Here is a 112,938-nt window from a genome sequence, read left to right as displayed (position 1 = left end):
GCCAGTAGCCGCGCCCGGTCACGGCGTGGTACAGGCTCAGCTGCAACACGCTGAACAAGCTCACCGCCAGCGCCGCCACCCGGAAGCTGCTGCGCCGCAGCACCAGCAAAAACCACAGCCCCGTGGCCCCGGTGCTCGTCAGTACTACCGGCAGGCGCATGCTCCACCAAAACCCGGGGTTGAGCTGGTAAAACAGCCAGTTGAGGGTATTGCTGCCCACGTGGTTGTTGGGAAAGGGATACGCCGCGCTCACGACCAGCAGGCGCGCCCGCACAAATACTTCATACGACACGCCATCATCGGCGGGCACCAGCCCCGTGCTGCAGTACAGCCGCAGGGCCGTGAGGGCCAGCAGCAGCCCGCCCGCCCAGCGCTGCTGCCCCGGAGGCAGCGCGCGCCAGCCCGCTGCCAGCCCCCGGCCGCTGCTGGCCACTTCCCGCCCGAGCCGGCGCAGCTGCGCCCGGCCGGCCGGCTCCCGGCTCAGAATACCGGCCAGCCCCAGCGCCGCCAGGGCTAGCCCCGCCAGCCCCCGCCGCAGCCCGGTAAATTCGGCCGCCGTGTAGGCGCGCGGCTCCCAGGGGTAAAAATCGCGCAGGGCCGCCGCCTCGGGCCAGCTGGCCGAGTACAGCACCAGCGCCGCGCAGGCCGCGCAGCCGCCCACCACGCCCAGCCCCAGCAGCGCGTAAAATAACAGGGGCAGGCGTTCGGCCGCCGGCCGGCCAGGCTGTAGTTGATTCTGCATGCAGACGTAACCGGTTAAGTTTGGGCTACCCCTGCCCTAGCGCCCGCAGCGCGGCCCACACGCGGTGGGTGGGCAGGCCCATCACGTTAAAATAAGAGCCTTCGAGCCGGTCGATGCCGACCAGGCCCAGCCAGTCCTGGGCCCCGTAGGCCCCGGCCTTGTCCAGGGGCTGGTAGCGGGCCACGTAAAAGGCAATGTCCTCGGCACTCAGCGGGCGGAAGTGCACGGTGGTTTCGTCGGCAAAGACGACCGGCGCGCGGCCATCACCGGGCAGCAGGCACACACCGGTATACACCTGGTGGGCGCGGCCCTGCAGGCGCCCGAGCATGGCGCGGGCTTCGGCGGCATCGGCGGGCTTATTGAGCACGTCGTCGTCGAGGCACACGATGGTATCGGCCGTGAGCAGCAACTCCCCGGCCGCCAGGTCGGCGCGGTAGGCCTCGGCCTTGTGGCGGGCCAGGTATTCGGCCACTGCGGCGCGGCGCAGCGTGGGCGGGAAGCTTTCGTCTACCTCGCGCAGCCGGATGTCGTAGGCTAGCCCCATCTCCGTGAGCAGCTGGCGCCGGCGCGGCGAGCCGGAAGCAAGAATAAGTTTCATTCGGAAGGCAGTTATGAGGAAAAGCAGCACCCTACCGGGCACTGGCAGCACTGCCGGGTAGCAAGGGCCCGCGGGGTGAGGCTCCTGCGGGGCCGGCATAGCGGTAAATGGTAATCTGCCCGAGCCGGCGCACGACCGCCCCCGCCCCGGCGGGGGCCAGGCTGTCGCCCCGCACCAGAATGTAAGCATACCGCACGCCGGGCCGGGGGTGGCGGTCGGCGAGCCACGGCTGGGTAGGGGCTTGCGTATGCGCCTCAAAGCGCAGCCACAGCCATAAAAAACGATTAGCCAGCAACACCGGCTGGCGCGGCGTACGCTGGGCCAGCCAGCCATACGTAGCCGCGTAATCGGCATTTGCTTGGCGAAGCCGGCGGCTGTTAAGTACCTGGCTGGCTACTTCATACGAGCCGTACGGCACCAGCAGTAGCCCCGGCAGCCAGCGCCAGCCGGGCCACCGGCCCGGCCAGGCCAGCAGAACCAGGGCTAGCAGAATAAACAAAAACCACGCTTTGTAGAGTAAGGTCCGCTCGGGCGGCAGCACCCGCTGCCCCATCATCAACACGTAGGGCCACAGCACAAACCAGAGGGCGGGCCACCCCACTTGGCGCACCTGCCGGGCGTAGGCCGGCACCAGCCGCCCCCGCCGGCCCGCTAGCGCCAGCCAGCCAAACAAGCCCAGCCCCAGCACGATAACCCACCCACCCATTTGGCGCTGCCCCGCCAGCCAGCCTTCCAGAAACCAGGCGTGCGCCGGCAGCTGCGCCCAGAAGCTACGGGCCGGCAGCGCCTGCACGTAGGGATTGGCTACCAGCGCCGTACTTCCCGATACCAGCAGCAGGGGCGTATACAGGGCCGCTGCTCCCAGCACGGCCACCAACCCCATGGCCACTAGCTGCGCCAGCCCCCGCCAGTCGCGGCGCAGCAGGGCCTGCACGCCCAGCCACGAAAAAGCCGAGGTTACTACGTAAGCGAAGGTGGGCACCGCGTAGCACCCCAGAATACTGGCCCCTACCAGGCTCAGCCAGGCCAGGCGGCTACCGACGACTCCCGCCCCGGCTGGCTCCTCAAGCAGGACGAGCAGGGCCCAGAATACCACCGCCGCCAGCAGCGCCACCAGCCAGTAGCCCCGCCCGGCCGCCGCGTGGTAGAGGCTCAGCTGCGTCCAGCCCATGGCCCCGGCCGCCAGCAGGGCCGGCCAGTAGCCTAGCCGGCGCACTAGCATTCCGAACATGAGCCCCGTGCCCGCCGTGCTGGCCAGCAGCACCGGCAGCCGCATGGCCCACCAAAAGCCCGGGTGCACCTGATAGAAGGCCCAGGCGATGGTATTAGCCAGCACGTGGTTGTTGGGAATGGGGTAATAAGCACTCACGGCCAGCAGCCCGTGGCGGACGAAATACTCAAACGAGCCCCCGTCATCGGCCCAGGGAATGGTCAGGCTCAGGTAGAGGCGCGCGGCCGTGAGCACGGCCAGGTGCCCTAGCAGCACCCGCCGGTGCCAGCGCGACAGGTGCTGCCAGCGCTGGCCAGCCCCGGCGCCCAGCCGCCGCACCTCGGCCAGGGTGGCCGCCAGCTCGGCGCGCCCGGCCCGCGTGCCGGGCCCCAGTCCCAGCCCGGCCAGCGCCAGCACCGCGGCCACGGCCGTTAGCCCAGCCTGCGTCTGCCGCCAGGCCGCCGGGCTGAAAGCGGGCAGGTGCCACCCTTCGTAGGGATAAATCGCATCCAGCGCCCGGGCCTCGGCCCAGCTGGCTGTGCCCAGCACCAAAGCGGCGTAGCCCGCAGCCAGCGCCAGGCTGCCCAGCGCCAGCAGCAGCAAAAAGCGGGGCGGCGCCTCCAATAACCTTACTCCAGAATATTTTTTTACCACGAGTGCCTACTCAATTGCCTTTTCCAAAATAAGGCGTCTATTCCGCAAACAGCCCGTCGAATACGGTGGGCGCCTCCCGCAGGCTCGAAAACAGCAGGCCCGCCAGGGTCTTGGGGTAAAAGAAGGTGGACTTGGCCGGCATCACGGCACCCGAGTGGCACACGGCCTCGACCTGGGCCATCGTTACCTCGTTGGTGAGCAGCGCGGCGCGGGCCTCGCCGCGGTCCACGCGCTGCAGGCATTCGGCCAGGCCGCGCACGTAGGCCACGCCCGGCCAGCTGCGCTGCGCATCGGGCCCCACCAGGCCGAGCACTTTTTCGAGCACGAAGAAGTGCAGCACCGTCAGGTCGAGGTCTTTCACCTCGGGCGTCGTGTCCCAGTTGAGCTGAGCGTGCACCTCGGGGCGCAGGCGCAGCTTGTAGGCCCCGCCGGGCAGGTACAGGCCGAAGGCCCAGCGCTTGCCGGCCAGCAGCTCGGGCAGGTCCTGGGCCTCGGCCTGGGGCACTACTGTAAAGTACGGGGCTAGCCGGGCCAGCAGCTCGGCATCCGAGAGGCCACCGGGCAGCTCCAGCAGCAGGCGGTGGGTGGGCAGAATGCGCACGTCGTCGCTGGCCATATTGGTGAGGTACATCAGGTGGTAATTCCAGGGCTCGCGGCCGGTGCGGCCGGCCGGGCCGGCGGCCAGCTCGCGGGCCTGGCGGTAGGCCAGCGAGCCCTCGTAGCGGTGGTGCCCGTCGGCCAGAATCACCTGCCGGCCAGCCAGCACCCGCTGAAACTGCCGGATAAGCCGCGCGTCCTGAATCACGGCCAGCACGTCGCGCGCGCCCTGGTAATCTTCCTCCGTCTGGCAGAGCGGGTCCTCGATGGCCGCATCCATGAGCGCCTCCAGCTCAAAGGTTTCGTCGCGGTACAACCCGTGGGTGGCGCTAGTCTGAAACTGCAGCTCGGCCAGCAGCTCGGCCCGGTCGTTGACGGCGGCCGGCAGCGTGTTTTCGTGGCGCAGCACCACGCCCTCGGCCCAGTCGTAGGCCCGGATGTGGCACATAAAACCCTTGCGGCAGCGCTCGCGCCCCGGCTCGCCCGGCAGCCGGAAGTACTGGTAGTACACGTAAATGCCGGGCAGGCCGTCCTCGCGCAGTACGCCCTCGGCCTGCCACCGGGCCAGGCGGCGGGCGGCGGCCTCGGCCGGGGCTAGCCCCGGCTCGGGGCGCGGCACCGAGAGGTGAATGGAATTAAGCGGATTTTGATACAGCGCCTCGCGCTGGCGCGGGCTCACCACGTCGAAGAGCGGCGAAACTACCGCGTCGATATCGGCGCTCAGGGCCGGGTTGTAGCGCCAGCCGCGCACGGGTTGAATTTCAGCCATTATGTCAATTATCAGTGAGCAATTATCAATTATCAGCTGAGCGTTTGCTAGTTAGCTATTACCTATCACCCACAAGCCCACGCAAGGCCAGCTGCTAATTGATAGTTGCTCACTGATAATTGACTCTACGGGGCTAGCCGGCTGATTTTCCAGCCCTCGCCTTCGCGCTCGTACACCAGGCGGTCGTGCAGGCGGCTGGGGCGGCCCTGCCAAAACTCGACCCGCTGCGGGCGCAGCACGTAGCCGCCCCAGTGCGGCGGGCGGGGCAGCGGGTTCTGGCCCGCGAAGCGCGCTTCTACCTCGTGCTCGCGGCTTTCCAGCTCCTCGCGGCTACCGATAACCGCGCTCTGGGGAGAAGCCCAGGCGCCCACCTGCGAGCCGCGCGGCCGGCTCTGAAAGTAGTCGGTTGAAACGCCTTCGGGGGCTTTTTCCACCAGCCCCTCCACGCGCACCTGGCGCTCGAGGCCGGGCCAGAAAAAATTGAGCGCCGCCCGGGGCTGGCTAGCCAGCTCGTGGCCCTTCTGCGAGTCGTAGTTGGTAAAAAACAGAAACCCCGCGCCCTCGGGCAGGCCCTTAAGCAGCACCACGCGCTGGCTGGGCTGGCCGGTGGCCGCGTCCACGGTGGCCAGGGTCAGGGCGGCGGGCTCGGGCAGCTGGGCGGCCACGGCCTCGTCGAGCCACTGCCGAAACTGGGCCACGGCATCGGGCCGCACGTCGGCTTCGAGCAGGGTGCGCTGGGTGTAGCTCTGGCGCAGGTCAGCGAGTTCGGCGTCGGTCATGAAGGTAGTTGTGAGTTGAGCATTAAGAGCCAGGAGTTTTTGCCGACTGGCTGGCGACTCCTCTCTGGTGGGCAAAGGTACGGGGCAGCGGGGCGGGACAATCGGCTTTTTTAGGGCTAGCCGGGCACTATCCGGCCCGCGGGTGCGTACTTTATAGCCACTATGAAGCCCGGTACCCTTCTCATCTCGCAGCCCTTCCTGGGCGACCCCCATTTTGAGCGCAGCGTGGTGCTGCTCTGCCGCCACCGCCCCAACGAGGGCGCCTTCGGCCTGGTGCTCACCCGGCGCACGGCCACCATGCTCGGCGAGGTGCTGGAGCTGCCCGCCGGCCCCGCTACTGAGCTGCCGCTCTACGAAGGCGGCCCGGTGCAGCTCGATACCCTCCATTTTGTGCACCGCCATGCCGCCCTGCCCGGGGCCGCCGAGCTGGGCGAAGATACCTACTGGGGTGGCGAATTTGACTTGCTTATCACCTTGATAAACACTGGTGTTATCCTGCCCGATGACGTGCGCTGCTTTGTGGGCTATTCGGGCTGGTCGGCGGGGCAATTGGAGGCTGAAATTGAGCGCGGCTCCTGGATACGGCAGCCCGCTAGTGCCGGGAAAGTATTTACTTTGAGGTCTGATGCGTTCTGGCAAGGCATCCTGCGCGAAAAAGGCGGCCGCTTCCGCGCCCTGTCCAACTACCCGCTCGACCCGCGCCTGAACTAATTTTTCCTCCTGCCCTCCGTTCCGGCGGCTCACTTCCCCTCATTTTCCGGCCCCGGCCGGCCGCCGGCTTTTCGTTTTGCTTTATGCTGCCCGAAGAAACCCCCACCCCTGACCAAAATACGTCCGCCGCTGGTGCTGCTGCCCCCGCCGACCGGATGAGCGTGCTCGAAGCCCGCCTGGCCGAAATCCGCGCCAAGCAGGGCGCCCCGGCCGCGGCCGCGCCTACCCCGGCCGCCCCCGAGGCCAGCCCCTCCGTGCCCGCCCAAAGCGAAACCCCGGCCGAGACGGCCGGCCCTCCCGGCGGCGGCGAAACCCAGGTCGAGCCCGACCCGCTGCGCTCGGAGCCCGGCCTGGCTCAGGAGCTGGCTTCAACTCCCAGCGAGCCCGCCAGCTCCTCGTTGGGCACCCCGGCTCCCGGCACGCCCGAAGCCAGTGCTGCGGCCGAATCGGCCCAGCACGTGCCCGCCGAGGTTGCCGCCGAGCACCTGTCGGCCCCCCAGGCGCGCGCCGTGGCCCATTACGGTGAGGCGATGGCCCCGGCCGCCGAAGCGGACCAAGCGCCCGCCAGCCCCGCCCCCGCCGAAGAAGCTGCCCAAGTGCAGGCCCTGGCCCGCGCCGAAGACATCGACGGCGCGCCCGACGGCGTGGCTACGCTGCCCACTTCGGCCACCGATACGGCCGCCGAGGCGCACCACGCCGAACTCGAGCACCAGCACGAAGCGGCCGGCGACGCGGCCGGGGAGGAAGCCGACGACTACGTGCCCGAAACCCCGGCGCCCGACTTTGCCGAGCTCGACCTCGAAAGCCAGGCTAGCCACCTCATCGGGCTGCTGCGCCGGCCCGATGCCCGCCGCAATCGCCAGCAGATTTTTGAGCTCAACCGCCAGTACGAAACCAACGTGGCCGCCGCCCGCGCCGCCTCGCGCCAGAAGCTGGCCGAAGACGCCAACGCGCCCCAGGAATTTAGCTTCCAGCCCCCGGCCAGCCAGGCCGAGCTGAACAAGGCGCTGCAGGATTTCCGCGAGGGCCGCGCCCGCGATGCCAAAGCCGAAGACCAGAGCCGCGCCCAGAACCTGGCCCGCAAGCAGGAGCTGCTGGCCCAGCTGCGCACGCTGGTCGAAAGTGCCGAAACCAAGGACAGCTCGCAGAAGCTCAAGCAGCTGCAGGCTGACTGGAAGGCTACCGGCCCCGTGCCTCAGACCGACAGCCAGGAAACCTGGAACACCTACCACGGCCTGCTCGACCGCTACTACGCCAACCAAGGCCGCTTCTACGAGCTGAAAGAGCTAGACCGCCGCCGCAACCAGGAAGCCAAAGAGGCCCTGGTAGCCCGCGCCGAAGCCCTGAAGGATGCCCCCGGCATCAATAAGGCCCTCGACGAGCTCAAGAAGCTACACGACGACTGGAAGCACATTGGCCCCGTACCGGGCGAGCAGCGCGAGCCCCTGTGGCAGCGCTTTTTGGCCGCCTCCGAGGCCGTGCACCTGCGCCGTAAGGAGTTTGTGGATGTGCGCTCGGCCCAGGAAAAGGAAAACCTGGCCCTGAAGCAGGCCCTGCTGGCCCGCGTGCTGCCCTTCGCCGACTTCGCGACCGAGCGCGTGAACGAGTGGCGCTCGCGCACCGACGAGCTGCAGGAAATCAAGAAGGAGTGGGAAGCTACCGGCCCCGTGCCCCGCGCCCAGGCCGACGCCCTCAATAAGCAGTACTGGAACGCCTACAAGGCCTTCTTCAATCACAAAAACGATTTCTTCAAGAGCCTCGACTCGGAAAAGAATACCAACCTGCAAGCCAAGTACGCTCTCATCGAGCAGGCTGAGGCCGCCCAGCAGCTGCCCGACTTTGACGAGGCCCGTACCATCATCATTCGGGTGCAGAAGGAGTGGAAGGACATCGGCCGGGTGCCCGAGAAGCAGGCCGACAAAATCTGGAAGCGCTTCCGCGCCGCCTGCGATGGCGTATTTGACCGCCCCAAGCAGGAAACCCGCCAGCGCGAGGAGCGCCAGTCGGCCGCCAGCGCCGAGCAGGTCACCCGTTTGGATAAGCTAGCCCAGCAAGTTGCTGCCCTCTCCCCCGCCGAGCCGGGTACGCTGGAAGGCTTCCGGGCCCTGGCTCTTGACTGGCAGCAGCTTGACGCCACCGACGAGCAGCCCGGCGCCGGCACATCAGACCGTGGCGAGGAGCAGTTTCTTACTCTTATGGGTAAGTATCTGGACCAAACCGGTGGCATTACTCCCGCCGACAAAGAAGACCTGCTTTTCCAATTGGAAATAGCCCGCCTCAAGGCCCGGCCTCAGGCGCAGCAAGCCTTTACCCGCAAGGAAACCGGCCTGCGCCGCGAAATTCAGGAACTGGAAAACGACGTGGCCACGCTGCAAACCAACCTCGACTTCTTCGCCCGCTCGAAGAATGCCGACCAGCTGCGCCAGGAGTACCAGGGCCGTATGGCTGAGGCGCGCACGCGCATTGAGAAGCTTAAAAAGCAGCTCAAGCAGCTGCGCAGCTAAGTAGCTGACTTTCTTTTAAAAAAGTGTCGCGCTAGCCAGCGCGGCACTTTTTATTATCCCCCGTCTTGCCAACGGGCACTTTACCCCTTACTTTTGCCCCACGATTAAGCCTCCATAGCTCAGTTGGTAGAGCTTCTGACTTGTAATCAGAGGGTCGTTGGTTCGAGTCCGACTGGGGGCTCCCTTAATCAGTACCGGAACGCCCGGAAAACTGCTTCTCCCGCCGGGAAAGCAGTTTTCCGGGTTTTTTGCGTCTAGGGGAATCGGTACTCCTGGGCGGGAAACTTTCACTTTGCGGCGGGAGGCACGCCCCCCGCTGCGCGCCCCTTCCCACTTTATGGTAACTCAGTTTGTGTTACGCACCGACAAAAAAGATAGTGCAGGCCGGTGCCCCGTGCACTTGGTAGTTTATTTCGACGGGGTGCGCCTAAAGTGCGCGACTGGTGAGAAATGCATGCCCACCGACTGGAACGCCGACCGGCAACAGTTTCGGCGCTCGTATCCGCTAGCTGATGAAGCCAACCAATTACTAGCCCGCCTCGCGTCTGATGTGCTAGCTTGGTGGCGCATGGGGTGTGGGGTGGTCCAGTAAAAACGGACAGTGCACTAAGATAGGTTTTGCAGGAGGTCCAGTTCAAATTGGTGGGGCGAGCGGTAGCCGAGCGCGGAGTGCCGCCGGTCGAGGTTGAAGTAGGTGTCGAGATAGTAGGCGAGCTCCAGGCGGGCCTCTTCGAGACTGGCAAACGCGCCGCCGTGCGGGAGTAATTCAGTTTTGAGCGTGCTCCAGCCCGCTTCGACCTGGGCGTTATCATAAGGGTTACCCGGCCGGCTATAGTTGGCTAGTGCCTGGGCTTTTTCGATGCGCGTGCGGCAAGCCGCGCTGGTGTATTGACTGCCGCGGTCGGCGTGGATAATCAGGCCGGGAGCCGGCTGACGTAGCGTCAGGGCTTGCTCCGGGGCCGTGAGCACCAGCTCGGTGGGCATCTGCTGGTCGAGATGCCAGCCCACCACGCGCCGCGAACAGGTATCGCGCCAGGTGGCCAAATAGCACCAACACCCGCCGACCAGCGGCAGGTAGGTGATGTCGCCCACCCACACCTGATTGGGCGCAGTAGGCGCCGGCTGACCAAGCAGCAGATTTTCGGCCACGACTGCCGCTGGGTCGGCCATGGTGGTGCGCGGGCGTTGCGGCCGGGTGCTGAGCGCCCGCAAGCCGCAACGACGCAACCAAGTGCGCAAGGCATAGCGCCCGATGGCGTACCCTTCCGCGCGCAATTCGGCCCGCAGGCGGCGAGTACCGTAGCGTTGGGCATGGCGCAAAAAGGCGGCGGTGGCCGCAGGCTCCCAAGCGGGCGTTGGGCGCGCTGCCCGGCTCCGCCACTGATAATAGCCAGCGGTACTGACCGCTAGCACGCGGCAGAGCACCTGCACCGGCTCGGTGGCCGCAACCTGCTCGATGAACTGATAACGGCTCATGGCTGAAGCCGTACCGAGCAAGGCGGGCGATAGGCCCTGGGCACGGGCTACATCCGTTTGCCGGGCACCAGCGGCCACTTGGCGCACGCACTCCGCTTTAAAAGCTGGTGTATATTTTTTGCGGGTCAGCGGCGGGCCGCTCGGATTGGTCTTGTCGGGCATGAGCAGTGGAAGGTAAGACTTCGCACTGTCTGTTTTTACTCGACCACCTCAGAAGGAAGCACGGCGCAATGTCGCGCTTGCGGGAATCCTACGGGCTTTGGTAAAGAAACACCAAAGGGCGGCAGCCAGAATTGGATAAGGGAAAAAGGCAGTTTTTAGTCTGACGGGCCGCCCCAACAGAAAGCCGCCAGTATCCGGCACTAGCTTCGGTTACAACTTCACTTAGCCATTTTTTAGTCATGCAGAAAATTTTGAGAATGGCCACCATCGCCATCGCCTTGGCTGCCCCCGTCCTCACCCATGCCCAAACGCTGAAGCCCACCCAGGTACCGGCCGCTGCGAAGGCCACTTTCAAAGCCAAGTTCCCCACCGTAACCAGCAATACCTGGGAGAAGGAAGGCGACAAGTTCGAGGCTGGCTTCAAGCAGGCTGGCAAAACCATGTCGGCCGTACTTACGCCAGCCGGCGAGCTACTGGAAACCGAAACTGATATGTCGCCGCGCCAGCTGCCGGCGGCCGTACGCACCACGCTGGCCCGCGACTACAAAGCCTACCAGATTAAGGAAGCCGCCACCATCGTGCGGGCCGGCGGCGCGACCGTATACGAAGCGGAAGTAAGCAAAGGCGGCAAAGCCCAGGATGTGCTGTTCCTGGCCAACGGCACGCGGACGAAGTAATCGTCCACCCCGGTTCAGTCAGCGTTTAACCACCCGGATTACTTACCCGCCGGGGTAGGCAGTCCGGTTGGTTGCTATTGGCCCATTGGCCCATGTCGAATAACCAGCGTCAACTCGCCCTCACTTTATCGGCCTTACGGTTCCTACACGATGAATAGCTTAAACAAAGTGCCTGCCGTAACGCTGGTTTTCTGGGTAATCAAGATTATGGCCACGACCGTGGGCGAAACGGCCGCCGATTTTTTGTCCGTCAATCTGAAGCTGGGGCTAACCGTCACCTCCTATATTATGGCCGGCCTGCTGGTGGTAGCCTTAGCGGCGCAGCTGCGGGCACGCCGCTACGTGCCCGCCCTTTACTGGACGGTGGTCGTGTTCATTAGCGTGATGGGCACGCTCATCTCCGATAACCTGGTCGATAATATGGGCGTGAGCCTGCAAACGACCTCACTCATTTTCGGGGTGGCACTGGTAGTGGTTTTTGGCCTATGGTACGCGAGTGAGCGCACCCTGTCAGTGCACAGCATTCAGACTACCCGGCGCGAGCTGTTTTACTGGGCGGCTATTTTGTGCACGTTTGCCCTGGGCACCTCGGCCGGTGACCTGATTGGGGAAAGCCTGGGACTGGGCTACCCGCTCTCGGCGCTGCTGTTTGGGGGTATCATTGCCCTCACTTTCTTGGCTTACCGCTTCCTGCACCTGAATGCGGTGGTAGCATTCTGGACGGCCTACATTCTGACGCGCCCCCTGGGCGCCTCGCTGGGCGACCTGCTCACGCAGCCCCCTAAAGATGGCGGGCTGGGGATAAGCGCCCAGCTAATCAGCGGCATTTTTCTAGTAGCTATTGTCGGGCTCGTAATCTGGCTGACTCGCCAGCAGGCTCAGGCTGCCGAGCCGACGGCGGTCTAATCAGCCGGCTGCCAACTTATCCCCGCGCGGGTCGCGTTTAGCGGGAAGAGACCGTTTTCCCTTTACCAGGTCCGCGCAATGGGCAGAAAGCTTTCAGCCGTAAAGTCCGGAGCTGCGTAAGGGTCACTCCCCAGCGACCAGCGCTAGCCTCACTGGGTCGCACTGCGGGGTAAAGGCAATATCCTGGTATGTTTCTATTTTCTTTCAGTGCCTCGTCTACGTTGCGGCCCCGCCTGTGGCCCGGCCGCGGCTTGACGTTGTTTTTCCTCGTCCTGCTGGGCCTTCCCGGTTTGAGCCGGGCCCAGCGCGTAGTGAGTGGCCAGGTAGTGGAGGCGGCAACCGGGGAGCCCGTGCCCTTCGCCTCGGTTTTTATACCCCATACGGCGGCCGGCGTCACGGCCGACCTGGCAGGCAAGTTTCGGCTGGTGGTAGCGGGCACGGCCGATTCCATCGCCGCCTCGGCCTTGGGCTTTGTGGTGGGCCGCCGCGCCCTCACGGCGGAGGCCGCCCAGACCGTGCTGTTGCGCCTGAAGGCGGGCGGGGGCGTGGCCCTGGGTGAGGTAGTGGTCAGCTCGCGTCAGCCCGAGAATCCGGCTTTCCGCATTTTGCGCGAAGTACAGAAACACAAACCCCAGAATGAACGCAGCGCACTGACCGCCGCCGAGTTTGATTCCTACAATCGCACCGAGGTGGCCCTGGCCGACATTCCCAAAGGGCTAGCCAAGCGCAAGGTGGTGCAGGATATTCGGGCCCTGGCCGTGCGCCGCGGGGCGGCGGCGGCGGCCGACCCCGACGCTCCACTGCCGGTATTTGCCGCCGAAGTAGGCTCGCGGGTGTACCAGCAGTACGCATCCTCCCGCCGGCGCGAAGACATCCGGCACCGCCAGCTGCGGGGGGTAGGCCCCCGCGAGGGCTCGGTGCTGGCCCAGCTATTGGGCGGCAATCTGCAAACTTTCGACTTTTATCCCAACTGGCAAAATCTGCTCAGCAAGGATTTTATCTCGCCCATCGCCGAGGGGGGCGTACCACCTACGACTACGAGCTGCAGGATTCGGTGTTTATCGGCCGGGACTGGTGCTACAAAATCGGCGTGACGCCCAAGCGCAGCCACGACCTGGCCTTCAAGGGAACCATCTGGATTACGGCCGGCACTTACGCCCTGCGCCGCATCGACGTAGTGGCCAGCCCGGAAGCCAACATCAACTTCATCACCGACCTGCGCCTCTTCGAAGACCTGACCCCGCCGGCCGACGGGCCCGGCCTGCCGGCCCGCACCCGGCTCGTATTTGGGGTGAAGCCTTACCAGGGGCAGGCCGCCATGCGGGTGCGCTTCACAACCGTCAACTCGGGCTTCGTGCGCAACCAGCCCCACCCCGGCAGCTTCTACGACGTGTCGGAAAACGTCGCCTCGACGGCCGACGCCAGTCCGGCGGGGGGGCTGTTGGGCGCGCTGGCCGGCGACAGCACCGGGGCGCGCGGGCTAGGCTACTTCGACCAGCACCGGCCGGATACGCTGAGCCTGAATGAGCGCCAGACGTTTGCCGTGCTCGACTCGGCCAAGCAATTGCCCTCGGTGCGCAACGTGCTCGACTGGGTGGAGCTATTCGTGAACGGCTACAAGCGGGTGGGCAAGTTCGACCTGGGACCCCTTATAAACACCTATGCCCACAACAATTTCGAGGGCAGCCGCTTTCGCTTTGGCTTCCGTACCACGCCCGACATCAGCAAGCGGTGGCTCACGCAGGGCTACGTGGCTTATGGCACACTCGACCAGCGCTGGAAATACGGCCTGAAAACCAGCTTTATCGCCGAGCGTCGGCACTGGACCGTGCTGGGGGCCGAGTACCGGCACGAGGTGGAGCAGGTGGCGCTGCTCGACAACGATTTTTTACCGGGCAACAACCTGTTTGTGGCGGCCTCGCGCTGGGGCCGCTTCCGCCAGGGCCGGCCGGTGCTGCGCGACTTGCTGACCTTGAGCGCGCAGCGCGACCTGTTTCACGGCTTTACCCAGAGTGTCCTTCTACGCTACCAGCGCATTCAGCCGCTGCACAACTTCGCTTTCTATACCAATACCGATAACCCGTTTGACCCCAACGTGCAGCTGGGCAGTAACTTCAATCTGTCGGAAATCGTGCTGGAGTCGCGCTACGCCCGCGACGAAAATCAGGTGCAGAGTGAACTGGCGCGCCGGGCCATCGGCACCAGGCACTGGCCGGTGTTCACGTTCCGCTACACGCTGGGCTTCGATAACCTTCTCAACTCCACTTTTGAATACCACAAGTTTAACCTGCTGGTGACCCAGAGCCTGAGCACGGGTCAGCTGGGCCGGCTCAACTACCGCCTGGAGGGCAGCTACATCCCGAGCCCCTTGCCCTACCCGGTGCTGAAGATTCCGCTCGGCAACGAAACGCCCTTCCTCAATGTGAACGCTTTCAACCTGATGCGTTACTTTGAGTTTGTCACCGACCATTCCGTGGCCTTGCGGCTCGACCAGCATTTCGAGGGCCTATTGGTGAATGCTATTCCGGGCCTGCGGCGGCTCGACTGGCGCCTGGTAGGCTCGGCCAATGTGCTCTACGGTGGCCTCTCGACCATCAACCAGAACCTGCTGCCCCCACCGACGCGAACGGCAACCCGCTGGCCCGGTTTCAAGCGCTGGGCGCCTTGCCCTATGCCGAGGTGGGGTACGGGGTGGAAAATATCTTCAAGTTCGTGCGGGTCGACTTTTTGCATCGGCTTACGTACCGCGACTTGCCCGGCGCCCACAACTTCGGCGTCAAATTCACCGTGCAGTTCCGTTTATAAACTGCTTGCCTTTTTTTTCTCACTACTACCTAGTCATGAAAAAATCACTGCTTGGCAGAAGTACCCTCCTGCTGGCCTTGGCGGCCCTTTCCGGGGTGAGCTTTAGTGCCCGTGGCCCGCACGCTTCTCCGCCGAAGCCAGCCCCGCCGGTTGTGCATCAGCTGCTGGCCACTCCCCAAACCGTGACCTGGGGCTACTACGATGCCACGGCGACGCCTCATCTGCGGATTAAGTCGGGCGAGGTGGTGCAGATGCAGACGCTGGTAGCCTGCACGCCCGCCCTGCTGGAAGAAGCCGGCCTGCCGCCGGCGCAGGTGCAGCCCGAGCTGCGGGCCATTACCCAGCAGGTGACGGACAAAGGGCCGGGCATCCACATTCTGACCGGTCCGGTTTACGTAGAAGGCGCTATGCCGGGCGACATGCTCGAGGTGCGGATTCAGGAAGTGAAGCTAGCCGTTCCGTACGCGTATAATGCGTTTACGCCCGGCCACGGTGCCCTACCCGATGACTTTCCCTACGCCCGCATGCGCATTGTGCCGCTGGATTTGAAGCGCCAGGTGGCCCAGTTTGCCCCTGGCATTGAAGTGCCGCTGCGCCCGTTTTTTGGCAGTATGGGCGTCGCCCCCCCGATGTTTCGGGCCGCATCAGCTCGTACCCGCCCTGGATTCATGCCGGCAACATTGACAACAAGGAAATGGTGGCGGGCACTACCCTCTTTATTCCGGTGCACGTGCCGGGCGCCTTGTTTTCGGCGGGTGACGGGCACGCGGCGCAGGGCGATGGGGAAGTAGACCTGAAAGCGCTGGAAACCTCCTTGGTGGGCACTTTTCAGTTTATTGTGCACAAAGGCCAACACCTGAACTGGCCGGAGGCCGAAACGCCCACTGCCTACATTACGATGGGCTTTAACGAAGACCTGAACGAAGCCGTGAGCCTGGCCACGCGCAACATGATTGACTTTCTGGTGCGCGAAAAGCACCTGACCCGCGATGACGCCTACATGCTCGCCAGCGTGGCCGTGGACCTGCACGTGACCGAGCTGGTAGATGGCTCGAAGGGGGTGCACGCCATTTTGCCGAAAAGCCTGTTTACCGCCGCGCGCAAGTAGCCTTGCAAGTGAGAGACGATACCCTCCAAAAACAAACCGACCTCCGCGCAGTGCGCGGAGGCCGGTTTGTTAAGTTTTCACTGGACTATTTACCGTACGCTAACCCCCGGCACGTGCCCGGCGGCGACTCTAGCTGCTAGCTAAGTATTGGCCGGCGTTAAAAAGGCATAGTGGTGCCCCTGGTAGCGCGGCAGCTGCAGGCTTTTGCGCAGTTGCAAAAACGATTGGTACGGGGCGACCGGCGCCAGGCGATTTACCAGCCGCGCCGGGAGCTCCCCGCCCGGGTCTACCCGGAAACAATAGCTGATGCGCAAGCGCGTAGCGGACAGGGCCCACACCTGCCATTCGCCGGACCAGTACGGAATCCTAACTCGCCCTGGCTGCGGGGGAACCAGGCCGTCCACCGCCGAGGTGGTGATGCGCAGCACGTGGGTGGGGGGCGCGTAGGCAAACTGCAGGCGCATCATGACATCGCGGTTGGCCACCAGCGCCGGCATCTGGGTTTCCAGGTAATAGAAAAACTCCGTTTCATTTACCGTACGCAGCAGATAGGCAGACCGCGTGTTGCTAATCACGTGGGGATAATTGGCTACATCCGAGTAGAGCGCCACGAGCTGCTCCAGGGTGCCGGGCATTTCGCACTGCACCTTGATTTCCTTGAAGCGACTGTCCGCTTGCAGGCGCGAGTACACCTGAATGCCGTCCTTATCGGTTTCTAGCTTCCACTCAGCCGCGCAGGCAGCTTGCAGCGGGAGCGCCAAGGCAAAAAAGGCGAGCCAGACCAGCCAGGGGCGGGCGCAGGCGGGGCGAACGATACGGAGATAGAGCATGAAAAGCGAAGCGCCAGCAGGGATTAGCTTGGGCAAGTACTGCCCCGCCTTAGTCAAATCGCGTACCAATCACGGGCTTCTGCTACCTGGTCACCCCCAGGTAGGTCGCCCCCGACTCGGGAGTGCGAGTCTCCTTAGTCAGCTGCTAGGTTGCGCGGCGCCTCCCGCTGCCCACTTCCCTTAGCGTAGCCGGTTGCCGGGTGCTTTTCCCCCACGCTGCCTATGGCATGACCTGCTCCCGATAAACTAGGCCGAGCTAAAGTAGAGAAATCAGGCACTTGTCGTACCTTAAAACCAAGAGACAATTGCCATGAAAAAGACCACGTTTACCGAGGCCCAAATCATGTTCGCCTTGCGTCCCGCCGACACAGGCATCACCGTGGCGGAGGTGTGCCGCAAAATGGGCATCAGCGAAGCCACGTATTACAAGTGGAAGAAAAAATACGGCGGCCTGGGCGTGCCCGAACTGCGACGGCTCAAGCAGTTGGAAGAGGAAAATCAGCAGCTTAAACAGTTAGTGGCTGACCTGAGTCTCGATAAGCAGATGCTGCAGGACGTGCTCAAAAAAAAGCTTTGAAGCCCGTGTAGCGTCGGCATGCGGCTCAACACTTCATCTACGCCTATCATATCTCGGCCCGTCGAGATTGTCAACTCGTCGTGTTACAGCGTTCTAGCTGGTCGTACAAAGCGCATGGTCGGGATGACACGGTGCTACGTCATCGTTTATGCGAGTTGGCTCAGGTGCGGGTGCGCTACGGCTGTCGCCGGCTGCAAACGTTCCTTCGCCTCGAGGGCTGGCCCGATAATTATAAGCGGGTGCATCGACTTTACTGCTTAGAAGGCTTGAACTTACGTAGCAAGCGGCCGCGACGCAATCGGGCGGCCGAATACCGGTTAGAACGCCTGGCGTTGACGCAGCCGCATCAGAGCTGGAGCATGGACTTCGTAGCTGACAATCTATTCGATGGGCGTAAAATCCGGGCCTTAACGATAGTCGACAATTTTAGCCGCCAGTGCCTGGGCATTCACGTCGGGCAATCGCTGAAAGGCGAAGACGTCGTAGCGGTCATGACGCGTCTGCAGCAGGAGCTTGGCGTGGTGCCTACCCGTATTCAGGTCGATAATGGCAGTGAGTTCATCAGCAAGGCGTTAGACCGCTGGGCCTACGACCAGCAGGTCACGCTCGATTTCTCCCGACCGGGCAAACCCACTGATAACCCGTATAGTGAATCGATTAACGGCAGCTTTCGGGACGAATGTCTGCACACGCACTGGTTTTTGTCACTGACCGACGCCCAGAAAAAAAATTGAACGTTGGCGGCAGGAATACAATAGCTTCCGGCCGCACAGTTCCCTGCAAAATTTAACGCCCGACGAGGTGATGGCTACGGCCCTTACTGTCGAGCTTTAGAACGCCTGATGCCCTACTTTCAAGCGGTCTAGAAAATGGAAGTAGGTCAGAACTGAATTACTACTTGATTTACAGCCAGTAAAGCTAATAAGCAACATAGCAGCGAGTAGAATTTGCTTCACACCCGAAAGCTACTACCAGAACTGCTGTCCAGGCGCGGTATAGAGAAGTATATGCCGTAAAGCCCAGGCGGTCGTAGCCGTACTTATTTACCGGTTCGAGGAACTGTGCAAGGTCGCAGCAGCTGGTGGTTTTAAGGCGACGAGGCCCCGCGCTGGTGCTTGAAACTGTCGATGAGCAGGTTGGGGCATACCCTCACCGGGATGCCGGTGGCCTCGTGGATAGCAGCATAGCTCTATTCGGGCTAGCCAAGGCAGGAGCAAGACGATGGGCTGGTTAGCCGAGCACAGTAGTGGTGTAGTAGCCGATTACCCGCGCTTTTTTACAAAGCCGGTTTCTTGCAGCCAAAGCACTAGTTGCCGCGGCCAGTCGGCGACGGCCCCTTCGTTGGTAGCGCGTAGGCCAAAGCCGTGGCCGACCCCGGCATAAATGTGCAGCTCGGCGGACACCCGGGCCTGCTGGTACTTCAGGTAGAGCTGGGCCATCCCTTCCGCGATGTCGGGCCGGTCGTGGTAGCCGCCGGCGATGAATACCGGGGGCGAGCGGCGGCTAACTTCCAGCCGGCTGATATTGCCTGGATATAGCAGAACCTGAAAGGCCGGCCGGTCGCTGAACCGGTCTACCGGGTCGGGGGCGTACGGGTCGGCTGGTACGAAGCGCATAGCGTCGAGGCCCGCCAGCTCACCACCGGCCGAAAAACCCAATACGCCTACCTTGGCCGTATCGAGGTGCCACTCGGCGGCGCGGCTTTTTACCAGCCGCAGTGCCCGCTGCACATCGCCGAGTGCATCCTGGTCGACCTTGTAGGGAGAATTTGCTTCTTTCGCCAGGCGGTACTTCACCACGAAAGCCGCAATGCCCTGCGCCGCGAACCATTCGGCCGGATTGTAGCCTTCGTGACTCATCCAAAGCTCGCTGTGGCCCCCACCGGGCATAATGAGCACGGCTACCCCCGTGCTTTTCGTCGCCGCTGGTAGAAAGGGCGTGAGGGAGGGCTGCTGGACGTGGGTCACGACCCGCTCGCCCTGGTCGGTGAGGCGCGCCACATCCGGCCGGCCGTCGCCTTTGGGCCCGGGCGCCCCGTGGGGCCAGAGAAGTATTTCGGCCGGGATGGGCTGGTGTTTCTCCGCCGGGGGCGTGGCCCCCAGCACTCCCAGCAGTAAAAAGGCGGTCAGTCCACGGGAGAAGTTCATGAGGCGTAGCGCGCAAAGGGTACGGGGATAGGGAAGCCAAAGATGGTTACCTCGGGAAAAGGTTGGCTGGCCGCCCTGCTCCAGCAGGCCGGGGCAGGCAACCCTTCTGGCTGCCACACCTGAAGCGACTTTTTCAGTACGCCAATGCGGACAACGGGCGTCTTACATAACCGGGTATCCGCTTGCTTCAGCGCGAAGCGGGAGCGGCGGGCGGGGTCGTATCGAAGCCGACTTTGCCAGCCTTCATAACCCACTTAACGTGATTTATCACCACGTTGATATCGGTGGTGGGGTCGCCCTCCACGGCCACCAGGTCGGCCAGGTAGCCGGGGGCGATGGCCCCCAGGTTTTTTTCCTGGCCCAGCATCTCGGCGCCGGTCGTGGTGGCGGTTTGCAGGGCCTGCGCGGGCGTCATGCCGGCTTTGACAAACCAGGCCAGCTCCCGCGTATTCTCCCCGAAGCCGGTGAAGACGGCATCGGAGCCCATAGCGATTTTTACTTTGGCCCGGATGGCGCGCTTCAGGGTTTCGAAGTTCTGGGCCACATACTGATTCAGTTCCCGTACCACGGTGGTGTCGTAGCCAAATTCGGCCCGGTGAGCAATGTAGTACTTGTTGTGCTCCACGGTGGGCACGTAGATAATCCCTTTTTTGGCCATCAGGGCCAGGGTCGCGTCGTCGATATCGATGGCATGCTCCACGGTATTGGTGCCGGCCCGCACCGCGTCGCGGGCCCCGTCGGGGCCGTAGGAATGGATGGCAATGCGCTTGCCCGCAAAATGGGCCACGTCGGCGGCAGCCTTCATCTCCTCGTAGGTGAAGGTCTGGAAGCCGGTGACGTCCTTGTCGCTGCCGGTCGAGCCATACATCTTTACCCAGTCGGCCCCGGCGGCGATTTGCTGACGGGCTACGCGCTGCACGGCCTCTACCCCGTCGCACTGCCCGGCGTCGGGAATGGCCCCGACTTTATAGGGCGAACTGCTGATGTGCAGGCCGTTGCCGGCCACGAACATGCGCGGGCCCACCATCGCGCCCCGATTTATGAGGTCGCGCAAGGCGAAGTCCATGTTGTCGAACGAGCCCAAGTCGCGCACGGTGGTCACGCCGGTCGCCAGGGCCTTGCGGGCGTTTTCCTGGGCCAGGAACACCGTCACGGCTGGCCCCAGGGTACCCAGTTGCGCCCAGGGGGTGGTGCCCGGCGTTTTATCCCAATAAAAGCTCATGTGCGTGTGCGCGTCGATGAGGCCGGGAATGGCCGTGTAGGCCCGCAGGTCGAGGATTTGAGCGTCAGAGGGAATAGCTACGTCTTTGGCCGGGCCAACGGCCACGATGCGGTCGGCCCGCACGAGCACGATGGCGTCGGTGAATACCTTACCCCGGCCGTCCACAACTTTTCCAAAATGCAGGGCCTTGACTTGCGCGCGCAAACCAAGGGGTAGCCCCCCAGACAAAAAAGCCAGAAGCAGCAGGAAGTAGCTTTTACGCATGAAGAGGGCAATGAGTAGCGATGAAGGGCAGCAGAACCGAAGCAATATGGCACCAAACGCGCCCATCCCCAGCTGCGCCACCACGCAGAGCCCTCCTTGCACTTGCCTGCTAATCCCGCCTTTCGCACCTGCCAGGGTCTGGCCCCGGCCATTTAGGCGCGGCTTGGCTACCTTGCCCAACGAGCGCGCCCCCGATGCCGGCGCGACTACTTTTTCTGTGCATCCTGCCGCGTACCCCATGAAGCTGAATCGAATGAGCTGGCTGGCCAGCTACCGGGCAGTCCTGCCGAGCCTGCTGCTGGCCGCCCCTATGCTCGCCCCCGGGCAGGCTCTCCCCCACCAGACGGGCAAAATAGCTACTGAGCAGGTAGCCCTGGCCTACGAGACCTTCGGGCTAGCCCCAGCGCGCTGCCGCTGCTGGTCGTGAACGGTGGGCCGGGCCTCTCGCACGCCTACCTGCTGCCGACCGACGTGTGGCAGCAGCTGGCGCAGAAGCGCCGGGTAATTTTTTATGACCAACGGGGCACGGGCGCCTCCAAGCCCGTACAAGCGGGCGCACCCCAGACCCTGGCGGCGCAGGTAGCCGACCTGGAGGCCGTGCGCAAGGGCCTGAACCTGCCCAAAGTCCTGCTGCTGGGCGACTCCTACGGCGGGCTGCTCAGCATTGCCTACGCTAGCGCCTATCCCGAGCACGTGGCCAAGCTCATTCTTTCGGATGCGGCGGGTAGTAATCTCAACACCCTCGTGCATCTTTTTGAAGAGGTGTATCCGGAAACGATGGCCGCCGAGAAACAGCAAAAACGGCCGGCGGTGGTGACGCAGGAAGCGGCCGAGGCCAGCATGCGCACCCATTTCAACCTGCTCTTTTACTCGGCGGCGCAGCGCGACCTGTACTTTAAAAAGCTGGGTTCTATTCACAACGTAGGCCTGGAGCCGGCGGTGGGGCAGGCCGTGGGAGCAGATGCCAGCAAGGCGGATTTCACGCCCAAGCTGGCAGGCTTCACGTTTCCCACGCTGGTGCTGACGGGACGCTACGACATGAACGTGGCCCCCCTCACTGCCTGGCGCCTGCAGCAGGCCATTCCGGGGGCTAAGATTGTATTTTTTGAGCAGAGCGGACATTTCCCCTGGTTTGAGGAGCCCGCCAAGTACCGCACGGTGGTGGAGCAGTTTCTCGACAGCCCACGCTAGCTAATTTTCTCTGCGCCAGCGGCCCTGGTGAGTAGACCACCCGGACTGGCCTAGTAGAAGGTCCGTACTATTGAAAACCCTGTTGATACATCAACAGGGCTTTTTTCGTAACTTTTACAGGACAATGAGCGATACACCCTTTAGGTGGGGGCTACGTCAGGCAGTCTGGGCTTGTTGGACGGTCCGTCGCTGCGCGTAGCACCGCAGCAGCCTGGCGGTCATAGCCGTATTTTTCAACAGTGTCGAGAAATTGGGCGAGGTCGCGGCAGCGGGTGGTTTTGAAGTCTACGAGGGTGCGGCGCTGGCCTTTGGGACTGTCGATGAGCAGGTTGGGGCGCACCTTCACCGTGAGGCCGGTAGCCTCGTGAACTAAGTGGAATTGAAAATAGGTGGGGTAGTCGGGGTGGGGGTCCAGGCCCACGGCTTCAATCGGACTGAGTGGAATTGAAATTCGATGGTGTAGAAGCTGCCTTTTTGCGCCGTGCCGGCTTCAATTATAATAATAAGAGCCTGCCTGATACTTTCAGGTGGGTTCTTATGTACTTGCTTATTGTGGAGCTTAAATCAAGGGGCTTACTAGTCCTTCAGCCTTGGCAATGGCGGTGGCTAGGCCAGCCACGTTTTTGCCGCCGGCCGTGGCGAAGAACGGCTGGCCACCGCCGCCACCCTGAATGTCCTTAGCCAGCTCGCGCACCAAAGTGCTGGCATTAAGCTTACCACCCTTGGCGATATCGTCGTCGAGCATGACGGCTAGCTGGGGTTTGCCGTCGAGGTCGGCCCCCAGCACGAGCACGAGGTTAGGCACGGTTTGGCGCAGGTCGTAGGCCAGCTTCTTGAGGTCGTCGGCGCTGGTGGCCTGCACCTGGGCAGCCAGAAATTTCACGCCATTCAGGTCTTTTACCTGGCTAGCCAGCTGAGCTTTCTGCTGGTTGAGACTTTGCTGGGCAAAGGCTTCAATTTGCTTGCGCAGGGCCGCGATTTCCTCGGTCTGCTTGTCGAGGCTGGTGAGCAGGTGCTGGGGGTTACCGAGGGCTTCGCGTACCTGGCTGAGTAAGTCAAGTTGCTGGTCCACGAAGGCTTCGGCGACGCCGGCCGTGACGGCTTCGATGCGGCGCACGCCGGCGCCCACGGCGCTCTCGGCCGTGATTTTGAAGTAGCCGATGCTGCCCGTGTTGGCCACGTGCAGGCCGCCACAAAGCTCCACCGAGTAGTCTTTGTCGAAGGTGATGACGCGCACGAAATCGCCGTATTTCTCGCCAAACAAGGCCATGGCGCCCAGGCTTTTGGCTTCGGCAATGGGCACGTTGCGGCGCTCGACCAGCGGAATCTGCTGACGGATACGCTCGTTTACGAGCTGCTCGATTTCACGCAGCTGGGCATCCGTCACTTTCGTGAAGTGCGAGAAGTCGAAGCGCAGCAGCTTCTCATTCACCAGCGAGCCTTTTTGCTGCACGTGCTCGCCGAGCACGCGGCGCAGGGCGGCTTGCAGCAAGTGCGTGGCCGTATGGTTGTTGCGAATGAGGGTCCGGCGCGCGGCATCGGGCCTGGCCCGGAACTCGGCCGTCAGCTCCTGCGGCAGGTCGAGGGTGGTGTGAATAATGAGGTCGTTTTCCTTCTTGGTGTCAATGACGCGCACCTTGTCGAAGTCGCTTTCCACGAAGCCGGTATCGCCAATCTGGCCGCCGCTCTCGGCGTAGAAGGGCGTCTGGTCGAACACCAACTGGTACTCGGTTTTACCCTTCTTGTCGATTTTACGGTAGCGCAGCAGGTGGGTGGTGGCCTCGTCCTGGTCGTAGCCCACGAAGACGTTGGGCGCGTCGGTTTCGCGCACCGTTACCCAGTCGCTCTGCTCGGTTTCCTGGGCGTTGCGGCTGCGGTTTTTCTGCTGGGCCAGGGCCTCCTGGAAGCCTTTTTCGTCCACGGTCAGACCTTTTTCGCGGGCAATGAGGGCGGTGAGGTCGAGCGGGAAACCGAACGTATCGCTCAGTTCAAACGCCGTTTTGCCGTCGATTACACCGCCGTTCTGGCGGGCGCTTTCCTCGAGCGCGTCGAGGCGGCGCAGGCCGGTTTCGAGCGTTTTGAGGAAGGCAATTTCCTCTTCCTCAATCACGCGCGTCACGAAGGCTTGCTGCGCCTTGAGCTCGGGGAAGATGCCGGCCATCTGGTCGGCCAGCACCGGCACGAGCTTGTAGAGGAAGGGCTGCTTCTGATTCAGCGACGAGAAGGCGTAGCGCACGGCCCGGCGCAGAATGCGGCGAATCACGTAGCCGGCCTTCACGTTGCTCGGCAATTGGCCGTCGGCGATGGTGAAAGCAATGGCCCGGATGTGGTCGGCCAGCACCCGGATGGCGATGTCGGTTTTCTCCTCCTCGGTGGCCGGCAGGTCGGTTACCGTAGCCGGCGAAGTGCCGTGGTACTGAACGCCGGCTTCCTTGGCAATAAACTGGATAAGCGGCTGAAATACATCGGTATCATAATTTGATTTCACGCCCGACACGGCCATCATCAGGCGCTCGAAGCCCATGCCGGTGTCCACACTCTGGGCGGGCAGCTTGCTGAGCGACTTATCGGCTAGCCGCTGAAACTCCATGAACACGTTGTTCCAGACCTCCACCACCTGCGGGTGGTCGGCGTTCACGAGTTCGCGGCCGGGCTTGGCGGCGCGCTCCTCGTCGGAGCGCAGGTCGATGTGGATTTCGGTGCACGGACCACACGGACCGGTATCGCCCATCTCCCAGAAGTTGTCCTTCTTGTTGCCGGGCAGGATGCGGTCGTCGGTGGTGTACTGGCGCCACAGGGCCTGCGTCTCGGTATCGGGGCCGGTGCCATCGGCGGCATCACCTTCAAAATACGTCACGTAGAGGCGGTCCTTCTCCAGCTTATATACCTCGGTAAGCAGTTCCCACGCCCAGTTGATGGCGTCCCTCTTGAAGTAGTCGCCGAAGCTCCAGTTGCCCAGCATCTCGAACATGGTGTGGTGGTAGGTGTCGTAGCCTACCTCCTCCAGGTCGTTGTGCTTGCCGCTCACGCGCAGGCACTTCTGCGTATCGGCGATGCGCTTGTAGGGCGCGGGCCGGTTGCCCAGAAAATAGTCCTTGAATGGGGCCATGCCGCTGTTGATGAACAGCAGCGTGGGGTCGTCCTTGACCACGAGCGGGGCCGAGGGCACGATGTGGTGGCCTTTGGAAGCAAAAAAATCGAGAAACTGCTGGCGCACGTGCGCGGCGGTGGGGAGGGACATTTCAGGTATCAGTTAGCAATAAACAGTTAGCACTGGCAAGGCGCCATGCAGCTGCTCGGGCGCGAGGAGCCGCAAAGGTAACTTTCCCGAACACTAGCCACCGCCGGGCGGTTCGGCTAGGGTCATTGTTCCCGCTCTTTTCGCTTTTCCGTCCATTGCCATGCGTTATTCCGGCTTGCTGGCCAGCCTGCTGCTAGCCTTGTTCGTCTCATTTGCCCCGGCGGCACCGCGCCCGCCGCGCCTGGGCAAGGTGCTCGGGGCCGATATTTCCTTTCTGCCCCAATTGGAGACGCGGGGCATGAAATTTACGGATAATGGCCAGCCCGGCGACGCCATCTACCTCCTTAAGAAACATCATTTCAACTACATCCGGCTGCGAATATTCAACAACCCGGCGGCCGACAGCGGCTACGCGCCGGGCAAGGGCTTTTGCGACTTGCCGCATACCCTAGCCATGGCCCGGCGCGTGAAGGCGGCCGGCCTGAAGCTGCTGCTCGACTTCCACTACAGCGATACCTGGGCCGACCCGCAGAAGCAGTTTAAGCCCGCCGCCTGGCAGGGCCTGCACGGCGCGGCGCTGGCCCAGGCCGTGCACGACTACACCCGCGACGTGCTGCTAGCCCTCCAAAAACAAGGCACGCCGCCCGACATGGTGCAGGTGGGCAACGAAATCAGCCACGGCATGCTCTGGCCCGATGGCAACACCCAACTCCCCGATAGCCTGGCCCGCTACGCCACCCTGGCCCAGCTGGTGAAGGCCGGCGTGCGGGCCGTGCGCGAAACCACCCCGCGCACCCTGGTGATGCTGCACATTGCCCTCGGCGGCCAAACCCAGCTCTCCAACACCTGGCTGGACAGGATGCGCGCCGCCAGCGTCGAGTTCGACGTCATCGGCCAGTCGTATTACCCCAAGTGGCACGGCACCCTGGCCGACCTTAAAGCCAACCTCACGCAGCTCGCCACCCGCTACCCGCAGGATGTGGTAGTGGTCGAATATTCGGAGCACAAGCCGGAGGTCAACGATATTGTGTTCAACCTGCCTGGCGGCAAGGGCCGGGGCACCTTCATCTGGGAGCCACTGAATACCTGGGAGGCCGTGTTTGACAAGCAGGGCCAGGCCAACGCCCTGCTGCCGCTCTACGACGAGCTAGGCCGCAAATACAATATTCCGTAGCTTTAGCCCGCCCAAACGCTACCGCGACCCATGCCCTATAAAGAGCGCGACATTACCAAGCAGTATTTTACCATCGGCGAGGTGGCCGAGCAGTTCGGCGTCGCCACTTCGCTCATCCGCTTCTGGGAAACCGAGTTTGACGAGCTGGCCCCGCGCAAGAGTAAGAAGGGCAACCGCCTCTTCACGCAGGCCGACGTGGATACGTTTCGCACTATCTATCACTTGGTGAAGGAGCGCGGCTACACCATTGCCGGCGCCCGTGAGATGCTGAAGCAGAAGGGCGGCCAGCTCAAGGACAAGATTGACGTAATTCAGTCCCTGGAGCGGGTGCGCGGCTTTTTGGTGAGCCTTAAGAAAGAGATTGACGCGGCGCAGAAGGCCGAGTAAGCGCCCACCATGCCCACCCCAACCGCTACCGACGACCTCTACCACGAGCTGGCCCTGACGCTGCTGCCCGGCATCGGCCCGCAGCTCACGCGCCAACTGATGAGCTACGGCTCGTCGGCCAAAAACGTGTTTCTGCTGCCGCCCGGCAAGCTGCGGCGCATTCCCGGCGTGGGCGAGGCCACCATTAAAATCCTGACCGGGGCCGAGCGCGGCAAGGCGCTGACGCAAGCCGAGGCTAGCCTGCGCAAGGCCGAGAAAGAGGGCGTGCAGATTCTGTTTTACACCAGCAAGCAGTTCCCGAGCCGCCTCAAGCTCATTCCCGACGCGCCGGTGCTGCTCTACTACCAGGGCCCGGCCGACCTGAACGCGCCCAAGACCCTGGCGCTGGTGGGCACCCGCCAGGCCACCGACTACGGCCGCGAGCAAACCGAGCGCATCATCAAGGGCGTGCTGCCGCACCAGCCGCTCATTATCAGCGGGCTAGCCTATGGCATCGACATCATGGCGCACCGCGCGGCCTTGCAGGAAGGGCTAGCCACGGTGGGCGTGATGGCCACCGGCCTCGACATTATTTACCCCGCCGCGCACCGCAAAACGGCCGAGAAGATGCGCGAAACCGGCGGCCTGCTCACCGAGTTTCCCTTCGGCACGCAGCCCGACCGCTACAATTTTCCGCAGCGCAACCGCATCATTGCGGGGCTAGCCGATGGCACCGTAGTAGTGGAGGCCGCCGCTAAGGGCGGCGCGCTCATCACCGCCGAGCTGGCCCTGAGCTACGACCGCGACGTGCTGGCCGTGCCCGGCCCGCTAGGGGTCCCCACCTCCGAAGGCTGCAACGCGCTGATTAAAACCAACAAAGCGGCGCTCTACCAGGAGCCCGCCGACCTGGAGCAGCTGCTCAACTGGGATGCCGCGCTGCACCTGCCCGGCAAGTTTCAGCCGCTTCCCTCCTACTCGGCCGACGATTTTTCGAGCGAAGAATTCTCCCTGGTGAGCGTGCTGGCCGCCGCGCCCGGCCGCGAGCTGCACATGGATGAGCTGGCCTGGAAAGCCCAGCAGCCCATTCACGCGGTGGCCTCGCTGCTGCTGGGGCTCGAGTTTCGGGGCGTAGTGCGGGCGCTGCCAGGTAAGAAATTCGGGTTGATTTGAGTTAGCGCTTGGTGCTGGCAATGCTGTGCTAATGATAACTCCCCCTAGCCGCTGACTTCTGCTATTTTCACTTAATGGAATGGCCAACCGATACCCGTCGAGCCTAATGGCGCGGTTACCGTGCGCGTCCGCGCATCCACCAAGCCCGGCGCATCCAGTTGGATGGCGGCTATCCGCCTTAACCAAAACGCCCCCGATACCACCTTTACTGTGCGGGTGCCCTACCGCGTAGCCCGCCGCTAGCCCCTGCCGATGCTGCTTTTCAACGGAAACCTACTGGAGCCTGCTTCCCTTCACCTGCCCCTGCCCAACCGGGGGCTGGCCTTTGGCGACGGCTTTTTTGAAACGCTGATTCTTACTGGCGGGCGCCTGCGCTACGCCGCCGACCACCTGGCCCGGATACAACGGGCCGCCGCTGCGTTGTACCTCACGCTACCCGCGGCCCTGGCCACGGCCGAGGCACTGGAAATTACCCTAGCCGGGCTTGCTGCTGCCTGTCAACTACCCGCCGCCCGCCTGCGCCTGCAACTGTGGCGCCGTGGCGGCGGCCGCTACTCGCCGCCCACCGACCAGGCCGAGTGGCTAGCCACCGCCGAAGCCTTCGTGCCCGATGAAGCGTCGCTGCAACGCGTTGATTTTGCGCACGAAACCCATTCTATTCATTCGCCGCTTAGCTTTTGCAAGGGGCCGCAGGCGTGGCTTTACGTGCGGGCGGCCCACGAGCGCCAGCGGCGCGGGCTCGACGAGATTCTCCTCTGCGACGCAGCCGGGCACGTGGCCGAGGCGGGCGCGGCCGCCATTTTTTGGGTGAAAAATGACGTGCTCTATACCCCCGCGTTGGCCACCGGCTGCGTGGCCGGCGTGCGCCGGGCCGCCGTGCTGCGCGCCGCCGGGGCCACTGGGCTAGCCTGCCAGCAAGGACTGTTTAGCCAGGAAGCGCTGCTGGCGGCCGATGCCGTGTTCACGGCCAACGTGGCGGCGGTGCGGGTGGTGCGGCAGGTAAGCGGGCGGGCGTTTGGCAGCTTACCTGCGCCGTGGCTAGCCCTACTCAGCGCCTTATAAGCAACGCTTTATCAACAACTTTAGCTGAGCTAGCGATTACAGGCCAGCCGCTACTTGCCGCAGGCTGGCTTGCAGGCTATCGAGGGCCGGCCGGGAGAAGTAGCGGCCATCGGCCACCACGCCGGCAATGCGGCGCGTGTTGGCAATATTGGCCAGCGGGTTGGCTTGTAGTAGCAGCAGGTCGGCCAGGCGGCCGGGCAGCACGGCGCCCAAGTCCCGAGACCGCTTGTAAAACCTGGCGGGGTTGAGCGTCGCCGTTTGCAGGGCTTGCAGGGGCGTGAAGCCGGCCGCTACGAAGCGCTGCAACTCCTGGTGCAGGCTCACGCCGGGCAGCAGGTCGACGCCGGCCGGCGCATCGGTGCCGGCCAAAAATGGCACCCCGGCCGCGTGCAATTTGCGCACGATGGCCAACTCGTGGGCTACGAATTTTTCGCGCACGGCCAGCGGCTCGTAGTCCATACTGCGGGCAATGCCCTGCTGCGACTTCGGCCAGCGCTGCGTTACCCAGCTGCGGCCGGCGTAGGGCAGCCCGGCCGAATCGGCGCGCCAGTCGAGGGCATCGACCAGCCACTGGCCACGCTCCCAGTACAGGGTGGGGCACTGCCACACGTGGGCGGCCGCTAGCCGCTTGATAATGGCCGCCTCGCGGGCGGGGGCATAGGTGGCCAGCAACCGGCCCGGCGACTTGATGCTGCCGCTCACGTACTTATCCTCGTCGGGCGAACTGGCCTCAAAAATGCCAATCAGGTGCTCGAAGGTGCGCTGGCCGGCCGCCACGGCCTCGGTGGCCCGCACGGCGTCGGGCACGTGGCCTTCCAGCGACAGCCCCTGCTTTTTGGCTTCGTCGGCAATGGCGAAGTAGGCCGCGCGCGGCACAAACGACTGCACCTTGATAAAATCGACGCCCCGCGCTTTGAGCATCGCCACCGCCCGGCGGCCATCGGCGGGCGTGGCAATGGCAATGGCGGCCTGGTAGGGCGACTTGGCCCCGTCGAGCATGGGGCCCGACACCACCAGCCGGGGCCTAGCCGGCGGTGGGCTGCCACGGCCGCCCGGGCCGCGAGAATCGAGTCGAGCTGGCTGCCCATGTCGCGGATGCCGGTGATGCCGTTGGCCAGCAGCAGCGGTAAAATCAGGCGGGTGCCGGCGTTGGCCGTGCCGTCGAAATACACGTGGGTGTGCATGTCCCACAAGCCCGGCAGCAGGTACTGGCCGGTGGCATCGACCACGCGGCCGGCCGGCGCCTGGCTAGCCGACGGCCCCACCCGTACAATGCGCGGGCCCTGGATAACCACCGTCTGGTCGGGCCGAATGATGCCGGTCGCCACGTCTACCACGTTGGCGTGCACAAAGCTAACCTGCTGGGCCTGGGCCGATACGGCGCAGCCCCCAGCCACCAGCAGGGTTTTAACGAAGCGCATATTGCTAGCTGAGTAAATAACTGGGGCTATGCCCCTAACGAAGGTAGTAAGTCGTGCGCCGCTTATTCGGTAATAAAGCGCATGGGCACCAGCAGCGAATCCTGCACCGCCCGGGAGCGCGCAAATCGGAGCGCGCTGAGCACCCGCAGCGCTTCGGTATCGAGCGCGCGCAGGGCGGCGGGCGGGTAGTCGGCCTCGGGGCGGGCCAGCTCGCGCCGCACAATGCGCGGCGGCTGGCGCACCGAGCCGTTGGCACGCACCTGCACGCTCACCAGCAGGCGGCCGGTGGGCAGCAGGTCGCGGGGGTGGTCGGGGGCCGGGCGCGCGCCGGGCGGGTAGTGCGCCTGCTCCGACACAAACTTGAAAAACTGGTCGCGCCCGCTAGCCTGCCGGCCAGGGTCAGTTTCGTGCCAGAAGCGCGGCAGCACGGGCGAGGCCAGCGGCGGTGCCACTACTTCGGGCGGCCGCGGGCGCCGCACGGGCAGCATCGGAAAGCCCGGCGCCGCATAGCTTTCCTGGGCCCGGGCGGCTCCGGCCGCTAGCAGCCCCGCGCCTAGCAGCGCCCAAATCTTCATTTTCATCCGGCACTTCTTAGGCCAGCAAGGTACGGCGCCCCGGCCGTTTAGGTAGGCGGACCAGGGTCAGCCAGCGACCACCGGCAAATCACAGGCCTTGATAAAAGTGCCCATTAACCGCCAGCCTTAATCAAACTAAATCTGAACAAAATGCTAATTTTTCAATTAATCATTCAGCTTAATTCGCGGAAAAGGCCGGTTACGGTCGGCGTGGCTGGCTTGCAGCTCTTCCCAGGCGGACCGGTAAAACTGGAGGTCAGCCTCCGTCACTTCGTAGATTTCCAGAATGGCCTGGCGCGATAAACGGCCCAGTTGCAGGGCATAAAGCGCCACGTAGGCCCGGTGCTCCACCGAAAGGTGCGAGCTGATAGAAGTTGGCGAAAGCATAGTGAGAGCAGAAGGGAAGGTGTAGCAGCGCAGAATAACAGGCGCAAAGCTCACTCTTTTACCTCAGCTATTCCCCTTTGTTTCGTCCAATTGCTGTCCTGGCCGGCCCAATGCCGGGTTGTGCTTACCGAACGCCTGGTTTCACACGGCCACTGGCGCCTTGATGGCCGGCCAGGGGTCGTAATTTTCCAGCTGAAAATCTTCGTAGTGAAAGCCGAAAATGTCCGTCACGGCCGGGTTGAGGCGCATGGTGGGCAGCGGGCGCGGCGCGCGCTCCAGCTGCTGGCGGGCCTGCGCCAAATGGTTGCTGTAGAGGTGGGTATCGCCGCCGGTCCAGATAAACTCGCCGGGCGCCAGGCCCGTCACCTGGGCCACCATCAGGGTGAGCAAGGCGTAGGAGGCAATATTGAAGGGCACGCCCAGAAACACGTCGGCCGAGCGCTGGTAGAGCTGGCACGAGAGCCGCCCGTCGGCCACGTAAAACTGAAACAGCGCGTGGCAGGCCGGCAGCTTCATCTGGGGCAGGTCGGCCACGTTCCAGGCGCTCACCACCAGGCGGCGCGAGTCGGGCTGGGTTTTGAGCTGGCTGATGACCTGCGAAATCTGGTCGATGTGGCCGCCGTGGCCGTCGGGCCAGCTGCGCCACTGGTAGCCGTACACCGGGCCCAGGTTGCCGTTCTCATCGGCCCATTCATCCCAGATACTCACGCCGTTAGCCTTTAGGTAAGCGATGTTAGTATCACCCTGCAAAAACCACAGCAGCTCGTGGATGATGCTGCGCAGGTGAACCTTCTTCGTGGTGACCAGCGGAAAGCCTTCAGCTAGATTAAACCGCATTTGCGGCCCGAAGATGGACAGCGTACCCGTGCCGGTACGGTCGGTTTTGAGGGTGCCGTGGTCGAGAATTTCTTGCAGAAGGGCGTGGTACTGGCGCATGCGCAAAAGTGGATATCGAAAGCTAGTAAACTCGCCGGACTAGAAACTCAACCCGGCAAAAGCCAGGGGGCGGTAGCGTAGCTATTTGAGGCAAACCAGGAGTTCGGGAGCCTAACTTGGCGAAAGTAAGGACCAGGACCGGCAGCCTGCAAAGTTACTCCCGGGGCCAACTACCCCGCTGCTTGGCCCCGAAAGCAGTGTCTCAGTAGAGAACTCAAAAACTGTCTGGTGCAAATAACAACTATTTCTAAAAGGCTCTGGCCTCGTTTACCGTTTGAAGCAGTGGCAGAAATAGGCCACATAGGTAAAACTCAGGCTGTCGACTCTTTCCAAGGTGCTCCAGTTCGTTTGCTTCAGCCATATTTTGGTTTCCTGGGCTAGCCGGGCGCCGATGAGGCTAGCCTACAATCCTGCCACGCGACTTAAACGCCTACCCGGATTGACGCCATATGAATTTGTCTGTCCGCAGTGGCAAAAGGACCCGACTATCTTTACCCGTGACCCGACCCAGCTCACTCTGGGACTATTCAGCTTGCAAGGCTACTCAAATTAACCCGCCTCTATCCGGGCCTTTTATACCTAATGATTCACAACATACGACGCTGGTCTTTAGTGTATTGTATAATGGAGGCAAGCACGCCGCTAGCCCAGGCACAGCAACCAAAGCCGGTTATTCACCTCAACCAGGTGGGATTTTACCCGGCCGCGCCCAAGGTGGCAGTGGTAGTAGGGGCGGCGGCTGGGCCATTCATCCTCACGGCGCCCAGCGGCGGGCGGACGGTTTTTACGGGGCAGCTAGGCCCCGCCCGCTACGATAGCCTAGCCCGCCAAACGGTGCGCGTGGCCGATTTTTCGGCCTGCCGAGCGGTGGGCACGTTTGTGCTCGCGGGGCCGGGCCTGGGCACTTCTTTTCCCTTTCAGATAAAGCCTCGGGTGCACGAGGCGGTGGCCCAGGCCGCCCTTAAAGGCTTTTATTATCAACGGGCCTCCACGGCTTTGCCACCCGCCTACGCCGGCCCCTGGAGCCGCCCCGCCGGCCACCCCGATACCCAGGTGCTGGTGCACGCTTCAGCGGCCACCGCCCAGCGGCCGACCGGCACGGTACTGGCCAGCCCCCGCGGCTGGTACGATGCCGGCGACTACAACAAGTACGTCGTGAACTCGGGCATTACGCTGGGCACGCTGTTTTCGCTCTATGAAGACTTCCCGGCCTACTGCGCGCAGCTTAAGTCTACTATTCCGGAAAGTGCCAACACCCTGCCCGACGTGCTCGACGAGGCCCTCTGGAACCTGCGCTGGCTGCTCACCATGCAGGACCCCGCCGACGGCGGCGTGTACCACAAGCTCACCAATGCCAGCTTCGACGGCATGGTAATGCCTGGCGCGGCCACTGCCGCGCGCTACGTGGTGCAGAAAAGCACGGCCGCTAGCCTCGACTTTGCCGCCGCGCTGGCGCAGGCCAGCCGGGTGTTTCGGCCCTTCGGCCGCGCCCTGCCTGGCCTGGCCGACTCGTGCCTGCGGGCCTCGACCCAGGCCTGGGCCTGGGCGCGCCAGCACCCGGCCACCTACTACCGGCAGCAGGAGCTAAACCAGCAATTTCAGCCCGCCATCCAGACCGGAGCCTACGGCGACGAGGACGTGCGCGACGAGTGGGCCTGGGCCGCCACCGAGCTCTACGTAACTACGAAGGATGAGCAGTATTGGACAGCTGGTCACCTGCTGGCGGGGCCCGTGCGCCCGGCGAGCTGGGCGCAGGTACGGCCGCTGGCGTACTTCACCCTGCTGCGGTTTGGCGCCAGCCTAACCCTAGCGGGCCGGCAAGCCCTGCCCCAGGCGCAGCAGCGCGTGCGCGCCCTGGCCGACAGCCTGCAAGCCGGCTACGCCACCCGCGCCTACGGCACCGTAATGGGCCAACGCGCCACCGATTACGGCTGGGGCAGCAATGCCGAGGCCGCCAACCAGGGCATTGCGCTGGTGCAGGCCTACCGCCTCAGCGGCAAGCGGGCCTACCTGGCGGCGGCCCTCACCAACCTCGACTACCTGCTGGGGCGCAATGCCACCGGCTATTGCTTCGTGACGGGCAGCGGCACCCGTGCGCCTCAGCACCCCCACCACCGCCCCTCCGAGGCCGATGGCGTGCCGGCCCCGTGCCTGGCTTATTGGTGGGCGGCCCCAACCCCGGCCGCCAGGATGGCTGCGCCTACCCTTCGGCGCTGCCGCCACTCGCTTATAGCGACTTGGTGTGCTCCTACGCCTCCAACGAAATTGCTATCAACTGGCAGGCGCCGCTGGTGTACCTAGCCGCCGCGCTCGAAGCCCTGCAGCAGCAAGTAGCCCCTGCGCCGCCGATGCGCACGCAAAACTCCAGGTAAGCCAACCACCACAAATTAGCTCGACAGTTACGGCTGATTGATGACTTGCACGGGCATTTTTGCTTCTACTGGCAAAAAAAACTTCTGCAATAGACAAAAAAATATTCTGAAAAATAATTTTTTGTCTATTGCCACGCCTTAGTGTTGCAGCGTGGCCTTCAACGACGTAAACGTGGACCTGACCACCGCCTACATCACGGCCAACGAGATTACGCTGCAGGTGCCGCGGGCAGTACCCAAAAACGTGACGAATACTATCACCGTTACCACGCCCGGCGGCACGGCCCAGACCGGCTACCGGCTCAGCATCCCGGCCCTAACCACGGCGGGCCTGAGCAACGAGTACGCCGCACCCGGCCAGCGCGTGGCGGTGGTAGGCACCAACTTTGACATTTATGAGGTGACCCCCGCCAAGGGCAAGGTGCTCTGGAACGGTGCGCCGCTAACCATCACTCAGTCTACTGCCGACTCGGTGTACTTTACGGTGCCAGCCTCGGCCACGCCGGGAGCTACCGTGAAGGTGGTGGATGCCAATGGCAAGGAAACTGCCGTGCCGGGCCGCTACAAAGACAACCGCAACGTCCTCTTCGGCTACGATACCAACGGCAGCGTGTGGGGCAGCAATGCGTTTATTTCCACCGGCCCCACGCCGGCCCCGGTAAACGGGCCTTATGTGCGCATCAACCAAAGCATTGGCGCCTGGACCTGGACGGAATTCTCGGCGCACAACAATATCGCGCTGCCCAGCGACATCGTGGCCAACCTGGCCAACTACGTGCTGCGCTTCGAAGTAAATACACTTAAGCCGTTTAATACCAATGCTATCCGGATAAGTATTGATGGGGACGTCGATGCTAAAAACACGTACTGGTGGACCCCCACGTCGCCCGTTAATACCCGCGGGCAGTGGCGCACCATGACGATTCCGCTGAGCTCGTTTATCAAAGACCCTGCGGCCCTCAATAAGCCGATGCACGAGGTTCACCTTGTCTTTATCGGCGATGGCGTGCTCGACGCGGATATCTCGTTCGATACATTCCGCGTGGTGCCCAAGGACTAAGCGACCGCTAGGGCCATAAGCTACTTCCTTCCCATTTTTGAAGAGCAGCCGCTACGCAAGTGCGGCTGTTCTTTTTTGCTTTTACCCACTGGGGCGGCTGGCCGGCGCCAGCGGTAGATTTTTCGGGCCTTAATTCTATTCCTCCACTTGAAGAACCTTATCTCGCACCTCAAACACCACCTTACACCGCCGCTGGCGGCAGCCCTTCTTTCGCTAGCCCTCCCCCCGCGAGCCGTCCAGGCGCAGGCTGAGCTGGCGCCCTGGGGCAACCTGACGGGGATTCGGCGGCAAGGACAGCTGCTGGAAGTGCCCACGAGCCTGCAAGTAGTGCGCGCCGACTGGGCACACGTGGTGGCCACCGCCCACGAGCGCCAGCGCCCTACCTACACCCGCCAGGGCCCCCGGCAGCTGGTAACGACTCGCCTCGACAGCCTGGTTTTTCGCGAAACGGTGGAAGACACCGGCGCGGGGCAGGCCACCGTGACGGTGCAGCTCAGCAGCGAAACCAACCGCCCGCTGCTCGGGGCCTTTTTTGCCCTGGCCCTCCCTCCGGCCGCCTACGCCAAGGCTACGGTGCAGTTTCTGGATGGCCAAGGCAAAGTGCTGGCTAGCCGCCCCCTCGACGGGCCGGCGGGCGATGCCCCGGCGGCCCACCAAATTCGGATAACGGCCCCTACCCGCCAGTTGCTACTAGGCTTTGCCGAGCCCACGCAGGTGCAGCTGCGCCCCGATGCGGCCACTCACAACCCCACGCTCTACGTGCCCCTGCTCACGGGCAGCGTGCGCAAGGGTCAGACCGCGCAGCGCGCTATCACCCTCACATCCAGCGGTGAGATTGACCGCGCCCCCATCCAGCTCACGCTGAACCCGGCACAGCCGGGCCGGCCGTGGGCCGGCTTCGGGGGCAATTTTCGGCTGCAAAACCCGGCGGGCGACCCGCCGGTAATCAACTATTGCCTGCAGCATATGCGCGTGGCCTATGGCCGCGTAGAAATGCCCTGGCAGCTCTGGCAGCCCGACCTGGCCCAGGACCCCACCGCCGCTGCGCGGCAGGGCCAGCTAGCCCCGCACGTGCGCGAATCGCTGGAAATGGCCCAGCGCCTGGGTAAGCTGGGCATGCCGGTGGTAGTCACGGCGTGGTCGGCGCCGCAGTGGGCCGTGGTAGGCGACCAAGGCAACGGCACCGGGCCGGGCGCCGACGGCCGCTGGGGCGCTCCCCTCAACCCGGTCAACCTGCAAGCCAGCTATAAATCCATTGCCGACTACCTGGTGTACCTCAAGGAGCAGTACGGCGTGGAGGCCACGCTGTTTTCCTTCAACGAGTCGGACCTGGGCATTAATATTCGCCAAACCGGCCAAGAGCACGCCGACCTCATTAAAAATCTCGGGGCGTATTTCGTCGCGCGGGGATTGAAGACCAAGCTCTTGCTGGGCGACAACTCAGACGCCACTAGCTACAGCTTCATCGGGCCGGCCCTGCAGGATGCGGCCGCTAGGCCCTACATCGGGGCCGTCTCGTTTCACTCGTGGCGCGGCTGGGATGCGCCAACCCTGCAAAAATGGGCCGCCGCCGCCGAGGCAATAAAGCTGCCGCTGCTGGTGGGCGAGGGCAGCATCGACGCGCAGGCCTGGGGCTACCCTGCCATTTTTGAGGAGCCTACTTACGCCACGCAGGAAATCAGCCTGTATCTGCGTCTACTCGCCATCTGCCAGCCGCTCAGCATCTTGCAGTGGCAGCTTACGTCAGATTATTCGCCCCTGGCCGGGGGCGGTCTCTTTGGCAATACCGCGCCGCTGCATCCCACCCAGCGCTTCTGGAACCTGAAGCAGCTGGCCGCTACGCCCCCGGATGTAGCCTACCTGCCCCTCACAGCTAATCGGCCCGCCATTGCCTGCGCGGCCCTCGGCAACCCGGCCAAAGGCGTGTATGCGGTGCATATGGTGAACAACGGCGCCACTCGCCAGGTAACGCTATCCGGCCTGCCGGCGCGAGTGAAAACCCTGCGCGCCTACGTAACCGACCCCACCCGCACCAACCTCAAAACCACGCCGCTGCCAGTGACCGGTGGCCAGGCCCGCTTCACGCTCGACGCGGGCAGCTACCTCACCCTAGTAAGTGAGTAATCTTGCTCCTTCGCTTTGCGAAATTTAGGAACCAGCCACTCCGCTAGGCCCCTACCAGCCCGGCGAGCAAATAGGCAGTTGGAGCTGATAAGCTCGGCCGCGCACGTGGGCTGCTGTTTTAAAGGCGGTGCGTACTGCCCCTTTTCGGACCTTACTTCAGCTTCTGCGCCAGCAGGGCCACTACCTCCTGATTGCCGCCTTCCTTAGCTAGCGCCAGGGCATCTTTGCCATCGGCGTCTTTGGCCCTTGCGTCGGCCCCGCTAGCCAGCAGCAACTCCACCATTGCCTTGTTGCCTTTGCCGGCTGCCGCCATCAGGGCTGTGCCCTTGAAGCCATCGGGTTGATTCACCTGTGCTTTGTACTTGAGCAGCAGCTTTACCAGGTCAATGCTGCCGTTGCTGGCGGCGGTCACGAGGTAGGTAGTCGGGAAGCCCGGCACCACCTCCACCACAGCGTTGGGGTCGGTCCCGGCCGTGAGCAGAGTTTCGGCGGCGGGAAGATTATTTTTTAGCACTGCCTTCGCCAACTCTTTGCCGGGAGCCTGGGCGTGCGCAGTAAAAGCGAAGCAGAAAAAGGTAGCAATGAAGAGTATAGTTCTTTTCATTTTATAAGAATAAGTCAATTCAACCGCTAAATTAAGGCTAAAAACATCTTCAGTGACCCGTTTATCCCCATACAGTCAACTTGCCAGGTCAGCTACTGGCACGCTGGGTAATCGCTTGTGGTCAATTTTACCATTTCCCTAACCGCTTTACCTCAGTATGCTTCCGGACAAACCCAGCTAAATAACTGATTTCCAATCATTAGATTCAGCATATTGCTTCACCACAAGCCCGCGCTGCTGTAGGAAATGCCGCATATAACGTTTCAGCACCAAAGCATCCACAAGCTTACCTAGCCAACCCAATGGCGAGGTAAAAACAAAAACATCCCGCATGAGCGTTGTGGCGCCATCGCACTCAAAATAATGCTCATGCCACATCCTTTTGAAGGCGCCTTGTTGCATGTCATCTCGAAAGTAAGCAGGGGCTTGGAGCGCGGTGATTTTACTGGTCAATGTTTGCCATATCCCGAAATGGCGCGCCCGAAAAGTGACTGCGTCATGGAGTTGCAAAACCCCAGTGCGTACTCCGGCTATTATTTCCTCCTTAGTCTGCCGAGCCGAAACCGCGTGTAAGTCAACACTTAATGCCAAGTATAAACAGCGTTCCTGCGGAGCGTTAATGCGCGTTAGTACCTCGATAGTAGCCATTGCTGCATGATAGAGTTACAACTAAAAAAGCCGCCCAAACGAGCGGCTTTTTAATAACTTACTTAAAGCAAGTTGCTTAAAGGGACTTTACCGACGCCGTTTTCACGTCGGCCGTGGCGGGTGCGCTAGCCTTCGCGGCGGCCATTTTGGCGCGGCAGCAGGCGGGCATGCCGGCCGTGCTGGTGCTGGCCATGCCTTTTTCGCACTTGGCGGCGGCAGCGGCGGTGCAGTGGTCGGCTTTTTTGCCTTTGGCGGCGGGCTTGTCGCCGTCGTGGGCGAAGGCGGTGGTGGCCGAAGCCAGCAGGGCGAGGGCGAGCAGAGACTTTTTCATGGGAGCCGGGAGGATACTGTTGCTTGTTAAAAGTTGCTGAGGCTAAAGTACGAAGAAAGGTAAACCAGACAGCTAGTCGGCCGGGATATATACTTCATCTTGCCGATTGGGATTGGCGGCGTCGTGGATGACTAAGCGATTGGCAGTCAACTCTACTATCGTTATCGGCTCATCATTGCCTTTGAGGCCCACCACGTGCAACGTGCGCTGCGCCTCATCTAGCTGCCATTTCGCCTTGCTACCGAATAGCAGCATTTTCACTTTGACGGTGCCATCGTCTAAAAATACCAGGCGCGCAAGCTTTAATACGGCGCGCAGCGAGCTGGGATTTTGCAGCAGCTTCTTCGCCCTAAGCGAGTCCGTCTTTTGCACGTCGGCAATGACATTATCGGCCACGGCCACGATGGAGCCTTCGTCAATCTTCCATTTCTTAAGCAGCAGCTTGCGAATACTTTCGTAGGTAACGACCACTTCGCCAATTTGATACGCTAACTCCTCCAGCGCCACCACGGGGCCGAGCTGGTCTACGGCCAAGGACTGCGACTGGTAGCCGAGGTGCGAGATGATGAGCCGGGCCGTGGGGGCCGCGCCAGGCAGCGGCAAGCTGAAGCGGCCCGCTTCGTCGGTGCTGGTGCCGGCCGCCTGGCCAGCGAGCCGGACGGTGGCCTGGGGCAATGGGGCTCCCGTGTTACTGGCTACCACGCGGCCACTGGCAGTTTGGGCTGCGGCGGCCAGGGGCAGCAGCAAGGCTAGCAGACTAAGTAAAAAGCGGGGGAACATTGAGGCCGGGCGCGCACTTTATAAGGAGGCCGCGCGCCAAAGTTCGCGCTGCGGCCCTCTTGTTTTCATGCCCCTTCGCCGAACTGCCTACCTCACGCTGCTGGTGCTGGCCCTGCTCACGGGGCTAGCGGGCTACTTTGCCGCTCAGCTGCGCTTCAACTACAATTTCAACGATTTCTACCCCGCCGGCGACCCCGACCTGGACTACTACCAGGGCTACACCCGGCGCTACGGCAACGACAACGACTACCTGCTGCTGGCCCTGGAGGCCGGGCCGGGCCAAACGGCCTTTTCGCCGGCCTTCCTGGCGCAGGTCGATAGCGTGACGGCGGTGGCCCGGCGCCAGCGCCACGTGCGGCACGTCACCTCGCCCACCACCCTCAGCCAGACCGTGGTGGAGGGGCTCGGGGCCTACACCCTCCCCTACCTGCACCCGGCCGAGTACCGCACTGCCCCTGGCCGCCGCGCCACCGACTCGACGCTGATTTATAAAACGCCGGGCCTGGTGGGCAACGTCTTCAGCCCCGACGCGCGAGCCGTGGCGCTGGTCATTCAAACCACGCCCGACCTCAAAAAGCCGCCCGGCGACTCGCTGCTGACGGCGCTGCGCTCCGGCCTGACGCGGGCGGGGTTGCCCGCGGCTAGGGTGCATTTTGCGGGCAAGGCGGTGGCGCAGTCGGTATTTGTGGACCGTTTGCAGCGCGAGATGATAATTTTCATGTCGCTGTCGTTCCTGCTGGTAATGGGGCTGTTGTGGCTCACGTTTCGCACCTGGTGGGGCGTGGTGCTGCCGCTGGTAGTGGTGCTGGGGGCGATAGTGTGGGGCCTGGGCGTGATGGGCGCCTGCGGCATCAGCATCGACCTGATGACGGCCCTGCTGCCACTCATGCTCTTCGTGGTGGGCATGTCCGATACCATCCACATTATCAGCCGCTACGTGAGCGAGCTGGGCTATGGCGCGGGCAAAAAGCACGCCCTGCGCACCACCATCAAGGAGTCGGGCTTCGGCTCGGGGCTGTCGGCGCTGACGACCAGCATCGGCTTTTTTACTTTGATGACGAGCACCATCCGGCCCATTCACAACTTCGGGCTGTTTACGGGCATTGCCGTACTCCTGGCTTTTATCTTGAGCTTCACGCTGTTGCCGGCCATGCTGGTGCTGCTCAATAAGCCGGCGCTGCGCCAGCCGCGCCAGCACGGCCACGACTGGGATGGCGTGCTGGGCCGGCTGTTTGCGGGCGTGCTGCGCCGGCGCCACCTCATTTTCGTGCTCAGCGGGCTCATTCTGGCCGCCAGCATCGGGCTAGCCACGCGGGTGCGCATCAATTCGTCCTTGCTCGATGACTTGTCTCAACACGACCCGGTGCGCCAGGATTTCGCCTTTTTCAACGACCACTTCGCCGGCGTGCGGCCCTTCGAGCTGGAGCTGAAACCGGCTGGCGGGCGCAACATTTTCGACCCCGCCGTGCTGGCTCAGACTGAGAAAATTGAGGGCTACCTGGCCACCACCTACGGCCTCAAGTTTTCGGCCTCGCCGGCCACCCTGGTGCGCACCGCGCACCAGGCGCTGCACGGCGGCGGGCTGGCCGAGTACCGCCTGCCCGCCGACTCGGCCGGGCTAGCCCAGCTGCGCGGGCCGCTGCGGCAGTTCCGCAAGCGGCCCGAGTTTCGGGCGCTGGCCCTGCCCGACGGCTCGGCCGGCCGCCTCACCGGCCGCATGGTGGACGTGGGCAGCATCCGGGCCGACGCGCTAAATGGCGCGTTGCGGCACTTTTTGCGCTCGGGCATCGATACCACGGTGCTGCGCACGCGCCTCACCGGCTCCTCTAACCTCATTGACAAGAATAATGAGAACTTGACGCTCAACATGATACAGGGCATGGCCATTGACGTGGCGATGGTGACGATTATCGTACTGCTGCTCTTCAAGTCGGTGCGCATGACCATCGTGGTGCTCATTCCCAATCTGCTGCCCATTCTGATAGTGGCGGGCGTGATGGGGCTAGCCGGGGTGAGCATGAAGGTGAGCACGAGCATCATCTTCACCATCGCCTTCGGCATTGCGGTCGATGATACCATTCACTTCATCAGCAAGTTACGCCTCACGATGGGGCACGAGCCGGACCTTTTCAAGGCGGTGCGGCGCACCTATATTCTGGCCGGGCAGGCCGTTGTCGTAACCTCGCTCATCCTGGTGGGTGGCTTCGGCACGCTGCTGTTCTCGTCGTTCGACGGCACGTTCTACGTGGGGCTCCTCATCGGGCTTACGCTGCTCTTCGGCGTAGTGGCCGAGCTCACGCTACTGCCGCTGCTGATACTGGGTATTTATGGGCGCAAGCGCCGGCTAGCCGGAGCGGTGCCCGCGCTGGTGAGCAAGGACTAATAGCTTCAGGTAACGCCCCCCAGTCGGCCGCAGTACGCCGCTGGCTGGGGCTAGCCACGCCTACGGCCTGGGGGCCAGCGGCGCCGGCGCTGCTGGGGCGGGAGTGGCGGGCGGACGAGTAGCCGCGGGCGTACTACTGTTGCTCTGGCTACCGCCGCCGTTTTCGTCGGTTTTGAGGTCGTCGTTTTTCACGTTTTTGTGCGGGCGGGGCTCGGCGGTGAGCTGGCCGATGCGGTAGCTGAAATATACCTTGAAGCTCGTGAGGTGCTGCACGGTGGTGCTCTGCTGGCTGAGCAGGGGGCTGGCCAGGTCGGTGCGCACGGCATTGGTGGGCGAGAAGAAGTTTTCGGCGCCCAGGCCCAGGCTGCCCTTCTTGCCGGCCACGTCGTGCTTCAGGCTCATGCTGTACAAGGCAAAACTGCTCTGGCTGCCTTGCAGCTGCACCTGCTGGCCCCGGTAGAAGCTGAAGAGCTGCACGTTCCAGCCCTTGGGCAGGGCGTAGCTGCCGTAGAGGCGGCCGCCCAGCACCCAGCCCGCGTGGCGGGCCGCGTAGAGCGGGTCGGCCACGTTGTTTTGCAGCACCGTGTAGTAGAGGTCGAGGCCGCCGCTGAGGCTGAGCTTGCTGCCCACGTCGAGGCTGAAAAAAGCGTTGCCGCCGTAGGCGTTTTCCTGGCCGATATTGAGGTAGTCGATGCGCACCGCGCCGGGATAAGTCGCATCGGTTAAGGGCGTGCGCACGCTCTGGATGGCGCCGGTGGTGTGGCGGGCGAAAACCGAGAAATTGAGGTTGGCCGGCCCCAGCAAGGTGCCGTAGCCCAGCTCGTAGTTGTGGGTGTATTCGGGGCGCAGGGCGGGGTTGCCCTGGGTCTGAACGAGCGGGTTGGCGGCCTGCAGGTTGGGGTTGAGAAATTGCAGCGAGGGGCGCTGCAGGCGCCGGTTGTAGGCCAGCTTCAGCACATTGCCATTGCCGAGCTTGCGCAGCACGCTCACGCTGGGTACCAGCAGGCCGTAGTTAGGAATATCACCCACCGGGCCGGTGCCAAAGTCGGCGGCCAGGGCCGTGTATTCGTAGCGCAGGCCCGGCTTTAGGGTAAAGCCCTTGGGCAGGCTCAGGGTGTAGGCGGCGTAGGCCGCGGCCACCTGCTGCCGGTAGATGAACGAGTTATTCGCCTGCAGGCTAGCCAGCTGGCCGTAGTAGCGGTAGTCGCTACGCACGCGGCGCTGAATGTCCTTCGCGCCTATTTCCAGCAACTGGCGCGCACCAATCGGAGTCTGGTAGTCGAGCTGGGCGGTTATTTCCTGGTTGGTGCTGGGGTTATCATTGCCCGAGCGGCCGAGCTGGCTGGCCTCGGAGGCGGCGTAGGTATCGTTGGTGAAGGCATAGGTGCGGTGGTTGCGACTGTAGAGGGCCAGCGCGCTCAGCTCGCGCTGCGGCACGGCGTAGGTGCGGGTGTAGGCCAGGCTGGCATCGACGGTGCCCGACTCGTCGGTGAGCTGCACGTTGCGCACCGAATTGCGGCGGCCGGTGGCCAGCTCGGTGGTAGCGGTGGCTAGCCCATCCTGGTAGGTAGTGGCGTTGCGGGTGCCGTAGGTGAGCGAGGCGGCTAGCCCCTGGTGCGGGTCGAGGTCGAAGTCCCAGCCCAGCGTATAGCGCCCAAACAGCTGGTTTTGGCGCGTGTCGGCGGCCTGGGTGGTGCGGGTTTGGGCGCCGGTGGCGGGGTTGGTGGTGAGCTGCTCGTTGGCGAAGCTGCCCGGCGTGTTGTAGCCCGCCCGGCCGAAGCCGCCCAGCGCAAAGCCCATGCGGCCGGTGCGGTAGCCGCCGTTCAGGTTAAGGGTGCCCGAGCGGGTGCCGCCGCTGCCATCGAGGGCTAGCTGGCCACCGCGCAGGGCGTTGCCTTTCGTCACGATGTTGATAATGCCGCCCGCGCCCTCGGCATCGTACTTGGCCGAGGGCGACGTGATGACCTCGACCCGCCGAATCTGGTCGGCCGGCAGCTGGCGCAGGCCGTCGGCCACGCTGCCCGCCGTGATGGTGCTGGGCTTGTTATTGATGAGCACCTTAATATTCTGGTTGCCGCGCACGCTTACGTTGCCGTCGAGGTCGAGGCTCAGCAGCGGCACCCGCCGCAGCACGTCGGTGGCATCGCCGCCGCGGGTGGTTTCGTCGTTTTCGGCGTTGTACACGGTGCGGTCTACCAGTTCTTCTATCAATGGTTTGCGGGCCGTTACGACTACTTCGCCCAGTTTCTGGGCCGCGGCCGCCAGCGGCAGTGCCCCAGCGACACGTCGCCGCCGCCCGCCGGCACCACCACGCCGGGCCGAATCAGCTCCTGGTAGCCCAGCAAACTCACCCGCACGGTGTAGGTGCCCGGCGCCAGGCCCGGCAGCACAAACCGGCCGTCATCGCCGCCCACGGCCCCGCCCACCGGCTGGCCCGCGGCGCTGAGCACCGCCACCGAGGCGTAGGCCAGCGGCTGGCCGGTGGCCTCGCTGGTCACCGTACCCGTGAGGCGGCCCGGGCCGCGGGCATCCCGGCCGGCCGGGGGCGCTGGCTGGCCCTGGGCAAGCAGCGCGCAGCTGCCGAGGGCCGTAGCAAGCAGCGTAGCCCGAAGTAGTTGGATGGTCATCGCATGAAGTAAGCCCCCAATGGCACCAGCCGCCGCCCGAGGTTGCTTCTTGCCCGCCGGCCAGCTTGCCCGTGCTACCGGCTTCCGGGTCGTGTTTAGCAGCCGGTCGGCGCACGAGCCGCTGGTTTGCATACTCAACTCACCCGCGCCCGGGGCCGTATCCGAAGCCTACCGCTTTCATTTCAGGCGGAAGCTTGTTTTATGCCGCTAGTTCGCGTTGACATTACCCAGGGCCGCACCGAGGCGGAGATTACCGCGCTCTCCGATGCCATCCAGGACGTGATGGTGGAGTTTTTTGCCGCGCCGCCGCTCGACAAATACCAGATTTTTCACGAGCATCGCCCCGGCCTCATCCGGGCGCTCGATACGGGCCTGGGCTACCCCCGCACCGATAAACTGGTGGTTATCCAAATTACGCAGCAGGGCCGCAGCACGGCCCAGAAACAGGCGATGTACGCCGCCATGAGCGAGCGCCTGGCCGCCCTCGGCATCCCAGCTACCGACCTCATTATCAGCGTCAGCGAAAACACCAAGGCCGACTGGTCGTTCGGCCTGGGCCGGGCTCAGTTTCTGACCGGCGAGCTGTAAGTAGCGCGCCGTAAAGAGCACCAGTAAAGGCCAGGTTATTAACTTTGCATCTCAAAGTGTAATAAATTTCAAAGCAAAACGCCGCTCCGGGCACCCGGCCGGGCAGCGGGTGTTGGCCTAGCCTATGGAAACTTTCGTCGCTCCCGGCTCCATCGTGCGCCGCATCTGGGGCACTTCTGATACGGTGCTGTTCATCTTTGCCGGGGCGGCAGCCGAGTTTGCCCTCAACAAGGCCGTGGACTGGCTTTACTTCACCGGCCGGCTGCCGGCCGACCCGCTGGGCCGCCTGTTTTCGACCGTAGATTACGCCCGCCGCATTGTGTTTGCCGACCGCGCCGGGGCCGAGCGGGCCATCGACAGCATCGCCGCCATCCACGGCGCGGTGGAGGCTAGCCGGGGCCAGCGCATCCCCGACTGGGCCTACCGCGACGTGCTGTACCTGCTCATCGCCTACTCCATCCGGGCCTTCGAGCTGCTGGAGCGGCCCCTTACCCTAGCCGAATGCGCGGAGATAACCGATGTGTTTTGCCGCGTGGGCCGGCGCATGGGCATCCCGGAGCTGCCCAGCTCCTACGCCGCCTGGCAGGCCGACCGCGCCCGGCACCTGGCCACCGACCTGGCCCTAAGCGACTGCACCACTGACCTTTACCGGCAGTATAAAAAACACCTGGGCAGCCCGCGCTACGCGCTGCTGCGCGGCGTGCAGGGCCTGGTGTGCCCGCCCACCGTGCGCCGGCAGCTGGGCCTGGGCAGCGGCGCGTGGCTGCGGCCGGCGCTGGGTTTTTATGTCGCCACCAAGCAGCTAGCTTTAAGCCAATGGCTGAAAAATACGATGCTGCCTAAGGAGTACGCGGCGCGCATCCGGGCGCTCGATGCGGCGCCAGTTGCCTCTGGAGCAGCTCCGTCGTCGGTTCCGGCGGGCTGCCCCCACGCCCGGGTTTGGCCCGCTTCGCAAGGCTAGGCGATGGTGCGTTGGAATTACACTTACGCCTTGTTCGCGGCGGGCCTGCTGGCGCTGGAAATTTTTATTGCGCGCTTTGTACACGACGGCTTGGTGCGGCCCTATCTCGGCGATACGCTGGCTACCGTCTTGCTTTACTGCCTGCTCAAAAGCATTTGGCGGGTGCCAGCCGGGCTCGTTGCCCTGGCGGCGCTACTGGTTTCTTACGCCATCGAAACCACGCAGGCGCTGCACCTGCTCGCCTGGCTAGGCTGGCAGCACGCGCGGGTGGCGCGGCTGGTGCTGGGCAGCCAGTTTGCGTGGGGCGATATGCTGGCTTACACGCTAGGCGCGGCCGTGGTGCTGGGGGCGGAGCGGCTGCGGGCGCGGCGTAGCCTGGCTAAGGTGAACTAGGTCAGCAGGTACGTTTGCCGGGCGGCGGTGCTAACCGCAGAAAAAGTAAGGGGAAATTTGTTATCATTTTTTGCCAATAATTTTAGTAAAATTGCGCACAACACCCCATCTTTGTTAAACGAAAACGGCTCACCAATTCCTCGCCATGTCGGACCTCACGTATGCCTACGCCGCGCCATCGGCCCTACTAGTCACAGCTAACGGCAATTCTCTGCAGCTAGCTGCCTACGCCGAGGAAAGCCCAGCCGGCGGGGCGGCCTGCTTTTTTCAGGGGCACTTGCGCGACTCATGGCTGGCGGCCCGCGGGCTAAGCACGTTAGCCAAAGTGGTGGCGGCGCGGTTCGTGCCGCTGGGCGCGGTGCTGCGCGACCCCATTGTGACGGCCGGCGCGGAACGGCTGCGCTTCGAGGCGTTTTCGTCGTGCAACGGCGTGTACGCCCGCCTCGACCTGGGCCCGGCCGCGCTCGCCGGCGAGTTTGTGGCCAGCGGCACGACCAACTTCGATTTCAACGAGCCAATGGTGAACGCGCTGGCCCGCATCGGCCGCCACGAGCCGGTGAGCCTCGCAGTGGGCCAGCAGGCGGTAGCGCTGACCCGCGCCGCCGGCACCGTGACCGAGCGCAAGGTGGCCCTGCCCCTGCGCTGGCTCAAGGGCCTCACCGCCGCCCAGGGCTACCTGGCCCAGATGGACGAGCAGCTGCGCCTCACCCGGCCCCAAGCGGCGCAGCTGCTGCAAAGCCTGCCCGCCGGCGCGGCCAAGGTAGATACCTTCCTGACGCTGCGCGGGGCGCGGCCGCATTTCGGCCTGGTGCCGGCGCCGGGGGCCGTGTGGGTGGGCGGCGCGCACCGCCTGCGCCTGCTCGATGGCCTGCTGCCGCTCGCCCAGGCCGCCCGTATATATGGCACCCCCGACGGCCAGGCCAGCGCCGTGGTGCTGGAGCTAGGGGGCGGCCACGAGTTTCTGCTGGCGCTGTCGGCCGGGGCTAGCCGGGGCTTTTCGGGCGAAGGCACCCAGTTGGGCGAACTGCTCGACGAGTTGCCCGCCGAGTGGCTCAGCGGGGCCAAGAACCTGTTTCGGGCCAATGAGATGTTTAACCCAACGCTCTTCGGGCTAACCCACGACCTGGCGCCGGGCACCGTGGCGCGGCTCTGCGCCAGCCTCTCGGCCATAGGACTGCTGGGCTTCGACCTCACGGAAAATCAGTATTTCTACCGCCGACTGCCCTTCCGCACCGACCGCATTTTGCAGCTCAACCCACGCCTCAAAAACGCCCGTGCCCTGCTCGCCGCCCCCGATGAAGTGCAGCTGGTGGGCGTCGGCCCCGGCGGCCGCACCGAGGCCCGCGTGCGCGGCTCCGACGTGTGGCACACCGTGCTGGTGGGCGGCCCCGAGCCCCCGCGCTGCACCTGCCAGTGGTTTACCGCGCACCAGGGCCAGCGCGGAATGTGCAAGCACGTGCTGGCGGCGCAGCTGCAGTTTGGGTAGAGTCTATACTGAGTTAATACTTTAATTTATAAATCATTTTGCCGTTTATGAATCTATCAGCTACCGAGCAGTTTGAGGTTATCATGAGCCGACTGGGCACACATGAGTTAGTGCCTTTTTTACTGAGCCTGGCCAAAAAAGACGTTCAACTGGTACGGGCGAAGGCGCTGGAATTTCTTAAATCCGGTATTCCCAACGCCCGCCCCAAGCAGCGGCGCGGATGGACTGTCTTTCCGCCGCTTTCCGCTTTTAACACAGATGGGCTTGGATTTGACTCATCCACTCCCTATCAGCCAACGCCTGCTCTAGACCCCGATAAAGAAGAAAGCGCGTTATTTTTTCTGACTGGCCTAGCCACCTACACCCGCAAAGACGCCTTCGGGGATGGGTTTCAGTGGTGGGGAAGCCTAGCGCATGACTTCTTTAGCTCACGTCGAGAAGAAGTTTGGACAATTTTGCACCATGCCCGTCCAGCCTGGTTAAGCGACTGGCTGATGGGTGGCAGAGGTAATTCGTTGGCTAACTATTGAATACTGCGTGAGTTAGAAGATGCTGGCTTTATTGAGTACCGCCCGCAACACTTTGCCTTTCGATTTGCTTGGTTGGCATTTGAGCAAAGCCCCGATAAACTAGTCAAACGGCTGGCCGAAGATGAAAAAGCATTAGCGCGTGATTTGCCCCTTCAATTCGAATATGAAGTATCCATTGCACGTATTGATGGGCGACCTGCCGCCAACTATAAAGTGCATACCTGGCAGCGCATTCTACTTGAGTTAACGAAATCAGGCCACCTCGACCGCGCCGATATTCTCACTCGCTGCCTGCTGGCGCTGCGCCGCGATTTCCGCCGCCCGCTGCTGACGTGGTTTAAGGAACTGTTTCTGAGCCTGAAACCGACGCGGGCCGAGCGCCTGGCCCGCCAGGCCGAGCTAGTGGAGCTGCTAGCCCACCCGCTGCCGCTGGTGGTGAACTTTGCTATCGAGCAGTTGAAAGACCTGCTGCCGGAGCCGGGGTTTGCCCTGGCTCCGCTGCTGCACTTCGCCGATACCCTGCTGCTGCGCCCCGACGTCAAAACCGGTCTCAAAACCCTGCTGGCTAGCCTCGCGAAGCTGCCAAAGCAGGATGCCGCCCAAGCGCCCGCCGTGGCCCGGCTGCTGGCCGCCGCCCTCGCTCACCCCGACGCCGCCGTGCAGGAACGCGCCGCCAAGGGCCTGGCCGACTTGCTGGCCGCCAAAAAGCCGCTGCTTTCACCCGCCGAAACCACGGAAATTCTCTCTGTGCTACTCGACCAGGCCGAGCTGCTGGGCCGCGCCGCCCGCACCACGCTGGGGCCCTGGCTGACTGCCTCGCCCCCCGCGCCCGCCGCCGAAGCAGCCGCGACTTACGCGCCGCTGGCGCCGTTTGTGCCGGAGCTTTCGCCGGCCACCGCCATTGCGCCGGTGGCCGACTGGCACGAGTTGCTGTTTCTCACCGGCCAGGTGCTGCGCCACGACGACCCGCTAGCCCTGGAGCGCTGGCTCGATGGGCTGCTGCGCCTGCACGGGCAGCTACCGGCCGGGCACGCGGTGCAGCTGGAGCCTTATCTGGTGCAGATACTGCCTGAGCTTAAAAAAGCCAGCCCGTTTGAGGCGGCCGCGCTACTAGCCGGGCCCATAACTATTTGGTGGCACGCTGGCCTGGCGCAGGCGCTGTTACTGAGCTGGGCCAATGGCTTCGCAACCTCCCGTGTGCCGGATGTAGAAATTACCGCACCCCATTACACTCGCACGCCCCTGCTACCGCTGGATAAACAACGCTACGCCCAAGCGGAAAGCCTACTCCGGCAACGACAGTCGCTACCCCTGCTTAGCACGCCCACGCACTTACCTTACTGGATAGCGCCTACGGCTTTGGTAACTAGGCTAGTGGCTTATCAGCAGGCCGCTACGGAGCCGGCCGTGGCCGACTTACTTATCGCGCTAGCCCGCACTGCGCACGCCAATCCGGGCGAGGCGGCGGCGGCGTTGCAGCTGCTACCTCAGCTACAATGGGCCGAGCTGCGGGAGCTGCTAGCCTGGTATTTCGGGCCAGATTTGGCTGTGCCGACGCAGCCTGCGCCTTTGGGGCGCCGCCCGGCTGCCTTGCAAACCTCCCTGGCAGCGGCATTGCCCGAATTATGGGCCGTGGCTGCTCGCACGAAAGCCCCTGCGCACGAGTTTCCCACCCTGCTCGCTCGCCTGGGGTACGACTACGCCGGTATCGCCCGGCCACTACGGCCGACCCCGGAAATAAGCACGGGCGAAAACCACGCGCAGCAGTTTCAGCTACCGGGCCAGCCAACTATCACTTACCGCTGGACCGAAGTGTACTGGCACAGCCCTACCGAGGGGCCGCCCCCGTCGCCGCTACTCTTGTATGCACCCCCGCAGCAAAAAATAAGCAAGGCAGCTGGGAGCACAACATGCTGTTGAAGAACGATTTTCAATTCCTATTTTCCCTATTACCTAATCATCCCGCCCCACTCTATGAGTATGCCTTGCGCAGCGCCGCCTGGGCTGATAATCTCGAATCTAGCGAGCGCGACCTGGTGACCCAAACCCTGCAAACACTGCTTGGGCCCGGCTCGGCTTTCGACCTGGCTGCTTCAGCTATGCTGGCGAGCGGCCTGATTCACCACACGCCCATTTGCCGCAGCCTGGGCCAAGAAGTAGTGGTGCAGGCGGTTACCAATGGCCGCTTAGCGCCCGCTGTGTTAGGCCAGGTACTGGGCCAGCTACTCGCCGCCGAGTACGCCCCCTGGCACGCCTGGCCGATAACCTGACGCCGCTCCGCGCCATCTCGCCCGCAATGGACGACGCCCTGCGCCAGGTGCTGGAAGCACTGCTGCCTGAGCTGCCAGCCAGCGCGCCCCGCAACCTGCGCAAGCTGCTCGAAGCCTACGCCGACCTGGCGGCGCGCACCGGCCAGCCCGTGCCGCCGGCCGTGCGCGCACGCCTGACGGAATGGAGCCAGACGGCCGCGCTCAAGAAGCTGGCCGCTAGCCTGCTATAGCCGCGCCTAGCCCTCGGCCAAGAACCGGGCCAGGTAGGGCGCGGTGCGGCTAGCCTTGCTTTGCGCGACTGCGGCGGGAGGGCCGGCGGTCACAACGCGGCCACCCTCCTCCCCCGCGCCGGGGCCCACGTCGAGTACCCAATCGGAACCGGCCACCACGCGCATATCGTGCTCTACTACCAGCACCGAGTGGCCGGCCTCGACCAAGCCGTTAAGTTGGGTGAGCAGCTTCTCAACGTCGGCCGGGTGCAGGCCGGTGGTGGGCTCGTCGAGCACGTAGAGGGTGTGGGCGCGGGCCTGGCGCTGCAATTCGGTGGCGAGCTTGATGCGCTGGGCCTCGCCGCCGCTGAGCTCCGTGGCCGACTGGCCGAGGCGCAGGTAGCCCAGGCCCACCTCGCGCAGCACCGTGAGGGCGCGGCGCACGCTGGGCTCTGCTTCAAAAAACGCCCAGGCTTCGTCCACGGTTAGGCCGAGCACGTCGGCGATGCTTTTGCCCTGATAGGTGATTTCGAGCGTTTTGGCGTTGTAGCGGGCGCCGTGGCAGGTGGGGCACGGCGAGTACACGCTGGGCAAAAACAGTAATTCGACCATCACGAAGCCCTCGCCCTGGCAGGTTTCGCAGCGGCCCTTGGCTACGTTGAAGGAGAAGCGGCCGGCGTCGTAGCGGCGCTTGCGCGCCTCGGGCGTGGCCGCAAACAGCTTGCGCACGTGGTCAAACAGGCCGGTGTAAGTAGCCATGTTGGAGCGCGGCGTGCGGCCGATGGGCTGCTGGTCGACGCGCACAAGGCGCTTTACGATGTCCAAACCGGCCGTGATTTTGCCCTGCGAGGTTTCGCCCGGCTCGGCCAGCTCCAGGATTTCTTCGGCGGCTTCGCTGCCGCTAGCCTCCGCGTCTTCGGTTTTCAGGCCCAGCGCTTCGCTCACCAGCTCGACCAGCACCTGACTCACGAGCGTCGACTTGCCCGAGCCCGACACGCCCGTGACGGTCGTGAACACCCCTAGCGGAAACTCGGCGGCGAGGCCTTGCAGGTTGTGGCGGGTGGCGCCGGCCAGCTTCAGCCAGCCCACGGGCGGGCGCTCGGGGCGGGCCGCCAGGCTTTCGCGGTTAAATAAAAACTGCCGCGTTTGGGATTCTTCTACGTCGGCCAGCCCGGCGGGCGGGCCACTGTAGAGCACCCGCCCGCCCTGCTCGCCGGCCGCCGGCCCCACATCCACGAGCCAGTCGGCCTGGCGCACCACGTCGAGATTGTGCTCCACCACGAACAGCGAATTACCGGCTTTTTTGAGGCTGGCCAGGGCCTTCAGCAGCGCTTGCGTATCAGAAGGATGCAGGCCAGCCGACGGCTCATCGAGCACGTACACGACGCCGAATAAATTAGAATAAAGCTGGGTTGCCAGGCGCAGGCGTTGCAGCTCGCCGGGCGAGAGAGTGGGCGTGCTGCGCTCCAGGGCCAGGTAGCCGAGGCCCAGGTCGAGCAGCACCGCCAGGCGGGCGCATAAATCCTGGGTGATGCGGCGCGTCACTTCGGCCTGCTCGGGGTGGCCCGCGTCGTGCTGTTGCGCGGTGGCCTTGCCCTCGGCGAAAGGCCGCAGCCGGCTAGCTACCTGCTGCAGGGGCAACCGCGCCATATCAGCAATATCGAGGCCGGCGAACGTGACGCTGAGCGACTCGGGCCGCAGGCGCTTGCCGTGGCAGAGCGGGCATTCCTGACTAAGCATGTACTGCAATACGCGCTTCTTCATAAGGGCACTTTGCGTATTACCAAATGTATAAAACACGTGCCGCCGGGCACTCGAGAACGTACCCATATAGTTGGGCGGCTCTTTGCGCTTCAAAGCTTGCTGAGTTTCCTGGGGCGAGTAGCCAGGGTAAACCGGCACTACGGGCTGCTCGTCGGTAAACAGAATCCAGTCGCGGTCCTTCTGAGGTAGTTCGCGCCAGGGGCGGTCTACGTCGTAGCCCAGCGTCACGAGAATATCGCGCTGGTTCTGACCGCCCCAGGCCTGGGGCCAGGCCGCAATGGCTCGCTCGCGGATAGTGAGCGACGGGTCGGGCACCATCGAATCTTCGGTTACCTCATACACGCGGCCCAGGCCGTGGCAGCGCGGGCAGGCTCCCTCGGGCGTATTTGCTGAAAACGCTTCGGCGTAGATAATACCTTGTCCTTTTGGATAATAACCAGCCCGTGAATACAACATTCGGAGCAAGTTGGCGAGCGTGGTGACCGAGCCTACCGACGAGCGCGTGGTAGGTGCCCCGCGCTGCTGCTGCAAAGCCACGGCCGGCGGCAGCCCGTCGATGCTATCGACTTCGGGCACCGATAATTGGTGAAAGAGCCGCCGGGCGTAGGGCGATACCGATTCGAGGTAGCGGCGCTGGGCCTCGGCGTAGAGCGTGCCGAAAGCCAGGCTCGACTTGCCGGAGCCCGACACACCGGTGAAGACGACGAGCGCATCGCGCGGAATATCAACGTCGATGTTTTGGAGGTTGTGCTCGCGGGCGCCGCGCACCCGCACAAAGCCCGCGCCGGGCGTTTGGGGAAAAGGAGGAGTAGACATAGAGGCTGGATGGGCACCGCAGCGCCACTGGCCCCGACATACGGAATATTTCAGCCTGACAGGCACATTGGCGCGCATTGCCGGCCTAGTTGCGCGGCACCAGGGCCGTCAGCACGGCCTTGCGGAGCGCCGCATAGTCGCCGGCTGGCACCACCGTAAGGCCGGGTGAAGTGCTTAAGCCACAGGCCGCAGTGGCTACTACCGGAATGCCAGCCGCCAGCGCCCGCAGCAGCAGCCGGGGCTGGTGCTCCACGTAGGCCGGATACACAACCAGTCCCACGCCCGCCAGCGGGTCGGCCCCGGCCGGCGAGGTAGTTATTTCCTGCCAAAAGCCCGCGTGCTCGGTGGCCCGGCCGGCTACTACCAGCGGCACCTGCAATTCCTGGGCTAGCCGGCGCATTTCGTAAGCGCCCTTGCGGGCCAGGGCAGCGGCCGGGAACAGTATCTTTTGGCCGGGCGGCGGGCTAGCCGGCGCGGGCGGCAGTGCCCACTCCAGCCGCTCGGCCTTGTGGTGAAACAGGTCGACTAGCTCGTGGTGGGGCGTAAACAGGCGGCGGGCCTGGGTGAGGGCGCGGCTTTCGGCTTCGACAAACCCCGGCCCCGCCCGAAAGTCGCGGAGCGTGGGGCTAGCCGGATGCTGGGCGTGGGCCCGGTCGAGCCGCTGGTGCAACACTTCGGCGGGCAGGCGGGTGAGCAGCACATCGTAGGTGCGGCCAGCTAGCGCGCCCGTTTCCCCTAAAAAAGGCAGCAAGGTTTGGGCCACGACCAAGTGCGTGCAATCGAAGGCCAGCCGCCGGGCGGCAGCCAGGGCTACCTGCCGGTCAGCTCGCAGCGACTGGGCGAATACGTTGCGGCCCGCGCGGGCCGCCAGCCGCAGCTGCACCTGCCGCCAGCGGGCGGGCAGGCCGAGCGCTACCATTTTTGCGGTACCCAGCCTAGGCCAGCCGGCATGGCCGGTGCCCCGGCCGTTGGCGGGCAGCGGCACCAGCAGTACATCGGCCGGAGTGGCGGTGGCCTGCACGTAGCGGGCAAATTCGGGCCAGTACTCATCCAGCACAAAGGTGGTGCGCCCGGCGGCCGGCCGCGCCGGTACCTGCCCCGGATGCTTAAAGCACGTCCGGTTGCCGCACGAGTAGCAGTCGTTTAGCTTCGAGGCGGTTCGGGGTTGGGCTGGCAACGTGCTGCCGGCGGGGCTAGCCCCGGCCGCCCGAAACCGGACCAGCAAACGGTCGGCCGTGAGCTCGACTTCGAGGCGAAACGTGAAGGGCGGCCGAAAGCGCAAATCGAGGTAGCTCCACTTCACGGTTGCGTCGCGGTCGAGCTCGGCCAGCGAGCCCGCAATAACGCGGGTGTGCCGGTGCCGCTCCACAATGGCAAAGCCCGCTTGCAGCGCCGCATCGTACAAGGCATTAGAGAGTTGGCACAGGCCGCCAGCTACTATTGGCACCACGCAGCCCTCCCTGATTTCGCGGCCCGGCACGTAGCCCCGGCGCCGGCTGGGTTGCCCCACGTGCCGCCAGAAGCTGAACACGGCCCCGGCCGGCACCTCCAGGCCGTGCAGGCGGCGGGTGGCGCGGCGCAGGTTTTCGACCTTGCCGGCCGTGAGCAGCCAGGTCGTGGGCGTATCGTCAGGGTTCCACAGGTCGCTGGCCGAGCTGGCCAGCACCGGTGCCCCGGCTAGCCGGCCATCGGGGCGGCAGCGCGGCGGCGGGGCCAGCAGGTTTTGCCACTGCCGCCGGCCGGTCAGCAGCTGGGCTTTGAGCTGAAAAACTGCGTCGCGCAGCCAGGTATGGCGTTCGGCCAGGGCCGTAGGGGTTGACATAGGGAGAGGCTTTACTACCTAAGCAGCAGATGCAAAATAGCGGCAAAATGCACACCCGGCCGCGCCGGCGGCTGGCACGCGGCGCTACCTGTTGCCGCTGCCTGCCGGCTGGCCAGTTTCTGCCCGATTCAAACAACTACCCTACTCGCGGAAATCGCCCGGCGTAAGGCCCGTTTGGCGTTTAAAGAAGTGGCAGAAATGCGCTACGTCGGTAAAGCCCAAGCTGTCGGCAACTTCCGAAACCGTCCAGCTTGTTTGCTTCAGCAATATTTTGGCTTCCTGCGTCATTCGGCCGCCGATGAGTGCCGTGGTGGTGTGGCCGGTCGTTTCCTTCAGCACCCGGTTGAGGTGGTTGACGTGCACCGCCAGCTGGTCGGCGTAGTCCTTGGCCGTGCGCAGGCGCAGCTGCTGCGACGGGCTTTCCAGCGGAAACTGCCGCTCCAGCAGCTCGGCAAACAGCGTGGCCAGCCGGCTTGCCGCCTTGTGGGCGGGCACCGCGACCGGGGCCGGCTGGAGCTTTTGCCCCAGGTGAATCAGCTCCAGCAAGTAGGCGCGCAGCAGGTCGTACTTATACGCGTAGCCGGACGAAATTTCCTGCGTCATCTTCTCGAAAATCAGCTCGATAGCCGCGTATTCCGCATCCGTCAGCAGCAGTACCGGCTGGCCGCCCGGCTGAAAAACCGGCAGCTCGTCCAGGGCTAGCCCGCTCTTGGCGGGCAGCAAAAACTCGTCGGTAAAGATGCAGAAGTACCCCGCCTGCGCCGCGTCGTGCGGCAGCCAGCGGTAGGGCACGCGGGGCGTGGCAAACCACAGGGCGTTATCCGCAATCTCCACTTGCTGGTCGGCAAATTCTATCCGGCTGCGCCCGCGCAGCACGCTGATTTTATAAAAAGCCCGCCGGTCGAACGTCATGGGGGTTTTATCGCGGCGCCCGGCCATGAGGCCTTCCACGCGAAAGACGTTGAAGTGCCCGACTTCCCGCTGAATATCCGGCGGCAGCAGCGCGCCGCTTGCCGCCCCAGCCTCGGGCGCTAGCTTGGAGTAAAACGCTTCGAGTGAATCAGGCTTGGCCATAGCTGCTTGTAAAAATCAAAGATAATCCGCTTTTTCATCTTACAATTACTCCCAGCTTATGAGGCCCTTGCTTTCTTTTGCACTCCACCGTAGCTCTTTTACTTACTAGGCCCGCTTTACTTATGCTGCCTCGCTCCTATCAGCTTTTTACAGGAACTCTTGGTGGTGCCGGGCGCGCGCTGGCGCTGGCCCTGCTGGCCGCCTGCACCCGCGCCGCCGCGCCCACCGCCGGGACCGCGCCTGCCGCGGGGTATTTCCCGGCACCCGGCGCGGGCTGGCAGCACCGCGCCCCGGCCACCGAGGGCCTCGACCCGGCCAAGCTAGCCGAGGCCGTGGCCTTTGCCCAAACCCAGGAAACCACCCAGATGACGCCCAACTTCTCCACGCAGGAAGAGATTTTTGGCAAGCTGCTCGGCCCCATGCCCACCAGCCGCGCCGCCACCAACGGCCTGGTGCTGCGCCACGGCTACCTCGTGGCCGAGTGGGGCGACACCGAGCGCCCCGACCCCACTTACAGCGTGGCCAAGAGTTATTTATCCACTATTCTGGGTATTACCCTTGACCGCGGCCTTATCAAGGATATCCACGAGCCAGTAGCCCACTACATCCGCGACGGCGGCTACGATTCGGAACATAACCAGCTGATAACCTGGGAACACCACGCCCGCCAAACCAGCGAATGGGAAGGTGAGCTGTGGGGCAAAAACGCCGACTTCATCGGCCGCGAGGCCTTCGGCAAGGGCGAGCGCAAGCCCCGCGCCCTGCAAGCGCCCGGCACCTACTTCGAATACAACGACGTGCGTATCAACCGGCTAGCCCTCTCGCTGCTGCGGGTGTGGAAAAGACCACTGCCCGACGTGCTCCGCACCGAAGTGATGCAGCCCATCGGCGCCTCCAGCACCTGGCAGTGGGTGCCCTACCCCAACGCCGTGGCCGAGGTCAATGGCCAGCCCATGCCCTCCGTGAGCGGCGGCACGCGCTGGGGCGGCGGCCTGCGCATCAGTGCCCGAGATGAGGCCCGCCTCGGCTACCTCATGCTGCGGCGCGGCCGCTGGGGCCGCCGCCAGGTGGTGTTGCCCGGCTGGGTGCAGCAGGCCACCACGCGCGGCCCCGTCGGCCCCGACTACGGCTACCTCTGGTGGCTCAACACCGAGCAAAAGGCCTGGCCCGACGCGCCCGCCAACAGCTACGCTGCCCTCGGCGCGGGCCAGAATACCATTTGGGTAGACCCCACGCACGACCTCGTCATCGTGTGGCGCTGGCATAATGGCAACCCCAATGAGCTGATAAAGCGGGTGCTGGCGGCCGTGAAGGAGTAATTGTCTCCAAATTACATCCCGTTTATTTCCTTGCTGACACGAATGATTCTACTAGTCCTACTATTCTTCAACGCGCTATGCTTTATGCTGTTTTTCCTGGACAAGCGAAAAGCCCAGCGGGGCCAACGGCGCATTTCCGAGAAAACGCTGCACTTGGCTACCCTAGCGGGAGCCGCGCCGGGTGCGTGGGTAGCCATTTTTTTGCTGCATCATAAAAACCGGAAAGCGGCCTTTTGGAGCATCACGCTGCTGCTGACGTTGCTACAAGGCGCGGCTTTGTATTTTTTTATGTCGCCGCAGTTTAGGGCCCCGGGCTAGTGGGCTACTGGCGCGGGTTTAGCGCAGCGTAACTCGTGACTGGCTTTCGGGGAAAGCTGTGCCTCCTGTAGAACGAGCCACTGAAACGGGCCTAGCAGAACGGCCCCACCATGCCGCTGGCCCGGCAGTGGAGGTACAACCTCCATCTTAAAATAAGTCACGAATTGCGCTGCGCTGAACTCGCGCTAGAGAGGACTCCGCAAAACGATATGAAAATAGTTATCTTTTCCTTGCTGTTGCTAAGTAAATTTCCGGTAGCAGCACAGGCTACCTGGCCACGCAACGCTCAAAACGACTCCATTGAGTTTAGAGGTATAATGCCCTGGCCGCGAACTGACAGCACAGCGACGCAGCGACGGATACTAGTCCAGCAATGGTACGCCGTCAGGTTGCTATCCAAACCCCCAAACAAACCGCTTGGCTGGGCCGCTAAATATGATGAGGCGCCACTCGAACGCATCAGCTTGGCCGGACAGGGTTATTTTACCTACTACGATAGGCTTGATTACGTGCTCACTTGCAACGCCTTGCTTTCGCCTACCGCAGCAGGCATGGCTTATCGGCTTTCGCATTTTGTGTGGTGGCGCGGCCGAAAAAAGCTCTTCGAGCCCTCGCCGCTAGAGTCGTTAACTGAGCTTACAGGAGCTGATAGAGAGTCTATTCAGGTATTTCGGGCAAGAATAGAAGCCGCCTTAGCCGGATGGTAGAACGTTATCTTTCCACCCAGCCGCCGCTAGCCTGCACCCTAGCCAGCAGCGCCGCGTGGTGCGGCGCCCGGTTCAGCACCAGCTCGTTGCCCAGCAGCACCAGTTGCTGGCGCGCCCGCGTCACGGCCACGTTGAGCTTGCGGTCGACCTGGCCGATTTCGTCGGGCGACACCATAAGCTCGAGTTGGTGCTCGTGGTGGCAGCAGAAGCTCACGATAATCACCTCGCGCTGCGAGCCCTGGTAGCGCTCCACAGTATCGACGCTGACCTGGGCCAGCGCGGGTAACTCGTGCTGCTGGGCCAGCTGGGCCAGCCGGGCGCGGATGCGCGCCGCCTGGTTGCGGTAGCTGGCGATGATGCCCAGCGTGGCGTTGGGGTCGAAGGCCGGGCCGTAGCCCTGCACCACGGCCAGGGCAGCGCGGGCGGCCAGCTCGGCCTCCTGGCTCGACTCTTTTTGCGAGAGGTCGTCGGGCTGGCGGCGGGTGGGCACGAACACGAGGCGCTGGCGGCGCAGCGCCTCACCAAAGGCATCGGCGGGGCTAGCCACGGGCCAGGCGCTGGGGTTGAGGCTGGCGTGCTGCCAGGGCGCGGGGCTGCGCAGCTGGCCGCCGTAGAAGTCGTCGTTGACGAGCACCGCCAGGTCGGCGTGGGCGCGGTACTGGTTGGCCAGCGTGCCGTGGGCGTAGGGCCACTGCGCCTCGGCGCGGCGAAAAAGGCGCTCGAAGTACGAGTTGCGCAGGTTGGTGAGGCCTAGCTGCTCGCGCAGCAAATCGGCCACGGCTGGGGCCACGGCGCTGGTTTCGGCTTCCTGGGTCACCACGGCGGGCAGCTGGCGGTGGTCGCCGATGAGGATGAATTTCTTGGCCTTAGCCAGCAACGCCAGCATCGGGCCTTCGAGCACCTGGCTAGCCTCGTCCACCACGGCCACGTCGAACTGCTTGAGCTGAAACAGCTCGGGCCGGCCCAGCAAACTGCTGATGGTGCCCACGTAGAGCGGCGTGGAGGTGAGGCGCGCCCGCACCATCTGGCGCGTGGGCAAGTCGCGAATCATGTTGTCGAGCAGGTACGGCCGGTAGGCCGGCGAGGTGCTCAGCCGCGAGCCGATGCGGATAAACGGCAGCCCGGCATCCATGAGCTGCTCGCAGATTTCGTCCACGGCGCGGTTGGTGTAGGCGGCCAGCAGCGTGCTCTTATCATCATTGACGAGGCGCACGGCCAGCTCGCGCAGCACCGAGCGGGTTTTGCCGGTGCCGGGCGGGCCGCAGAGCACAAACCAGTCGGGCGCGGCCAGGGCGCGCTTCACTACCTCGCTGGCCTCGGTGGCGGGGGTCGGGTGCGCGGCGTCCCAATCCTGGGGCGGGCGCGGCGCGGTGCGAGCCAGCAGCTGGCGGCGGCGGCCCGGCGGCAGGCTTAGGAACGCCGTGAGCCCCGCCCACTCGCGGCGGAAGGTGTCGTAGGTATCGGGCTCCAGGGCCCAGTGCGAGTGGCCGTGCAGGTAGCGCGGGGCCATGCGGCGGTTGCGCACGGCCAGCACTACGCGGCCATCGGCGCCGAGGTCTTCGGCCAGGGTCACTTTCACCACTTGGGCATCGAGGGCACTGAGCGTCTTGACGTTATTAGCGGCAGATTCGTTAGCGTTTTCTACGTTTGCGCTTTCGGACGCCCCCGCTAGCCCCTGCGCTTCGGCCAGCGTGGCGCGACGGCGCGGGTAGAGAATGAGCGTGTCGCCAGCCCGAAAATTCACTTCCCTACCCCCTTCGGGCCGCTGAAAGATGAGGTGCGGCCCCAGCCAGTCGCGGGCGTCGTCGGGCGCGTTGCTGTGGTCCTCGATGAGTTCGAGCTCATCAAGCAGACTGAAGTTCTGGTGCTTGCGGGCCTGGGGCAGCAGCCAGAGGCCGGCCTGGCCGCCAGCGTCGCCGGGGCGGCCCTCATCGCCGAGCAGGGCCAGCCGCATTTCGCGGGCCGCGAAGCGGGTCAGCTCCAGGCAGTAGGCGCGCTCGGTGCGGTCGGCGGCGGCCCAGACGTTGGCGGTTTTCTCGGCCTTTTCGCGGTTGAAAGATGGGATGGCGGCCAGATTGGGGCGTAGCACGGGGCCAGCAGGGCAGCCGTTTGGCCGGGGCCGGTGGCGCGGGCCAGTTGCAATTCCAGGCCTACGAGCTGGTTGCGGGCGGCCAGCAGCTGGTCCACGAGGGTCAGGTTCTGGAGCACCGGACGCACAGCGGGCTGGTCCTCAGCCGCGTTGGAATACAGGATGCTGGTGCGGCCCCGGCCGGCGGTTTCGCCATCGGCCCCGAACACCGACTCCAGCAGCAGGCGGTAGAGCTGGGCCTGGGCGGCGTGGTTGGTCCAGGGCTCAGCCACGGGCACTTTCACCGAGCTTTTGAGCTCCACGAGGTCGTAGCCGGTGGGGCTTTCGTGCAGCAGGTCGAGGCGACCTTGCAGGCCATAGGTGGCCGAAAGAAAGGTGGGTTCGAGAAAGCAATCGGCCAGCCGCAACGGCTGCTGCTGGTAGCCGCTGCGCGAGCTATTCACAAAGCCCTGCCGCCGCGCCTGCCGCAGCGTGCGGTGGTGGCGGCGCAGGTCATTGAGCAATTCGGGCACGCCGGTGCGCGTCTGAAACTCGGGCAAGGTACTCAGCGTGAGCGGCTCGGCCCGAAAGAGCTTTTTAGTAAGAAAATGCTCGAGGTCAAAATCCGCGTCGCTTGGTAACTGGTGATTATCAGCTGCCAGCGGCTCGGCATTGGCTAGCTCGCTACTGACCCGAAAACCTTTGTAGTCAGTCCATTCGTGGCTAGCCGGCAGCTGGCTGCCGGCCACCTGGCTCGCCGCGTGGCTCACCTCCTCATCGAGCAGGCGGTTGACGAGGTTACCCACGACGAGCGAGCGCGAGGCTTCATCGGGCAAGAAATACTTGAGCAGTGCCAGCTCGGCGTAGGTGCCATCGCGCTGGGCACACTCGGCCAACGTCGTCACACTTATCAGATAATCAGGCTCCAGCACCACGCGGCGTGGGCGCACGCGGCCATCGGGCAGCCGCACGGGGCCGATGAGGTTGAGGGCCGGGTGCAGCGCGGCGGCGGGTAGCAGCAGGCTTTCGTAGGCGGGCGGCAGCTCCAGCTGGAAGGGGCCGGGCGGGCGGTCGTCGGCGGGCACGCTCATTTCGACGGTGATGGCGCCGCTGGCCAAGTCGGCGTGCACCACCTGCACCCGCCACACGGCGCGCGGGTCGGCGGCGCTTTCGGATGGGCTAGCCACGGCAGGTAGCGCGGGCGTAGCTGCGGGCAGGTGGGCCACGATTTCGGCCGGTGCGGGCGGGCGCGGGCCGGTGTAGGGCTCGCCGGTAAGGGCTTCTACTAATTCGGCTACGGCCGCGAAGCCGGCGGCTACCTCGGCTAGGGTGCCGGGATAGCTTTCGTGCAGCACCAGATTAGCGGCCACGCGCAGGTCTTGCAGGCGCGCGCGCAGGCTAGGGTCCAATTCCAGGGCGTAGCACGCCCCGCCTATCGCCTGGAATAGGTTGCCGAAGGGCGCCTTGCGGCGCTTGTAGTCGGCCCGCAGCAGGCTTTCGAGCAGCTTGCGCAGGCGCGGGAGCTGGTCGGCGGGCGCGGCGGTGGGGTCGGCTAGGGCGGCGAGGCGGGCGTGGGGCGAGTCAGACAAAACAGGTGGGCGTGGGCGAAACTTAAAGGTAAGCCCTTGCCGCAAAAATAGCTATTTCGCAGTGGGGCCGGGCGCGGCGCCATCTTCCTGCAAATAGTAGTGCCGGATGCGGTTAAAATCTTCGTCCAGCTCGTACACCAGCGGCACGCCGGTCGGGATGTCGAGGGCGGTCACTTCCTCGTCGGTGAGGTGGTCGATGTACTGCACCAGTGCGCGCAGGCTGTTGCCGTGGGCGGCAATAATTACCTTTTGGTTGCGGCGCAGGGCGGCCATTATCTTCTCGGTCCAGAACGGCAGTACGCGGGCCAGCGTCTCGCTCAGGTTTTCGGTCAGCGGCAATTCACGGTCGGTGAGGTGCTGATAGCGCAGGTCGTGGCCCGGAAAGCGGGGGTCATCTTTCGTGATGGCGGGCGGGTGCGCGTGGGGCGAGCGGCGCCACTCCTGCACCTGCGCCTCGCCGTACTTAGCGGCAGTTTCGGCCTTGTTGAGGCCCTGCAGCGCACCGTAAAACCGCTCATTCAGCCGCCACGACTTCTGCACCGGAATCCAGAGCTGGTCCATGTTTTCGAGGGTAATATCCAGCGTTTTGATGGCCCGCTTCAGCACCGACGTAAAGCCGATATCAAAGGTGTAGCCGTGCTTTTGTAAGAGCTGGCCAGCGTGGGCGGCCTGCTGCTTGCCCAGGTCCGAGAGGTCCACGTCGGTCCAGCCGGTGAAGCGGTTTTCCTGGTTCCAGACGCTTTCGCCGTGGCGCAGAAGCACGAGTTTTTGCATGGGAATTGGGCTTTTTGTGAGGAAGAACGGCTTTTACGCAAAAAAGAACGTCATGCTGAGCTTGCCAAAGCATCTCGCTCGCGCCGTTAGGACTAGTATCCCCTAGCGGCGCGGCAGAGATGCTTCGGCAAGCTCAGCATGACGGCCTAAGTAATGAGTGAAGCGGAATAAAGCGCGCTTATTTCACCATGAACGACGCTTCCGTCTTGTCCCACATCAGCGCCACCTTGCCCGACTTATCGACTGTGATGGTGAACTGCTCCACGGGACTAGCCAGCGTAGTGGGCTTCACTTTTACGCGCAGCACGTCGTCGGCGGCCTTGTAGTCGTAGGCGCCCCACTGCTTGGCCGTTTTGTTGAAGATGATGGTCCACTCGCTGGCACCGGGGATGGTAAACAGCCCGTAGGTGCCAGCGGCTAGCGCCTGACCGTTGATTTTCACGGCTTTGCTCACCGTGAAGGTGGTGGCCTCGTTGGCGCCGGTGCGCCACACCTCGCCCACGGGGGCTAGCGGCGATTTTTCGCCGAACGCGGCGCGGCCCTTCAGCGAGGGCTTGCTGTAGTCGATGGTGACCTCCGTGCCGTGCACGTCAGCTTTGGCTACGGCCGGCGGGCTGGGGCGCTTCGACTTGTCTTCGGGCTTTTTGGCTTGGGTGGGCTCAGTCATGGTCGCCTGGGCCTGGGCCGGGGCGGCGTAGGTGAGCAGGGCGGCGCCGGCTAGGGCAGCGAGGGGGAGAAAACGCATAGGTGAAAGGTTAGTAAGTGTCATGAGGAAAGCTGAAAATTCGGCAATTGGTTTAACAATATCCCGCTGACTGGTAGCTATTATCTTTAAAATCCGACATCGAAACGCTCATCCGTAACAAGTACTTGCTTGCCTGCGTCGCGGTTTATTCCCACAAAATCGAATCGACCAGAAATAATATGCTTAACTGAATCGAATTTGGTAATCGTTAATTCTCCTGGGTATTGGCGAAGATAGGTGAACCAGGTACCCGCTCTACCATAGCCAATTACGCTAATACCGCCCATTTTAAAATCATACGTTTTGCCCGTTCGCAGCCGTAAGCTATCGCAGGTGATACTGATAAAACCACCATCAGAAGCCTTATAATCAGCAGCGTTTACTGAGAAGTAGGCATACCCTTTAGTATCGACATAGTAGCTCATACCAAGTCCAGGATGATTCCATGAACCGTGGGGCACCAATAGTTTACCATCAATTTTACACCCAAAGGTCTCGGCTCCGATAGTGGTTTCGGCGGGTAATTGCGGCGCTACCTCTTCTTTGCACTGACTTAATATTAGCAGCGTACATGTTGCCAGATTATAAAGAGTAGTTTTCATAATTGCCTGAATTAAAGTGCCGGTAAGATGCACGGTACAAGCCATTAGTTGCATCGCGCTGGCGCGAGTTACGCTTCGCTAAACTCGCGCCAGCGGCATTAGTAGCTCGCTGCACTGCCTCACATATGCCCCCTAGCCCGCGTCTCGCCCATGCGCCAGTACACGAGCAGCGAGATAAAGGCGCAGCCCGTCACGTACCAGTAGAAATACTCGGCCACGCCCTGGTCCTTGGCCAGCAGCGCCAGGTACTCGGCGGTGCCGCCGAAGAGCGCCGCCGTGAGGGCAAACGGCAGCCCCACCCCTAGCGCCCGAATGTGGGTCGGAAACAGCTCGGCCTTCACGATGGCCGAGATGCTGGTGTAGCCGCTCACCACGAACAACGCCGCAATCAGCAGCCCGAACGCGCCCCACTGGCTGGTGGTGTGGGCCAGCGTGCGCAGCAGCGGCACCGTGCCCAGCGTGGCCCCAATGCCGAAAAACAGCAGTACCGGCCGCCGCCCCACCACGTCGGAAACCGCCCCCAGTAGCGGCTGAAACAGCAGCGCCACCGCCATCGCCCCGAACGAAATCAGCGTGGCCTGCTCCTTGGTAAAACCGCTGGTATTCACCAGAAACTTCTGGGCGTAGGTGGTGAAGGTGTAGAAAGCCAGCGTGCCGCCCAGCGTGAGGCCCACCACCGTGAGCGTCTCGCGCGGACAGGCTTTGAGCTGCTGCACGGCCGAGAGCTTGGCGGGGCGGTTGGTGGCCTGGGCTGCGGCTTTATCCTGCTCGAAGGCGGCGGTCTCGCTCATGTGGGTGCGCAGGTAGAGGGCGCCCATCGCGGCCCCGGCCCCGACAACGAACGGGATGCGCCAGCCCCAGGCTGTCATCTCGGCGGGCGTCACGAACTGCTGCAAGGTCAGCTGCACAATCAGCGCCAATAGCTGCCCGCCCATGAGCGTGAGGTACTGAAAGCTCGACCAAAAGCCCCGGTGCCGCGCCCCGGCCATCTCGCTGAGGTAGGTAGCCGAGGTGCCATACTCGCCGCCCACGCTGATACCTTGCAGCAGCCTAGCCAGCAGCAAAATAGCCGGCGCGCCCAGCCCGATAGTCGCGTAGCCCGGCGCGCAGGCAATGAGCAGCGAGCCGCCCGCCATCAGCTGCACCGATAATAAGAGCGCCGCCCGCCGCCCGTGCTTGTCGGCATAATTACCCAAAAACGCGGCGCCCAGCGGCCGCATCAGAAAGCCCACCGCGAAGATGGCGGCCGTATTCAGCAGCTGCGCCGTGGGGTTGGCCTTGGGGAAGAAAACGGGCGCGAAATACAGCGCAAAGGCCGAGTAGGCGTACCAGTCGTACCATTCCACGAGGTTGCCGATGGAGCCGGAGACGATGGAGCGAAAAGGAGAAGCGGACATGGCCGCGAAGGTAGCGGCGGGCGCAAGCTGGCGTCGAGGCTAGCGCAGCGCAACTCGTGCTTTCTCCTGACGTGGAGGCTGCGCCTCCACTGCCGCAACGCGGCAATCGACGGCGGGCGAGCTATTAAGAAGTAACCAGCGCCGCTTGCCGCGTTGCGGCAGATGAGGTACAACCTCATCGTCAATGTTGTCACGAGTTACGCTGCGCTAAACTCACATCAGTTCGATTCAATCTAGCAAGCCGTTTTGATGCAAATAATCAAAAATTATTTTATCGACCGGCCCGACTTTATACTTGTCAGCATACTGGTACCACTCAATACTCTCAATTTCCGAACTTACACGCAACTGCCCCGAGTATTTACCTAAATAGCAAGTCATCTTTACTGTTATTCCCTCTGGCTGCCCATGAGCTTGCGCTTCAAAAACCCCTAGGTACTTCAGTGTTTTCTTATCAATAGTAACGGTCAATTCTTCAAAAACCTCCCGCAATAAAGCCTGCTCGTCAGTTTCATCATTCTCCCTTTTACCACCTGGAATGTAAAATAGCTCCTTTCCATAGCTTTTTGCCATAAGAATCACCTTATTCTCTAATTCTATCCAGGCAAGTTTATCAATCTGTTTCATTTGCAAACAACAAATTAAATTCTGTGTGTGATGTTACAATAACCCAAATCCTGGCAGCCCCCTCACCGCGCCGCCCGAATAGCCTGCTCCAGCAACAGGTCGTGTCCGGGCTGGCCTTTGCAGATACCCCTCTAACTATCCGGCACGAAGGTTCTCATGGGGATAGCCATTTCAGGCAAATAGACCTATTGACAACAAGGGTTTTATAGCGGATTCATGAACGGTGTACGTGATAGCCACAGTGATTAAACCACGCTTTCGCATCGGGGCCAGTAAGCCAGTCGATGGCGGTATGTAAGGCTTCTTCGAGCGCGTCGCGGGTCCGTGCCTGGGCGTGGCGCAGCTTGGTTTTGAGCTTGCTCCAGGCCTGCTCGATGGGGGTAAAGTCGGGCGAGTAGGGGGGCAGAAACAGCACTTCGATGCCGCGCCGGGCTAGCCACTCCCGCAGCCCGGTCAGGTGATGCACCCGCAGGTTGTCGAGGACCAGCACGTCCCCGCGCCGTAGCTGCGGGGCCAGGATGCGGCTGATATACAGGGCGAAGCTGCGCTGATTCAAGGCCCCTTCCAGCACCTGGACCCCGTGCAGCCCGTGCACGGACAAGGCGCCAATTAAGGTTAGGGAGCGGGCCGGGCGGCGCAACGGTACGGCCCCACTCACACGCTGGCCGGCCTGCGCCCGGCCATAGCGCCGCGTGTAGTCTAGGCGCAGGCCGGTCTCGTCCAGAAAATGAAAGCGGGCTACGTCGGGGCGTTGCGCGATAGCCGCGACGTGCGCGCTGCGCAAGGCGTGTACCCGGGGCGTATCGCGCTCAGTGGCGTGCAGGCTTTTTTTTACGTCGCCAGCCTTGTTCGTGTAGCACCCGCCAGACGGAGCCCCGGCTAACGGCTTGCCCGCGCTCAACCAGCAGGAGCGTCTGTAACTCGGCCAGGGTGGCATCGGGTTGGGCCGCCACCTGCTCCCCGAGCCAGGCCTGCGCCGCCGCATCCAGGCAGCGGGCCGGACCACCGCGGCCGGGCAGGGCGGCCAACTGCCCGCTTTGCCGCTGGCGACGCAGCAGCTTGCCGACGAAGGCCACACTCACGCAAAACCGGGCGGCGACGTGGGCTTGTCGCGCCCCGGGCTCGGCACACGCTTGCGCGATACGCTGCCGCAAATCAAGAGAATAGGCTTGCATACACCCGGTACGTAAACAGCTTTATAGTAGCTACACCGTTCTAGAATCCGCTATAAGTTGGTTTTCCGCTTGTGGGTCGCCCTCCGCGTTTAACGCCAGAACAAACATTAGCTAAACGAAGCCCTGAACTCCCCGGGCGAGAGGCTCGTTTTGGCCTTGAAAAGCTTGCTGAAGGAGGGTACGTGCTCAAACCCCAGCTCGTAGGCAATTTCGCTGACCGTCAAGGTGGTAGTCGAGAGCTTTTCTTTGGCTTTGGCAATCAGCTGGGTGTGAATATGCTGCTGGGTATTTTGCCCGGTGGCCAGGCGCAGGATATTGCTCAGGTACTTGGGCGACAGGTGCAGGCACTCGGCCACGTAGTGCACGGTGGGCAAGCCGCGCTCGGCCAGGTTGGGGCTGGCGAAATACTCATGCAGCAGGGTTTCCAGCCGTTCGAGCACCTGGTGGTTGGCTTTTTCGCGGGTGATGAACTGGCGGTGGTAAAACCGGTCGGCATAATTCAGCAGGCCTTCCACCTGCGAGATAATTATCTGCTTGCTGAACCGGTCAATATTGCCGCTGCATTCCTGCTCGATGGCCAGAATAATATTCGTAATAGTCGCCTCTTCTTTAGCCGATAAAAACAACGCTTCGCTGAGCGAATAATCCCAAAAATCGTACTGCTTGATGGTTTTGGCCAGCGACGTATTCCACAGAAAATCGGGGTGGATGTACACCACCCACCCCGATTTTTCTACCGCTTCGGCTTTGTTTGCCACCGCCATGCTAAACACCTGGCTAGGGGCCATAAACGACAGGATGCCTTCGTTGAAGTCGAACGGCTGCTGCCCGTATTTCATGCTCACGTTCCGCATTCGTTTGACGGAAATGGCGTAAAAATCCAGCAGCATCGTCGTGGGCTCCGCCTCGGCCTGGTGCGGCACGGCGCCCACATCCACCACGCTCAGCAGCGGATGCTGGGGCTTGGGCAGCTGCGCAAACTCGTGGAATTCGCTGAGCGTTTTGAAGTGCCTCATGCCGGCGCGTCGTCCTTGGTTATTTCCAGGATGAGCTTGCCCCGCACGTGCCAGGTCTGGCTTTCGCGGTGGGCATCGGCCACCTGCGCCAGCGGAAACACCTGGCTGACAAAAACCTTCACCTGCCCGGCGTCGATTAGCTGGGCGATTTCGGCTAGCCAGTCGTGCCGGGGCTGGTTGGGCGCCAACTCGCCCGTGGCCTGCTTTTGGGCCAGGGCGGCCAGCACTGTTTCATCAAACGGCGCATCGACGTTGACGCTCACGAAGATACCGCCGGGCTTGAGCACGGCCACCGATTTCAGGCGCTCCACGTTGTCGCGCTGGGGCGAGGCTTCGAGCACCACGTCCACGTCGCGCACCACGTCCTCAAACGGCTGGCTGCGGTAGTCCAGCGCCTCATCGGCGCCCAGCTCCTTAAGATACGCCAGGTTGCCGGCCGAGGCGAGGCCGATGACGTACGCCCCTTTGGCCTTGGCAAACTGCACCGCGAAGCTCCCTACCCCACCCGAAGCGCCCTGAATGAGCACGCGCTGGCCGGCCTGGAGCTTGCCGTGGGCAAACAGGCCCGTCCAGGCCGTGAGACCGGCCAGCGGCACCCCCGCCGCCTCGTTGAAGCTGAGGCCCTGCGGCTTGCGGGCAAACTGGCTGGCCTTGGCCGCGCAATACTCGGCGTAGCTGCCGTTGCCGGGAAAATTGGGCAGGCCGTACACGGCATCGCCGGGCTGCCAGTCGGTTACCGCACTGCCTACTTCGGCCACGGTGCCGGCCGCGTCCCAGCCCAGGGTCAGCGGCAAGGTCAAAAATGACCTCATCATCTCGTTGGCGCCTTCCCGAATTACCCAATCGACGGGGTTTACGCCGCTGGCGTACACCTTGACCAGGATTTCGTCCGGCGCCGGCACGGGGCGCGCTACGTCTTCGATTTGCAGGACCTCCGGCCCCCCAAATGCGTGGATTCTTACTGCTTTCATCGAAAATTATTTTCTGGTGGTTGACGATACAAAGGTCATCACCCCCCGAAAAGCAGGCTTACGCAAAATGCCCTTTGTGTTAGCCAAAATGCCGCCCGGTCCCGGCCGCTAGCCCGCCGGCTGCCCGTAGCGGCCAAAATGCCCTTTGTGTTAGCCAAAATGCCGCCCGGTCCCGGCCGCTAGCCCGCCGGCTGCCCGTAGCGGCTAGGGTCGCTAGGTGGCTGAGAGAGCGGGGAAAGATAAGGCGAAGTAGGAAGGCAAGCATGGGGCCGAACGTAGCGGCAGACAGTGTGCTATTTAGTTAACTACCCGTTTATCTTTCTTGTGCTGAAGACCACTCTTGAATATGAGAATCCCAGCAACAAGCACTAATCCTGTTCCAATCTCAGCACCAACTGGCCACTTATCCAAAGGTTGACTTAAATAGATTGAGACTACTTTTATCAATTGCACAAATCCACTTAGTGAGAGAAGCATCCCAAGAATTATTTTCAAATATTTCATTGCTTACAATTGAAAATAAACTAACTATTTAATTTTGTATTAAGGTCTTCCAAGGAAATAATCCCGAGTCTGCTTAATGCCATTGAAAAGTATGGCTCTAAGCCATTGTTATCATTTTCTGCCATAAATTTTTTCATCATTGGCATTATATCCGGATGTTCTTTGAAGGCATGTATTCTTTTCAAAGCAGTAAGCTTTACGTTCTTATTAGGGTCGGAAAGAATGGCAAATTGAAAAATAGCAAAATGATTTATATTTACTTGCTGTCTGTCACTAAACCTCATTAAAGCCAACATACGGTTGTCACTTGAAAGCTTTGCAAAATCCTCTAAAGTATCCATCTTGATGTCAGTTTGGTAAGCTGTGTCAATCGTTTTCTTCCTTCCAAATATTTTATCGAAAATATTCATAATCAATAACCGTTAATATCGTAGTTCTCGAAATTCTCCACACAGTAACTACGGGTATTACACAGCTATTGGTACAATGCCCGCAAGTATAAGCCACAACCAGCCCCACCCATTCCGCCCCCATCATAAATTTGCGCTTGCTTAACGGCTAACTCCCGTTCGCCTGCTTTATGAAACAAGAACTAGACCTGGCCCTCGCCCCCGAGGTAGCCTACAACGAGCTGGCCCGCTACGAGGCCATTCTGGCCGCCGCCGGCCTGCGCCCCGGCGAAGCCGATTTTGTGCACATCCGCAAGCGCTCGCTCGATGCGCGGGGCCGCCGGCCGCTCATCCGCCTGCGGGCCGACGTGTACGACCGCGCCACGCCCGCCCCCGCCCGCGAGCTGCTGGGGCCGTGGTTTGAATACCCCGATGTGCGGCAGGCCCGGCGGCGGGTGCTCATCGTGGGGCGGGGCCGGCGGGGCTGTTTGCGGCGCTGCGCTGCATCGAGCTGGGCATCCGGCCCATCGTGCTGGAGCGCGGCAAGGACGTGCGCACCCGCCGCCGCGACCTGGCCGCCCTCAACAAGGAACACCTCGTGCACCCCGACTCCAACTACTGCTTTGGCGAGGGCGGCGCGGGCACCTACTCCGATGGCAAGCTCTACACCCGCGCCACCAAGCGCGGCGACGTGGGCCGCATCTTGCGGCGGCTGGTGCAGCACGGCGCCACCCCCGATATCCTGGTCGATGCCCACCCCCACATCGGCACCAACAAGCTGCCCGCCGTGGTGCAGAGCCTGCGCGATGCCATCATCGAGGCCGGCGGCGAGGTGCGGTTTGAGACGCGGGTCGAGGATTTAATTCTGGAAGACAACCACTTGCGCGGTGTGGTCACGCACACCGGCGAGGCGCTGGAGGCCGAGGCCACCGTGCTGGCCACCGGCCATTCGGCCCGCGACATCTACGAGCTACTGCACCGGCGCGGGGTGGCCATCGAGGCCAAGCCGTTTGCCCTAGGCGTGCGCGTCGAGCACCCGCAGGCGCTCATCGACCGGGCGCAGTACGGGCGGCCCGAGCGCGGGCTGCTGCCGGCCGCCAGCTACGCGCTGGTCGAGCAAACCAAGGTGCGCGACGCCCAGCGCGGGGTGTTCTCGTTTTGCATGTGCCCGGGCGGCTTCATCGTGCCGGCGGCCACCGCGCCCGGCGAGGTAGTGGTAAACGGCATGAGCCCCAGCCGCCGCGACTCGCGCTTTGCCAACTCGGGCATCGTGGCCGCCGTGGAGCTGGCCGACATGGACGTAGCCCGCCACGGCGTGCTGGCCGGCCTGCGCTTGCAGCAGGAAATCGAGCAGCGCGCCTGCCGCCTGGCCGGCAACACCCAGCTGGCCCCCGCCCAGCGCCTAGGCGACTTCCTGCAAAAGAAACTCTCCCCTACCCTGCTCGAAACCAGCTACCAGCCCGGCCTGGTGAGCGTGGAGATGGACGCCGTGCTCGGCCCCGCCCTCAGCGAGCGGCTGCGGCAGGGCTTCCGCGCCTTCGGCCGCAAAATCCCCGATTTTGCCACCAACGCCGCCCAGATTGTGGGCGTCGAGAGCCGCACCTCGTCGCCCGTCCGCATCCCGCGCGACAATGAAACGCTGCGTCACCCGGTAGTGGCCGGCCTCTTCCCCTGCGGCGAGGGCGCGGGCTACGCGGGCGGCATCGTGAGCGCGGCGATGGACGGCGAGCGCGTGGCCGAGGCACTAGCGGTAGCCGTGGGGCGCTAAAACCCGTTTGTTTAATAATCGTTGTCATGCTGAGCTTGCCGAATCATATCTGCCGCGCCAGTTGGGTTACTGACCCTAGCGGCGCGGTAGAGATGCTTCGACAAGCTCAGCATGACGTGCTTTTTGATTTTATTTCCATGAAAACTTTAGTTTTAGGAGCCACCGACAACCCTGACCGCTACGCCTATAAGGCCGTGCATTCCCTGCAGCGCCACGGCCACGAAGTAGTGCCCGTGGGCATCCGCAAAGGCCAGGTGGCTGGCCTCGCCATTCACACCGACCGCCCCGCTGAGACGGGTATCGACACGGTGACGCTCTACGTCGGCCCCCAGAACCAGCCGGCCTGGTACGACTATATTCTCAGCCTCAAGCCGCGCCGCATCATCTTCAACCCCGGCACCGAAAACCCCGAGCTGGAGCAAAAAGCTCAGGCCGCCGGCATCCGAACCGAGGAAGCCTGCACGCTGGTGATGCTCAGCGTGGGGCAGTACGAGCAATAGGCTAGCCGTGAAAACTGTAGTGCTACCCGGCCGCCAGCTCGCCACCCGCGACGAGCTGCACGACTGGCTTAACGAAGCGCTGGCATTCCCTTACTATGGCCGCAACCTGGACGCGCTTTGGGATTTAATCAGCGCGACAATTCCGCTGCCCGTTACCCTTATCTGGCAAGACTTTGCGCACAGCCAGTTACTGTTAGGTGACTATGCCGACCGGACTTTGCAGGTTTTTCAGGAAGCTGCTGACCTCGATGAAGGATGCTATTTACAAGTAGATTAGCCCATAAGCCCTGGCCCCGCGCCGGGGCTTTTTTTATGTGCTGCTGCATTTACGCACTGCTACCCCCAGCGCGCCAGCGGCATTATTTCAACAAATTATTGACTTACACTTGCAAAGACCCGCCGCAGACCTCCTACTTTTGGCAGGTTGCTTAGTCAATTTAGTTGCATGAAAAACTACTACTTACTCGGGTTGCTCGGCGCCGGCCTGCTGGCCTTCCGGCCGGCTAGCCCTCTCCCCCGGCCGAGCCGCTGAAAGCCCAGGCCATTCAGGAATTGCAGGCCCATTACGCCGAGTATCGCCAGCTGGCCCAGCGCATCTGGGGCTTTGCCGAAGTGGGCTATAAAGAGACCCAAAGCTCGGCGCTGCTGCAAAAAACGCTGCGTGAGCACGGCTTTGCGGTGCAGGCAGGCGTGGCGGGCATGCCCACGGCCTTCGTGGCCACGTATGGCAGCGGCCAGCCGGTGATTGGCGTGCTGGCCGAGTTTGACGCGCTGCCGGGGCTAGCCCAGCAGGCAGTGGCTACGAAGACGCCCATTGCCGGCCAGGACGCGGGCCACGGCTGCGGCCACAACTTGTTTGGCACGGCCAGCGTGGCCACCGGCCTGGAGCTGCAAAAGCTGCTGAAGGAAGGCAAGCTGCACGGCACCGTGAAGGTGTATGGCTGCCCGGCCGAGGAAGGCGGCAGCGGCAAGGTGTACCTGGTGCGGGAGGGTCTTTTCAACGGCGTGGACGCGGTGGTGCACTGGCACCCCAGCAACGAAAACGCCGCCATGACCGGCTCGTACATCGCCAATAAATCGGCCAAGTTCCGGTTTCACGGCGTGGCGGCGCACGCCGCCGCCGCCCCCGAGCGCGGGCGCAGCGCCCTCGACGCGGTAGAAGCCATGGATGTGATGGTCAACATGATGCGCGAGCACGTGCCCCAGGAAACGCGCATTCACTACGTCATCACGAGCGGCGGCAAGGCGCCCAACGTGGTGCCCGACTTTGCCGAGGTCTATTACTACGTGCGCCACCCCAACCGGGCCGTGGTGCAGGCCGTGTTTGAGCGCGTGGCCAAGGCCGCCGAAGGCGCGGCGCTGGGCACCGGCACCACCACCGACTACGAGATAATCGGGGGCACCCACGAGCTGCTGGTCAACCAAACGCTGGCCCACGCCCTGCAAGCCAACCTCGAACAGGTTGGCGGCGTGACTTACACGCCCGAGGAGACCACCTTTGGCCAGCAGATTCAGGCCTCGCTAGGGGTGCCCGCGCCACCCGTGACCCAGGCGGCGGAAGTTGGAAGCTACAAGCCCCGCGACGCCGGGGGCAGCAGCGACGTGGGCGACGTGAGCTACGTGGTGCCCACCGTGGGCCTCACGGCCGCCACCTGGATACCCGGCACGCCCGCCCACAGCTGGCAGGCCGTGGCGTGCAGCGGCCTCGAAGTGGGCACCAAGGGCATGATGGTAGCCGCCAAGACGATGACCCTCACGGCTATCGACCTCTTCACTACTCCCGATTTGCTGGCCAAAGCCAAGGCGGAGCTTACGCAGCAGGTAGGCAGCTACGTGTACAAGCCGCTGCTCGGCGACCGCAAGCCGGCCCTGAACTACCGCGATTAGCGCGGCCTTTTTTCACTTTTTCCCGTTGCGACCATGAAAAACCGATACTCCTGGCGGGTAGCCGCGCTGTGGCTAGCCCTGCTGCCGCTCGGCCTGCGCGCCCAGCAGCACCCGTTCGAGCTGGCCGACCTGGCCAAGCTGACCGGCCTCTCGGACCCGCAGTTTTCGCCCGATGGCCAGCGCCTTGCGGTGGTGACTTCGACGCCCGACTACGCCGAGGACCGCTACCTGACGGGCGTGGTGCTGGTGGCCGTGCCCAGCGGCGAGCAGCGCGTGCTGGCCGCCAACAAGAACGGCCTGACCCAGCCCCGGTGGTCGCCCAGCGGCCAGGAGCTGGCCTACCTGGCCAAAACGGGCCCCGGCAAAGAGGCGGCGCTGCAGCTGTTTGTGCAGCCGCTGGCGGGCGGCGAGCCGCGCCAGCTCACGCACACCAAAAAAGCCATTCAGCACTACGCCTGGCGGCCCGATGGCAGCGCGCTGGCCTTCGTAATGGCCGACGAGCCCAGCAACGCGGCCGGGCCGGTGGACAAGGGCTACGATGCGTTTGAGGTGGGCAACAACGACTTGTTTCTGAGCGCGGCGCCCACGGCTTCGCACATCTGGCTGTTGCCGGCGGCCGGCGGCGAGCCCCGGCGCCTGACCTCGGGCGCGTGGAGCCTGCCCGTGACCATTCCGCCGGGGGCGCCAGCGTCGCCGCTTTCGTGGAGCCCCGACGGCAAATCACTGGCCTTTGTGCAGGTGCCCACGCCGCACTCGGGCAACGGCAACCAGCGCACCGTGCAGGTGCTCGATGTGGCCACGGGCGCGGTGCACCCGCTCACCACGCGCAAGCTGCTGGAGGGCTACCCGTCGTTTTCGCCCGATGGCACGCAGCTTTCTTATTGGTATCCGCGCCAGGGCAATACGATGAATATTAATGAAATATGGGTGTCGCCGGTGGCGGGTGGTGAGGGCCGGAACCTCACCCCGGCGCTGGACCGCGACGTATTTCGCACCATCTGGATGCCCGACGGCAAATCGCTGCTGCTAGGGGGGCTCGACGGCAACCGCACCTCGCTGTGGGTGCAGCCGCTGAAGGGCGGCGCGGCCCGCCGGCTCAACCTGGGCTCGGTGAGCCCCAACTGGTCATTTTGGGTCGATGTGGCCGTGAGCCGCACGGGCGCCGTGGCCTTTATCGGCACCGACCCTGGCCAGCCGGCCGAGCTGTTCTATCTGCCCTCCACTACGGCCAAGCCCAGGCAGCTCACCAACTTCAACCACGCCGTGAAGGACTTGCAGTTGGGCAAGGCCCAAACCCTGACCTGGCAATCGGACGGCGTGACCAACGACGGCGAGCTGACCTACCCGGCCAACTACGTGGCGGGCAAGCAGTACCCGCTGGTGCTCGTCATTCACGGCGGGCCCACGGCGGCTTCTACGGCCACGTTTTCGGCGCAGGCGCAGCTGTTTGCGGGCCGGGGCTACTTCGTGTTTGAGCCCAACTACCGGGGCAGCGACAACCTGGGCAACGCCTACAAGGCTGCCATTTTCAAGGATGCGGGTGCTGGACCGGGCCGCGACGTGATGGCCGGGCTAGCCCAGCTCAAGCGCAGCGGCATGGTCGATACTACCCGCATCGGCGTAAGTGGCTGGTCGTATGGCGGCTACATGACCGTGTGGCTGCTCGGCCACTACCCTACCGCCTGGAAAGCCGCCGTGGCCGGCGCGGCCGTCACCGACTGGCTCGACCAGTATAATCTGGGCGACTCGAACGTGCAGCGCGCGGCCGCCATCGGCGAGTCGCCCTGGCTGAGCGAGGCCAACGCCCTCAACTACCGCGAGCAGTCGCCCATTACCCTGGCCGGCCGCATCCGCACGCCCACCCTCATCCTGGCCAATACGGCCGACCCGCGGGTGCCCATCACGCAGTCGTACAAGCTGTTTCATGCCCTGAAGGACAACGGCGTCACGACCAAGTTCATCGCCTGGCCGGTGGCCGCGCACAATGCCAGCGACCCGGTGCGCCAGCGCGAGCGCAACCGCTTCTGGCTCGACTGGATGGACACGTATTTGCAACCCGGCGGCCACGCCGAGGCGCCGCGCGCCGGCTCGAATTAGCGGCTGTCAGAAATTTATTTTCGTCATGCGGAGCCCGGCGAAGCATCTCGCCCGAATCGTGTAGGATAGTACCCTAGCGATGCGAGCGAGATGCTTCGCCGGGCTCGGCATGACGTTCAGCTCCATTTTAATTTAATTTCCTCCGTTCATTTTCTACTTTCTATGAAAACCCTGGCCGACCTGGTATTACTCGGCGACCCGCGCCTCTACGAAGTCTGCGCACCGGTGGCCGAGGCCGACCTGCCCCTGGTGGCCGGCTGGGTAGCCGATTTGCATAATGTGATGCAGGAAGTGCGCGCGAAATACCACTTCGGGCGCGGTATTGCGGCCCCGCAGCTCGGCATCATGAAGCGCCTGGTGTACCTGCACCTCGACGGCCAGCCCCACGTGCTGCTCAACCCCGAGCTGAGCGAGTTGAGCGCGGCGATGTTTGCGCTCTGGGACGACTGCATGTGCTTCCCCAACCTGCTGGTGCGCGTGCGGCGCCACGAGTCCTTGACCGTGACCTACCGCGACGCGCAGTGGCAGCCGCGGCGCTGGGCCGTGCAGGGCGCTGTAGCCGAGCTAGTGCAACACGAGTGCGACCACTTGGATGGCATTTTGTGCACTATGCGCGCCATTGATAATCAGTCATTTCGGTGGCGGCCGTGACAAGACAAGTTCAGCACTTCGTCAGCCAGTATTTTAGCTTATTTAAAGCTTTATTCTAGTAATAAAATGCTAGTTCCCTCTCTAAGGAGTTGCTTAGGCAGGTATTTAGCGGCTGTCGCACTGGGCACGCTCACGGCTTGCAATAGCACACCTACGTCTACGCATCCTTCTGCCAGCGTTAAAAACCGACCTCCTCTCACCGCTAGGCCGACTCCTATCCTCCCTGCTACCAACCAAGATACACGGCTTTCGACAGAGCCAACGCCCTCTGGTGATGTGCCTTCGTTGCACAACCTGGCATTTGCCGATGACACTACATTGGCCCCGGGCCTGGTAGTCGGCTACCATAGCATTCCCCGAGCCGATACCGCCATAGTGGGTGACCCAGGCGACATAAAAATAGCGTTTACCATTCGGCAGTCAGGTAAAGAAATCTACCGTGATACCACCGATGGGCTAGCCTACGACCTGTCCGTGTTGGAACCGCTGGCCCGCCACCTCTACCCGCTCTGGATACCAACCGGGCCAGGCCGGGGCGAGTTGTTAATAGCCTATGATAACCGCCCCCTGAAGGCATTGGCGCGGCGCTTTTTTATTGAGCCTGACCGGGTTGCTCATATTGATACGCTCCTTACGTTTGACGGGCCGGCGCGCGATGTTGACCATGACGGCCGGGCCGAATTTTCCGGATTTTATAGTTGGGGAGAGCAGTGGGAGGATACGCGGGGCCGCCGACGGATGTATATTCCAACGCTCTATTACGAAGTCCGCCCCAGCGGATTGGTCCTAGATTCGGCGCTGACTCAGCGCAAAGCGAAAGCACAGTACGGCGCTTTCTACGGTTATAAAGACTCTGATATAAAGACTCTGACAAACCAATCATTTACGCTAAATAGCGAACTGCCCCGCCCCACCGGCGGGGCTTTTTCTTTGCAAAATTCATTCGCGCTAGGCAACCGCTAGCCCCTGCCCGGCATCTACCGCCCCAACTACCCCTAGCCACTGCCTTACTACTACCCTTTCTCGTGACTGAGCCCGACCTTATCGCCGCCTGCCTGCGGGGCGAGCCCCGTGCCCAGCACCAGCTCTACGACCAGTTTGCGGGGCTGATGCTGACGGTGTGCCGCCGCTATTTGAAACGGCAGGAAGACGCCGAGGAGGCCCTGCTGCTGGGCTTCGCCAAGGTGTTCCAGGCGCTGCCCACGTTTCGGCAGGAAGGCTCGTTTGAGGGCTGGATTCGGTGCATTATGGTGAATCAGGCCCTGATGGAGCTGCGCCGCCGCGAGCCGCTGCACCTTTCCTTCGAGGACTTTGCCCAACCCGAAAACCTGGCCGCCACCCCGCCACCGCCGATACCCAGCTGCAGGCCGACGAGCTGCTGGCCCTGCTGCAAAGCCTGCCCACCGGCTACCGCACGGTGTTCAACCTCTACGCCATCGAGGGCTACTCGCACCCCGAGATTGCGGAAGCGCTCGGCATCACGGAGGGCACCAGCAAGTCGCAGCTTAGCAAGGCGCGGGCCCTGCTGCAGCGGCGGCTACACGTAGTTATGGCTTCTTAATTTGCTATCCGCTATGCCTTCTGATAACCTTGATGACCTTTTTCGCCAGCAGCTGGGCCAGCACGCCACGCCGCCCGGCGAGGACCTGCAGCACCGGCTAGCCGAGCTGGCCGCGGCCGAGCGCCTCGACGCCCACTTCCGCACGGGGCTGGGAAGCCACGCTTCCCAGCCCCGCCGCGAGTTGTGGGAGCGCCTGGAAGACGAGCACCTGCACCCGCAGCCTAAGCGCCGGCGGGTAGCCTGGTGGCAGCTTTCGGCGGCGGCCGTGCTGCTGCTCACGCTGCTGGCCGGCGGCCTGTGGCGCGGTGGCTATTTGAACCAAGCCGGAGGTGGGCTAGCCAGCTCGCTTCCGACTACTAAAACCCCGGCCGGGGCTCCTCAAGTGGCCACCCATACCCTAGCCCAACCGCTGAATGACCAAAGCATTGCCAACAATGTCGCTGCCGCAAAAGAAAAAAACCGGAAAAATTTCTTTGCGCAGGCAACGGCCGCAACCGCTTCTTCATCTAGCCCCTCGATAGCCGCCGCTACCCGGCCGCGCCGCGCCGCCGCTGCGCTCCGGGAGGCTGGCCGCGTTCAGCAGCCGGACGCGGCAACAGGCCAGCTGGCCACCACCGGGCGGCGGAATAGCCCGGCTAGTAAGTCTCCGGCTGCTTCGGCCGAAGCGCTAGCCGTTGCGCCGGCTTCTGACCAGCGCCCGCCGGTAGTGGCCGTCGCCATGGCTTCCCAGCCCGAGATAGTCGAGGTCGAAGTGCGGCGCGGCCCCGAGCCGAGCCAGCCGGCCGCTGCACCGGTTATAGCGGCGGCCGAGCCGGCCCCCACCCGCCGGCCCCGGCTGCGGCTAGGAGGCCTGCTGCGCCAGGCCGACCACCTGGTGCACGGCGAGCCGGTGAGCCTGGCCGAGGCCACCGGCCTGCCCGAAACCGTGACGGTGCAGGCCCACCTCGGGGGCCGCACACTGAGCAAAACCGTTCAGCTATAAGCTCTTATCCCCTAGCCGAATAGCATCCTGTATTTCTGCCTTCGCACGAGGCAGGCTTCTCTTTCACAATCCTTTCGCAACGCCTTCAACCATGCAATCTTCCCTTTTTTCTGCCGCGCTGGCCGCCCTGCTCGCCGCCGCTTCGTTTAGTACCCAGGCCCGCACGCTGGGCCCGCCGCCCGCCGACACCATCGTGGTGCGCCTTCCCAATAAGGCCGTGCTGACGCTGGTGGTGCGCGACGCGCAGCAGCTGCGCCAGCTGCCGCAGTACCACCTCGACTCGCTGGTGGCGCGGCTCGATGGCTACATCCGGCGGGCCGATGCCGCCACGAAAGCGGCTGATACCGAGCGCCTGACCACCGTGTTTCACCCCAACCAGGACCAGCCCGACCAGGGCCTGCCCGAGGAAATCCGCATCACCACCCGCAAGCAGTCGGGCAGCGCCTATGGCCCTAGCAACAAGGTAGAGGTGCTGCTGGAAAAGAAATTCGGCGTCGTTGTTAACATTGATGGCAAAACCAACGACCAGCCCCGCGCCGCGGCCAGCCGCCCCGACCGCCAGGCTTACCGCGACTCGCTGCGCGAGGCGCGCTGGGACCGCAAGTCGTCTTCGACCGACGTGATATTTGACCTGGGGCTTAATGCGCTCGTTAACAACCGTATTGACCGCGTAACGCCGGCCGGCCAGACGCCGACCAGCCCGCTCGACCTGCGCACCGGCGGCTCGCGCTACGTCAATATCGGCCTCAACTTTAAGCAGCGGCTGGGCGGGCGGCGCAGCCCGCTTTATTTAAAGGTCGGCCCCGAGTTTGCCTTTAACAACTACATGCTTGAAGGCAACCACAAGTGGGTGAACCAGAACGGCCTGACCAGCGTGGTGCTCGAAACCAACGGCCGGCAGTACCAGAAAACCAAGCTGGCGACCTCGACCCTCACCGTGCCGCTGATGTTGCAACTCAATCCGCACGGCCACAGCCACTTTCGCCTGGGCGCGGGCGGCTTCGTGGGCTACCGCCTGGCTAGCTGGACCAAGCTCAAGTACTTCGAGGAAAACACGACTTACAAGGACAAAGACTACGGCCCGTATAACCTCAACGACTGGCAGTACGGCCTGCAAGGGGTCATCGGCTTCGGGTCGCTAACCTTCTTTGCAAAATATAATCTCAACCCACTCTTCCGCGCCGGCCAGGGCCTGCAGGCCCAGACGCTGAGCTTCGGCCTGCGCCTGCTGCAATAGCGGGATTGCGCCAACCAGCGCGTCATGCTGAGCTTATTGAAGCATTTTCACCGTGTCGCTCAGCGATACAGTAGAGATGCTTCGACAAGTTCAGCGTGACGTTTTTTGGATTTGTGCTATTACTCGTTGCGAAAAAAATTATCCAGCAAAATCGCGGCCGACACGGCTACGTTCAGGCTTTCGGCGCGGCCGCCGGGGCCGTGCGGGATGTGCAGGCGCTGCGTAAGGCTAGCCGCTACGGCGGGGCTGAGGCCATGGCTCTCGCTGCCCATGACGAGCACACCGGCCGGCTGCAGGTGCAGCTTGTGCACATTATCACCTTCTAAATCAGCGCCGTAAATACCGATGCTTGTAGGCATACCTGAAAGCCAGGCGGCCAGGTTTACGTCGGCCCACACCGGCACGCGGCCGAAGGCGCCCATGCTGGCGGCCACGGCTTTGGGGTTGAAAGGGTCGGCGCAATTTTCGCTCAGCACCACGCCGGGCAGGCCGTACCAGTCGGCCAGGCGCCAGAGCGTGCCGAGGTTGCCGGGGTCGGCCACGTTGTCGAGGGCCAGCACGAGGCGGCGGGCGGGCAGGGCTAGCGGCAGCTCGCTTTCGGGCGGGCGGCGCACTACGGCCAGCGCGGCGGCGTTGGTTTGCAGCGTGCCGAGCTGGGCTAGCTCGTCTTCGGTGGCGAGCTGCACGGGCAGGGCGCGGGGGCCAGCCAGCTGCGGAGCGAAGGCCGGCGTGGCGAGCAAATGCTCGATTTCGAGGCCGGAGCCGAGCAGTTCTAGCACACTTTTGGCACCTTCGACCAGGAAGGCGGCGTGGCGCTGCCGATATTTGCGCTGGTGCAGCGACCGGATGTATTTAGCGAGGGCTTTTGAAACCATTAGAACAACAAAGTAACGACCGGCCGCGCTTCGGCCCCCGCGCGGCGGCGGCCGGGCTGCTGCTTGGGCTGGCGGTGCTGCTGGTGGCCGTGGGCTGCTCGCCGCTGCGCCTGTTGCAGCCCAAGCAGCGCCTGCTCACCAAAGTAGTGATGCAGAGCGAGGGCCTGACGACGCCCCAGCAGGAACGCCTGCTCACGCTGGTGCAGCAAAAGCCCAACCGCACCATTCCCATTCCGAAGCTGGCGGTGTACCAGTTTGGGCACTCGTTTTACGACTCGACCCGCATTGAGCGGAAGATTGCGAATATCAAGCAGAAATACGCTGGCCGGCTAGCCTCGGCCCAGGGCGACTCAGCGCGCAGCGGCAAGCTGCTGGCCCGCCGCGACCGCCGCCTGGCCCGCAAGCGCACGGCCCTCGAAAAAGGCAACTCGCTCATGCGCCTGGGCGAGCCGCCGGTCATCTACGACCCGAGCCTGAGCCAGCGCACCGTGGAGCAGCTTACCACTTATTTGCGCTCGCAGGGCTATTTCCGAGCCACAGCCACGTTTACCGACTCGGCCCGCTCGAAGCCAACTATTATTGCCCGCACGATGCGCGGGCTAGGGCTGCGCAAGCCGCTGCCCTACGCCCCCTTGCGCGACTCGGCGGGCGGGCGCCTGCACCGGCTCGTCACGGTTACCTACCAGGTGCGCGAGGGCAAAGGCTTCAGGCTGAGTCAACTCACGCGCAGCATCCCCGACACGGGCGTGGCCCGGGTAGTGAACGGCGCGCAGGCAGCCACGCTGCTGCACGTGGGGGCGGCCTACAACGAAGACCTCATCGGCCAGGAGCGGCAGCGCCTCGAAACCTTGCTCAAGAACGCGGGCTACTATGATTTTCGCGCGCAGTATATTACGCTGGAAGCCGACACCAGCTTCGAGAAAAACCAGGTGCGCCTGCGCTTGCTCATTGCCAGCCCGCCCGGCGGCCACCGCGCCTACCGCCTGCGCCGCGTCACGGTGCTCACCGACGTCAACCAGGCCCGCGCCCTGCGCCTGGCGTCGGGCGATACCACGCGGCCGGGGCTGACCAACCGCCGCGCCCGCGGGCTAGCCCCGGCCGACACTACCAGCCTCACGGGCCGCGCGCCGGGGTCGGGGCGCATCTCGACGGCCAACATGCCGGCCGGTGTGACGCCGGCGGCCGTGGCCGACTCGCTGAGCGCGCGGCGGCTGCGCCGGGCCGGCCGCCGGGCCATTCCGCGCGATACGGTGCGGCTCGACTCGCTTATTTTTTCGAGTCGGGGGCCGCTGCCCATCAGCCCCACCATCCTGGCCCGGCAGATAAGCGTGCGGCCGGGGCAGCTTTACAGCCAGACCCGCACCCAGCGCACCCAGCGCCAGCTGTCTAACCTCGACATGTTCCGGTTTAATACCGTGAGCTACCGCAAGGTGGGGCTCAGCAGCCCGGCCGAAGCCGGAACCGCCGACAGCAGCCAGACGCTGCGGCCGGGCACAACCGCCCCCCGACGCACGGCCAACTACCTCGACGCCATCGTCACGACCTCGCCCAGCCCGCGCTTTTCCGAAACTACCGAATTTGGCGGTACCTACGTGGCGGGCCTGGTGGGGCCGTTTGCCAACCTGCGCCTGAAGTGGCGCAACCCCTTCGGCGGGGCCGAGGTGCTGGAGCTCAGCGGCCGGGCCGGCGTGGAGGGCCAGCTAACCCAGCTCGGCGACAGTGGCAACACCACCGCCGCCACCTACACCGTGCAGTACGGCGTGACGGCCGCCCTGGTACTGCCCCAGTTTCTGACGCCCTTTCACCTGGGTAATTTTTTGCGCAACGACCAGCCCCGCACGCGGCTAGCCCTCTCGACTACCTACACCAACACCAATTATTACATCCGCAGCAATACCGAGTTTACGTTCGACTACCTCTGGCAAGCCTCGGGCTATCAGCAGTATATCTTCACGCCCATCGACCTGGGCCTGGTGCGCACCCGAAACATCAGCGAGTTTTACCAGCGCCGCCTGACCGACTTGCGCGTTAACCAGGGCAGCCCGCTCTACCGCTCGTTTTTGCCCATCTACGAGCCCAGTTTCAGCTTCACCTCGCTCTACAATTCCAACGACCTCAACCAGACGCGCAACGCGCATTTTCTGCGCATTTTTGCCGAGCTGGGGGGCCTCACGCGCGGGGTGTACCGCAACGAGCAGTGGTTTAAAGACACCGGGCTCTCGGTCTACAACTTTGCCAAGCTGACGGTTGATTATCGCCGCTACTACAAGCTGTCGCCCCTCACCTACCTGGCCTGGCGCCTCAACGGCGGGGTGGCCCACGCCCTGACTCAAAGCCTCGACCCTAGCCCGCTGCCGGGCCAGCCGGCCACCTACGGGTACATCCTGCCCTACGATAAGTACCTGTTTGCGGGCGGCTCCAACAGCGTGCGCGCCTGGAGTCCGCGCCGCCTCGGCACCGGCTCCTACGCTACGCGTCTACCCAACGGCAACCGCGACTACTACACCGAGCAGCCCGGCGAGGTGCTGCTCGAAGGCTCGCTCGAATACCGGTTTCCGATTTATTCGTTTCTCAAGGGCGCGCTCTTCACCGATTTTGGCAACGTCTGGGCCTTGCAGCCCGATACCAACCGGCCGGGCGCCGAGTTCCTGTTCGACCGCTTCTACAAGCAGTTTGCCGTGGGCTCGGGCTTTGGCCTGCGCATGGATTTTACTTTCCTCATTCTGCGCTTCGACATCGCCACCAAAGTCTACGACCCCACCGAAACGGCCGCGCCCTGGCGCCTGCAAAATGCCCTGCGCCACGTAGACAACCAGACGGTGGTGAACGTGGGCCTGGGCTACCCATTCTAAGGAGTTAGGATAAGTTAAAAGTTAAGAGTTGACTGTTCGGCCAGCTCCTAACTCCTCTAGGAAGTGTTAACAGTAGGTGTTAGGTTCGGGTATGGAATACCTGTTGACTGACGCGCAGTGGGCGCGGATTGAACCACTACTACCAGGTCGCGCCGGCACGAAAGGGGGCCGGGGCCAGGACAACCGCCGCTTTGTGGAGGCGGTGCGCTGGCTCACGCGCAACGGCTGCCGCTGGCGGGCCTTGCCCGCGGCCTGGGGCAACTGGCACACCACGTACACCCGTTTCCAGCGCTGGACTGCCGCGGGCGTGTGGGCGCGGGTGCTGGCAGCGGTGCAGCAAGACGATGCCCTGCACACGCTGCTCGTGGATTCGACCACGGTACGGGCCCACCAACACGCGTCAGGGGCGCGCAAAAAAACGGGCCACAAGCCCTGGGCCGCAGCCGCGGCGGGCTGACGAGCAAGCTGCACGTCGTGGCCGACGCCCGTGGCCGCTTCGTGCGCGGCGGGCTGACGGCGGGCCAGCGCCACGATGCCCCGCAGGCCCTGCCGCTGCTCGTAGGCCTGGCCCCGGCCTACCTTATCGCCGACCGCGGCTACGATTCCGACCCGCTCGTGGCGACCCTGGCGGCGCGTGGTACCTGTGCCGTGATTCCACCCCGGCGCAAGCGCCGCACGCCCCGCGCCTACGACGCGGCGCAGTATGCCCAGCGTCACCCCGTGGAGCGGCTTTTCAGCCGCTTGAAGCAATTTCGGCGCGTGGCCACCCGCTACGACAAGTTGGATGCGCATTTTCTGGCTTTTATTCACTTGGCGGCCACCGTACTGTGGCTGCGTGACTGTTAACACTTCCTAGTACCCCAGCAGCTCGCCGAGGGCCGTGGCCACCTTGGCGGCACTGGGCAGCATCTGCTTCTCGAGCTCCACGTTGAGGGCAATGGCCGGTAGGTTGGCCGCGCCGAGGGTGAACACCGGCGCGTCGAGCTGGCGAAAGCAGTGGCGCTGGATGCGCCCGGCCAGGCTCTCGGCAAAGGAGTTGAGCAGCGGCTCTTCGGTGAGCACCAGGGCCTTGCCATGGCGGCGCACCGCCGCCTGCACGGCCTCCCAGTCGAGCGGGTTGAGGGTGCGTAAATCCAGGATTTCGACGCGGCCGGGGTAGGCGCGGCCAGCCGCTTTGGCCCAGTGCACGCCCATGCCGTAGGTGATGACCACGCAGGTTTCGCCGGTGGCTAGCTTTGCCGCGTCGGCGGCCTGGGCCACGGCCGCCACCCCTAGCGGAATGACGTAGCCGGCGGCCGGCTCGGTGGTTTTGGCATCTTCAGTGCCGGGCACTTTGCTCCAGTATAAACCTTTGTGCTCAAGCAATATAACCGGGTTGGGGTCAAGGAACGCGGCGCGCAGCAGGCCTTTCATATCGGCGGCATTGCTGGGGTACACCACCTTGATGCCCCGGATGGTGAGCAGCGTGCTTTCGACCGAGCCTGAGTGGTACGGCCCGCCGCCGCCGTAGGCCCCCACCGGCACCCGAATGAGCGCTGGCACCGGAAACTTGCCCATGCTTAGGTAGCAGCTCTTCGACAGCTCTTCGACCAGCTGGTTCAGGGCCGGCCAGATGTAGTCGGCAAACTGAATTTCCACAATGGGCCGGGCGCCCACGGCCGCCATGCCCGCCGTGCTGCCCACGATGTAGGCCTCCTGGATGGGCGTATTGAAGACGCGCTGGGCGCCGTATTTCTTGGCCAGCAGGGCCGCTTCGCGGAACACGCCGCCCAGCTCGCCCCCACATCCTGGCCGTAGAACAAGGCCTCCGGAAACTCGCGCAAAATGTCATCGACGGCGTGCAGGGCGGCGTCTACCATCAGCACTTTGTCGGCGCCGGCGGGGGCCCGCTCGCCGGCCTCAGCCAATACGGCGGGCGGCGCAAACTCGTGGTCGGCAAAAGTGGCGGGGTCAGGGTCGGGCGCGGCCTGGGCTTCGGCCCAGTCGGCCAGCACGGTGGCGCGGGCCTGGGCCGCCAGGCTAGCCAGCTCCTCTTCGCTGGCCCCGGCGTGCAGCAGGCGGCGGTGCAGGCGGGGCAGCGGGTCTTGTTGCTGGTGCTCGGTGAGGTTGTCGCCCCGGTACCACTCGCGCCGCACGCCGCTGGTGTGGTGGCCCAGCAGCGGGCATTTGGCGTGCACCAGCGCCGGCCCGCGCCGCGCCCGCACGTGCTCGAAAGCCTCGGCTAGCCCGTTGTAGGACGACACCACGTCGGCTCCATCGACCCGCACGCGGTGCAGGCCGGGGAAGCCGGCGGCAAACTCATAGGCGTCCATGGCCCGCATTTCGCGGCCGGTGGCTGAGATGCCCCAGTCGTTGTCCTGTACCAGGTACACGATGGGCAAGCGGTGCAAAATCGCCATTTGCAGCGCCTCGCTCACCTCGCCCTCGGTCATCGCCCCATCGCCGATGGAGCATAGCACGAGCGGCTGGCTAGCCTGGCTGGCCAGCCCCTGGCTTTCCAAATAGCTGATGGCCTGTGCCATACCCGTCGCCGGAATAGCCTGCATACCAGTGGCCGAGCTTTGGTGCGGAATGACGGGCACGCCCGACCGGCGCAGGCTGGGGTGGCTATAGTACGTGCGCCCCCGCTGAAGGGGTCGTCGCGCTTGGCCAGCAGTTGCAGCATCAGCTCATACGGCCGCAGGCCCAGGCCCAGCAGCAGGGCATCGTCGCGGTAATAGGGCGCGGCGTAGTCGGCGCCGGTAAGCAAAAAGGCCGCCGCCAGCTGCACGGCCTCGTGGCCCCTGGCGGTGGCGTGCACGTAGCGGGCGGCCACGGCTTTCTGGGCTTCGTAAAGGGCGGCCATCTCGGCGGCCGTGTGCATCAATAGGTAAGCGCGGCGCAGCAGGTCTATTTCGGGCGGGGCCGGGGTGGCCGCCGAGGTAGCGGCTAGGGCATCGAGGAACATACAGGGGTGGGGAGATCCAGTGGGGATGGTAAAATTACGCCCTGGCCCGACCTTTGTAGCCAGTGAGTAGTGCGCAGTGAGCAGTGAACAATGCTTCGCGGCACGCGGCGAGCCCTTTTCGCCACCTGTTCACTGTTCATTGTTCACTGTTCACTACTTATGTCCCGCACCGACATTGCCGCCTGGCTCCAGGATTTTCAAACCCGCCTTTGCGCTAGCCTCGAAGCCGCCGACGGCGGCCCCGCCCGCTTTGGGCAAGACGACTGGCAGCGGCCCGGCGGCGGCGGCGGCCACTCGCGGGTGCTCGAAGGCGGCGCCATTCTGGAAAAGGGCGGCGTGGGCTTTTCGGCCGTGGAGGGCGAGCTGAGCGCCGCCGCCGCCCGGCAGCTGCACCTGCCCGACCCGCACTTTTTTGCCACCGGCGTGAGCGTGGTGCTGCACCCGCGCTCGCCACGCGTGCCCATCATTCACATGAACGTGCGCTATTTCGAGGCCGGCAACGGCGAAGCATGGTTTGGCGGCGGCATTGATTTGACGCCGATTTACGTGGATGAAGCCCAGGCCCGGCGCTTTCACCAGCGGCTCAAAAAGGCCTGCGACGAGCATAATCCGGCTTACTACCCTAAGTACACCCGCTGGGCCGACGACTACTTTTACCTGCCCCACCGCCACGAAACGCGGGGCGTGGGCGGCATTTTCTTCGACCGCCTCACCGTAGGCCAGGACGGTTCGGTAAACGACTTGTTCGCCTTCGTGCGGGACGTGGCCGAAACCTTTGCCCCGGCCTACACCGAAATCATGCGCGAAAACCACGCGCTAGCCTTCGGCCCCCGCGAAGAAGCCTGGCAAACGCTGCGCCGCAACCGCTACGCCGAATTTAACCTGGCTTTCGACCGCGGCACCCGCTTCGGCCTCGAAACCGGCGGCCGCACCGAGAGCATTCTGATGAGCCTGCCGCCGCGCTGCGGCTGGAGCTACAACCCCGCCCCGCCCGAGGAAGGCTCACCCGAGGCCATCACGCTCGGCTGGCTCCGCAAGGGCGTCGATTGGACCGCCGCCCATGCTTGAGTCGCTGCGCGCCCTCGACCACCGGCTGCTGCTAGCCCTCAACGGTGCCCACTCGCCGGCGCTGGACCGGATAATGGTTTTCGCGTCCGACCGCTACGTATGGATACCATTCTACGCAGTGTTAATCATCTGGCTGCTTTATCATTATCAGCACCGGGCTAAAGCCGTGCTGCCGCTGCTTATCGCGGCCGTGGCACTGGCCGATAGTATCACGAGCAAGCTCTTCAAGCCCTTTGTGGGCCGGCCCCGGCCCTGTCACGCCCCCGACCTGGCGCCGCTGCTGCACCTGCCCGACGGCTGCGGCGGGGCCTTCGGCTTTATGTCGTCGCACGCCGCCAACTCGACCGCGATGGCCGTTTTTCTGCTGCTGGCCCTGCCGGCGGGCCGGTTTCGGGGCCTCAAACTCTGGGTATGCTGCTGGGCCGCCCTGCTCGCTTATAGCCGCGTTTATCTCGCGGCTCACTACCCTAGCGACGTTATCAGCGGCTGGCTGGTGGGCGCGCTGCTGGGCTGGCTGGCCGCCTGGGCCTTTGCCAAGGTTGACCCCTACTGGTGGCCGCCAGCAACGCCACCTGCTGCTTAAAAAGAGCTGCTACTGCGGCGCTTTCTAAGCAGCCTAGCGATTTTATCGATTATCGGTGTGGCCCTGTCCGTACTTATTTTGACTGGTGGCCTTATGCCCCCACGCTGGCAAGCAGCCCCTGGCTGGCCAGCAGCTTGGCCACGTACTTGCCCACGATGTCAAACTCCAGGTTTACCCGCTCGCCGGCTTGCAGCTGGTGAAAGCCGGTGTGCTCGTAAGTGTAGGGGATAATTGCTACCGAAAACTCGTCGGCCGTGCTGTCGAAGCAGGTCAGGCTCACCCCGTTAACCGTGATGGAGCCTTTTTCTACCGTGAGGCGCTGCGGGCCGGCCGCGTGCCGGAAGCGGAATAGCCAGGAGCCATTCTGGTCCTCCACGCGCAGGCACTCGGCGGTGGCATCGACGTGGCCCTGCACAATGTGGCCGTCGAAGCGCCCACCGGCGGCCAGGCAACGCTCCAGGTTGAGGTGCCGGCCGGGCTGCCACTGGCCTAAGTTAGTCTTTTTCAGTGTTTCATCAATGGCCGTGACCACGTGCGTACCGGCCGCCGCATCTACGGCCACCACCGTAAGGCACACGCCATCGTGCGCCACGCTCTGGTCGATTTTCAGCTCGCCGGCAAAGGGCGACTGCACGGTAAAGTGGCGGTTGGTGCCTTCGGCGGCCACGGCCACCACGGTGCCCACGGCTTCAATTATCCCTGTAAACATAAATCGCAGCTTTTGCTGATTAACCGTGATTTCACTGATTGGTTTGTCATGCCCTGGCGCCGGGGCGGCTGCTCAGCCCCGGGCTCTTGCCTGGCGGCTAGCCCCTCCGCAACGGCGCAATCATGGTTAATCAGCAAAAGCTGCGGTTTATTTGCCGCGGCCTTCTACGATGATTTTCAAGGTGTAGAGCAGCACCCGGAAATCCATGGCCAGGCTCATGTTTTCGATGTAGAGGATGTCGAATTTGAGGCGCTCGACCATCTGGGCCACGGTTTCGGCGTAGCCGTATTTCACCTGGCCCAGCGAGGTGAGGCCGGGCCGCACGCGGTGCAAATGGCGGTAGTGGGGCGCGATTTGCACTATCTGGTCGATAAAAAACTGCCGCTCGGGGCGCGGCCCCACCAGGCTCATATCGCCCTTGATGACGTTCCAGAACTGCGGAAACTCGTCGAGCCGCACCCGGCGCATAAACCGGCCCCAGGGCGTAATGCGCGGGTCGAAGTCGGAGCTGAGCGCGGGGCCCATTTTTTCAGCATCGACGTACATCGAGCGAAACTTGATGATGTCGAACGGCACGCCATTCTTGCCGATGCGCGGCTGGCGGTAAAAAACCGGCCCCGGCGACGACGAGCGCACCATCAGGGCCGTGAACACATACACCGGCCAGGCCAGCAGCAAAAACCCGACTGCCGCGCCCACGTCAATCACCCGCTTGAGCACCTGCTGCCACACGGGCAGCAAATCCTGCTTGATTTCGATGAGCGGCGTACCAAAAATGTGGTTCACCTTCACCGAGCCCAGCAGCATCTGGTAGAGGTCGGGCAGCACGCTGATGCGCACCACCGAGTCTTCCAGCAAATTCAGGATTTCCTGGATGCGACGGTGCTCGCTCGGCTCAATGGCAATGATAACCTGCTCAATGCTAAGGCTATGAATCAGACCGGGCAGCTGCTGGTAAGAGCCCGCCGCCGGCAGCACCCTAGCCAGCTCGGCATCGACGGCCGTGCCTACCGGCGCAAAGCCCACCAGCCGCAGCCCCAGGTGCCGGCCGGTGCGCTGCAAGTCGGTATAGGTGGTAAGGGCCAGTTGGTTAGAGCCCACCAGCAGCGTTGGAAAGGAAATAACACCCCGCCGCACTAGGCGCTGCACGCTGCTCACGGCCCAGATGCGCAGCACCGCCGTAATGCCAAAATGCAGCAGGTAATACGCCGTAAACGTCTTATAGTAAGCGCGGTAATTATTCACGCCCTGGTCATCGAGCAGCAGCACGAAGAAAATAACCACCGTGCCCAGCAGCGACACCCTAGCCAGGCGAATGAGCTCGCTCAGGCGCGATTTGCGGAAGATGTCGCGGTATTCGCCCACCAGCGCGTAGAGCGTAGTCCAGAACAAGGCTACCAGCACGGCCGCCCCCGACAGGTAATACAGGTCGTTTTGGGTGAGGTGATAGGCCACGCTTTCCTTCAGTAAGTACTTGCGCAGCAAAAAGAAGGCGGACCAGGCTAGCAGCGCCGCCACAAAATCGGCCGCCACAAGCTTGAGGTACTGAAGTCGGCGAAGCAACAAGGGGAGCGCGGTAGCGTGTAATTTTGTGGGCGAATGCTGCAAAAATAGGGGTACTTCTAGTTGTAGCCACCGACCGGGCCGCGAGCGGAGGCCGGGCTAGCCGGGCAAACCGACGGTTTCGCTACCCGGCTAGCCCTACTGCCGGCTTTGGCAGACGGGCGGCATGCGGTGCCACTTTTTAATTCTTGTGCGTCTTATTCACTCTTTACCCGACACGTACCGCCACCGGGGCCAGCGCCGCGCCCTCGTAACGCTGCTGCGCGCGCAGCGCGGCATCCGCGACGAGCGGGTGCTGGCGGCGCTGGGCGCGGTGCCGCGCCACTTATTTTTTGAACCGGCCTTCGAGGCCCACGCCTACCAGGACAAGGCCTTTCCCATCGGCGAAGGCCAAACGATTTCGCAGCCCAGCATGGTAGCGCTGCAAACCGAGCTGCTCGGGGTGCTGCCCGGCCAGCGGCTGCTGGAGATTGGCACCGGCTCGGGCTACCAGTTTGCGGTGTTGTGCCAGCTTACTGAGTATGTGCAGAGTATCGAGTTCAACCCGGTGCTGTTTGAGCGGGGCCGGCAGCGGCTGGCGGCGCTGGGCCTGCCCACGACCGGCCTGCACCTCGGCGATGGCTCGCTGGGGCTGCCCGCGCTAGCCCCCTTTGATGGCATTTTGGTCACGGCCGGGGCGCCGGCCCTGCCGCCGGCGCTGCTGCGGCAGCTGCGCATTGGGGGGCGGCTGGTGGTGCCGGTGGGCACCGCCGACCCTGGCCAGCAGCAGCTCTTGCGCATCACCCGCGAGGGGCCCGAAAGCTTCGTGCGGGAGGCGCTGGGCGACTGCCGCTTCGTGCCCCTGCGCGGCGCGGCCGGCTGGGCAGTTTGAGTGAGGAGCTGGCTTGTTGCTGGCTAGCCGGGCCAGCCGTCCCGCGGCGCGGCCGGCTTACCTTTGCACACCTCCCACCCAATTCCTCGCTCCTATCTTTTTAACTCATAACTCAATAAAGTGCGCAAGCAACGCCCCGTATCCGACTCGTTCGTCATCATGACCGAGTTGGTACTGCCCAACGATACCAACACGCTCAACAACCTGATGGGCGGCCGCATGATGCACCTCATGGACATTGCCGCCGCTATCGCCGCCCAGAAGCACTCCAACCGCATTGTGGTCACGGCCTCGGTCGATAACGTGTCGTTTCGCGACCCCATCCGGCTCGGCAACGTGGTGACCTTGCAGGCCCAGGTCACGCGCGCCTTCGCCTCCAGCATGGAGGTGCACATTGATGTGTGGGCCGAAGACATCCCGAGCGGCACCAAGCTAAAAACCAACGAGGCGTTCTTCACCTTCGTGGCCGTTGACCAGTCGGGCCGGCCCATCGACGTGCCCGAGGCCCTGCCCGAAACTCCCGAAGAAATTGCGCTCTACGAGGGTGCCCTGCGCCGCCGCCAGCTGCGCCTAGTGCTGGCCGGCCGCATGAAGCCTAGCGATGCCGCCGAGCTGAAAGCGATGTTCGAGCTGGCTTAACTTTTATCATAGATGACTGAGGACGAGCAAAGTGGCACCCTGGCCTTCCTGCAAAACTTCTACACTGGCGTCACGCTTTACATGCCCGCCGAGGCCGAAGAGCGCCCCGCTGCGGAAGTGGCTCCGGCACCCGGGGCCGTGCCAGTAGCCCTGGCAGTGGCCGCAGCGGCGCCCGCCGCAGCGGGGCCGGCTTTGCCCGCGCCGGCTGCCAGCGGCCAGCTACCCCCGCCGGCGGCGGCGCCGCCTAGTGCGCCCGCTAGCCTGCCCACTGCTCAGTTAGTTTCTCCGCCGCCCGTAGCGGCGCCAGCCCCGGCTAGCCCGGCGCCAGCGGCAACGCCGCCCGTCGCACCCTATTTACTCACCACCTTCAGCACCCTGGGCGAAAACGCGCAGGGGGTGGTTATTTTGGTGCGCCTGCCGCCCGAGCAGTTTAAGAAGCTGCCGCGCAACGTGTTTCTCAACAAGCTGCTCCAAGCCATCAGGCTGGTAATGGCCGACGTGGTGCTCGTGAATGTGGAAGGCACGTACCCGGTAGCCTTGCAAAACTTACGCAAGGAGATTGCCGCCACGCACATCCTGGCTTTCGGCAAAAACCTGCTCGACGTGGCCGTGCGCACCACCCAGATTTACGAGCCCGTGCAGTTCCCAGCCGTGGGCCTCGCCTACCTGGCCGGCGCCGAGGTCGAAATGATAGAGTACGACGTGAGCCTCAAAAAACGCCTCTGGGGCGGCTTGCAGCGCATGTTTTTGGCCTAATAACTTCGCCCTGTCACTGAGGTGGCAGAGCGGTGATTGCCGTCGTGCACAAGCACGCCGATGGAAGCTATGTAGCGGTTCCTCCGTAGGTTCGAGTCCTACCCTCAGTTCTGGCATATTCAAAAAAAGGCCTTTCTGCGCGTAGAAAGGCCTTTTTTGTTTTGAACACGAGGCACTCTACTTCAGCACCTCCACCAGCTTGGCTTCCAGCGCCGGGCCGCGCAGGTTTTTGCCGATGATTTTGCCGCTCGGGTCGAGCAGGAACGAGGCCGGGATGGACTGCACGCCGTAGGCGGCGGCGGCGGCGTTGTTCCACTTTTTGAGGTCCGAGACGTGGTTGGGCCAGGCCAGGCCGTCGGCGGCGATGGCCTGGGTCCAGCGGGCCTTGTCGTCATCGAGCGACACGCTGTATATCGTAAAACCTTTGCCCTTGTCCTTAAACTGGTTATAAGCCTTCACTACGTTGGGGTTTTCCTGGCGGCAAGGGCCGCACCAGCTCGCCCAAAAATCGACTAGCACGTACTTGCCACGCAGGCTTTTCAGCGAAACCGGCTTGCCATCGGGGCTAGCCAGGTTGATTTCGGGGGCCGTGGCGCCGATGGCCGTGGCGCGCAGCGGTTCCAGGCGCTCGGTCAAAGCCTGGGTGAAGGGCGAAGCCGGCTGCGCCTTGCGCTGAATGCTGGCGATGGAGTCGGCGAAGGCAAAGTCCTCGTTGGGGTCCACGAAGCTGAGCGCAGCAAAGCCCGCCGCCACCGACGAGGCGTTGCGCCGAATCACCGCCTTGGCCCGGCTGGCCGTGGCGTGAGCCAGCACATTGTACTGCTGCTCGATGATGGGCAGCGAATCGGTGCGGCCGGCCTGGCCGGCGGCGTTGTAGCGCTGGCCCAGGCGCTGCATCTGGCCGCGGCTGGCGTTCATGGTGCGCGTCAGCTGCTGAATGACTTCCGAATCCTTCGAGCCTTTTACCAGATAGCTGTTTGCCAAGCTCTTGGCATCGCCCGAGAGCGTGAGGTGCGTCTTATTATCGAGCACCAGCAAGACCTGGTTAGGCTCGTCAATCTTGAGCTGATAGACCGCCGCCGTCACGGGCAACGAACCCTTAAAGGTAAATTTGCCCTGGGCATCGGTCTTGGCCGTGCCGCGCTCCACAAACTGGCTGCTGGTCAGCTCCGAAAGGTGCAGGGTAGTGCCGGCCGCCACGTTGCGCAGCTGGCCCGTTATCTCGTAGCCCTCGGCGGCGCTGGCATTCTGGCAGGCATTGGTGAGGCCGAGCAGGGCCACGGCAACAAGGGCTGGTTTCATAAAAGGAATCATTGACAAAGAAAAAAGAAGGCGCCGCCGGCCAGGGCTAGCGACTGCCGCACAAAGCTAAAAAACAGCCAACTGGTTCCGCAGCAGCCTTTTTTGGGGCCTAGCCGTCGAGGCCCTGGCGCAGCAGCTGGTTGGCTAGCTTGGGGTCGGCCTTGCCGCCGGTGAGCTTCATGAGCTCGCCCATGAACATGCCGGTGAGCGACTTTTTACCGGCGCGGTACTCGGCTACTTTGGCGGGGTTGGCGGCCAGCACCTGCTGCACGAGGGCTTCGAGCTCGCCGGCATCGGCCTTGGTGAGCAGGCCCAGCTGCTCGGCGGCGCCGGTAGCGTTGGCCTGCGGGTGGTCGAGCAGGAAGGGAAACAGCTGCTTGCTGGCCACCGAGTAGTTGAGCTGGCCCGCCTCAATCAGCTCGATAATGCCGGCCAGCTGGCCGGGGTCCATCGGAAAGTCGTTGATTTCTAAGGCACGCTCATTCAGGTACGACTTTACCGGACCCATCACCCAGTTGGCGGCGGCCTTGGCGCTGCCAGCCGGCAGCAGGCGGGCCAGGTCGTCGAAGTACTGGGCCACTTCCTTCTGGTCAATCAGCACGTTGGCGTCGTAGTCGCTCAGTCCCAGCTCGCCCGTGAAGCGGGCGTAGAGCTGCTGCGGCAGCGCCGGCAAGCCGGCCTGCACGCGGTGCAGCCAGGCATCGTCGATGACGAGGGGCGGCAGGTCGGGCTCGGGGAAGTAGCGGTAGTCGTTGAGGGTTTCCTTCGAGCGCTGGCCGCTGGTGGTGCCGCTGGCCGCGTCGAAGCCGCGCGTCTCGGAATCCACCTCACTGCCATTTTCCAGAATCTCAATCTGGCGCTTCACCTCGTACTCAATGGCCCGCTGCACATTGCGGAAGGAGTTCATGTTCTTGACTTCCACCTTGGTACCGAACTGGCTAGCCCCCTTTTTCATCACGCTCACGTTGGCGTCGCAACGCAGGGAGCCTTCCTCCATGTTGCCGTCGCAGATGCCCAGGTACTCGACCAGCTTCTTGATTTCGGCCAGGTAGGCGTAGGCTTCTTCCTCGGTACGAATATCGGGCTCGCTCACAATCTCGATGAGCGGCACGCCGGCGCGGTTCAGGTCCACGAGGGTTTCGGTTTCGCCGGCCAAGTGCATGCTCTTGCCGGCATCTTCCTCCAGGTGAATGCGCGTGATGCCGATGCGGCGCGTGCTGCCGTCGGCGAGGCGAATATCGACGTGGCCGCCGTAGCAAATCGGGGTCTTGTCCTGCGTAATCTGGTAGCCCTTGGGCAGGTCGGGGTAAAAGTAATTTTTGCGCGCAAACAGGTTTTCGCGCTGAATCTGGCAGTTGGTGGCCAGGCCCATTTTCAGGGCAAAATCCACGGCCGTGCGGTTCACGCGGGGCAGCGTGCCGGGGTGGCCCAGGGTGATAACCGAGAGGTTGGTATTGGGCATAGCGCCGTACTCATTCTCATCGGAAGAATACATTTTGCTGTGCGTCAGCAGCTGCGCGTGTACTTCGAGCCCGATTACGGGCTGGTAGCTGGCAAGAAGGGCGTCGTCCATAAAAGCAGTAGTGGGGGCGCGGCAGCTTCCGCCGCAACCGGGCCGCAAGTTAAAGCCGATTCGGTGCGCCAGGGTTTTAGGGGTGCCGCGGGGCTAGCCCCGCTCCTACTTTCGGGCCCTAAAAAAAGCAGCCCGCTCAACACGAGCGGGCTGCTTTGTTAGCGTAGCCGGTGGGCTAACCAGCGCTTACTTGCGCTTGGCCGGGGCCTTCTTGGCCGGGGCCTTGCGGCTGTGGGGGGCGCCGGTGCCGGTGGTCTTCTTGCCGGGCAGCTTCTTGCCTTCCGCCTTCAGCTCCGCGATGCTCGGGGCCGGGCCATACTTGGCTTCGGCCGCGTTGGTCTCGCCCGTCAGGTAGGGGTCGAAGTCCACGCGCCGGTTCAGGGCCTGGCCCGCGGCCGTCTTGTTGTCGGCAATGGGCTTGGTTTTGCCGTAGCCCCGGCTCTCGATGCGCTCGGCCGGGATGCCGTGCTCCAGCATGTACTTGCGGGCCGAGGCAGCGCGCTCGTAGCTCAGGCGCAGGTTGTAGGCCTCGTCGCCCTTGCTGTCGGTATGGCCGGCAATGGAGAGCGAGTAGTCCGGGTAGTCGTTCAGTATCTGCACCATCTGGTTCAGGCGCGGGTACGAGCTGGGCTTGAGCGTGGCCTTGTTGAAGTCGAAGTTGATGTACTTGGTGGCCTCGTTGAGAATCTTCTTCTGCTCGGCCGGAATCTCGGGGCAGCCTTTGTTGGAGGCCGGGCCGGCGCGGTCGGGGCAGCGGTCCTGGTAGTCGGGCACGCCGTCGCCGTCGCGGTCGAGCGGGCAGCCGGTGGCGTCCACTTTCACGCCGCTGGGTGTGCCGGGGCACTTGTCGAGGTAGTCGGGCACGCCGTCGCCGTCGGCGTCGAGCGGGCAGCCGGAGGCATCGACGCGCACGCCGGCCGGGGTGTTGGGGCACTTGTCATCGGCATCGGCTACGCCGTCGCCGTCGCTGTCGGGGCAGCCTTGCAGGGCGGGCAGGCCCTTCACCTCGGGGCACTTGTCCTGGTAGTCGGGCACGCCGTCGCCGTCCGTATCGAGCGGGCAGCCGTTCACGTCCACTTTCACGCCCGCGGGCGTGTCGGGGCACTTGTCCTTGCGGTCGGGCACACCGTCGCCGTCCGTATCCTTGGCTTTGCCAAAGTTGGCGGTAATACCCGCCGAGAACTGCATGTAGCGGTCGTATTTATCCCAGAAGTTATCATTGTCCGGGTTGCCGCCCACGCCATCGAGGCGGTAGTCGTCGCGGTCGAGGTAATGCTGACCGGCCTGCACGAAGAGGCCAAAGCCCGGCGAGATGCGAAAATCAAGACCTAGCGCAGCCTGGCCGTCGAAAGAGCCGAAGCTGGTGTGGTTGCTAACCGAGGGCGCCGTATTGATATAGCGGTCCGAATACACGATGGCCAGGCCCGGCTGCAGCAGGATGTAGGGGTCAATCGGCGAGTTGGGCAGCAGCTTGAATTTAAAGCCCAGCCCCAGGGTAGTTACGTTGGCCCGGAAGCGACGCGCAGTGCCATAGTTGCCGGGGGTGGTAGGGGTAGTAAAAGTATTATCCTCGCTGGGGTAGCGCAGCAGGCCTTGGTTGGCCGACAGGTTAATGTCGATGCCTTTGGTTACGTAGCGGCTGAGCGTGAGGCCACCGCCGTAGGGCTGGTTGCGCAGGTCCCAGAAGTTGCTACCCAGGTCGCCCCGGTACTGCAGAGCCGATACGTAGCCGCTGATGCCCCATTTGCGGTCGGCGTTTTGGGCCTGGCTGCGCGGCGCGGCAGCCAGTAAAGCAATCCCGCTCAATAGCGCGGTTTTGAATAGGGGGTGTTTCATCAAAGAATGAGAAGAGTAAAAAGGGTATTTAACAAGTACTTGCAGCTGAGCCAGGCCTAGCCAGGCCATTTTCTGCTACCAGACGGCTACCCAAACCAGGCCAGCCGCCGCCCTCCCGTTACGGCTACTGTTGAGTATTAGTTATACCTCAAGTATCCCTTTCCCTGTTGCTACAGCTTTTGTAAGAGCGGTAAGTCGATGCCCTTTTAACCTGCACCGCCACCCGATAGGCATCGGCTGGCGTATGCCCGCAGCGCCGACCCTGGCTCAGAAACCGCATGAGTTTGGTTCCGGCCGCCAGCACATTCTGGTCAAGCACAGGCCCCTGCAATGGTAGCGCCGTGCGCGGCGTGGGTGAATCTGCCGGGCCTAGCGGCCGGCCGCGGGCCGGTCGAGGTGCTGCAAAGCCGTCATGTTGCGCAGGCTTTTTTCCAGGCCCTCGTTGGAGCCATCGAGGAAAATAACGTTGCCCTTGCCCTGCTCGGCAAAGTGCTTGATGGCCTCGGTCCACATCGAGAAGTAGACGAGCGAGGGGTCCAGGTTGTTCTCGGCCAGCTCCTGCACGGCGTGGGCCATGCCCTTGGTTACTTCCTCGCGAAACAGCGCCACGCCCTGGCCGCGCAGCTGGGCGGCGATTTTCTCGGCCTCGGCCGAGATTTTAATGGCGTTGCCCTCGGCCTCGGCAGCCTTGGTTTTGGTGATGAGCAGGGCCTGGCCCTCGTTTTCGGCGGCGGCCTTGAGGTTGTTGCTGGCCACTACCTTGGCCATCGAGCGCATGATTTCTTCGTCAAAGGCAATGTCGTTGAGCTGCAAGTCGATGAGGTGGTAGCCCCAGCTTTCGAGGGTTTCGTCGAGCTGGTCTTTCACGTGCAGCACGATTTCACCGCGCAAACTCAGCACGGCCGCCTGGCGCTGGGTAGCCACGAAAGCCCGGATGCTGCCCTCCACGGTGCGGATGAGCGCCTGCATGAGGCTGCGCTCATCTACAAACTTAAAGGCCACGTTTTTAATGGTTTCGTCGGCCTGGTTGAGCACCGAGTACACGAGCATGGCCTTAAAATTGACGTTGGCCTGGTCGATGGTAATGGCCTGAAACTCCAGCTCCAGCGAGCGGTTTTGAATGGAGATGCGCTTGAACACCGTTTCAATAAACGGCAGCTTAAAATTGAGGCCCGGCATCATTACGCGGCGGTATTTGCCAAAGACCGTGACCACCGCCACCGTGCCCTGCGGCACAATAACGTAGCTCAGAAAGAGCGTGAGAAGCAGCAGACCGAACAGAATCAGCGAAAAGCTCATGGCAGCGGGCAAAAAGGTGAGATGGATAGCCGAACGTGCGGCAAGGTAAGCGCCTGGCTGCACGTTTGGAATGGTATCTCGCCAGCGCCGGGCGCGCATTACACCTCAGGGCCCAGTTGGTAGGCCTACTGCCTTACTTTTGCGTCATTACCGGTGATGGATTGCCACCGCGAACCGCCGGCGCCCCCAGCGCCGCGCTGATGATTCCTACGCTACCGACCGGCCAGTAGGGCCGCGCCGGACGAATCGTCCTGTTATTTCGCACCGTGGTTACTTCTCCTTTTAGCAGCTATCTCCGCGCTTTCACGCCGACAGCTAGTTTCACCCTGCGCTGGCTGCTGCTGGCTAGCCTGGTGGGTGCGCTCGCTGGCACGGCCTCGGCCGGCTTTCTGGCTAGCCTCGATTGGGTGACGGCCTGGCGTACGGCGCACCCCTGGGCCCTGGCCTTGCTGCCGCTGGGTGGCCTGCTCATCGGGCTGGCCTACCACTACTTCGGCAACCGCGTAGTGAAAGGCAACAACCTCATTCTCGACGAGATACATGCCCCTGGCGCTACTATTCCGCTGCGGCTGGTGCCGCTGGTGCTGGGCAGCACGCTGCTCACGCACCTGCTGGGCGGCTCGGCCGGGCGCGAGGGCACGGCCGTGCAAATGGGCGGCGCGCTGGCCGACCAGCTAGCCCGCTGGCTGCCCCGGCGCGAGCGCCGGCTGCTGCTCATTGCGGGCATGAGCGCGGGGTTTGCGTCGGTGTTTGGGACGCCGCTGGCGGGAGCGGTGTTTGGGCTGGAAGTGTATTTGCTGGGCGGCGTGCGCTACGAGGCCATTTTGCCCAGCTTCCTGGCGGCCGTGCTGGCCGACGTGGTAACGCGCGCCTGGGGCGTGGGCCACACCCACTACCCTACCCTGGCGGCGCTGCCGCTCACGGCCGCCGGGCTAGGGTCGGCGTTGCTGGCGGGCGCGCTGTTTGGGCTGGCGGCGCGCAGCTTCGCCACGCTCACGCACGCTATCAGCAAGCTTTTTAGCCGGATAGCCTACCCGCCACTGCGGCCGGTGGTGGGGGGCGTGCTGGTGGCCGGAGCCATGTGGGCGCTGGGCACCCAGCGCTACGCCGGGCTAGGGGTGCCGGTGATTGTGGAGGCATTTCAGCACCAGCTGGGGGCCCAGAATTTTGCTCTAAAGCTGCTCCTCACGGCCCTCACGCTGGGCGCCGGCTTCAAGGGCGGCGAGGTGACGCCGCTGTTTTTCATCGGGGCCGCGCTGGGCTCGGCGCTGGCGGGCGTGCTGCCGCTGCCGGTGGCGCTGCTGGCGGGCATGGGCTTCGTGGGGGTGTTTGCGGGCGCGGCCAACACGCCGCTAGCCTGCCTGCTGATGGGGCTGGAGCTGTTTGGGACCGGGGCGGGTGTGTACCTGGCGCTGGCCTGCGTGGTAGCGTACCTATTTTCGGGCCACTCGGGTATTTATAGCTCGCAGCAAATTGGGCAGGCCAAGCACCCGCTGTTTGGGCGGCTGGCCGGGCGGCAGCTGGGGGCGCTTGGCCGGCCGGCGGCCACCCCTCAGTCCGTGCCCGCCAAAGGCCAGCGGCCAGGCGCCGCGCCCGCAGCCTAACAGCTTGCCAAACAATATATTATTTTTTAAATCAACGCACAGGGCGGGCGGCCGGCTTTTGGCCGGCGGTTCACTCATTGTTCGGGCCACTCGTTGTTCCAGCGGGCGGGCGGGCAGTCAAAATCCGGCCGCCCGCCCCAGCCAAGCGGCACCCGGACTTGGGAACCGCGCTAATAGCCATGTGAAAAATATCAAATCATTAGCCGCGTCTGCTGGTTTGAAGGCGGACTAAGAACTAATGATTGCTAAACGACTACGCATCCTGGCGCTGCTGGCGCTAACTACGCTTACTGCCCAGGCTCAGGCTCAGGCTCAGGCGCCCGCTTCGGCTAGCTCCGACTCGCTGCCTCATCCGACGAAAGACCTAGGTGACCTGGTGCGCGCGGTGCTGCCGCGCCGCCACCGCGCCGCCGCCGACTCGGCCCGCGCTGCCCGCCCGCCCAAAGCGCACTCGCTGGTGGTGCTGCCCGCCGTGGCCTACACCCTGGAGGCCCGCTTTCTGGCTACGCTCACGGCCAGCTACACCTTCGAGCGGGCCGATGCCAACCTGTCGGTGCTCTCCACCACGCTCACTTATACGCAGAACCAGCAGATTATCCTGGCTTTGAACGGTCCGCTATGGACATCCCACAACCATAGTCTCTGGCTGACTGATTTTCGCCTCCTGCATTACCCACAGCAAACCTACGGCCTGGGTAGCAATGCTAGTATCTACGATGCTATTGGCATGAATTACAACTTCTTGCGTATACACCAGAGCTATTATCACCGCATCGGGCTGAAGGGCAACCTGTACGTGGGCGGCGGTTATTTTCTGGATACGCGCTGGAATATCGAGAGCGTGAACGGCGAGGGGCAGCAGATTTACGTTATCTCGGGCTACCGGGCGGGCGTGGCGGGGCACTCCACCTCGTCGGGCCTGGTAGTGTCGGTGCTGCGCGATACCCGCGACAACCAGCTGCGCCCCGCCGCCGGCGAAAGCTACCTGTTTCTAGCCCTGCGCAACAACCTGCAAGCCCTGGGCTCGGATGGCAATTACCGCTTTTTCCAGTTCGACACCCGGCGCTATTTCCACGCCGGGCCGCGCGGCAACGTGCTGGCCTTCTGGCTTTATGGCGATTTTGCACTGGGCCAGGCCGCGCCCTACCTCGACCTGCCCGCCACGGGCTGGGATACTTACAGCGTCACCGGGCGGGGCTATATCCAGGGTCGCTTCCGGGGCACCAGCCTCGTGTATGGCGAGGCCGAATACCGCTTCAATCTCACCCACTCGCGGGTGCTGGGCGGCGTAGTATTCGCCAACAGCCAGTCGGCCCGCAACCCCGACTCCGGCTACGGGCGGCTAGCCCCGGCCGGCGGCGCCGGCATCCGGCTGTGTCTGAGCAAGAAATCCAGCTCCTACCTGGCCGTGGACTATGCCTTCGGCATCCAAGGTTCGCAGGGGGTGTTTTTCAACCTGGGCGACGTGTTTTAGGATGAATTTTTAGCAGGCTTCAGCCTAAGCCCTGGCTAGCCCCGCTACTTGGTGCCTCTTCAACTCGGCCGACGGGGAGTCTGCCCCCTGCTTCTACTCCTGGCACCGGCTGTCTCTAGCCGCCATCCCGCGCTCAAGCCAGTGACTGCCCAGTTTGCTTTATCAACGTAGCTACCCAGGTGCCCGGCACCAGCCGCACCAGGCACCTGGTGGCGAATCAGCCGCGGCGCGAAAAGCGGCAACTAATTCGCCAATAAATTGTGCACAATTAAACATTACCCAACCAAGCCCGGTTTGCTCGCTGCTCGCTCATGGCAACTACTTCTGTTTCTGCTGCACCCGACTACCTGCTGAAGCTGGAAAACCAGCTGTGCTTCCCGTTCTATGCGGTATCGCGGCAGCTTACCAAGGCCTACCAACCGTTGTTGCAGGCACTCGGCCTCACGTACCCGCAGTACCTCGTGCTGTTGCTACTGTGGGAGCACAGGCAACTGACGGTGAGAGAGCTAGGCAAAAAGCTACTGCTCGATTCGGGCACGCTCACGCCCCTGCTCAAGCGCATGGAGCAGCGGCAGTGGCTCAGTCGCCGGCGCGACCCGCAGGATGAGCGCTCGGTTATCATTGCCCTGCGGCCGGCCGGCCGCGCCCTGCAAGCCCCGGCCAGCCAGCTACCAACGCAGCTGCTGGCTAAGCTGACCTTATCGCCGGCCGAAGTGGTGGCCCTGCGCACTCAACTTACGCAACTTCTTTCCCAGCTGACCGCGTAGGCAGCTGTTTTTATTACCCCCAATGAAAATCAACAAAGTATTTACGGCCCAGGCCAAAGTACAGGGTGGCCGCGACGGCCACGTCACCACCGCCAACAACGCCCTCGACCTCAACCTAAGCACGCCCAAAGAGATGGGCGGCGCGGGCAAAGCCGGCGCTACCAACCCCGAGCAGCTTTTCGCCGCGGGCTACGCCGCCTGCTTTGAAGGCGCGCTGGGCGTAGCCGCCCGCCAGGCCAAGCTAAAGCTGGAAAAAGTAACCGTGGAAGCGCTCATCGGCTTCGGCCAGGCCGAAGATGGCGGCTACGGCATCTCGGCCGACCTGCACGTGAACCTGCCCGGCATGGAGCAGCAGCAAGCCGAAGCGCTGGTCGAAGCCGCCCACGGCATCTGCCCCTACTCGCGCGCCACCAAAGGCAATATCGAGGTAAACCTTACTACCACGACCCACGCCTAGCGCGGGCTAGCCTCGCACTGGCTTAAACCAAAAACGGCCTTAGCGAAATGCTAAGGCCGTTTTTAATTGCGCTGCCGGGTTCGCTCTTGGTGGGGCTAGCCCGCCAATACCCCAGCTTATTACACGCCGTGGCCCTGCACCAGCCGCGCCACATAAAACGCGGCGGCGGCGGCGGCGGCGCCCGTGGCAGCCATCTTGAAGGCGCCGGCCACGGGTGCCTGGCCCGTCATGCGGCTTTTAAAGAAGCCAAATACCAGCAGGCACACCAGCGTGATAACGCCCGACCACAGCAGCCCCTCGTGCGGCGTGGAGGTTAAAAAATAGGCGCTGAGCGGGATGAGCCCCCCACGGCGTAGGCCGCCGCGATAGTGAATGCGCTCTTGAACGCCTGCTTGGGGTCAGGCTCTTCGAGGCCCAGCTCGTACTTCATCATGAACTTGACCCACTGCTCGGGGTCTTTCACCAGCTCGTTGGTGGCCTGGGTGGCGGTAGCCTCGCTGAGGCCCATCTCGACCAGCAATTCTTGCACTTCCTTGCGCTCTACGTCGGGCACAGTGCGCACTTCTTCGTGCTCGCGGGCCAGCTCGGCGGCGTAGTGGTCTACCTCGGTGCGGCCGGCCAGGTAGCCGCCTAGCCCCATGGCAATGGAGCCGGCCACGATTTCGGCCAGCCCCGCCGTGATAACCAGGCCCGACGACTGCACGGACCCGCTCAGGCCGGCCGCCAGCGCGAAGGGCACGGTGAGGCCATCGGACAAGCCAATAACGATGTCTTGCAATACGGCCGAGCTGGTGAGGTGCTTTTCGGCGGGGGCTTGTTTTACGGCAGGAGTCATGCTAATTTATTTTTTCAATCAGTTACGGCATTACGAAAGAAAAGTCGGCGCTTACCGCGTTGGCGGTGAAGCCAGTGCTTTGGCGGTGGCGGCCACGCAGGTCGAGCGCCCTGTACTGTTTGTCGTTGACCGAGTGGGTCCGGTAGAGCGCGAAGCAGGCGACCACCGGCTGGCTTAGGGATAAGGCTACTAATTTTAAAAACGGTTAATCGCCGCCAGCCCCCTTGCGCAGCTCGGCATCGAGGAAGTAGGCGCCGCGCCGCACAAGCTGGGTGGTATCGCGCAGGGGGTCGAGTATAGTCACGGCCACGTCGCCGTGCTGGGGCTGGCCGGCGCGCACCTTCACGCGCCGAAAAACGGTGCGCCCCGAGTCGGTGCCCACCCGCTGAAAGATGTAGCTCAGGTCGCCGGCCTGAATGAGGGCCGCCTCCGGCAGCGTGCGCACGCGGGCGCCGGCCGTCTGGATGCGGGCCGCCACAAACTGGCCGGGCAGCAGGTCGCTGCGCTCGGGCTCGAGGTGAGCGTGCACGCGCACTGTGCGGGCATTGTCGTCGAAGGCCTTGCCCACCAGGAAAACGCGGGCCGTCAGCTCCTCATCGCGCCCCGAGTTTTGCACCTTGAACAGGATTTTCTGCCCGGGCTTCACCAACGCCACGTCTTTCTCAAACACTTTGAGCTCCAGGTGCAGGTCGTCGCGGTTCAGCACCTCGGCCAGCGGGTCCTGAGGGTTCACGAATTCGCCGGGGTTGATGTTGACCGACTTCACGTAGCCGGCGATGGGCGTGGTGAGCGGCACCGCGCTCGCGATGGTGCCCGCGTCGAGCCTAGCCAGCGAGATGCCCAGCAGCCGCAACTGGGCGGCCGTAGTGCGTAGCGTGGCCTGCTCGGTGGCGTAGTCGGCGCGGGCCATTTGCAGCTTGCGCTTGGCGCCCACATCTTCCACGTCCAGAATGCGTTGGCGCTCCAGGTCTTCGGCCAGAAAGCGCACTTTGGCTTTGCTCTGCAAGTACTGCTGCTGCATGGTGAGGTACTCGGGCGAGCGCAGCGTGGCGATGACCGCGCCGGCCGCTACGTGCTGCCCGGGCAGCACATTCACCGTCTGCACGTAGCCCCCCATGATGGCCGTAATGGCCGCCCGGTTTTGGGGCGGCACTTCCACCGAGCCGTTGGCCTGCACCTCGGTGGTCATATTCTGGCGCTCGAAGCTGCCGAGCTGAATACCAGCCGCTTTCTGTTGGGCAGCGCTGACTTCTACCTGGTCGGGGTTGGCGGGCGGGGCCGGGGCAGCGGGCTTGCCGTCTTTGTCTTTGCCGGCGGGCGCGTCTTTGCTGGCCGCCGCGTCGGGCTTGCTGCCGCAGGCGGTGAGCAGGACTAAGCTGGTGGCTAGGGTATAGTATTTGAGGGCAACTGACATTGCGAGGAGGAAGGGAGCCGGGGCTCGTTTTTCGGAAAGGATAGGCTAGCGCGCGGCCGTCGGACCGGTGCCGACGAGGGTTTCGATGTTCACCACCACTTCGTTGTAGCGCTGCGCCTGGTCGAGGTAATTATTCAGGATTTGCCAGGCCGGGTCGGTATTCACCACGTAGGTCACGTAGTCCACATCGCCGGCCCGGAAGCTTTTTTCGGCCGTGGCCAGAATGAGCCGGGCCTGGGGCAGGGCCGTTTTCTCGTAGTAGTCGAGCGAGGCCCGCGCCCGCCGCAGCTGCATGCGCAGGGTGCGCAGCTGGGTGCTGAGCTGGGCCGTGGCGTAGCTCAGCTGACCGGCCGCCACCTGCTCGCCGATGCGGGCGGCGGCTACCCTGGCCCGCCCCGCCCCGCCCAGCAGCGGAAACGCCAGCCCCAGCTGCCCCACATTCAGCGCTCGAAACTCGGGCCGGATGCTTTGCTGGAAATAGCCGGCGCGCAGGTCGGGCAGGCGGCGCAGGCGCTCTACCTTGGTTTGCTGCTCGCTCACGGCCACCTGCTGGCGCAGCAGGCCGAGCGTGGGGTTGCTCTCGGGCGAGAGGGCGGCCGTGTCGGCGGGGGTGAGCGGGGCCACCAGCGCCGCAGTGGTGTCGATGGCGGCCGGCCCGGCCTGGCCCAGCAGCTGCCCGAGCTGGGCGCGCTGCACATCGAGGTCGGAAAGCGTGGTGAGCAGGCGGTTTTCGAGCTCACTGGCGCGGGCCTCGGCGGCTACCTGCTCCAGGCGGTTGGTTTCACCCACCTGGTAGCGGATGCGAGCGGCGCGGGCGGCGCGCCGGTAGAGGCTGTCTTGCCGGCGCAGCAGCGCCACCCGGCGGTACGTCACGAGCAGACTGTAGAAACTGGTGCGGATGGTACCGGCCAGGGTGCGCTGATTGAGGCGGGCCTGCTGCTCGGCCGTTACGCTCTGGCTTTGCAGGAGTTGGCGCTGGGCCAGGTACACACCCGGAAAAGCCGTTTGCTGAATAACGTTGAAGGTGTGGTCAATCAGGTTGCTCGACACCTGCCCAAATTGAGAATCGACTGTCGTGCGCGGTGGCTCAATGCCGGTGCGGATAAGCGCCCGCTGCTGCTGCACTTGCAGGCTGGAGGTTTGCAGCGACTGGTTTTGCACGCCCGCCGTTTGCAGGGCCTGGTTCAGATTCAGCGGCTGGCCGGCCGTCGAGCCGAACGTGTTCTGCGCGTGCGCACCGGATGCCGCTCCCAGCAACCCGAGCAGCAGCACGAGGCTAGCCACGACCGGAGCCGGCTGGGGCGCCGGGTTTTTATCCTGGTTTCCGTTGGCCTTGCCATCTTCAGCGGGTGGGGCCTCGCCTACTTCGGCGGCGTGCTTGGCTTTTTCTTCGGCCTCGGCGGCTTCTTCGGGGTTGGGCTCGCCGTCTTTCGTAAAGAAGGAATAGAGCACCGGCAACACAATGAGGGTGAGCAAAGTAGCCGAAATCAACCCGCCGATAACGACCGTAGCCAGCGGCTTCTGCACCTCGGCGCCGGCCGAAGTACTGAGCGCCATCGGCAGGAAGCCCAGCGACGCCACGCTGGCCGTGAGAATAACCGGCCGGAAACGCTCCTCGGTGGCGCGCAGCACGCGCTCGCGCACGCTCTTCACGCCTTCGGCAGCTAGCTCGTTGAGGCTAGCCAGCAGCACAATTCCATTGAGCACGGCCACGCCAAACAGCGCAATGAAGCCCACGCCCGCTGAAATACTAAACGGCATGCCGCGCAGCCACAGCGCCACAATGCCGCCGATGGTGGCCAGCGGCACGCCCGTAAAAATGAGCAGCGCCTGCTTCACCGACCGGAATGAGAGGTAGAGCAGCATGAAAATCAGCGTCAGCGACACCGGCACGGCTATCGACAGGCGCTTTTTGGCCTGCACCAGGTTTTCAAACTGGCCGCCGTACTGCAAGGTGTAGCCGGGCGGCAGCTTGAGGCCGGTGTTCAGCTTTTGCTGAATCTCCTCGACCAGGCTCTGCACATCGCGGCCCCGCACGTTGATGCCGATGTTGATGCGGCGGCGGGCATCATCCCGCGAAATCTGGATGGGCGCGTTGTGGTAGCTCACCTGGGCCACTTCGTCGAGGGGGATTTTCTGGCCGCCGGGCGTGTCCACGTACAAATCCTGGAGGTTAGCCAGCCCCTGGCGGTGAGCGCTGTCGAGGCGCACCACCAGGTCGTAGCGACGCTCGCCTTCGTACACCTGCCCGGCCACGTCGCCGGCGAAGGACGAGCGCAGCAGATTGTTCAAATCGCTTACTTTCAGGCCGTACTGCGCCAGCTTCTGGCGGTTGTAGCTCACGCGCATCTGCGGCAGGGCGGCTATCTGCTCCACCTTGAGGTCGCCCACGCCTTGCAGCGGCCGGATGAGGTCGGCCGCATCGTTGGCTTTCTCGAAGAGCACGGCCAGGTCGTCGCCAAAAATCTTAATGCTCACGTCCGATTTCACGCCCGAAATCAACTCGTTGAAGCGCATCTGGATGGGCTGCTGAAACTCCATCGTGACGCCCGGAATGCCGGCCAGCGCCGCCTGCATCTTGTTGGCCAGCTCCTCGCGCGAGCTGGCCGAGGTCCACTCCTTGCGGTCCTTGAGAATCACCATCTCGTCGCTGTCTTCCAGCGACATCGGGTCGGTCGGAATCTCGGAGGTGCCGCTCTTGCCCACAATCTGCTCAATTTCAGGAAATTTCTGAAGCAGAATCTGCTGCACGCGGCTGTTGGTGGCGATGGTCTGGCTCAGCGAGGAGCCGGGGGCCAGCGTCACGTTCAGGGCAATGTCGCCCTCATCGAGCTGCGGAATAAACTCGCCGCCCATGCGCGAAAAAATGAAGCCCGCCAGCACCAGCAGCCCCACCGCCGCGCCCGCCACCAGCCAGCGCGCCCCCAGCGCCGCCCGGATGATGGGGTCGTAGCCCCGGTGCAGAAACCTCATAATGCGGTAAGCCAGCGTGCCTTCCTCTTTGATATCTTTCTTCAGGGCCCAGGCCGTGGCGGCGGGCACGAAGGTGAGGCACATCAGCATGGCCCCGATAATGGCAAAGCTCACGGTAAGGGCCATCGGCCGGAACATCTTGCCCTCAATACCGGTGAGCGACAGGATGGGGAAGTACACGATGAGGATGATAAACTGCCCGAACAGGGCCGACGACATGAGGCGCGTGGCGGCGTGCTCGGTCATATCGTCCATCGTTTCGTGGGCGGCCTGCTCGCGCTGGTGCACGAGGTGAAAGATGACGGCCTCGACGATAATCACGGCGCCATCGACGATAAGGCCGAAGTCTAATGCCCCGAGGCTCATCAGGTTAGCCGACACGCCAAACATGCTCATCATGCCCAGCGCGAAGAGCATGCACAGCGGTATCATGAGGGCCACCACCACGGCGGCCCGCCAGTTGCCGAGCAGCAGCAGCAGCACGGCCAGCACGATGATGCCGCCCTCGATGAGGTTGTGCTCGACGGTGGCAATGGCCTTGTCTACGAGCTTGGTGCGGTCGAGGAAGGGCGTGATAACGAGGCCTTTGGGCAAGGTTTTCTGAATCTCGGCCACCCGCTGCTTTACGTTCTTGATGGTATTTTCCGAGCTGGCGCCTTTGAGCATCAGCACGATGCCGCCCACGGTTTCGCCGTGGCCGTTGCGGGTCATGGCCCCGTAGCGCACGGCGTGGCCGTAGCGCACGGTGGCCACGTCGCGCACCAGCAGGGGCTGGCCAGGCGCGGCCTGCTTGATAACGGTGGCGCCCAAATCGGCCAGCGACGTGGCCCGGCCCTCGCCCCGGATGAAGTAGGCATTGGGGCCGCGCTCAAGGTATGAGCCCCCGGTATTACCATTATTATCCTGCAAGGCTTGGTAGAGCTCGGCCATCGTCACGTTGTTGGCCGCCAGGCGGTTGGGGTCCACGGCCACCTCGTACTGCCGCACAAAGCCGCCGAAGCTGCTCACATCGACCACGCCGGCCACGCCGGCCAGCCGGCGCTTCACTATCCAGTCCTGCACGTCGCGCAGCTGGGCTAGCGAATAGCGCTTTTCATAGCCCGGCTCGACCCGGATGCTGTACTGGTAAATCTCGCCCAGGCCGGTGGTGATGGGCGCCATGCCGGGCGTGCCCGAGCCGGCTACGAGGTCACCCTGGGCCTGGGTCAGCTTTTCGGCCACCAGCTGGCGAGTGCGGTAAGTATCGACGTTGTCGGGGAAAACAACGGTGATAACCGACAGCCCGAAGCGCGAGATAGAGCGAATTTCGGTGACGCCCGGAATGGTGCGCAGCTGCAGTTCGAGCGGAATGGTGAGCATCTGCTCGACCTCCTGCGCGGCCAGGGCGGGGCTCTGGGTGATGACCTGCACCTGGTTGTTGGTGACGTCGGGGATGGCATCGAGCGGCAGGTTGGCCGCCGAAAAGCCGCCCCAGGCGATAAGGCCCAGCAGCAGCAAACCCACAATGAGCTTGTTGCGAACACTAGCCGCAATAATTTTTTCTAACATGAAAACAATGGAATGCGGCGGACAAGCGCAGCCCTGGCGGGCGCCGCGCGGGACCGGACCGTGCGCGGCACGGCCGGGAAATTCGCCAAAAAATCATACGTACTAAATCAGCCGGATTGGCCGGCCACGTGGCGGGCAGGCCTTTAGCGGGAAGCTGGCCGTAGGTGGTTAGACCGGTGTTGGCTAGCCTTTTCCCTAGTTGCGGCTCTCCTTTTGAAGCAGAGTAGCGGGCGCTTGGCAGGCGCACTACCCCCAGGGGCGCAACCGGACTAGGCTCGGGGCGGCTGCAACAGGGCCATTGCGGGCCCGCCCTGGTACTGCGACAGGCTAGCCGGGCGATACGCCCGGCCGGTGCGGGGCACCGGGCGTCCTACTACCCCGGCCGTGAGCGCCAGCGGCAGAAAAGCTACGTGGCCGTGGCCACTGCACGAATGCCGCCCGTGCAGCGGCAGCCCCTGATGGTCTTGTTGGTGCCGGGGCTCAAACGTGCAGCCAAAATGCGCTTTGGTGCCCGAGCCGTAGTGCTCGGCCAGGAACTGGGCCAGCGACAAGCCGCCACCCGCCACCGAATGGTGGAAGCGGTAATGCTCCAGCAGCTGGGGCAGCTTGCTCAGCTCCGACAGGTCGTTCTGCGGGATGAAGCTACCGACCAGCATGAGGCAGGCAAGAAAAAAGGCGACCACCGCTTTCATAGTACGCTCCCAAACGACAAGGCGAGGCGAAGGTTTGTTAATGACGGGGAATTTCGCAAACTTAAGGCGAATTTAAGAGTACGCTGCGGGAGCGAGAAATCGGGCAAAACATTTATCCGCCGAGTGTATTCTTGGCTCATTATGCGTCTACTTCCGCTTTTTCCGCTCAACCTGGTGGCCTTCCCTGGGGAGAAATTAAACCTTCACATTTTTGAGCCGCGCTACCGCCAGCTGGTGCGCGACTGCCTGGGGGAGGGCCTCACCTTCGGCATTCCGCCCTTTCTCGACAACTCAGTGCAGGAGCTGGGCACCGA

98 protein-coding genes, 1 tRNA gene, 9 pseudogenes and 1 riboswitch (2 of these 109 running past the window's edge) are annotated in these 112,938 nt (G+C 63.5%); of the genes and pseudogenes, 57 read left to right on the top strand and 51 right to left on the bottom strand.

Annotated features, from left to right (window positions below; translation table 11 throughout):
* The 5 genes from GKZ68_RS07160 to pdxH form a co-directional block, all read right to left on the bottom strand.
* Nucleotides 1–742, bottom strand: the 5' portion of a protein-coding gene (locus GKZ68_RS07160) for a hypothetical protein (RefSeq protein WP_173112511.1). It extends 629 nt beyond the left edge of the window; 742 of the gene's 1,371 nt are visible here — the first part of the coding sequence; the start codon lies at nt 740–742; its stop codon lies beyond the left edge, outside the window.
* Between the two features lie 25 nt (nt 743–767).
* Nucleotides 768–1,340: a Maf family nucleotide pyrophosphatase gene (locus tag GKZ68_RS07155; protein WP_173112507.1), complete on the bottom strand. Its 573-nt coding sequence runs from the start codon at nt 1,338–1,340 to the stop codon at nt 768–770.
* 31 nt (nt 1,341–1,371) lie between these two features.
* On the bottom strand, nt 1,372–3,174 hold the full coding sequence (locus GKZ68_RS07150) for a hypothetical protein (protein WP_173112504.1): 1,803 nt from the start codon (nt 3,172–3,174) through the stop codon (nt 1,372–1,374).
* 67 nt (nt 3,175–3,241) lie between these two features.
* A complete protein-coding gene (locus GKZ68_RS07145; RefSeq protein ID WP_173112501.1) occupies nt 3,242–4,570 on the bottom strand; it encodes a DUF1015 domain-containing protein in 1,329 nt (442 codons plus the stop codon).
* Between the two features lie 125 nt (nt 4,571–4,695).
* A complete protein-coding gene (gene pdxH / locus GKZ68_RS07140; protein WP_173112498.1) occupies nt 4,696–5,349 on the bottom strand; it encodes a pyridoxamine 5'-phosphate oxidase in 654 nt (217 codons plus the stop codon).
* Between the two features lie 162 nt (nt 5,350–5,511).
* Between pdxH and GKZ68_RS07135 the strand changes: the two genes are divergently transcribed.
* From GKZ68_RS07135 to GKZ68_RS07120, 4 genes are all read left to right on the top strand, one after another.
* The gene (locus tag GKZ68_RS07135) at nt 5,512–6,060 is read left to right on the top strand and encodes a YqgE/AlgH family protein (RefSeq protein ID WP_254244193.1); all 549 of its coding nucleotides are present in this window, start codon (nt 5,512–5,514) and stop codon (nt 6,058–6,060) included.
* An 83-nt stretch (nt 6,061–6,143) separates the two neighbouring features.
* Nucleotides 6,144–8,564 (top strand): DUF349 domain-containing protein, encoded by a 2,421-nt coding sequence (locus tag GKZ68_RS07130; RefSeq protein WP_173112495.1) that lies wholly within the window; start codon nt 6,144–6,146, stop codon nt 8,562–8,564.
* A 108-nt stretch (nt 8,565–8,672) separates the two neighbouring features.
* Nucleotides 8,673–8,745, top strand: a tRNA-Thr gene (locus GKZ68_RS07125).
* Between the two features lie 156 nt (nt 8,746–8,901).
* Complete coding sequence (locus tag GKZ68_RS07120) at nt 8,902–9,156, top strand: Arm DNA-binding domain-containing protein (RefSeq protein WP_173112492.1); 255 nt, start codon at nt 8,902–8,904, stop codon at nt 9,154–9,156.
* A gap of 14 nt (nt 9,157–9,170) precedes the next feature.
* On the opposite strand, the gene GKZ68_RS07115 is transcribed toward GKZ68_RS07120, so the two are convergent.
* The gene (locus GKZ68_RS07115; RefSeq protein WP_173112489.1) at nt 9,171–10,202 is read right to left on the bottom strand and encodes an IS3 family transposase; all 1,032 of its coding nucleotides are present in this window, start codon (nt 10,200–10,202) and stop codon (nt 9,171–9,173) included.
* Nucleotides 10,203–10,441: 239 nt separating this feature from the next.
* Between GKZ68_RS07115 and GKZ68_RS07110 the strand changes: the two genes are divergently transcribed.
* The 6 genes from GKZ68_RS07110 (at nt 10,442) to GKZ68_RS21655 (ending at nt 15,698) form a co-directional block, all read left to right on the top strand.
* Nucleotides 10,442–10,879 carry a hypothetical protein gene (locus GKZ68_RS07110; protein WP_173112486.1) on the top strand — a complete coding sequence of 146 codons (438 nt, stop codon included), beginning with the start codon at nt 10,442–10,444 and terminating at the stop codon, nt 10,877–10,879.
* A 168-nt stretch (nt 10,880–11,047) separates the two neighbouring features.
* On the top strand, nt 11,048–11,785 hold the full coding sequence (locus GKZ68_RS07105; RefSeq protein ID WP_217275330.1) for a hypothetical protein: 738 nt from the start codon (nt 11,048–11,050) through the stop codon (nt 11,783–11,785).
* Between the two features lie 188 nt (nt 11,786–11,973).
* Complete coding sequence (locus tag GKZ68_RS07100) at nt 11,974–12,879, top strand: carboxypeptidase-like regulatory domain-containing protein (protein ID WP_173112480.1); 906 nt, start codon at nt 11,974–11,976, stop codon at nt 12,877–12,879.
* Nucleotides 12,840–14,696 carry a DUF5686 family protein gene (locus GKZ68_RS07095; RefSeq protein ID WP_173112477.1) on the top strand — a complete coding sequence of 619 codons (1,857 nt, stop codon included), beginning with the start codon at nt 12,840–12,842 and terminating at the stop codon, nt 14,694–14,696. The genes GKZ68_RS07100 and GKZ68_RS07095 overlap by 40 nt, the downstream gene beginning before the upstream one ends.
* A gap of 46 nt (nt 14,697–14,742) precedes the next feature.
* The gene (locus tag GKZ68_RS21660) at nt 14,743–15,381 is read left to right on the top strand and encodes an acetamidase/formamidase family protein (protein WP_217275329.1); all 639 of its coding nucleotides are present in this window, start codon (nt 14,743–14,745) and stop codon (nt 15,379–15,381) included.
* Nucleotides 15,285–15,698, top strand: coding sequence for an acetamidase/formamidase family protein (locus GKZ68_RS21655; protein ID WP_217275328.1), 414 nt, complete (start codon nt 15,285–15,287; stop codon nt 15,696–15,698). The genes GKZ68_RS21660 and GKZ68_RS21655 overlap by 97 nt, the downstream gene beginning before the upstream one ends.
* Before the next feature lie 140 nt (nt 15,699–15,838).
* Here the strand turns inward: GKZ68_RS21655 and GKZ68_RS07085 are convergent, their stop codons facing one another.
* Complete coding sequence (locus GKZ68_RS07085) at nt 15,839–16,528, bottom strand: hypothetical protein (protein ID WP_173112474.1); 690 nt, start codon at nt 16,526–16,528, stop codon at nt 15,839–15,841.
* 310 nt (nt 16,529–16,838) lie between these two features.
* On the opposite strand from GKZ68_RS07085, the pseudogene GKZ68_RS07080 reads away from it, so the two are divergent.
* Nucleotides 16,839–17,939, top strand: a pseudogene (locus GKZ68_RS07080) (IS3 family transposase).
* Between the two features lie 428 nt (nt 17,940–18,367).
* Here the strand turns inward: GKZ68_RS07080 and GKZ68_RS07075 are convergent.
* Together GKZ68_RS07075 and GKZ68_RS07070 are read right to left on the bottom strand one after the other, a co-directional pair.
* Nucleotides 18,368–19,252: an alpha/beta hydrolase gene (locus GKZ68_RS07075; protein ID WP_173112471.1), complete on the bottom strand. Its 885-nt coding sequence runs from the start codon at nt 19,250–19,252 to the stop codon at nt 18,368–18,370.
* Between the two features lie 187 nt (nt 19,253–19,439).
* Nucleotides 19,440–20,678 (bottom strand): amidohydrolase family protein, encoded by a 1,239-nt coding sequence (locus GKZ68_RS07070; protein ID WP_254244192.1) that lies wholly within the window; start codon nt 20,676–20,678, stop codon nt 19,440–19,442.
* A 277-nt stretch (nt 20,679–20,955) separates the two neighbouring features.
* On the opposite strand from GKZ68_RS07070, the gene GKZ68_RS07065 reads away from it, so the two are divergent.
* Together GKZ68_RS07065 and GKZ68_RS07060 are read left to right on the top strand one after the other, a co-directional pair.
* Nucleotides 20,956–21,165 (top strand): hypothetical protein, encoded by a 210-nt coding sequence (locus tag GKZ68_RS07065; protein ID WP_173112465.1) that lies wholly within the window; start codon nt 20,956–20,958, stop codon nt 21,163–21,165.
* Complete coding sequence (locus GKZ68_RS07060) at nt 21,162–21,929, top strand: alpha/beta fold hydrolase (protein WP_173112462.1); 768 nt, start codon at nt 21,162–21,164, stop codon at nt 21,927–21,929. The genes GKZ68_RS07065 and GKZ68_RS07060 overlap by 4 nt, the downstream gene beginning before the upstream one ends.
* Nucleotides 21,930–22,080: 151 nt before the next feature.
* Here GKZ68_RS07060 and GKZ68_RS07055 read toward each other — a convergent pair whose 3' ends face one another.
* Nucleotides 22,081–22,350, bottom strand: a complete 270-nt coding sequence (locus GKZ68_RS07055) for a hypothetical protein (RefSeq protein WP_173109579.1) — start codon at nt 22,348–22,350, stop codon at nt 22,081–22,083.
* A gap of 138 nt (nt 22,351–22,488) precedes the next feature.
* A complete protein-coding gene (gene alaS / locus GKZ68_RS07050) occupies nt 22,489–25,170 on the bottom strand; it encodes an alanine--tRNA ligase (RefSeq protein ID WP_173112459.1) in 2,682 nt (893 codons plus the stop codon).
* Nucleotides 25,171–25,330: 160 nt separating this feature from the next.
* On the opposite strand from alaS, the gene GKZ68_RS07045 reads away from it, so the two are divergent.
* The 4 genes from GKZ68_RS07045 (at nt 25,331) to GKZ68_RS07030 (ending at nt 28,942) form a co-directional block, all read left to right on the top strand.
* The gene (locus GKZ68_RS07045; RefSeq protein ID WP_173112456.1) at nt 25,331–26,344 is read left to right on the top strand and encodes a glycosyl hydrolase 53 family protein; all 1,014 of its coding nucleotides are present in this window, start codon (nt 25,331–25,333) and stop codon (nt 26,342–26,344) included.
* Nucleotides 26,345–26,374: 30 nt separating this feature from the next.
* A complete protein-coding gene (locus GKZ68_RS07040; protein ID WP_173112453.1) occupies nt 26,375–26,731 on the top strand; it encodes a MerR family transcriptional regulator in 357 nt (118 codons plus the stop codon).
* 9 nt (nt 26,732–26,740) lie between these two features.
* A complete protein-coding gene (gene dprA / locus GKZ68_RS07035) occupies nt 26,741–27,880 on the top strand; it encodes a DNA-processing protein DprA (RefSeq protein WP_173112450.1) in 1,140 nt (379 codons plus the stop codon).
* Between the two features lie 252 nt (nt 27,881–28,132).
* Nucleotides 28,133–28,942, top strand: coding sequence for an aminotransferase class IV (locus GKZ68_RS07030; protein WP_173112447.1), 810 nt, complete (start codon nt 28,133–28,135; stop codon nt 28,940–28,942).
* A gap of 36 nt (nt 28,943–28,978) precedes the next feature.
* On the opposite strand, the gene GKZ68_RS07025 is transcribed toward GKZ68_RS07030, so the two are convergent.
* Nucleotides 28,979–29,953 carry an amidohydrolase family protein gene (locus tag GKZ68_RS07025; RefSeq protein WP_217275327.1) on the bottom strand — a complete coding sequence of 325 codons (975 nt, stop codon included), beginning with the start codon at nt 29,951–29,953 and terminating at the stop codon, nt 28,979–28,981.
* Between the two features lie 167 nt (nt 29,954–30,120).
* On the opposite strand from GKZ68_RS07025, the gene GKZ68_RS21650 reads away from it, so the two are divergent.
* Nucleotides 30,121–30,375, top strand: coding sequence for a hypothetical protein (locus GKZ68_RS21650; RefSeq protein ID WP_217275326.1), 255 nt, complete (start codon nt 30,121–30,123; stop codon nt 30,373–30,375).
* Nucleotides 30,376–30,425: 50 nt separating this feature from the next.
* Here GKZ68_RS21650 and GKZ68_RS07020 read toward each other — a convergent pair whose 3' ends face one another.
* The 3 genes from GKZ68_RS07020 to GKZ68_RS07010 all read right to left on the bottom strand — a co-directional run bounded on the left by GKZ68_RS07020 (nt 30,426) and on the right by GKZ68_RS07010 (nt 32,261).
* Nucleotides 30,426–30,944, bottom strand: a complete 519-nt coding sequence (locus GKZ68_RS07020) for a hypothetical protein (protein WP_173112444.1) — start codon at nt 30,942–30,944, stop codon at nt 30,426–30,428.
* A gap of 159 nt (nt 30,945–31,103) precedes the next feature.
* A complete protein-coding gene (locus tag GKZ68_RS07015; protein WP_173112441.1) occupies nt 31,104–31,325 on the bottom strand; it encodes a hypothetical protein in 222 nt (73 codons plus the stop codon).
* Nucleotides 31,326–31,466: 141 nt separating this feature from the next.
* Nucleotides 31,467–32,261 (bottom strand): thymidylate synthase, encoded by a 795-nt coding sequence (locus GKZ68_RS07010; protein WP_173112437.1) that lies wholly within the window; start codon nt 32,259–32,261, stop codon nt 31,467–31,469.
* 582 nt (nt 32,262–32,843) lie between these two features.
* Between GKZ68_RS07010 and GKZ68_RS07005 the strand changes: the two are divergent.
* The 4 genes and pseudogenes from GKZ68_RS07005 to GKZ68_RS06995 all read left to right on the top strand — a co-directional run.
* Nucleotides 32,844–34,334: pseudogene (locus tag GKZ68_RS07005) on the top strand (glycoside hydrolase family 9 protein); the annotation flags it as partial.
* Nucleotides 34,335–34,408: 74 nt separating this feature from the next.
* Nucleotides 34,409–34,633, top strand: coding sequence for a glycoside hydrolase family 9 protein (locus GKZ68_RS22625; RefSeq protein ID WP_367949212.1), 225 nt, complete (start codon nt 34,409–34,411; stop codon nt 34,631–34,633).
* A 151-nt stretch (nt 34,634–34,784) separates the two neighbouring features.
* On the top strand, nt 34,785–35,693 hold the full coding sequence (locus tag GKZ68_RS07000) for a glycan-binding surface protein (RefSeq protein WP_173112434.1): 909 nt from the start codon (nt 34,785–34,787) through the stop codon (nt 35,691–35,693).
* A gap of 147 nt (nt 35,694–35,840) precedes the next feature.
* A complete protein-coding gene (locus tag GKZ68_RS06995) occupies nt 35,841–37,817 on the top strand; it encodes a hypothetical protein (protein WP_173112431.1) in 1,977 nt (658 codons plus the stop codon).
* A gap of 151 nt (nt 37,818–37,968) precedes the next feature.
* Here the strand turns inward: GKZ68_RS06995 and GKZ68_RS06990 are convergent, their stop codons facing one another.
* From GKZ68_RS06990 to GKZ68_RS06975, 4 genes are all read right to left on the bottom strand, one after another.
* Nucleotides 37,969–38,421, bottom strand: a complete 453-nt coding sequence (locus GKZ68_RS06990) for an ankyrin repeat domain-containing protein (protein WP_173112429.1) — start codon at nt 38,419–38,421, stop codon at nt 37,969–37,971.
* A gap of 177 nt (nt 38,422–38,598) precedes the next feature.
* The gene (locus tag GKZ68_RS06985; protein ID WP_173112426.1) at nt 38,599–39,069 is read right to left on the bottom strand and encodes an SRPBCC family protein; all 471 of its coding nucleotides are present in this window, start codon (nt 39,067–39,069) and stop codon (nt 38,599–38,601) included.
* A gap of 76 nt (nt 39,070–39,145) precedes the next feature.
* Nucleotides 39,146–39,400 (bottom strand): hypothetical protein, encoded by a 255-nt coding sequence (locus GKZ68_RS06980; RefSeq protein ID WP_173112423.1) that lies wholly within the window; start codon nt 39,398–39,400, stop codon nt 39,146–39,148.
* A gap of 72 nt (nt 39,401–39,472) precedes the next feature.
* Nucleotides 39,473–40,147 (bottom strand): carboxypeptidase-like regulatory domain-containing protein, encoded by a 675-nt coding sequence (locus GKZ68_RS06975; RefSeq protein ID WP_173112420.1) that lies wholly within the window; start codon nt 40,145–40,147, stop codon nt 39,473–39,475.
* A 100-nt stretch (nt 40,148–40,247) separates the two neighbouring features.
* On the opposite strand from GKZ68_RS06975, the gene GKZ68_RS06970 reads away from it, so the two are divergent.
* Complete coding sequence (locus GKZ68_RS06970; protein WP_173112417.1) at nt 40,248–42,563, top strand: RND family transporter; 2,316 nt, start codon at nt 40,248–40,250, stop codon at nt 42,561–42,563.
* 60 nt (nt 42,564–42,623) lie between these two features.
* Here the strand turns inward: GKZ68_RS06970 and GKZ68_RS06965 are convergent, their stop codons facing one another.
* Nucleotides 42,624–44,774, bottom strand: coding sequence for a TonB-dependent receptor (locus GKZ68_RS06965; protein ID WP_173112414.1), 2,151 nt, complete (start codon nt 44,772–44,774; stop codon nt 42,624–42,626).
* A gap of 20 nt (nt 44,775–44,794) precedes the next feature.
* Entirely contained in the window at nt 44,795–45,190 is a 396-nt protein-coding gene (locus GKZ68_RS06960; RefSeq protein ID WP_173112411.1) for a carboxypeptidase-like regulatory domain-containing protein, read from the bottom strand.
* Between the two features lie 201 nt (nt 45,191–45,391).
* Here GKZ68_RS06960 and GKZ68_RS06955 point away from each other — a divergent pair, with 201 nt between their 5' ends.
* From GKZ68_RS06955 to GKZ68_RS22615, 7 genes and pseudogenes are all read left to right on the top strand, one after another.
* Complete coding sequence (locus GKZ68_RS06955) at nt 45,392–45,778, top strand: tautomerase family protein (RefSeq protein ID WP_173112408.1); 387 nt, start codon at nt 45,392–45,394, stop codon at nt 45,776–45,778.
* A gap of 124 nt (nt 45,779–45,902) precedes the next feature.
* A complete protein-coding gene (locus GKZ68_RS06950) occupies nt 45,903–46,739 on the top strand; it encodes an oxygenase MpaB family protein (protein ID WP_173112405.1) in 837 nt (278 codons plus the stop codon).
* Nucleotides 46,740–46,742: 3 nt separating this feature from the next.
* Nucleotides 46,743–47,132 carry a DUF2809 domain-containing protein gene (locus GKZ68_RS06945; protein ID WP_173112402.1) on the top strand — a complete coding sequence of 130 codons (390 nt, stop codon included), beginning with the start codon at nt 46,743–46,745 and terminating at the stop codon, nt 47,130–47,132.
* Between the two features lie 145 nt (nt 47,133–47,277).
* Nucleotides 47,278–48,618, top strand: coding sequence for an SWIM zinc finger family protein (locus tag GKZ68_RS06940; RefSeq protein WP_173112399.1), 1,341 nt, complete (start codon nt 47,278–47,280; stop codon nt 48,616–48,618).
* 47 nt (nt 48,619–48,665) lie between these two features.
* Nucleotides 48,666–49,148: a DUF6493 family protein gene (locus GKZ68_RS22620; RefSeq protein ID WP_173112396.1), complete on the top strand. Its 483-nt coding sequence runs from the start codon at nt 48,666–48,668 to the stop codon at nt 49,146–49,148.
* Complete coding sequence (locus GKZ68_RS06930; protein ID WP_367949227.1) at nt 49,149–51,068, top strand: DUF6493 family protein; 1,920 nt, start codon at nt 49,149–49,151, stop codon at nt 51,066–51,068.
* Nucleotides 51,059–51,648 (top strand): annotated as a pseudogene (locus GKZ68_RS22615) (DUF6493 family protein). Before GKZ68_RS06930 ends, GKZ68_RS22615 begins: the two are co-directional and overlap by 10 nt.
* A gap of 6 nt (nt 51,649–51,654) precedes the next feature.
* Here the strand turns inward: GKZ68_RS22615 and GKZ68_RS06915 are convergent.
* The 3 genes from GKZ68_RS06915 to GKZ68_RS06905 form a co-directional block, all read right to left on the bottom strand.
* Complete coding sequence (locus GKZ68_RS06915; protein ID WP_173112384.1) at nt 51,655–54,207, bottom strand: excinuclease ABC subunit UvrA; 2,553 nt, start codon at nt 54,205–54,207, stop codon at nt 51,655–51,657.
* Between the two features lie 85 nt (nt 54,208–54,292).
* Nucleotides 54,293–56,029 carry a VanW family protein gene (locus GKZ68_RS06910; protein ID WP_173112381.1) on the bottom strand — a complete coding sequence of 579 codons (1,737 nt, stop codon included), beginning with the start codon at nt 56,027–56,029 and terminating at the stop codon, nt 54,293–54,295.
* A 141-nt stretch (nt 56,030–56,170) separates the two neighbouring features.
* A complete protein-coding gene (locus tag GKZ68_RS06905) occupies nt 56,171–57,103 on the bottom strand; it encodes an AraC family transcriptional regulator (protein ID WP_173112379.1) in 933 nt (310 codons plus the stop codon).
* A 122-nt stretch (nt 57,104–57,225) separates the two neighbouring features.
* Here GKZ68_RS06905 and GKZ68_RS06900 point away from each other — a divergent pair, with 122 nt between their 5' ends.
* Nucleotides 57,226–58,422: a serine hydrolase gene (locus tag GKZ68_RS06900; RefSeq protein WP_173112376.1), complete on the top strand. Its 1,197-nt coding sequence runs from the start codon at nt 57,226–57,228 to the stop codon at nt 58,420–58,422.
* A gap of 42 nt (nt 58,423–58,464) precedes the next feature.
* Nucleotides 58,465–58,740 carry a DUF1294 domain-containing protein gene (locus tag GKZ68_RS06895; RefSeq protein ID WP_217275325.1) on the top strand — a complete coding sequence of 92 codons (276 nt, stop codon included), beginning with the start codon at nt 58,465–58,467 and terminating at the stop codon, nt 58,738–58,740.
* A gap of 711 nt (nt 58,741–59,451) precedes the next feature.
* On the opposite strand, the gene GKZ68_RS06890 is transcribed toward GKZ68_RS06895, so the two are convergent.
* The 12 genes from GKZ68_RS06890 to GKZ68_RS06835 form a co-directional block, all read right to left on the bottom strand.
* Nucleotides 59,452–61,536, bottom strand: coding sequence for a DEAD/DEAH box helicase (locus tag GKZ68_RS06890; RefSeq protein ID WP_173112373.1), 2,085 nt, complete (start codon nt 61,534–61,536; stop codon nt 59,452–59,454).
* The gene (locus GKZ68_RS06885; RefSeq protein WP_173112370.1) at nt 61,422–63,104 is read right to left on the bottom strand and encodes a PD-(D/E)XK nuclease family protein; all 1,683 of its coding nucleotides are present in this window, start codon (nt 63,102–63,104) and stop codon (nt 61,422–61,424) included. Before GKZ68_RS06885 ends, GKZ68_RS06890 begins: the two co-directional genes overlap by 115 nt.
* 51 nt (nt 63,105–63,155) lie before the next feature.
* The gene (gene gpmA / locus GKZ68_RS06880; RefSeq protein WP_173112367.1) at nt 63,156–63,878 is read right to left on the bottom strand and encodes a 2,3-diphosphoglycerate-dependent phosphoglycerate mutase; all 723 of its coding nucleotides are present in this window, start codon (nt 63,876–63,878) and stop codon (nt 63,156–63,158) included.
* Nucleotides 63,879–64,056: 178 nt separating this feature from the next.
* Nucleotides 64,057–64,623, bottom strand: a complete 567-nt coding sequence (locus GKZ68_RS06875) for a DUF2911 domain-containing protein (protein ID WP_254244190.1) — start codon at nt 64,621–64,623, stop codon at nt 64,057–64,059.
* Between the two features lie 86 nt (nt 64,624–64,709).
* Nucleotides 64,710–65,225 (bottom strand): hypothetical protein, encoded by a 516-nt coding sequence (locus GKZ68_RS06870; RefSeq protein ID WP_173112364.1) that lies wholly within the window; start codon nt 65,223–65,225, stop codon nt 64,710–64,712.
* Between the two features lie 119 nt (nt 65,226–65,344).
* Nucleotides 65,345–66,622, bottom strand: a complete 1,278-nt coding sequence (locus GKZ68_RS06865; RefSeq protein WP_173112361.1) for an MFS transporter — start codon at nt 66,620–66,622, stop codon at nt 65,345–65,347.
* Between the two features lie 228 nt (nt 66,623–66,850).
* The gene (locus GKZ68_RS06860) at nt 66,851–67,249 is read right to left on the bottom strand and encodes an NUDIX domain-containing protein (RefSeq protein ID WP_173112360.1); all 399 of its coding nucleotides are present in this window, start codon (nt 67,247–67,249) and stop codon (nt 66,851–66,853) included.
* 214 nt (nt 67,250–67,463) lie between these two features.
* Entirely contained in the window at nt 67,464–68,150 is a 687-nt protein-coding gene (locus tag GKZ68_RS06855) for an IS630 family transposase (RefSeq protein ID WP_302051990.1), read from the bottom strand.
* Nucleotides 68,059–68,424 carry a helix-turn-helix domain-containing protein gene (locus tag GKZ68_RS06850; RefSeq protein ID WP_173110521.1) on the bottom strand — a complete coding sequence of 122 codons (366 nt, stop codon included), beginning with the start codon at nt 68,422–68,424 and terminating at the stop codon, nt 68,059–68,061. The genes GKZ68_RS06855 and GKZ68_RS06850 overlap by 92 nt, the downstream gene beginning before the upstream one ends.
* 107 nt (nt 68,425–68,531) lie before the next feature.
* Nucleotides 68,532–69,440, bottom strand: coding sequence for an AraC family transcriptional regulator (locus GKZ68_RS06845; RefSeq protein WP_173112357.1), 909 nt, complete (start codon nt 69,438–69,440; stop codon nt 68,532–68,534).
* A complete protein-coding gene (locus tag GKZ68_RS06840) occupies nt 69,437–70,411 on the bottom strand; it encodes an NADP-dependent oxidoreductase (RefSeq protein WP_173112354.1) in 975 nt (324 codons plus the stop codon). Before GKZ68_RS06840 ends, GKZ68_RS06845 begins: the two co-directional genes overlap by 4 nt.
* A 524-nt stretch (nt 70,412–70,935) precedes the next feature.
* On the bottom strand, nt 70,936–71,325 hold the full coding sequence (locus GKZ68_RS06835) for a hypothetical protein (RefSeq protein ID WP_173112351.1): 390 nt from the start codon (nt 71,323–71,325) through the stop codon (nt 70,936–70,938).
* A 170-nt stretch (nt 71,326–71,495) separates the two neighbouring features.
* On the opposite strand from GKZ68_RS06835, the pseudogene GKZ68_RS06830 reads away from it, so the two are divergent.
* From GKZ68_RS06830 to GKZ68_RS06785, 11 genes and pseudogenes are all read left to right on the top strand, one after another.
* Nucleotides 71,496–73,072: pseudogene (locus GKZ68_RS06830) on the top strand (NAD(P)/FAD-dependent oxidoreductase).
* A 137-nt stretch (nt 73,073–73,209) separates the two neighbouring features.
* Nucleotides 73,210–73,572, top strand: coding sequence for a CoA-binding protein (locus GKZ68_RS06825; protein ID WP_173112347.1), 363 nt, complete (start codon nt 73,210–73,212; stop codon nt 73,570–73,572).
* A 7-nt stretch (nt 73,573–73,579) separates the two neighbouring features.
* Entirely contained in the window at nt 73,580–73,849 is a 270-nt protein-coding gene (locus tag GKZ68_RS06820; RefSeq protein WP_173112344.1) for a barstar family protein, read from the top strand.
* A 275-nt stretch (nt 73,850–74,124) separates the two neighbouring features.
* The gene (locus GKZ68_RS06815; protein WP_254244189.1) at nt 74,125–75,459 is read left to right on the top strand and encodes an amidohydrolase; all 1,335 of its coding nucleotides are present in this window, start codon (nt 74,125–74,127) and stop codon (nt 75,457–75,459) included.
* 33 nt (nt 75,460–75,492) lie between these two features.
* Entirely contained in the window at nt 75,493–77,556 is a 2,064-nt protein-coding gene (locus GKZ68_RS06810; protein ID WP_173112341.1) for a S9 family peptidase, read from the top strand.
* Between the two features lie 162 nt (nt 77,557–77,718).
* Nucleotides 77,719–78,207, top strand: a complete 489-nt coding sequence (locus GKZ68_RS06805) for a peptide deformylase (RefSeq protein ID WP_173112338.1) — start codon at nt 77,719–77,721, stop codon at nt 78,205–78,207.
* A gap of 276 nt (nt 78,208–78,483) precedes the next feature.
* A complete protein-coding gene (locus GKZ68_RS06800) occupies nt 78,484–79,170 on the top strand; it encodes a hypothetical protein (RefSeq protein ID WP_173112335.1) in 687 nt (228 codons plus the stop codon).
* Nucleotides 79,171–79,316: 146 nt separating this feature from the next.
* Nucleotides 79,317–79,430, top strand: a pseudogene (locus GKZ68_RS22610) (RNA polymerase subunit sigma-70); the annotation flags it as partial.
* A gap of 17 nt (nt 79,431–79,447) precedes the next feature.
* On the top strand, nt 79,448–79,768 hold the full coding sequence (locus tag GKZ68_RS22605) for an RNA polymerase sigma factor (protein WP_367949226.1): 321 nt from the start codon (nt 79,448–79,450) through the stop codon (nt 79,766–79,768).
* 13 nt (nt 79,769–79,781) lie between these two features.
* Nucleotides 79,782–80,750 carry a hypothetical protein gene (locus GKZ68_RS06790; protein ID WP_173112332.1) on the top strand — a complete coding sequence of 323 codons (969 nt, stop codon included), beginning with the start codon at nt 79,782–79,784 and terminating at the stop codon, nt 80,748–80,750.
* Between the two features lie 91 nt (nt 80,751–80,841).
* Nucleotides 80,842–81,987 (top strand): porin family protein, encoded by a 1,146-nt coding sequence (locus GKZ68_RS06785; RefSeq protein ID WP_173112329.1) that lies wholly within the window; start codon nt 80,842–80,844, stop codon nt 81,985–81,987.
* Nucleotides 81,988–82,106: 119 nt separating this feature from the next.
* Here the strand turns inward: GKZ68_RS06785 and GKZ68_RS06780 are convergent, their stop codons facing one another.
* On the bottom strand, nt 82,107–82,862 hold the full coding sequence (locus GKZ68_RS06780) for an RNA methyltransferase (protein WP_173112326.1): 756 nt from the start codon (nt 82,860–82,862) through the stop codon (nt 82,107–82,109).
* Between GKZ68_RS06780 and GKZ68_RS06775 the strand changes: the two genes are divergently transcribed.
* Nucleotides 82,853–85,714, top strand: a complete 2,862-nt coding sequence (locus tag GKZ68_RS06775; RefSeq protein ID WP_173112323.1) for a BamA/TamA family outer membrane protein — start codon at nt 82,853–82,855, stop codon at nt 85,712–85,714. The genes GKZ68_RS06780 and GKZ68_RS06775 overlap by 10 nt on opposite strands.
* Nucleotides 85,715–85,805: 91 nt before the next feature.
* A pseudogene (locus GKZ68_RS06770) lies at nt 85,806–86,560 on the top strand (IS5 family transposase).
* Between the two features lie 6 nt (nt 86,561–86,566).
* On the opposite strand, the gene GKZ68_RS21965 reads toward GKZ68_RS06770, so the two are convergent.
* The 4 genes and pseudogenes from GKZ68_RS21965 to GKZ68_RS21950 all read right to left on the bottom strand — a co-directional run bounded on the left by GKZ68_RS21965 (nt 86,567) and on the right by GKZ68_RS21950 (nt 88,661).
* Entirely contained in the window at nt 86,567–86,908 is a 342-nt protein-coding gene (locus tag GKZ68_RS21965; protein ID WP_254244256.1) for a transketolase C-terminal domain-containing protein, read from the bottom strand.
* A gap of 207 nt (nt 86,909–87,115) precedes the next feature.
* A pseudogene (locus tag GKZ68_RS21960) lies at nt 87,116–87,424 on the bottom strand (tungsten formylmethanofuran dehydrogenase); the annotation flags it as partial.
* Nucleotides 87,313–88,236: a thiamine pyrophosphate-dependent enzyme gene (locus GKZ68_RS21955; RefSeq protein WP_254244188.1), complete on the bottom strand. Its 924-nt coding sequence runs from the start codon at nt 88,234–88,236 to the stop codon at nt 87,313–87,315. The gene GKZ68_RS21955 and the pseudogene GKZ68_RS21960, both read right to left, overlap by 112 nt.
* Nucleotides 88,143–88,661 carry a thiamine pyrophosphate-dependent enzyme gene (locus GKZ68_RS21950; RefSeq protein WP_254244187.1) on the bottom strand — a complete coding sequence of 173 codons (519 nt, stop codon included), beginning with the start codon at nt 88,659–88,661 and terminating at the stop codon, nt 88,143–88,145. Before GKZ68_RS21950 ends, GKZ68_RS21955 begins: the two co-directional genes overlap by 94 nt.
* Nucleotides 88,662–88,820: 159 nt before the next feature.
* Between GKZ68_RS21950 and hemF the strand changes: the two genes are divergently transcribed.
* Both hemF and GKZ68_RS06755 read left to right on the top strand, forming a co-directional pair.
* On the top strand, nt 88,821–89,729 hold the full coding sequence (gene hemF / locus GKZ68_RS06760) for an oxygen-dependent coproporphyrinogen oxidase (protein WP_173112320.1): 909 nt from the start codon (nt 88,821–88,823) through the stop codon (nt 89,727–89,729).
* Nucleotides 89,722–90,312 (top strand): phosphatase PAP2 family protein, encoded by a 591-nt coding sequence (locus GKZ68_RS06755; protein ID WP_173112317.1) that lies wholly within the window; start codon nt 89,722–89,724, stop codon nt 90,310–90,312. The genes hemF and GKZ68_RS06755 overlap by 8 nt, the downstream gene beginning before the upstream one ends.
* A 91-nt stretch (nt 90,313–90,403) precedes the next feature.
* Here the strand turns inward: GKZ68_RS06755 and GKZ68_RS06750 are convergent, their stop codons facing one another.
* Entirely contained in the window at nt 90,404–91,021 is a 618-nt protein-coding gene (locus GKZ68_RS06750) for a riboflavin synthase (protein WP_173112313.1), read from the bottom strand.
* Nucleotides 91,022–91,168: 147 nt separating this feature from the next.
* Entirely contained in the window at nt 91,169–92,587 is a 1,419-nt protein-coding gene (locus tag GKZ68_RS06745) for a sugar transferase (protein WP_254244186.1), read from the bottom strand.
* Between the two features lie 187 nt (nt 92,588–92,774).
* On the opposite strand from GKZ68_RS06745, the gene GKZ68_RS06740 reads away from it, so the two are divergent.
* The 4 genes and pseudogenes from GKZ68_RS06740 to GKZ68_RS06725 all read left to right on the top strand — a co-directional run bounded on the left by GKZ68_RS06740 (nt 92,775) and on the right by GKZ68_RS06725 (nt 94,960).
* Complete coding sequence (locus GKZ68_RS06740; protein WP_367949211.1) at nt 92,775–93,455, top strand: protein-L-isoaspartate(D-aspartate) O-methyltransferase; 681 nt, start codon at nt 92,775–92,777, stop codon at nt 93,453–93,455.
* A 159-nt stretch (nt 93,456–93,614) separates the two neighbouring features.
* Nucleotides 93,615–94,094, top strand: coding sequence for an acyl-CoA thioesterase (locus GKZ68_RS06735; RefSeq protein WP_173118248.1), 480 nt, complete (start codon nt 93,615–93,617; stop codon nt 94,092–94,094).
* Nucleotides 94,095–94,106: 12 nt separating this feature from the next.
* Nucleotides 94,107–94,850: a hypothetical protein gene (locus GKZ68_RS06730; RefSeq protein WP_173109577.1), complete on the top strand. Its 744-nt coding sequence runs from the start codon at nt 94,107–94,109 to the stop codon at nt 94,848–94,850.
* Between the two features lie 15 nt (nt 94,851–94,865).
* A pseudogene (locus GKZ68_RS06725) lies at nt 94,866–94,960 on the top strand.
* Nucleotides 94,961–95,027: 67 nt separating this feature from the next.
* Here GKZ68_RS06725 and GKZ68_RS06720 read toward each other — a convergent pair.
* The 4 genes from GKZ68_RS06720 to GKZ68_RS06705 form a co-directional block, all read right to left on the bottom strand.
* Nucleotides 95,028–96,152, bottom strand: a complete 1,125-nt coding sequence (locus GKZ68_RS06720; protein WP_173112308.1) for a TlpA disulfide reductase family protein — start codon at nt 96,150–96,152, stop codon at nt 95,028–95,030.
* Between the two features lie 109 nt (nt 96,153–96,261).
* On the bottom strand, nt 96,262–97,725 hold the full coding sequence (gene gatB, locus GKZ68_RS06715; protein WP_173112305.1) for an Asp-tRNA(Asn)/Glu-tRNA(Gln) amidotransferase subunit GatB: 1,464 nt from the start codon (nt 97,723–97,725) through the stop codon (nt 96,262–96,264).
* Nucleotides 97,726–97,911: 186 nt separating this feature from the next.
* Entirely contained in the window at nt 97,912–99,561 is a 1,650-nt protein-coding gene (locus GKZ68_RS22375; RefSeq protein WP_173112302.1) for an OmpA family protein, read from the bottom strand.
* A gap of 369 nt (nt 99,562–99,930) precedes the next feature.
* Nucleotides 99,931–100,860, bottom strand: coding sequence for an SPFH domain-containing protein (locus tag GKZ68_RS06705; RefSeq protein ID WP_173112299.1), 930 nt, complete (start codon nt 100,858–100,860; stop codon nt 99,931–99,933).
* Between the two features lie 143 nt (nt 100,861–101,003).
* Nucleotides 101,004–101,077, top strand: a riboswitch (Fluoride riboswitch).
* A 49-nt stretch (nt 101,078–101,126) separates the two neighbouring features.
* Between GKZ68_RS06705 and GKZ68_RS06700 the strand changes: the two genes are divergently transcribed.
* From GKZ68_RS06700 to GKZ68_RS06685, 4 genes are all read left to right on the top strand, one after another.
* Entirely contained in the window at nt 101,127–102,464 is a 1,338-nt protein-coding gene (locus GKZ68_RS06700; protein WP_173112296.1) for a chloride channel protein, read from the top strand.
* Nucleotides 102,465–102,702: 238 nt separating this feature from the next.
* On the top strand, nt 102,703–103,938 hold the full coding sequence (locus tag GKZ68_RS06695; RefSeq protein WP_173112293.1) for a hypothetical protein: 1,236 nt from the start codon (nt 102,703–102,705) through the stop codon (nt 103,936–103,938).
* 311 nt (nt 103,939–104,249) lie between these two features.
* Complete coding sequence (locus tag GKZ68_RS06690) at nt 104,250–104,705, top strand: MarR family winged helix-turn-helix transcriptional regulator (protein WP_173112290.1); 456 nt, start codon at nt 104,250–104,252, stop codon at nt 104,703–104,705.
* A gap of 22 nt (nt 104,706–104,727) precedes the next feature.
* A complete protein-coding gene (locus GKZ68_RS06685; protein WP_173112287.1) occupies nt 104,728–105,162 on the top strand; it encodes an organic hydroperoxide resistance protein in 435 nt (144 codons plus the stop codon).
* A 119-nt stretch (nt 105,163–105,281) separates the two neighbouring features.
* On the opposite strand, the pseudogene GKZ68_RS06680 reads toward GKZ68_RS06685, so the two are convergent.
* A pseudogene (locus GKZ68_RS06680) lies at nt 105,282–105,997 on the bottom strand (VIT1/CCC1 transporter family protein).
* Between GKZ68_RS06680 and GKZ68_RS06675 the strand changes: the two are divergent.
* A complete protein-coding gene (locus GKZ68_RS06675; RefSeq protein ID WP_173112284.1) occupies nt 105,996–106,175 on the top strand; it encodes a hypothetical protein in 180 nt (59 codons plus the stop codon). The pseudogene GKZ68_RS06680 and the gene GKZ68_RS06675 overlap by 2 nt on opposite strands.
* A gap of 27 nt (nt 106,176–106,202) precedes the next feature.
* On the opposite strand, the gene GKZ68_RS06670 is transcribed toward GKZ68_RS06675, so the two are convergent.
* From GKZ68_RS06670 to GKZ68_RS06660, 3 genes are all read right to left on the bottom strand, one after another.
* A complete protein-coding gene (locus GKZ68_RS06670; protein WP_173112281.1) occupies nt 106,203–107,411 on the bottom strand; it encodes an efflux RND transporter periplasmic adaptor subunit in 1,209 nt (402 codons plus the stop codon).
* Nucleotides 107,412–107,456: 45 nt separating this feature from the next.
* Nucleotides 107,457–111,932, bottom strand: coding sequence for a CusA/CzcA family heavy metal efflux RND transporter (locus tag GKZ68_RS06665; RefSeq protein WP_173112278.1), 4,476 nt, complete (start codon nt 111,930–111,932; stop codon nt 107,457–107,459).
* A 269-nt stretch (nt 111,933–112,201) separates the two neighbouring features.
* Entirely contained in the window at nt 112,202–112,588 is a 387-nt protein-coding gene (locus GKZ68_RS06660; RefSeq protein ID WP_173112275.1) for a hypothetical protein, read from the bottom strand.
* Between the two features lie 177 nt (nt 112,589–112,765).
* Here GKZ68_RS06660 and GKZ68_RS06655 point away from each other — a divergent pair, with 177 nt between their 5' ends.
* Nucleotides 112,766–112,938: the beginning of an LON peptidase substrate-binding domain-containing protein gene (locus GKZ68_RS06655; RefSeq protein WP_173112272.1), read on the top strand. Its footprint extends 460 nt past the window's final position; the window shows 173 of its 633 coding nt (coding positions 1–173); its start codon is at nt 112,766–112,768; its stop codon lies beyond the right edge, outside the window.

The sequence above is a fragment of the Hymenobacter sp. BRD128 genome, assembly GCF_013256625.1.
In the GTDB taxonomy this organism is placed as follows: Bacteria; Bacteroidota; Bacteroidia; order Cytophagales; family Hymenobacteraceae; genus Hymenobacter.
This window is presented reverse-complemented; position numbering and strand designations above follow the sequence as displayed.

Excerpts from the sequence above, each read along its gene's own strand:
- gatB (WP_173112305.1), bottom strand. The coding sequence starts at position 97,725 with ATGGACGACGCCCTTCTTGCCAGCTACCAGCCCGTAATCGGGCTCGAA.
- GKZ68_RS06690 (WP_173112290.1), top strand. The coding sequence starts at position 104,250 with ATGGCAACTACTTCTGTTTCTGCTGCACCCGACTACCTGCTGAAGCTG.
- GKZ68_RS06685 (WP_173112287.1), top strand. The coding sequence starts at position 104,728 with ATGAAAATCAACAAAGTATTTACGGCCCAGGCCAAAGTACAGGGTGGC.
- GKZ68_RS21955 (WP_254244188.1), bottom strand. The coding sequence starts at position 88,236 with ATGGCACAGGCCATCAGCTATTTGGAAAGCCAGGGGCTGGCCAGCCAG.
- GKZ68_RS06905 (WP_173112379.1), bottom strand. The coding sequence starts at position 57,103 with ATGGCCAAGCCTGATTCACTCGAAGCGTTTTACTCCAAGCTAGCGCCC.
- GKZ68_RS06790 (WP_173112332.1), top strand. The coding sequence starts at position 79,782 with ATGCCTTCTGATAACCTTGATGACCTTTTTCGCCAGCAGCTGGGCCAG.
- GKZ68_RS06780 (WP_173112326.1), bottom strand. The coding sequence starts at position 82,862 with ATGGTTTCAAAAGCCCTCGCTAAATACATCCGGTCGCTGCACCAGCGC.
- GKZ68_RS06835 (WP_173112351.1), bottom strand. The coding sequence starts at position 71,325 with ATGAATATTTTCGATAAAATATTTGGAAGGAAGAAAACGATTGACACA.
- GKZ68_RS07010 (WP_173112437.1), bottom strand. The coding sequence starts at position 32,261 with ATGCGCCAGTACCACGCCCTTCTGCAAGAAATTCTCGACCACGGCACC.
- GKZ68_RS06730 (WP_173109577.1), top strand. The coding sequence starts at position 94,107 with ATGACTGAGGACGAGCAAAGTGGCACCCTGGCCTTCCTGCAAAACTTC.
- alaS (WP_173112459.1), bottom strand. The coding sequence starts at position 25,170 with ATGTCCCTCCCCACCGCCGCGCACGTGCGCCAGCAGTTTCTCGATTTT.
- GKZ68_RS06945 (WP_173112402.1), top strand. The coding sequence starts at position 46,743 with ATGGTGCGTTGGAATTACACTTACGCCTTGTTCGCGGCGGGCCTGCTG.
- GKZ68_RS06910 (WP_173112381.1), bottom strand. The coding sequence starts at position 56,029 with ATGTCAACCCCTACGGCCCTGGCCGAACGCCATACCTGGCTGCGCGAC.
- GKZ68_RS06675 (WP_173112284.1), top strand. The coding sequence starts at position 105,996 with ATGCTAATTTATTTTTTCAATCAGTTACGGCATTACGAAAGAAAAGTC.
- GKZ68_RS06785 (WP_173112329.1), top strand. The coding sequence starts at position 80,842 with ATGCAATCTTCCCTTTTTTCTGCCGCGCTGGCCGCCCTGCTCGCCGCC.
- GKZ68_RS06670 (WP_173112281.1), bottom strand. The coding sequence starts at position 107,411 with ATGTCAGTTGCCCTCAAATACTATACCCTAGCCACCAGCTTAGTCCTG.
- GKZ68_RS06825 (WP_173112347.1), top strand. The coding sequence starts at position 73,210 with ATGAAAACTTTAGTTTTAGGAGCCACCGACAACCCTGACCGCTACGCC.
- GKZ68_RS07110 (WP_173112486.1), top strand. The coding sequence starts at position 10,442 with ATGCAGAAAATTTTGAGAATGGCCACCATCGCCATCGCCTTGGCTGCC.
- GKZ68_RS06955 (WP_173112408.1), top strand. The coding sequence starts at position 45,392 with ATGCCGCTAGTTCGCGTTGACATTACCCAGGGCCGCACCGAGGCGGAG.
- GKZ68_RS06850 (WP_173110521.1), bottom strand. The coding sequence starts at position 68,424 with ATGCAAGCCTATTCTCTTGATTTGCGGCAGCGTATCGCGCAAGCGTGT.
- GKZ68_RS06860 (WP_173112360.1), bottom strand. The coding sequence starts at position 67,249 with ATGAAACAGATTGATAAACTTGCCTGGATAGAATTAGAGAATAAGGTG.
- GKZ68_RS07020 (WP_173112444.1), bottom strand. The coding sequence starts at position 30,944 with ATGAAAATGAAGATTTGGGCGCTGCTAGGCGCGGGGCTGCTAGCGGCC.
- pdxH (WP_173112498.1), bottom strand. The coding sequence starts at position 5,349 with ATGACCGACGCCGAACTCGCTGACCTGCGCCAGAGCTACACCCAGCGC.
- GKZ68_RS06735 (WP_173118248.1), top strand. The coding sequence starts at position 93,615 with ATGACCGAGTTGGTACTGCCCAACGATACCAACACGCTCAACAACCTG.
- GKZ68_RS07120 (WP_173112492.1), top strand. The coding sequence starts at position 8,902 with ATGGTAACTCAGTTTGTGTTACGCACCGACAAAAAAGATAGTGCAGGC.
- GKZ68_RS06805 (WP_173112338.1), top strand. The coding sequence starts at position 77,719 with ATGAAAACCCTGGCCGACCTGGTATTACTCGGCGACCCGCGCCTCTAC.
- GKZ68_RS06660 (WP_173112275.1), bottom strand. The coding sequence starts at position 112,588 with ATGCTGGTCGGTAGCTTCATCCCGCAGAACGACCTGTCGGAGCTGAGC.
- GKZ68_RS06950 (WP_173112405.1), top strand. The coding sequence starts at position 45,903 with ATGGAAACTTTCGTCGCTCCCGGCTCCATCGTGCGCCGCATCTGGGGC.
- GKZ68_RS06940 (WP_173112399.1), top strand. The coding sequence starts at position 47,278 with ATGTCGGACCTCACGTATGCCTACGCCGCGCCATCGGCCCTACTAGTC.
- GKZ68_RS21950 (WP_254244187.1), bottom strand. The coding sequence starts at position 88,661 with ATGTTCCTCGATGCCCTAGCCGCTACCTCGGCGGCCACCCCGGCCCCG.
- GKZ68_RS21965 (WP_254244256.1), bottom strand. The coding sequence starts at position 86,908 with ATGGGCGTGCACTGGGCCAAAGCGGCTGGCCGCGCCTACCCCGGCCGC.
- GKZ68_RS07145 (WP_173112501.1), bottom strand. The coding sequence starts at position 4,570 with ATGGCTGAAATTCAACCCGTGCGCGGCTGGCGCTACAACCCGGCCCTG.
- GKZ68_RS07130 (WP_173112495.1), top strand. The coding sequence starts at position 6,144 with ATGCTGCCCGAAGAAACCCCCACCCCTGACCAAAATACGTCCGCCGCT.
- GKZ68_RS06665 (WP_173112278.1), bottom strand. The coding sequence starts at position 111,932 with ATGTTAGAAAAAATTATTGCGGCTAGTGTTCGCAACAAGCTCATTGTG.
- GKZ68_RS06980 (WP_173112423.1), bottom strand. The coding sequence starts at position 39,400 with ATGAAAAAGTCTCTGCTCGCCCTCGCCCTGCTGGCTTCGGCCACCACC.
- GKZ68_RS06870 (WP_173112364.1), bottom strand. The coding sequence starts at position 65,225 with ATGAAAACTACTCTTTATAATCTGGCAACATGTACGCTGCTAATATTA.
- dprA (WP_173112450.1), top strand. The coding sequence starts at position 26,741 with ATGCCCACCCCAACCGCTACCGACGACCTCTACCACGAGCTGGCCCTG.
- GKZ68_RS06840 (WP_173112354.1), bottom strand. The coding sequence starts at position 70,411 with ATGAAAGCAGTAAGAATCCACGCATTTGGGGGGCCGGAGGTCCTGCAA.
- GKZ68_RS06705 (WP_173112299.1), bottom strand. The coding sequence starts at position 100,860 with ATGAGCTTTTCGCTGATTCTGTTCGGTCTGCTGCTTCTCACGCTCTTT.
- hemF (WP_173112320.1), top strand. The coding sequence starts at position 88,821 with ATGTCCCGCACCGACATTGCCGCCTGGCTCCAGGATTTTCAAACCCGC.
- GKZ68_RS07040 (WP_173112453.1), top strand. The coding sequence starts at position 26,375 with ATGCCCTATAAAGAGCGCGACATTACCAAGCAGTATTTTACCATCGGC.
- gpmA (WP_173112367.1), bottom strand. The coding sequence starts at position 63,878 with ATGCAAAAACTCGTGCTTCTGCGCCACGGCGAAAGCGTCTGGAACCAG.
- GKZ68_RS21655 (WP_217275328.1), top strand. The coding sequence starts at position 15,285 with ATGGTGGCGGGCACTACCCTCTTTATTCCGGTGCACGTGCCGGGCGCC.
- GKZ68_RS06895 (WP_217275325.1), top strand. The coding sequence starts at position 58,465 with ATGATTCTACTAGTCCTACTATTCTTCAACGCGCTATGCTTTATGCTG.
- GKZ68_RS06875 (WP_254244190.1), bottom strand. The coding sequence starts at position 64,623 with ATGCGTTTTCTCCCCCTCGCTGCCCTAGCCGGCGCCGCCCTGCTCACC.
- GKZ68_RS06695 (WP_173112293.1), top strand. The coding sequence starts at position 102,703 with ATGATTGCTAAACGACTACGCATCCTGGCGCTGCTGGCGCTAACTACG.
- GKZ68_RS06755 (WP_173112317.1), top strand. The coding sequence starts at position 89,722 with ATGCTTGAGTCGCTGCGCGCCCTCGACCACCGGCTGCTGCTAGCCCTC.
- GKZ68_RS22375 (WP_173112302.1), bottom strand. The coding sequence starts at position 99,561 with ATGAAACACCCCCTATTCAAAACCGCGCTATTGAGCGGGATTGCTTTA.
- GKZ68_RS07100 (WP_173112480.1), top strand. The coding sequence starts at position 11,974 with ATGTTTCTATTTTCTTTCAGTGCCTCGTCTACGTTGCGGCCCCGCCTG.
- GKZ68_RS06845 (WP_173112357.1), bottom strand. The coding sequence starts at position 69,440 with ATGAGGCACTTCAAAACGCTCAGCGAATTCCACGAGTTTGCGCAGCTG.
- GKZ68_RS06750 (WP_173112313.1), bottom strand. The coding sequence starts at position 91,021 with ATGTTTACAGGGATAATTGAAGCCGTGGGCACCGTGGTGGCCGTGGCC.
- GKZ68_RS06990 (WP_173112429.1), bottom strand. The coding sequence starts at position 38,421 with ATGAAAAGAACTATACTCTTCATTGCTACCTTTTTCTGCTTCGCTTTT.
- GKZ68_RS06720 (WP_173112308.1), bottom strand. The coding sequence starts at position 96,152 with ATGAAACCAGCCCTTGTTGCCGTGGCCCTGCTCGGCCTCACCAATGCC.
- GKZ68_RS06960 (WP_173112411.1), bottom strand. The coding sequence starts at position 45,190 with ATGACCATCCAACTACTTCGGGCTACGCTGCTTGCTACGGCCCTCGGC.
- GKZ68_RS06865 (WP_173112361.1), bottom strand. The coding sequence starts at position 66,622 with ATGTCCGCTTCTCCTTTTCGCTCCATCGTCTCCGGCTCCATCGGCAAC.
- GKZ68_RS06985 (WP_173112426.1), bottom strand. The coding sequence starts at position 39,069 with ATGGCTACTATCGAGGTACTAACGCGCATTAACGCTCCGCAGGAACGC.
- GKZ68_RS07115 (WP_173112489.1), bottom strand. The coding sequence starts at position 10,202 with ATGCCCGACAAGACCAATCCGAGCGGCCCGCCGCTGACCCGCAAAAAA.
- GKZ68_RS06810 (WP_173112341.1), top strand. The coding sequence starts at position 75,493 with ATGAAAAACCGATACTCCTGGCGGGTAGCCGCGCTGTGGCTAGCCCTG.
- GKZ68_RS06915 (WP_173112384.1), bottom strand. The coding sequence starts at position 54,207 with ATGTCTACTCCTCCTTTTCCCCAAACGCCCGGCGCGGGCTTTGTGCGG.
- GKZ68_RS07075 (WP_173112471.1), bottom strand. The coding sequence starts at position 19,252 with ATGAACTTCTCCCGTGGACTGACCGCCTTTTTACTGCTGGGAGTGCTG.
- GKZ68_RS07085 (WP_173112474.1), bottom strand. The coding sequence starts at position 16,528 with ATGCTCTATCTCCGTATCGTTCGCCCCGCCTGCGCCCGCCCCTGGCTG.
- GKZ68_RS07030 (WP_173112447.1), top strand. The coding sequence starts at position 28,133 with ATGCTGCTTTTCAACGGAAACCTACTGGAGCCTGCTTCCCTTCACCTG.
- GKZ68_RS07135 (WP_254244193.1), top strand. The coding sequence starts at position 5,512 with ATGAAGCCCGGTACCCTTCTCATCTCGCAGCCCTTCCTGGGCGACCCC.
- GKZ68_RS06970 (WP_173112417.1), top strand. The coding sequence starts at position 40,248 with ATGCCCCTTCGCCGAACTGCCTACCTCACGCTGCTGGTGCTGGCCCTG.
- GKZ68_RS07155 (WP_173112507.1), bottom strand. The coding sequence starts at position 1,340 with ATGAAACTTATTCTTGCTTCCGGCTCGCCGCGCCGGCGCCAGCTGCTC.
- GKZ68_RS06900 (WP_173112376.1), top strand. The coding sequence starts at position 57,226 with ATGCTGCCTCGCTCCTATCAGCTTTTTACAGGAACTCTTGGTGGTGCC.
- GKZ68_RS07045 (WP_173112456.1), top strand. The coding sequence starts at position 25,331 with ATGCGTTATTCCGGCTTGCTGGCCAGCCTGCTGCTAGCCTTGTTCGTC.
- GKZ68_RS22620 (WP_173112396.1), top strand. The coding sequence starts at position 48,666 with ATGAATCTATCAGCTACCGAGCAGTTTGAGGTTATCATGAGCCGACTG.
- GKZ68_RS07015 (WP_173112441.1), bottom strand. The coding sequence starts at position 31,325 with ATGCTTTCGCCAACTTCTATCAGCTCGCACCTTTCGGTGGAGCACCGG.